Genomic DNA, 115,343 nt, shown 5'->3' with positions numbered 1-115,343 from the left:
TGGATCTGCTGAATGAGCAAACCGATCTGGCAGCCGGGGTGACCATCGTTCGCCCTATCAACACCGAGTTCCCGCCGTCGCTCAATACCCAGGACGGTCTGTATACCACGGTGATCCGCGGGCTGGATGAACGCGGCGAGGCGGTGAGCGAGGCGCGGGTAATTCGATCCGTTAATAACGAGATCAACCCCTGGCAGGATTTTGCCGACTATCTCGCGCTGGCCCGTAACCCGGATATTGCGTTCGTGTTTTCGAATACCACCGAAGCGGGTATTAGCTACCATGCCGGAGACCGGCCTGACGATATGCCACCGGTGAGCTTCCCGGCGAAGCTGGCTCAGCTCCTGCTCGAACGGTTCCGTCATTTCGACGGCGCAGCGGATAAGGGCTGGACGATGATTCCCTGCGAGCTGATTGATTATAACGGCGAGGCGCTGAAGGCGCTGGTGCTGCGCTATGCTCAAGAGTGGCAGCTGCCTGCGGCTTTTAGCGACTGGATTGAAACGGCCAATACCTTCTGTTCCACGCTGGTTGACCGCATCGTGACCGGCTACCCGCGCGAAGAAGCGCAAAAGCTGGAAGCGGAGCTGGGCTATCACGATGCGTTCCTTGATACCGCCGAATACTTCTGGCTGTTCGTTATTCAGGGGCCGCAGACGCTGGCGGAGAAACTGCGGCTCGACCGCTGCCCGCTCAATATCCGTATCGTCGACGATATTCGGCCCTATAAAGAGCGTAAAGTCGCCATTCTCAACGGTGCGCATACCGCGCTGGTCCCCGTGGCATGGTTGTGCGGCGTGGATACGGTTGGCGAAGCGATGCAGGACGAAGCCATTCGCCATTATGTGCAGCAAACCATCGGCGAAGAGATTATTCCGGCGCTCGATTTACCTGCCGATGAGCTACGGCAGTTTGCCGATGCCGTGACCGGGCGTTTTCTCAACCCATATATTCGCCATCAGTTGCTTTCCATCGCTCTGAACGGGATGACCAAATTCCGTACCCGGATCCTGCCGCAGCTGCTGACGAGTATCCGCCAGAATGGCACGATTCCGCCGCGCCTGACGTTCGCTCTGGCGGCGCTGATCGCCTTCTATCGCGGCCAGCGTGACGGGCAGACTTATCCACTACAGGATGATGACGTCTGGTTGACCCGCTTTGCCGAAGGCTGGGCGCAGGTGGCGCGCGGTCGCCCGCTGCAAGACCTGGTCGTAGAGGTTTTGCAGGATAAAGCGCACTGGGGTGAGGATCTGACGGCAATCCCTGGACTTGCCGAACAGGTTACGCGCTATCTGGAGGTGATGTTGAGCGCAGGAATGCGGGAGGCCCTGGCGCGGCTATAGTCGGTTTGTTGTGCGGTGCCCGCGGATTTGGGCGCCGTTTTTTTTGTGCTCTGAACCGCAAAAAATGAATTAAGCGTCAATGATTAGTGGATTTCCCTCATCATAAGAGCCTATCCCATTAGGGCTATTTTGCTTGCCATTTTGAACCTGGGCAGTGCTCAGAATCCTCACGTACTACGTGTACGCTCCGGTTCTTCCGCGCTGGCCGTGTCCAAACTGCCTGCGCCAATAACGCCTACTGGGAGAGGCTCTAAGTGCCTGCGATGGCGATGATGGGGGATGCATGCGTAAAACAGAACTGTTGGCTTTTCTGCAAAATCAGACCGATTTTTTCGATCCGGATAACCTGAGCGAGGTCTTCACCGCCAGCTACCTGGCCCAGCGTTTTGCAATGCAAAGAAATACCGCCAGCCACTATCTGAACCAGCTGGTTACCCAGGATGTGCTGGTGAAGATCAACACTCGCCCGGTCTATTTTCTGCACAAAAAAGCCTTCTGCCAGCAGTTCTTTCCCCTTTCCCGCAGCGAGTACGCCAGCATGGCGGAACTGCTTGCTGAGAGCGACCGACAGCCGGAGCAGGCTGATCATTTTTCACTACTGACCGGACATGATGGCAGCCTGCGTAAACCGATTGAGCAGATGAAAACCGCGCTGTTTTATCCCAATGGCGGGCTGCCGCTGCTGATTACCGGCGACAGCGGAACCGGCAAAAGCTATATGGCGGAACTGATGCACGAGTTCGCTATCGCACAGGGATTGCTGGAGCCTGACGCGCCATTTGTTAGCTTTAACTGCGCGCAGTATGCCAGCAACCCCGAACTGCTGGCCGCCAACCTGTTTGGCTACGTCAAAGGCGCGTTTACCGGTGCGCAGAGCGATAAAGCCGGGGCGTTTGAAGCGGCAAACGGCGGCGTGCTGTTTCTCGACGAAGTTCATCGCCTGGATGCGCAGGGGCAGGAGAAGCTTTTCACCTGGCTGGATCGCAAAGAGATCTACCGGGTGGGTGAGACGGCGCAGGGACTGCCCGTCGCGCTGCGGCTGGTATTTGCCACTACCGAAGATATTCACAGCACCTTTCTGACTACTTTTATTCGCCGTATTCCGATCCTCGTTAGTCTGCCGGATTTGCAAAACCGCAGTCGTCACGAGAAAGAGGCGTTGATGCTGCAGTTTTTCTGGCAGGAGGCGCGCACGCTCGCCGCCCGGCTGCAGCTGACGCCGCGGCTTTTACAGGTGCTGGCTCACTATGTTTATCGCGGCAACGTGGGGGAATTGAAGAACGTGATTAAGTACGCGGTGGCGTCGGCATGGGCTAAATGCCCCGGTAGCGAGGTGCTTAGCGTCACTTTGCATGACCTGCCGGAAAATATCATGGCCGCAACGCCTGCGCTGAGTGAACCGATGGGCCAGGAGGAGCCGCTGCTTATCGAACCGCAGACCAGCCTGGTCTGGCTATTGCGCGCGCGCGACCCGGTACAGGGACTGATTTACGATTCCCAATGCCGGGTTCTGGCGCTATATGAAGCGGTACTGAGTAAAAAAACGCCCTGGGAAGAGGCGCAAAAAAGCATGGGCGAGGAGATCGAAACCCTCTTCGACCGGCTAATTTTTGATAATCACGATGCCAACAGCTCGCATATGTTGCTGCTGATCACCCATCAGGTGCGGGAAGAGTTTTATCGCCTTGAAAAGCGTTTCAATATCCAGTTTAACGGCAACTGTATCTACGCCCTGAGCCACTACCTGATACATCGTTCCCGCCAGGCGCAGTCCAGGATGAGCAGCGAGAAAAGCCGTCAACTGGAGGATTTTCTGGCGCAGAAATTCCCGCTGCTGTATCGCTTTTGCGAAGAGATCCTCGCCGCGCTGGCGCTGAAGTTGGATATCGAGCCCCGGCGCATTGACCTGTTGTTATTGGTGTTGTGGCTGCAAAAAACCGGCGCAATCAGCCAGCAGCAGGTGACTCGCGCGATAATTGTGGCCCACGGCTACGCCACCGCCAGCAGTATCGCTAACGTGGCGAACCGGTTGTTGAAAAGCCAGCTGTTTGAGTCATTTGATATGTCGCTCGACGTCACGCCGGAGGCTATCGCCGACCAGGTGATAAGCTACATTGAGAGCCACGCGCTGGCCTCCGGGCTGATCATTCTGGTCGATATGGGCTCACTGAAGGCGATTCATAGCCACTTTAACCGCCACCTGACCACCCCGATGGCGATTATTAATAACGTCTCGACCGGGATGGCGATGTACGTTGGCGAGCGCATTTTACAGGGCGATATGCTGGAAGATATCGTCCGTGAGATTGGCGATGACCTCGCGGTTGAGTATCAGCTCTATTACCCGCAAACCGACAAACCGCGGGCGATCCTCACGACCTGCGCCACCGGTTTGGGCGCAGCAGCTAACTTGTCGGCGCTGTTAAAAGCCAGCATTCCTGAAGCGCTCGGCATTGATATTGTCGCCTGCGATGTGGAAACTCTCGCCGATCCCGCACGGCGGGAGTCGATGCTGAGCCGCTACGAGGTGCTGGCGATCGTTGGCACCCTGGATCCGCATCTGGCCGAACTGCCGTGGATCTCGCTGGATTCGCTGATTTCAGGCGAAGGAAGCCGGCCGCTGATGCGTATCTTCGGCGAACTGGCGACAGCGGAGCAGGTCAGCGAAATCAATAACCTGATCCTGAAGAATTTCTCGCTGCGCAGGGTGATCGAGTCGGTGACGATCCTCGATACCGGGAAGGTGATCAACCAGGTTGAGCAGTTTTTACTGCGCTATGAGCATCTGGCCGGCTGCGATGTGCCCAACGATCGTAAGGTGGCGCTGTATGTGCATATAAGCTGTCTGATTGAGCGGTTAATTCGCAATGCTTCACCGACCTATTACTCAGGAAGGCAGTGTCCGCAGAGTGAGCTGCTTATTCTGCGCGAGGCCTTTAGTGTCATAGAGAGTGGGTATAGTGTCAAAATCCCGCCGGTTGAGCTGTATTACATTCACGACATCCTGACGCGGGAAACGGAATTTATTAAGGAAGATCAAGAGTTTTAATCCCCTTCGTCTGTTCGTTCTTACGCTAACCGGCGCGCCACTGTTTCTGGCACGCCGGTTGCAATTAAGAAAGCAGTGGAATGCGCTTTCGAGGTAAGGATGAAACGACACTATATTTTTGCCAGCCATGGCACCTTTGCTAACGGCCTGTTGAACTCCGTGGAGCTGATCCTCGGTAAGCAGCCGGATATTCATACTCTGTGCGCCTATGTAGAAGAGGAGGCCGATCTGACGCTACAGGTGGAGACGCTGCTGGCGCGTTTTCCCGCACAGGATGAGCTGATTGTGATTACGGATATTTTTGCCGGTAGCGTCAATAATGAGTTTGTGCGCTTTTTATCGCGCCCGCACTTTCATTTATTGTCCGGTTTAAATCTGCCATTAATTATTGACCTGCTTATTTCAGCAGGGGAAGAAAATACCGATAAGCTAATTTCTGAAGCATTAATAAGTGCCAAAGAGAGCATTCAGTACTGCAATCAAACGATTGCCAGTGCGATGACTACTGATAAAGACTTCTGAAATGAGGGAACACTATGATTACGCTTTTAAGGGTAGACCATCGATTACTTCACGGCCAAGTGGCCTTTTCCTGGACCCAGTACGTTGGCGCCGATTGTATTTTAATCGCCAACGATAGCGTCCCAGAGGATGAACTGCGGAAAACCACGATTAAGCTCGCTAAACCGCCTTCAGTTAAACTGGTGATTAAAAATATAAACGACTCTATTGAATCGATAAAAAGCGGCGTCACTGATAAATATAATTTATTTATTGTCGTGGAGTCGGTGAATGATGCCTGGCGTATTGCCAGTGCCGTTGACGAAATTAAAAGTATTAATCTCGGCGGAATTAAGGCCAAAGAGGGCAGTAAAAATATCTCTAAGGCAATTAATTTACTGCCGGAAGAAATAGAACAGCTGCAACAACTGGTGGGGAAAGGCGTTGAGGTGGAGATTCGCCAGGTCCCTAACGATCGCAAACAGCTTTTTGCGGAATGTGTTTAATTCCGGAGGACAGATTATGGTAGAGGCTCTCTTACTGGGTCTGGTGGCGTTTATCGCGCAATCGGAATATGCATTAGGGACGTCGCTGATTTCACGGCCTATCGTCACCGGGCTGCTGACCGGGCTGGTGCTCGGGGATGTGCAGACCGGCGTCATCATGGGCGCGACGCTGGAGCTGGCGTTTATTGGCTCCTTCTCCGTCGGCGCGTCTATTCCGCCTGATGTGGTCACCGGCGGCATTCTTGGCGTGGCGTTCGCCATTACCTCCGGCGCAGGCACGGAAACGGCGCTGCTGCTCGGCCTGCCGATTGCCACCCTGACGTTGATCCTGAAAAACGTCTATCTGGGGATGTTTATTCCGCTGCTCAGCCAGAAGGCCGACGGCTATGCGGAACAGGCAGATACGCGCGGCATTGAGCGTATGCATCTGATTGCCGGATTTGGGTTGTCGTTGATGCTCGCAACGGTGGTGACCGTCTCATTCCTGGTCGGCAGCAATGCGGTGAAATCCCTGCTCGATACGATCCCGGAATTTATTAAACACGGACTCAGCGTGGCGACCGGAATTATCCCGGCGCTGGGCTTCGCGATGCTTGCCAGATTGCTGATAAACAAGAAAGTTGCGCCGTACTTTTTCCTCGGCTTTGTGCTGATGGCCTACCTGAAAATCCCGGTGACCGGCATCGCTATTCTCGGCGCTATCGTGGCGGTGGTCATGGTTAACGTCACCGCGTTTAGCTCACCTCGTACGACGACAGAACAAGGAGTTAGCGATGACGACGAAGATGATTTCTGAAGAGACCCTGCAGCCGCAGGAGCAGGAAGAAACCCGTATTACGCCGCGCGATTTACGCCGGGTGTTCTGGCGCTCCTTCCAGATGGAGTTCTCCTGGAACTATGAGCGGCAGATGAATCTCGCCTTTGTTTACGCGCTGATTCCGGTGCTGAAAAAGCTCTATCCGCGTAAGGAGGAACTGGCCGGGGCGTTGAAACGGCATCTGGTGTTCTTCAATACCACGCCGCATATCGTCACCCTGCTGTTGGGGATCACCACGGCGATGGAAGAGAAAAACAGCCAGCAGAAAAACATGGATGCCACTGCGATAGATAACGTTAAAGCATCGCTGATGGGGCCGCTGGCCGGTCTGGGAGACTCCTTCTTCTGGGGCACGCTACGCCTGATCGCCACCGGTATCGGCACCAGCCTGGCGCTGAAGGGCAACATTCTCGGGCCGATCCTGTTCCTGCTGGTGTTTAACGTGCCGCATATTCTGGTGCGCTGGCTGTTTACGCGCTGGGGCTATGTGTTGGGCACTGGAGTACTTCAGCGGATCCAGAAGAGCGGAATGATGGAGAGCCTGACCTACGGGGCGTCGATTATCGGTCTGATGGTGGTGGGGGCGATGACCGCCTCAATGATTGATATCACCATCCCCATCTCTTTCGGCGCCGGGGAGGCGAAGACCCAGGTGCAGGACATTATCAACGACATTATGCCCTGCATGCTGCCGTTGGTGAGTTTCGGCATTGTCTACTGGCTGCTGGGGCGCAAGGTTAAGCCGCTCTCTATCATCGGCGGTATGGCGCTGGTGGGTATTGCGGGCTCGTGGATTGGATTGTTTTAACGGGAGTGAGCTATGAAACCAACGATGATGACTTATATCAGTGAAGAGTCCGCCTGCCTGACGCAGATCCTTCGCGACTACCGGCAAAAGCTGGCGGCGATTGACATCTTTGCTCGCCAGCACCCGGTGCGGCGTATTCTGCTGCTGGCGACCGGATCGTCGCTAAACGCCGCCCTTTGTGCACGCTATTTCTTTGAACAACGCTTCGGCATTCTGGTTGAAATTAAAGAGCCGTACAACTTCACCCATTACGAAGCTATCGACCCGCATACCGATCTGGTGGTGGCGATTTCGCAGAGTGGAAAAAGCGCGTCGACGCTGGAGGCGATGCGTAAAGTGCAGGCGGCGAATCTACCGGTCTTTGCCCTGACCTCCGACCCGCAAAGCCCGATAGCGCTGGTCTGCGACGGGGTGCTTGATATCAATACCGGGATAGAGAGCGTGGGGTTTGTCACCCGCGGATTTAGCGCAACGGTACTGAATCTGCTGCTGATGGCGCTGATGATTGCCCGCAGCCAGGGGAAGGCCAGCGAGGCCGAGGAGGAGCGCTATATTGCAGAGCTACAACGCCTGGCGCTGGCGATCCCGGATGTTATTGCCCGCACCTCATGTTTTATCGACAGGCATAGCGAAGCGCTACGCGGCGGCGAACGCTTTGTCGCCACTGGCTATGGCGCGCTGGTTGGGGTGGCGAAGGAGTTCGAAACCAAATTTACCGAAACGGTGCGCGTGCCTTCCAGCGGTTTTGAGCTGGAAGCGTATATGCACGGCCCTTATCTGGAGGCTAATGCCCGCCATGTGATGCTGTTTATTGAAGACGCGCCGGATGAGCGCTCCCGTGCTCTACGCGATTATATGGCGCCGTCCATTGCCCGGGCCTTTACGTTGACGCTGAGCGGTGAGGAAGATGAGCAAACACTGGCGCTAAACTGCCCCTGTGAACATCACCTGGCACCGTTGCTGCTGATTGTGCCGATCCAAATGCTCGCCTGGCATACCGCCGGACTCAAGGGCATCGATCTTGCAATACGTATTTTTGACGATTTTGACCGCGTATTAAAAAGTAAAATCTGATTATTCAGGAGAAAACTATGTTGGGTTTTAATCAGGACGAGTACCTGACCAGTGCTCGCGAGATCATCGCTGCGCGTAAACAGGCGGAAACCGTCGCCGACGATATTTATCACAGCGGCTGTAGCGCGTTATTTTTTGTATCGGTAGGTGGTTCTCTGGCTCCGATGATGGCCATTAATGAGTTTGCTAAAGAATTAACCGGCGTGCCGGTTTATCTTGAACAGGCTGCGGAATTAATTCATCGCGGGCATAAAAAATTAAATAAAGAAGCGGTAGTCGTCACGTTATCTAAATCCGGCGATACTAAAGAATCGGTAGCCATTGCCGAATGGTGCAAGGCGCAGGGAATCCGCGTGGTGGCGATTACCCGTCATGCCGATTCGCCATTGGCCGCAGCCGCCAGCTGGCATATTCCAATGTGCCACAAGAATGGCGTGGAATATGAATATATGCTGCTGTACTGGTTATTTTTCCGCGTGATTTATCGTCATGGTGATTTCGCAAATTACGATCGTTTTGCCAGCCAGCTGGAATTGCTGCCGGAAAATCTGCTGCAAGCCAAGCGCCAGTTCGAGCCGCAGGCGGATAAAATTGCCGCGCAATATCATAATAGCGACTACATGATGTGGATTGGCGGGGCGGAAATGTGGGGGGAAGTCTACCTGTTCTCGATGTGTATTCTCGAAGAGATGCAGTGGAAGCGGACTAAGTCGGTAAGCTCAGCTGAGTTTTTCCACGGCACCCTGGAGCTACTGGAAAAAGAGGTTCCGCTGTTTCTGGTGAAGGGCGAGGGTAAATGCCGGGCGCTGGACGAGCGCGTCGAACGCTTTGCACAGAAGATAACTGACCGCCTGGTGGTTATCGACCCGCGCGACTATCCGCTGAACGGTATTGATGACGCTTTCCGCTGGATTATGGCGCCGTGCGTGGTTTCAACCCTGCTGGTGGACAGGCTGGCGGCCCACTTTGAACACCATACCGGTCACGATCTCAATATCCGCCGTTATTACCGGCAGTTTGATTACTAAATCCTGCCTATGGCGGTCAGCTTGCTGGCCGCCGCGCTATTCTCCGAGTCGCTTCCCAGAAAATCATCGTTAAATCCAGCCGGGTAAAAACCGGTGGTAGAGTCCGGCTTTCCTTCTCTTTCTGGCAAGCGGATGGCCATGAAAAAACGTATGACTTCGACGCCTCACGATGCGGTATTTAAACGATTTCTTCGCCATCCGGAGACGGCGAATGATTTCCTCACGCTCTACCTTCACGAAGAGATCCGTCAGCAGTGTGATTTTGCGACGCTGAGGCTGGAGCCAGCGAGTTTCGTCGATGAAGATCTGCGCGCCTGGTATTCGGACGTGCTGTGGTCGGTACAAACCACCTCAGGGCTGGGATATGTCTATGTGGTGATTGAACACCAGAGCTCACCGGATAATCATATGGCTTTTCGATTAATGCGGTATGCGATTGCCGCGATGCAGCGGCACCTCGACGCCGGGCACAAAGCGCTGCCGCTGGTGGTGCCGATGCTTTTTTATCACGGTGCGGCCAGTCCCTATCCTTTTTCCCTGAACTGGCTGGATGAATTTGCCGATCCGCAGATGGCGAAGAAGCTGTATGGTTGTCCGTTTCCGTTGATCGACGTTACGGTGATGCCGGATGATGAAAGTGTCCAGCATCGTCGGGTCGCTCTGCTGGAGCTGATGCAAAAGCATATCCGCCAGCGCGATCTTAATGGAATAACGGAGTCGTTGGCGGCTGTTGTGATGCTGGGATACACTAACCGTCGGCAGCTGAGAATGCTGTTTCACTATATGCTGTAGTACGGTAATACCACCGATCCGAGCGTGTTTATCCGCCGGCTGGCCCGCCGTCTGCCACAGTATGAGGAGAGGTTGATGTCTATCGCTCAAAAACTTAAGCAGGAAGGGATACAGGAAGGTCGACAAGAGGGAATGCAGGAAGGTCTGCAGGAAGGGAGTCGACGGGAAGCGCTGCGCATTGCTGGCAGTATGCTACAAGACGGCTTAGATAAAGAGACTGTGCAGCGGATCACCGGGCTTTCGGCAGATGAGCTAAAGCCGCTGCACTGTTGATGTCCTGACCCTAAAACAATAGCCCGGCTTAAAAACCGCCGGGCTATTGTTTTATCCTTCGTTTTTCACCACTTTGATTTCAACCATGCCGATACCCAACTGACGCGGGGAGTGGCCGAGAATATTGCCCTCGTTGGTTGACTGTGGATCCGGCGGCGCAATCGTTAAGGTATTGCTGCGCGACGGATTATCGAAGTGCAGGGTAGTTGTGGTGACATCATTGGCCAAAGTGAGCGTTTGCTCGCTATCGCCGACGCGTACCGGAATCGGTTTATTGGCATTCGGTCCGTAGGCTTTGGCGGTAATGACCAGATCGAATTTCTCCGGCAGCGGCTCTTTGTATTCAATTTTCACTTCATTACCGAGCTGCGCGTTGGACCAGCGTCCCCATGATTCCGGACGGGAAATACCGCTGAATTGTTTTACTTCCTCAGGTGCACCGGCAACGTTGAAGACGAAGCTGTCTGCTTTATAACGAATGTCGTTATCGACAATCTTCAGGGTATCGACGTTGCCCTTGTAGCGCTCCATATCGATCAGGGTATCTTTGAACGCGGTCTTTCCTTGCCACTGGACTTTGTCGACGCGCTGGACCTGCTGCTCACCACCCAACTGGCCCTGCGATACGCACCAGTCGGTGGAGAGCGCTAACTCCGGCGACCATAGCTGGCCCATCTTGTAGCAGCGGTCGACCCAGACGAAGTTATCGCGCGGGGCGAAATCGGCCAGTTGGAAGCGCAGCGGGGCGGAGTATTCGCTTTCCGGCAGCGGCTCGACGCGCTTATCTGAAATCCGCAGCAGTAGCGGCAGGCGGAAATGACTGCCGGAGAAGGAAATCATATTCTTCTGCGAATCGATGGTGAAGTTCTTCATCTCTTTAGGGAAGTTCCACAGGCGGATGATATCCGGCTTCCACGCCAGCACCTTCTCTTTCATATTGAGGAACACGGTGGAAAGCGACTCCCCGGAAAGGCTGCTGCGCCCGAGGCCAATAAAGTTATCGCCGCCGAGGATATCCAGCACCGTCGCGCCGTTGTCCATAGTATTACGCTTAACCGCCAGCGTATCTTGTTGGGGGTCATCGCCGCGCAGGACGAAAAACAGGTTGCTGCGATCCTGTTTGTTCAGATAATCCCAGGCGCTGTTTTTCATCGCCAGGTGATCGGAAGAAACCACGATGACCGTATTTTTGAACCACGGCGAGGCTTTAATCTTCTCAATTAACGCCGCGATATGCTCCTGGCTACAGGAGACGGCGCTGAAAGAGAGGTTCTTTTTGCCGTCCATATCGTAGCTTTTACGCTGGCAGGTACGGGAGATAAAACCATCTGGATGGTGAGTATCGACCGTCAAAGCAAACAGCGAAAAACGTTTTCCGGATTGCGAAAGCGCTTCGAATTTTTTCCAGGTCTCATCAAGAACGGTGTCATCGTAGAAACCCCAATCGTTACGGTAAGCGGGATCCGCAACGGTTGTTTTAAGCTCTTCCGCGCCGTACAGGTGATCGAAGCCGTGAGATTTCAGGAATACATCTTTTCCGGCGAAGCGCAGGTTAGCGCCCTGGACGAAGTAGTTTTCGTAACCGGAGTTTTTCAGGATATCGCCCAGGCAGATATTTTGCGGGAAAAAGCTGGAGACCGAGGCCGAGGCGTTGCCTTCAAACGGCGCAAACAGCGGGATCCCGCACTGAGAGGCAACCATCCCGGCAATCGTATAGTCGGTGCCCGGCAACTGGGTGGTATTGCTGAAGTCCAGCCCTTCGCTTTTCAGTTTGCCGAGTTCTGGAGTCAGATTGGGGAACGCATCATTGTCAAAATAAGTGCGTTCAAGGCTTTCGCCGTAGATGTACACCAGATTCAGTTTTGGATTAGCAATGCTTTTCGACGGTTCTTTATAGTAAGCCACAAAATCCGGATCGCCATCGCGGGACTGGGATTTTACCAGCTCGCTAATCTGGCGGAAGGCAGGGCTGGCATCCACCGAGGCCAGTGCCAGAACCAGCGCGACGAGGCTGTAACCAAAATGATGAGGATGATGACGGCGACGGCGAAGCACCCAGCCGAGCGCACCGAATACCGCGACCAGCGCCACGACCAGCCCAACGCCTGGCAGAATATACTTGCTCACGCCTGCGCCCGTCAGGCTGTTGGTCAACGTATAGAGTACCGCGTCATTGATGCCGTCGCCGGTGAAGTAATCGCTGGCGTAGAGAGTAATATTTAAAATAACAAACAGGCCCAGCACCGTGAGCGTGGCGGCGAACCACCAGGTATTACGACCGGCTTTTAATGCATAAATCATCACCGAAGCAAGAAACAGGGCGATGGATAACAACTCTGACACAGCTCATCCTCATTCACGCCAGTTGTCGGCTGGCCAGATAGATCTTTTTCCACGCTACACTGTAATTGCAGCGCAATATTGCCGCAATTGTATCGTCATGAATTTGTGCTGTGGTTCAGAATTGGTTTAGAAATCGCCGTTTTTGACTCGCCTCACATCCTTTATGAAAGGGGCTCAAGGGGGTGAGATGTTAAAAAATCAGCATTGCGACCGCGCTGGCGGGACTAAAGCGCCAAACGCGGCATTTAGAGAGGGGATCAGGAGAGGAAGCTAACGCCCTGTTTTAATACCAGATCGCAGGCTTTAGTTTTCACTTTCTCCGCCAGCGGGCTGCTGCCAAGGTTATTTAAATTTAGCTGCTGGCCGTCTTTACTACTCAACAGCCCCTGAAGGCCATCAAGGTAATTGGTGTCCTCTTTTTGCTTTTCCGGCGTGCTGAGGCCTAGCTTATCCAGGACCTGATTTTTGATGTTTTCGGTATTTGTTACCGAAGCCAGCTTCTGTTTCGCGCAATAAGACATAATCCCGGCGGCATTGTTCATGCTGCTGGAGGTCAGAGATTGGCTCCCGCCGTTTAGCAATCCGGTGAGCGAGGAGAGCGACATGCCGCCGCTTTGCTGACTACCGTTCTGGCTGCTGAGCTGGTTAGCGGCGCTGGAAAGAGAATCCTGCCAGGAGGTGGCGTGAGCGCCAAAGGCCAGTAAAGCACAGGCCGCTATCGCCGTGCGGAACAACGTTTTTGCAGATTTCATAGACGTACTCTTCGCCGTGACTGAATAATTCCATGATTATAACGCTGGCCGTGTTCAGAAATATCTTAATACTCTTTTCCGGTCACGCGATCGCGATAGCTGTCCCAGTTGAAATTAACCCACAGACTGTTGCCCAGCCGCATACGGTCCATGACGCGTTCGCCAAGGAGTTTATTCATTTCATCCATGGTGCTGTTGGTTAGCATGCCGGTAGGACGTTTTGACGAAGATCGGCGATCGACAATCTGGTTAATGATGACTTTCTCGTAGCGTGACTCCGTTTGCATACCAATTTCGTCTATCACCAGTAAATCGACCTTGCTCAGGTCGGTGAGAAGCTGCTCTTCGCTGGTTTCCCGATTGCCGAAAGTATCTTTCATCGCGGACATAATATCGGCGACGGTAATGATCAACACCGACTTGCCCCGCAGCAGCAGCTCATTGCAGATGGCGGCGGCGAGGTGATTTTTACCGGTGCCAGGCTTACCTGAGAAAATAAAGCTGGCGATATTGCCGTCGAACTCTTCGACGTACTGGCGCGCTCGGGAAAGTGCGATCATCTGGCCTTCGCATTCCACCCGGTAGTTATCCAGAGAGCAGTTCTGGTGCAGTGGGCGGATACCGGAGCGGTTAAACGTTCGCTGCATTTTCATGGCGCGGTTTTCACGCTCCAGCGCTTCCGAACGCAGCTTACCTTGTTCTTTTTGCCATGCCAGTAGCTCTTCACCTGTCTTAAACGCGGGTTCGACATGGGCTGGCATCATTTTTTGCAGGCGTTTCATTAAATCGCCGACATTTTTCATGCTCATCCTCGGAATCCTCGTGGAATATGGTTATCAGGTTCGCTGATTGCGTTGACGTCGCGACGCGGCTGACCGCCGTTGCTGGCCCGGCCAATCTGCACGCTGCGCGCCAGCTTCTGCTGCCACTGAACATGATGAAAGACTTTACCTTCCGCCTGCCAGTAAGCGACAAACGCGGCGAGTTCTTCCGGCGTGACCGGCTGGCTCAGGGCGATACCCCAGAGCGCGGCCAGGCGCTGAAAGTCTGCATCCGGCTGCCAGTCGGCGTACATCGGGAATTTTCCCATCGGTACCGGAACAGGGACCGCCGTCGGCTCGTCAAAAAACTGTGCGTCCAGGGCAATGTCGCTATTGGGGCGCGAGAGTTTAGTTTCCAGCTCCAGCAATTGCGCCAGACGCTCCGGCGTCAGCGCATAGAATGCGGGGGCGTTGTTGGCAAATACAGCGACGGCGCCGCTGGTCGATTTTGCCAGTACCGCTGCGTGATCCTGCATGAAGTCATCCAGACCGCTAAAATCGGTAGTTAATATTCGTGAAGACATAAATCTATCTCAACTCTGAACAACTAATATAGAAAGGGGGTAACTGCACACATAGTAGCACAGAGGTCGCTCTGGAAGGAGCGCCGCAGGTGACCCGCGGCGCGGTCATCTATACGCGCGGGCGTTTGCGATAGAGCCAAAGACCAGGAATCGAAAGCCCGATAGATAATGCCCCAACGATAGACGATGCCTTAAGAAAGTTGCTTAGTAGCATAATCATCATCTCTTCCGAGTAGCCGAAATGACTGATTTTGACCGCTGAGATCATTGCGGTATAGGCGGAGATACCGGGGAACATTGGGATCACCGCCGCAACGGTGAAAATTTTGGGATGCGCCAGATACCAGCGTGACCACTGGATCCCGATGCTGCCAACCAGCAGGGCAGCCATGAACGTCGCCCATTCGATATTAAAGCCAGCCGTCATCATCACCATACGCGAGCCGTGGCCGATAGCTCCCAGTAGCGCGCACCAGCGTAGCGCTCGCTGCGGGACGTTAAACACCATGGCGAACCCAACGGCGGGAATGGCTGCCAGAATCATATCCTGCGCCAGGTCGTAGAGGTATATGATTATGCCCATCCGCGCAGTCCCCACATCGTCATGGCCATCACTACTCCAATGCAGGTGGCGAGCGTTAGCAGGCTGGCGATTGCCCAGCGGGCAAGACCGGTATTGATATGCCCTTTAAACATATCAGCAACGGAGTTAATGAGCGGGAAGCCGGGCACTAAAAGCAGTACGCTGGCGGCCATCGCGACCGTTGGCGTGCTGGCAAAGGTTGGAAGGCGCAGCATTAGTCCGGAAATGGTCGTTGCGACGAAGGCTGTAAGGCAAAAGTTGATTTGCGGATGCATTGAGCGATGGGTCAATACCTGACGGATATACATCGCTACCGTACTGGCGCAAAAGGTGACTAGCGCACCGTCCCAGCCGCCGTTGTTGAGCTTGCAAAAGCAGGCGCAGGAAAGGCCAACCATTAAAACCAGCAGCCAGCGCGGGTAGCGCAGCGGTTTAATTTGAGCAAACCTTTTTTCCACGTCCTTGTAATCCAGCAGCTTGTGCTCCGCCATGATAACAATATGCTGAACTTCCGTGACGACATGCATATTGATACCGCGATCGGTATTTTTTCGCGTTGAAGTCAGACATTCACCCTCTTTGATAGTCGTGAGGACAATCGCGTTAGAAGAGATGGCGCTTTCCACGCTGTCCATCCCCAATGCCAGGCCAAGACGAGTTGAAAGCTCCTCAACCAGTGCGCTCTCTGCGCCGTGTTGTAATAAGAAAAGACCACATTGAATGCACAACCGCGTGATTGCGCGCTGGGTTGCCCTGTCTGCTTGCATAAATACCTACTGTCCGTAATGCCCAATACCAGAGTGTCTGGCGATACTTTTACCTGAAGTCTTGTTTTATCTGAGCGGTCAGGATCAAACAATGTGTAAAAAATCACCCGCTTCGTTGGCTGCTGATAATTTGAACTCTGCCACACTTTCGCAAGATTGGTGAAAAGTACAATTTTTGCGCCAGATTCTCCCTTCTTTTTCCCATCAGACTTATCAAAAATGCAAAACAGAACTTTTAATACACAAAAAAACAACAAATAATTAACCATGCTGAGGCGATCCTATGAAAACACAGGTGGCGATTATCGGAGCGGGCCCATCCGGACTGCTGTTGGGGCAGTTATTACATAACGCCGGGATTCAGAGCGTTATCCTTGAACGGCAGACGCCAGAGTATGTATTGGGGCGGATCCGCGCAGGGATTCTGGAAAATGGGACGGTGGAGTTGCTGCGTGAGGCCGGAGCGGCCAGGCGGATGGACGCTGAAGGCCTCGTCCATCATGGTGTTGAGTTCCTGTTTGATGGTAAACGCGTGCCGGTTGCGTTGACGGAGCTGACTGAAGGCAAAAGTGTAATGGTTTACGGTCAGACCGAAGTGACGAGGGATTTAATGGCGGCCCGGGCGGAATGCGGTGCGCCGATAATTTATGGCGTCAGTGACGTCACCATTAACGATGCGAAAAGCGATCGACCGTCGGTCTCTTTTGTCAGCGATGGTGAAAGCATTCGCCTCGAGTGTGACTTTATTGCTGGTTGCGATGGATTTCACGGCGTTTGTCGGCAAAGTATTCCGAGCGGGATCCTGAAAGAGTATGAAAGCGTCTGGCCTTTTGGCTGGCTGGGGCTATTGGCCGATACGCCGCCGGTGAATCCTGAGCTTATTTATGCCCACCATGAACGCGGATTTGTGCTTTGTAGTCAGCGCTCACTAACCCGAAGCCGCTACTACTTACAGGTGCCGCTTAGTGAGAAGGTTGAAGCATGGTCTGATGAACGTTTCTGGAATGAACTCAAACGACGCCTGCCTGATGACCTGACGCATAAGTTAGTGACTGGTCACTCACTTGAGAAGAGCATTGCGCCGCTGCGTAGCTTCGTGGTGGAGCCAATGCAGTATGGGAGGCTATTCCTGGTGGGCGATGCAGCGCATATCGTACCGCCGACTGGAGCGAAAGGCTTAAATCTGGCCGCATCCGATGTGAACTATTTATGGCGGATCCTACGTGAATATTATCACCATGGTCGTGCCGATCTGCTGGCGAACTATTCCCGCCTGGCTCTGGATCGCGTATGGAAAGGTGAGCGATTCAGCTGGTTTATGACTCGTCTGCTACATGATTTTCCTCAACAAAGCGAGTTCGACAGAAAAATGCAGTCTGCAGATCGTCGTTATTATCTTGAATCACGCGCCGGGCTCACGACGATTGCCGAAAATTATGTCGGTCTGCCAATGGAACGCGTGGCATAAAACTGAAAAACGCAGGAGTCGTGATGCAGGCAACGAATACCGTTCCCGTTTTTAAACTGTACGGTGAATTACATGGCTGGCCAACGCCTGATCTTCTGCACTGCGAGTCGATACTCCAACGTAGCCGTCTGTATGAATGGCATATCCGTGTTCATCAGCACGCTGAGTTGGTTCAACTGCTTTACCTGCATAAAGGGCGAGCAGAAATCGAAATCGAAGGGACAACGACTGTGGTGATGGAATCCTGTATTCAGGTTGTTCCGGCGCTGTGTATTCATGGGTTTCGCTTTTCTCCCGGTACGGAAGGATACGTTTTATCGCTGGCATTACCGTTGCTAAGGCGTTTCGAAAATCAGTTTGACCGCCAGTTGGATGTGCTGAGCCAGCCGCAGTGCGTACCCGTGAAAGCGTCCCGGGGCCATATCCGGGCGCTTTTTACCGCCTTGCGAGAAGAGTATTGCGAGGATCACGATGCGCGCGAGATGATGCTGCATTCTCTATTGGGGGCGCTGCTGGTGTGGTTAAATCGGCAGTATCTCCCGACGCCGGTTACGGAGGACAAAGCGGAACGCAAACGTAGCGTCATGCGTCATTTTTCTCGTCTTATTGAAAGCCACTATCGTGAGCATATGCCTTTAGCGGAGTACGCCAGGCTAGTGGGGCTATCTGTGACACACTTGAATTATTTGTGCCGTGAATTTTATGGCTGCAGCGCCCTTGGTGTTTTACACCAAAGATTGATGCTTGAGGCTCGTCGCAATCTGCAATACACCAGCATGACTATCGCTCAACTTTCTGATTACTTAGGATTTACTGATGCAGCCTATTTCTCCCGTTTTTTTCGGCGCTATAGTGGTGAATCGCCTAAAGTATTTAGAAAAAAAATAAAATAAATATTTCTTTATTTAATTTATCTTAAGTTAGCGCTTCTAACGAAGGTTTTAACCTTTTCTAATTTATTGCTGGAAATTATCTATGTTAAAGTTAATCATTGGCGTGTATAACAGCAACATGTTGTGCACTATATAATACGAATTGGTTTCAGAGCGTGGTATAGGGCGCTCGCCAGGGATGATAAAGATTCATTTTGGCAAAATAATATGGGTGGCTATTCAATTATCTATCCGATTGTTTTTCTGCCGGGCGTGAATCTTCGACAGGATGCGGAGGGTTTATGTTACCAGGACAGGGTAAGTTCGGCATTATTATCAGCAGGATACCGGTTATGCAATCCGGGTTAAAGGCAATTGTTGGGGAGCATCTCCCCGATTATGAACTGAGCTTTTGCCGTTCCCAGGATGAGTTAACGCTACTTCAATTACGTCGTGCTGTACTGGTCATCGCAGATTTATCTGGTGAAATTGAGCAGCCGCGGAGTATTTGCGAACATTATTATTCTTTAATGACTCAGTACAGGGATATTCACTGGGTCTTTATGGTTGGAAGTACCTGTTTTCCATTAGCGGTTGAGCTATTAATGCGGCCGGAAAGCACATTGATATCGGATAGCGAGCCAGTAAAACGCCTGATTGAAGTCGTTCGTGCTGGTGGTCTTGCCGCTGAGAGAATTAGCCAGACATTATTCTCCCCCGAAATGGGAAATATTGGCGAAGAACAGCATAAGTTGGTTATTCTGACTCTTTCTGAACGTAAGGTTTTGAGACTTCTTGCAAAAGGTTGGGGAATTAACCAAATTGCTGCTCTTTTGAAAAAGAGCAATAAAACGATAAGTGCGCAGAAAAATAGTGCGATGCGCCGCTTGTCTCTGCGTAGCAATGCAGAGATGTATGCCTGGATTAATAGTGCACAGGGAATGAAGGAGCTGAATATTTATTCGGCCTATGGAGACCAAGCGGAATGGAAAAAAATCTCACAACACGATATGTCGCTATCGTAGAGAAATGTGCGATGACGGAAGTGGCGCTTCGCTACATTCTTACTCGTGAAAGCGGTAAAAATTACAATATTCAGTTCTTTAAAGATACGCAGGAACTGAAGCAAGAGTTTAAGTCTAAAGATTTTTCTGCGATTATTTTTTCACTTTCAGGTAATCGCAGATCTCGCCTGGAAAGTTTGCTTTTTCTTCATGAGATAGCGCGCTATTGCCCTGAGATGCAGAGAATTGTCCTGGCTAACGATGAAGCTGAAATGCGTTTGATTAGCCATCTAACGCCTTCTCGCTTACATGGTATTCTGAATAAATCAGCTTGTCGGATACAGCTGCAGGAGCGCTTGCTCCAGCTTCTTGATCATAGCTATCAAGCTAATGAAAGCTCAACAAGTCAAAAACAGGGCATATGTAATCAAATACTGAGCCCGACGGAACATACTATTTTACGATATATGTCTTATGGCTACTCGTTGCCTGAAATAGCGACACAGCTGGAAAGAAACATCAAAACTATCCGGGCGCATAAATTCAACGCAATGACGAAGCTTGGTGTCAGCTCTGATATGGGGCTACTGAGCGCGGCAGATATTTTGATTCGCCTGTCGGCGAATAATGATGATACCAGAGGCATGCGCCTTGCCCAGTAGTGTGAATCTTTTTATTAAAGGCAGACATCAACCCAGGTTGCATCAGTTAGTTGCGCCATTCGTTCAGGTGAAATGCGGACGGCGCTATGAATCGATCCGGCAGCAGGCAGGACTTCCGGATACTGTTTAAGAGAGATATCGCAATACACATCCAGCGGTATTTCCAGGCCAAAGGGGCAAACGCCACCAACGGGATGCCCGGTTAGCGTAACCACTTCATCACTGCTCAGCATACGCGCTTTAGCGCCGAACGCTTCTTTTAGCTTTTTGTTGTCCAGGCGTGCATCGCCTTTTGCGACAACCAGTACTACCCGCTCTTTTACTTTTAACGATAACGTTTTTGCTATTTGTCCGGGTTCAACATTGTGTGCGGCTGCTGCAAGCGCTACGGTTGCCGTACTCTGATTAAGTTCGATGATTTCGATATCGGGGGCGTGGTCAGCGAAAAACTGCCGCACGGACTGCAGACTCATTGGAATCTCCTGATTAAGGCTTGTTAAAAATCTGTCACAAGCTTCGCAAAGTGTAAATATCATTGGTAGATAATCAAGAATCTTTCCAATTTCTGGATCTCCTTCACATTCACCGCAACCGGTTACTGTAACCGGTTGCGGTTGTTCGTATCTGTATGAATACTGACAAGGTAACTTCCCTGCGTCACCTATAACAAAAGAGCCGTGTATGAATCGAACTTATTCGAGCTGTAAAGCCAGTGGGTTATCCGACGTGCTAATCCACTCACAGAATCGGGTTTATCACAGCTGCAAGATAATCGTTGTTGGGCCTGTTTATCTAGCCTGTCAGGAGGGCTGCTATGTCTGCTAACCATGCTGCATTTAATCTGATATTTCGCTTTGTAGAAAACTACATCAGCCCTGTCGCCGGACGCATTTCGTCTCAGCGTCATGTTATGGCTATTCGCGACGGTTTCATCTCTGCTATGCCGTTTATGATTGTCGGCTCTTTTCTGCTGGTATTTGCTTACCCGCCGTTTTCACCGGATACCACATGGGGATTTGCCCGTGCCTGGCTGGATCTGGCAAAAGAGTTTGAAGGGCGAATTCTGACGCCGTTCGATATGACGATGGGCATTATGTCTATCTATATCTGTGCCGCGATTGCCTATAACCTCGGTAAGCATTACGAAAAAACCAATCAGCTCGATCCTTTCATGTGCGCCATGCTGTCGATTATGGCTTTTCTGCTCGTGGCTGCGCCAAAGACGAACGGCAATTTGCCGGTGGATAGCCTGGGAGGGACGGGGATATTTACCGCCATTCTTGTTGCCGTCTACTGTGTAGAAATGATGCGTTTCCTTAAAGCGCATAACATCGGTATTCGCCTGCCGGATCAGGTGCCGCCGATGATTAAAAACTCCTTCGATCTCCTGATCCCGGTACTGGTCGTTGTTCTGACGCTCTACCCTCTGAGCCTGTTTATTCAACATCACTTCGATATGCTGATCCCTCAGGCGATCATGGCAATCTTTAAACCGTTGGTTTCCGCCGCGGATTCATTGCCGGCTATTTTACTGGCGGTACTGATTGGCCATCTGTTGTGGTTTGCCGGTATTCACGGCGCGGCAATTGTATCCGGTATGCTGCAGATGTTCTGGCTGACTAACCTTGGGATGAACCAGCAGGCTCTGGCCCAGGGCGCGCCGTTGCCGCATATTTTTATGGAGGCGTTCTGGACATTCTTTATCGTCATTGGTGGCTCAGGAGCGACGATGGGGCTGGTATTTTGCTATCTGCGCAGCCGCTCCGCGCACCTGCGTTCGATTGGTCGCCTGAGCGTGGTCCCCAGTCTGTTTAACATCAACGAACCGGTTATTTTCGGTACACCTATCGTTATGAATCCGGTGTTCTTTATTCCTTTCCTGCTGGCGCCAATGGTCAACGCCGTACTGGCCTGGGCGGCTATGAAGCTGGATTTGATTGGGCGGGTGATTTCGGTTGTTCCATGGACGGCTCCTGCGCCAATTGGCGGCGCATGGGCGTTAGGCTGGGATTTCCGGGCGGCGATTCTGGTGGTTATCCTGGCGTGTGTTTCGGCGGTTATCTATTTCCCATTCTTTAAAGTTTACGAAAAACAGCTACTTGCGCAGGAAGCCGAAGAGGCACAGCGCATAGCGGAAGAGAGTGAACAGACAGCATAAAAGCAAAAGGGCGGCTGAATAAGCCGCCCGTTGTTTATCAGTAGATTATTTCAGCGTGCAATCGCCGCACTGTTGTACATCCGGCAGGCGATAGCGCTGGCAGCAGGTACGGCGCACGAGCTGTCCTTCACGTAAAACGACAGTACGCCAGAGTGGGTTATCCTGGCCATCCGATAACTGTTTGTCGAAGAAGCAATGCTGACGTAAATCGGCAACCTGCTCATCTCCCAGCAGCGCTTTCATCTCCCCCAGATACCAGTTGATCAGATAACCGGTATTGCTCCAGATAAGCTTGCCATTGATATCGCCAGTCGCTTCAAGCGCCTGTACGACGGGCTGTAAGGCACATGTGACCAGCTTTTCTATCCGCAATTGTGCCGATTGCTTTGATGATGAGTTCTCTGAATGAACATCAATCCAGAAACAGGCGGCGCGGCCGGTTTCATGAAACTCGACCTGAAAATGCTCCGGGGCCAGGCTAATCGTCTGTTCTTCGCTCAATAAGGCCAGCATGAGCGGTGGTACCAGTAAACCGATGTACCACTGGGCCCAGAGGGAAAGCAGCGGCTTTTGCTCACGCAACTGAGTTGGTTGATTACGATAAATATGATCGGACCAGGTCGCCATCAGGGAGCTTAGCGCTACGGGCTGTGACCATTCCGCCAGGGTTAACGCATGATGAGGAGCTTCTTCATTCAGACGAAGAAAATCCAACAGGTGAGGCCGTAGCGCAGAGATTTTTTCCCGTATCGAATTGGCTAGCTCACGCTCAGCCGAAGGGAGCGGAGCCCGCCAGATGATATCGTTGTTGAATGAGAGTGAGCGGTAAGCCATCGAGCGCCAGATACAAATCTAAATGATAATGATTTCTGATACTAGTGGCTCAATGCGGGGTTGGCAAGTGATTTATCCGCGCAGCAGGAAGCAGCTGCGCGAATGAATCACTAACTCGTGAGGATAATATTACGCCCCATATTTTTGGCTTCATAAAGCGCGTTATCCGCCCGTTTCAGGGCGCTATCAATATCGGCCTCCACCAACGGTGTCATGCCAATGCTGATGGTGACATTTGTTGCGACGCTTTCATTAAACATATGCGGAATTTTCAAATCATAGACTCGCTGCCGGATCCGCTCCGCGGCCTGAAGGGCATTATCCGATGTACTGCTGGTCAATAGCACCATAAACTCTTCGCCGCCAAAGCGGGCTACGATATCGCGTGAACGTACGGCATTGCGAATGGCTGCCGAAACTTGGATCAGAGCCTGATCGCCCATCATATGACCGTAGTGGTCGTTGTAAGCTTTGAAATGGTCAATATCCAGCAACAGGACGTAATGCTCGGCATTGTCTAATGAAAGAATGGTATCCAGTCGGTTTTGTAAACCTCGGCGGTTATACAAACCAGTAAGCGGGTCCAACATACTGAGATCGTTGAGGGTATTACGCTCTTTCAGCAGCTTATCCATAAGCCCCTGAGTGAAAAGATCGCTACGTTTCTGAATTAAGCTTTGCAGAGTGATACCCGCAATAGGTAGTACAAAACACCAGGACATACGCAGCCATTGCTCTCCCCCGCCAAGAATCAGGCAAGCAATAAATGTCGGCAGCGAGTGTAGGGTGAATGCGATGATATTGCTGGAAAAAGCAATGGTGCCAATAAATAACACGCTTAATAAAGCGATCACCAGGTAGTTAAAATGCGGTGGCCCCATCACCATTGCTTTTACCGTAACGTGCCACGCCCAAAGCAAGCCAAATATCAGAGAAATAACTGAAATATTTATTTTATGCTGTGAGAATTTCCAGTGCCATAACAACAGAACCATGCTGCAGGCCACAATCAGAAAGCAGGGTAGGGTAAAAGTAATGACGGTAAAGAGCGGACTGACCAGAGATAAGGAGGCTGAAACAAAATTAAGCAGTAAAAAAAGTCGTAAGGAATACTGATATTTTTGTTCGTAATGGGATCGCCAGGATTGTGCAGTCATGTTGGGGTTGTCATTATTAGTCGTTAAAATTCAATATGATGTATGTCAAAAATGAATAATAAAAAACAATGCGCAAAATAAGGTTTTTGCGAAATAATCAAATAATTTAATATATATTCTATTCGCTTAATTTATCACCTTCATGAATGTATGTCATTAGCGTAAACGTAAAGAATAAGGACGTCTGGTTGACTTAGAATGACAAATGATAAAAATTATCATATGATATTGGTTATCATTATCGTTGTGAGAGGTGAAAACATGTTGCAGCGAACTTTAGGGAGTGGATGGGGCGTTCTGATCCCTGGCGTATTGATTGCCGCCCTCGGGTTTGCCGATTTGTCGGTAGATGCCTGGCGCGGGTTGGTAACTTTGGGAATGCTCATGTCAGCGATGATGATTTGGCATCGTCAACTGCGGCATTTTGTTTTACTACCGTCGTGTCTTGCGCTGATAAGCGGGATCATGCTGATGATGGTGAATCTAAGGCTGATGGGATAATGCTGAAGGGTAAGAATATTGGTGCGAGGGGGGGGACTTGAACCCCCACGTCCGTAAGGACACTAACACCTGAAGCTAGCGCGTCTACCAATTCCGCCACCTTCGCACAGTATTCTTAATTTTTGATATCGCCTCGTTGGTGCGAGGGGGGGGACTTGAACCCCCACGTCCGTAAGAACACTAACACCTGAAGCTAGCGCGTCTACCAATTCCGCCACCTTCGCCCAGTGCGAGCAATATCAACGTGGATTATGGTGCGAGGGGGGGGACTTGAACCCCCACGTCCGTAAGGACACTAACACCTGAAGCTAGCGCGTCTACCAATTCCGCCACCTTCGCATACCATCGACACTATGAAAGTATCGTTACCACGGAGGCGCATTCTAGTGGTTTTCAGCTATTCGTCAATAGTTAATTGTATCAGTTGGATTGATTGTTGCAAAAATGGGCGGCTCAGGAAGGAAAAGGTCGGCGACAAGCATCTGCTGTCGCCGGAGTAGGCGACAGATTATTTCTTCGCCTGACGGGTCATGACTGTCCGATAAACCTTAAAGCGACCGGTTTGGGCGATGACTTCGTGAAAGCCGAAGACCTCATCCAGCACGTTCGGATAAGGCAGGAAGGCGTTGGCGACAATACGCAGCTCCCCGCCGCTATTCAGATGACGAACGGCACCGCGAATCAGAGTTTGCGCGGCTTCCAGACTGGTCTGCAGGCCGTCATGGAAAGGTGGGTTGGAGATAATCATATCGAAACGGCCATTGACTTCGGAGAACACGTTGCTGGCGAAGACTTCCCCTTCGAAACCGTTAGCCGCGAGCGTGGCGCGGCTGGCTTCAACCGCCGGAGCGCTGACGTCGCATAGCGTTAAGCGAACTTTCGGCGAGTGGCTCGCCAGTACGGTTGCCAGCACCCCAGCACCGCAGCCGACATCAAGCACTTTGCCTTTAGTATGCGGCGTCAGGGTTGAAAGCAGAAGCTGGCTACCGATGTCCAGCCCGTCGCGGCTGAACACGCCCGGCAGCGTTTTAATCGTCAGATTGTCCAGCGGATATTCGCCCCAGTACTGTTCTGGGGAGAACGCAGGCTGTTTTTCCAGGCGACCGTGATACAGCCCACAGCGGCGGGCGCTGTCGACTTTAGTGAGCGGCGCATATTCCGCCAGCATCTGCTCCGCGCTGCGCACGCCGCTGCGGTTCTCACCAACCACGAAAATATCAATACCGACCGGCAGCAGGGATAGCAGATTCATCAGCTGAAACTGCGCTTCGGGTTTGTTCTTGGGCCAGTAGTAGATCAGCGTATCGCAGTCGGCAACATCGCTGGCTTCCGCGACCAGGCTAAAACGGGCATTTTCACCCATCTGGCGGCTCAGTACCTGCCAGTGGTGAAACTGCTGGGTATGGACGCGGCTGGCAGCCGTGTCGAGACGAGCGGGCAGGTCATCCTGCAGGTCACCGGCAAACAGAACGCGGGCGGACTCGAAATCATCACTGTGGCGCAGCAAGACTTCACTTGCCGGGGTAAAAGCGGACATGAAACACTCCTTCATTGAGACTGGCGCCGATTATACACGTTATCTTTCAGGCTGCCTCTTTGTTGGCGGCAGGATACAGCCCTTTAACCGCGCAGTTTGTTGGCGCAGATACGACGGATTTGCTATATTGCGCGCTTGATTAACAGGAGTGTTTCGCTATGACATCCCGACGAGACTGGCAATTACAGCAACTGGGCATCACCCAGTGGTCGCTGCGTCGTCCAGGGGCTTTACAGGGTGAAATCGCTATCTCGCTTCCTGGACATATTCGTCTGGTGATGGTGGCGGAAGAACTGCCATCGCTGACCGAGCCGCTTATCAGCGATATTTTGCGCGCGCTGGCCCTGACGCCGGAACAGGTGATGCAACTCACGCCTGAGCGCGTTGCGATGCTACCCCAGGATGCCCGCTGCAATAGCTGGCGGTTGGGTACGGACGCGCCGCTGCTGCTGGCGGGCGCACAGATTTCCACGCCCGCTTTCGATGAACTTCAGACCAGCACGCCTGCTCGCATGGCGCTCTGGCAACAAATCTGCGCACATGAACACGATTTCTACCCTCAACGCGGCTGATTTACCCCGCGCCTGGCAAATTGAAACACGCGCCCACGCTTTTCCCTGGAGTGAGCAGACGTTTGCCAGTAACCAGGGGGAGCGCTATCTGAATTTTCAGCTGGCGGTGGACGGCGAGATGGCGGCTTTTGCGATTACGCAAATTGTACTCGACGAAGCGACCTTATTTAATATCGCCGTCGACCCCGCCTTTCAGCGCCGTGGCCTGGGTAGAGAACTGCTGGAACATGTGATTGATGAAGTAGAAAAACGCGGCGTCGTCACGCTGTGGCTGGAGGTGCGTGCGTCTAACGTCGCCGCCATCGCGCTCTATGAAAGCTTAGGCTTTAACGAGGCGACGATTCGCCGCAACTACTACCCCACGGTCGACGGACGTGAGGACGCAATAATTATGGCACTGCCAATCAGTATGTAAGACAAGGTGATATGATGAAGTGGGACTGGATTTTCTTTGATGCCGATGAAACGTTGTTTACGTTTGACTCATTTAGCGGCCTACAGCGGATGTTTCTCGACTATAGCGTGACGTTTTCCGCAGAGGATTTTCAGGACTACCAGGCCGTGAATAAGCCGCTATGGGTGGATTATCAGAACGGCGCTATCACTTCTCTTCAACTGCAGCATCAGCGCTTTGATGGCTGGGCTGAACGTCTGAACGTACCGCCTGGAGAACTGAACGCCGCGTTTATGAACGCGATGGCAGAAATCTGTTCGCCGCTACCGGGTGCGGTATCGCTGCTGGATGCGCTGCAGGGGAAGGTGAAAATGGGTATCATCACCAACGGTTTTACTTCACTGCAGCAGACGCGTCTCGAACGAACCGGGTTGCGAGATCACTTTGATTTACTGATTATTTCCGAAGAAGTTGGGGTGGCGAAGCCGGATGCGCGTATTTTTGACTATGCGCTGGCGCAGGCGGGCAATCCAGACCGTTCGCGAGTGCTGATGGTCGGCGACACGGCTGAGTCTGATATTCGCGGCGGCGTGAATGCCGGTCTGGCGACCTGCTGGTTCAACCCTCATCAACGCGAGCTACCCGCAGACCTCCGTGCAGACTGGACGGTGGCCTCTTTAAGCGAACTGGAGCAACTCCTGTGTAAACACTGATTGCCTCCCCCCCATTGATGGGTAAAATAGCCGCAATTTTTTCGTATTCAACATGCGCGGTGCATTGCCGCGTTTACTCAAGAAGATTGAATTATGACGTTGTCTCCTTATTTGCAGGAGGTGGCCAAGCGCCGCACTTTTGCCATTATTTCTCACCCGGATGCCGGTAAAACAACCATTACTGAAAAGGTCCTGTTATTCGGACAGGCTATTCAGACCGCCGGTACGGTAAAAGGCCGTGGTTCCAGCCAGCATGCAAAATCTGACTGGATGGAGATGGAAAAGCAGCGTGGTATCTCCATTACTACCTCGGTTATGCAGTTTCCGTATCACGACTGCCTGGTTAACCTGCTGGACACCCCGGGGCACGAAGACTTCTCCGAAGATACCTACCGTACTTTGACGGCGGTTGACTGCTGTCTGATGGTCATCGACGCCGCGAAAGGCGTTGAGGACAGGACCCGTAAGCTGATGGAAGTTACCCGTCTGCGCGATACGCCGATCCTGACCTTTATGAACAAGCTGGACCGTGATATTCGCGATCCGATGGAGCTGCTGGATGAAGTCGAGAACGAGCTGAAAATCGGCTGTGCGCCGATCACCTGGCCAATTGGCTGCGGCAAGCTGTTCAAAGGCGTATATCACCTTTATAAAGACGAAACCTACCTGTACCAGACCGGTAAAGGCCACACTATCCAGGAAGTGCGTATCGTTAAAGGGTTGAACAATCCGGATCTCGATGCGGCGGTGGGGGAAGACCTGGCGCAACAGCTGCGTGATGAGCTGGAGCTGGTGCAAGGTGCTTCTAACGAGTTTGATAAAGAACTGTTCCTTGCGGGCGAAATTACGCCGGTATTCTTTGGTACCGCGCTGGGTAACTTTGGCGTCGATCATATGCTGGACGGCTTAGTGGAGTGGGCGCCTGCGCCGATGCCGCGTAAAACCGACACTCGTACCGTGGAAGCAGAAGAAGATAAATTTACCGGCTTCGTCTTTAAAATTCAGGCCAATATGGATCCGAAACACCGCGACCGCGTGGCTTTTATGCGCGTTGTTTCCGGTAAGTACGAGAAGGGCATGAAAATGCGCCAGGTTCGTACCGGCAAAGATGTGGTTATCTCTGACGCGCTGACCTTTATGGCCGGCGACCGCTCTCATGTTGAAGAAGCGTATCCTGGCGATATTCTCGGCCTGCATAACCACGGCACTATCCAGATCGGCGATACTTTCACCCAGGGCGAAATGATGAAGTTCACCGGTATCCCGAACTTCGCGCCGGAGCTGTTCCGTCGTATCCGCCTGAAAGATCCGCTGAAGCAGAAGCAACTGCTGAAAGGTCTGGTGCAGCTCTCTGAAGAGGGGGCTGTGCAGGTGTTTCGACCGATCGCTAATAACGATCTGATCGTGGGGGCCGTGGGTGTGCTGCAGTTTGACGTGGTTGTTGCGCGTCTGAAGAGCGAATATAACGTCGAAGCGATTTACGAATCGGTTAACGTGGCTACCGCGCGCTGGGTTGAATCAACTGACGTGAAAAAGTTCGAAGAGTTCAAGCGTAAGAACGAGATTCAGCTGGCTCTTGATGGCGGTGACAACCTCACCTATATCGCCCCGACGATGGTTAACCTGAACCTGACGCAGGAACGTTATCCTGACGTACAGTTCCGTAAAACCCGCGAGCACTAATCCTCCCCGGAGCGCGGTTTCTGCCGCGCTCCACGCTGTTTTTCTTCAGTTTGATCTTTCTGGAAAGTTCCTAATTCTCGTCTTTTAGCGCGCTTTTTTGTGCCCTCATGCCGCGTTTTCTCGTGTTTCTACTACATTTAATAAGTAATTTTTGGAAACTTGGATTAATAGACTACTTATTTTGCTTTACCTGTTTAGAAATAACGAGGAACTCACAATGACAAGACCAAAGAACGCCAGGACAGTACTGGCCCTCCTCTTAGGCTCAGCCATCATCAGCGCCTCGGCATATGCGGAAAACTCAACCGTTGATAGCGCAAAATCAGCGGCCAGCAGCGCGGGGCAAGCCGTTGATAGCTCGATGAATAAAGTCGGAAACTTTATGGACGATAGTACCATCACCGCCAGAGTGAAGGCGGCGCTGATCGACCATAAAGATATTCGCAGCACCGATATCTCGGTGAAAACTGAAAATAAGGTCGTTACGTTAAGCGGTACGGTTGACAGCTCAGAACAGCATAAACAGGCAATTAGCGTCGCTAAAGCCGTAGAAGGTGTGACCTCCGTAAACGACAAGCTCAGCGTACAGAATGAAAAATCCGCTTCGCTGAAGGGTTACGCTGGCGACACGGCGTTGACCAGCGAAATCAAAGCTAAACTGTTAGCTGACGATATCGTCCCATCACGAAATGTGACGGTGGAAACCACTGACGGCGTCGTGCACTTATCCGGCACAGTGGCTTCCAGCAAACAGTCAGACCGCGCGGAAGATATCGCTAAAGCCGTTTCCGGCGTTAAAAGCGTGAAGAACGATCTTAGCGTTAAATAAATCCCTTATTAAAAGAATTTATTCTGCGGCCTTTCCGCAGGATGTGTAGCACCACAGGGTTGTGAATGCGCGGCCTGAGTGCGCAGAAAATCGACCGTCATTAACTATGGTAAGGAGCGACGTATGTTTAGATGGGGCATTATTTTTCTGGTAATCGCGTTAATTGCCGCTGCTCTGGGCTTCGGTGGCCTGGCAGGTACGGCTGCATGGGCTGCTAAAATTGTCTTTATTGTCGGTATCATTCTGTTCCTGGTCAGCCTTTTCACCGGACGTCGGCGTCCCTAGACATTAATCAGTGAAATACCGTCTTACATAAAGCCAGTCAATGTGACTGGCTTTCTCAGTTTCAGGGCGTTACAAATTGCGTTACTTTTGTTTTTATAATAAGCAAAACAGGAAAGCAGGGTGGGGCATCGAATTCCCGTTACGTTGGGCAATATCACGCCGTTATCTGTAAAACCCTTTCAGCCGGGTAAACTCGCGCTGGTATGCGAGGGCGGAGGACAGAGAGGGATTTTTACCGCCGGGGTACTGGATGAATTTATGCGCGCGGGATTTAATCCGTTCGACATGATGTTTGGCACCTCTGCCGGGGCGCAAAACCTGTCAGCTTATATCTGTAATCAACCCGGCTATGCGCGTAAGGTGATTACGCGATACACCACCGCCCGCGAGTTTTTCGACCCAATGCGTTTTGTCCGCGGTGGTAACCTTATCGATCTCGACTGGTTGGTCGACAGTACTTCGAAAAAGATGCCGCTGGCGATGTCGTACGCGGAAGAACGGTTTGCCCAGGGAAAAGAGTTCTGGATGTGCGCCTGCCGCGGCGATGACTATACGCCAGGCTATTTTTCCCCAACTCAACAGACCTGGCTTGACCTGATTCGCGCCTCCAGCGCGATTCCTGGTTTTTATCGCAGCGGCGTGCTGCTGGACGGAGTGAGCTACCTTGACGGTGGCGTCAGCGATGCCATTCCCGTACAGGAAGCCGCCCGCAGGGGAGCGCAAACGATCGTGGTGATCCGCACCGTCCCTTCCCAGATGTACTATACCCCGCAGTGGTTTAAACGTATGGAGCGCTGGCTTGGCGAAAGCAGTCTGCAGCCGTTTGTCAATCTGGTGCAGCACCATGAAACGACCTATCGCACTACGCAGCAGTTTATTGAGAAACCGCCGGGTAAGTTGCGTATTCTGGAAATATATCCGCAGAAGCCATTGAAAAGTATGGCATTGGGCAGCCGTCTTCCTGCTTTACTGGAAGATTATAAAACCGGGCGTCAATGCGGGCGCTATTTCCTCGCTACGGTCGGTAAGCTGCTGGCCGACAGGCCGCCACTGCTGCGTCATGCACCGCGTATTGCGGTACCGAAAGCGGTGGTTGTTCCGCCCGCGCCGGTGGCTAATGAGGTCCTCCAGGCTCCGGTAGTCGCAGCTGTACAGGCCAACGATGTCAGCTTTGATAATGAGGACCTGGCGTGACTTTGCGATTTATTGATACCCACTGTCACTTCGATTTCCCACCTTTCACTGGTGACGAAAGCGCCAGTATTGCCCGGGCGGCTCAGGCTGGCGTGAGGCAAATCATCGTACCGGCGACGGAAGCGGATAACTTTGCCCGCGTATTAGGGCTGGCAGCGCAGTATGCTCCGCTCTACGCCGCCCTGGGGCTTCATCCGATAGTGATTGAGCGGCATGAAGGAGAGAGTCTGGCGCGGCTTGAAGCCTGCCTGGCGAAACGCGATGCTAAGCTGGTTGCCGTCGGGGAGATTGGTCTCGATCTTTATCGCGAAGATCCGCAGTTTGAACGTCAGATCTCTGTATTTGAGGCACAGTTGCGGCTGGCTAAACGTTATGACCTGCCTGTTATCCTCCACTCCAGACGCACCCACGACAAGCTGGCGATGCTGCTAAAAAAGCACGCTTTACCGCGAACCGGCGTGGTGCACGGTTTTTCCGGTAGTCTTCAGCAGGCGGAACGTTTTGTGCAACTGGGTTATAAAATTGGCGTTGGCGGCACGATCACCTACCCACGGGCCAGTAAGACGCGCGATGTCATGGCGCAGCTGCCGCTATCGTCTCTACTGCTGGAGACCGATGCCCCGGATATGCCGTTGAACGGTTTCCAGGGGCAGCCCAACAGGCCTGAGCAGGCCGCTCGCGTTTTCTCCACTTTATGCGAGCTACGTCAGGAGCCCGCAGAGGAGATAGCTAATGCCATGATTTGTAATACAAAAGAGATTTTTCCTATTCCATGATGTTTTGTTGAGTGATCTGTGTCTCATTCCTGCCTTTTTGTCTCATTGTTTTGCTTAAAATGTGTGAGCTGAGATAAGCGTGATGTTTTCATGCCGTTATAATCGCGGGGTTTTTAGGCTGAACTATCAATACACAGGGACTCTGTATGCAAATTCTCATGGGACTTATCGGCATGGTGGTGCTGTTGGCCATCGCTGTGCTCTTTTCCAGTAATCGAAAAGCCATCAATATGCGTACCGTTCTTGGCGCCTGGATTCTTCAGGTGGGGATCGGTGCATTAATCCTCTACGTACCGGCCGGGCGCACGGCGCTACTGGCTATGTCGAACGGCGTTGCCAACGTCATTGCTTACGGCAACGAAGGGATCAGCTTCATTTTTGGCGGACTGGTTTCCGACAAGATGTTTGAAGTTTTTGGCGGCGGCGGGTTTGTTTTTGCTCTGCGTGTTCTGCCGGTCATTGTCTTCTTCTCCTCGCTGATTGCCGTTCTTTATTATCTTGGCATCATGCAGTTTGTTATCCGCATTCTCGGCGGAGCGCTGCGCGCGGTACTGAAAACCTCGCGTACGGAATCGCTCTCTGCGACGGCGAATATCTTCGTTGGCCAAACCGAAGCGCCGCTGGTCGTGCGTCCTTATATCGCGACAATGACCCGTTCAGAACTTTTTGCGGTGATGTGCGGCGGCCTGGCTTCTGTTGCGGGTTCGGTCCTGGCCGGTTATGCCCAGATGGGCGTGCCGCTGGAATATCTGATTGCTGCTTCATTTATGGCGGCACCGGGCGGTTTACTGTTTGCGAAGATTATCGTACCGGAAACTGAGCAGCCTCATGATAATCCGGCGCTGGAAAAAAATGATGCTGATCCAGAGGCTCCGGCAAACGTGCTGGATGCTGCCGCATCAGGTGCAGCTTCAGGGATGCAGTTGGCGCTTAACGTTGGGGCAATGCTGCTGGCGTTTATCGCGTTAATTGCTCTGGTGAACGGTATTCTTTCCGGCGTTGGCGGTTGGTTTAACTACCCTGAGCTGTCGTTGCAAATGATTCTTGGCTGGGTCTTCTCACCGCTAGCGTGGGTGATTGGCGTACCGTGGAGCGAAGCGACCGTTGCCGGTTCTTTTATCGGCCAGAAGCTGATCATCAACGAGTTTGTCGCCTATATGAATTTTGGCGAGTATCTGAAGGCAGATGTTGAAGTTGCTGCGGCTGGCCTGCAGGTGATTTCAACCCATACCAAAGCTATCATTTCGTTTGCGCTGTGCGGCTTCGCCAACCTGTCGTCGATAGCGATTCTGATTGGCGGACTGGGCGGTATGGCTCCCAGCCGCCGCCAGGAAATTGCCCAATTAGGCATGCGGGCCGTTGCGGCAGGTACGCTCTCTAACCTGATGAGCGCCACAATTGCCGGCGTATTCCTCGCGTTATAACTTATTGTTAACTGCACATCATGCCAGCGGCGACATGCTGCTGGCAGCTCTCTTCCTTTTGTTAAAATTCCATCATTTTCGGATCATATAAAAATCATTTGTTATCAATAGATAACTCTATTTTTAATCTTGTTTCGCACAAAATGCGTCCAACCGTGTCGAGTTGTGCTGTGCGGTTATGTTATAATAATAACATTGCCGCGAGTCTGAAATCTCTGGTTATGCTTAGAAAGAGTTTTGGGCTGGAGGTGGGATTATTACACCTTACGGCGTGATTTTGATCACATTATAGTAATGCAAATTAGTAATTAGTTTTCATTAACTGTGATGTATATCGAAGTGTGACTGCGAGGGGATGTTACAATAGTAACAGATTCGCAAGGTGAGCAAACTTTAAACCGGCAATACGCCGTCGGAGTATGAAATGACTGATTTAACTGCAAGCAGCCTGCGCGCGTTGAAATTGATGGACCTGACCACCCTGAATGACGACGACACCAATGAAAAGGTGATCGCCCTTTGTCATCAGGCTAAAACACCGGTAGGTAATACTGCCGCAGTGTGCATTTATCCGCGCTTTATCCCGATTGCCCGTAAAACGCTGAACGAGCAGGGGACCCCGGATATCCGCATTGCGACGGTGACCAACTTCCCGCACGGTAACGATGACATTGATATTGCGCTGGCGGAAACCCGCGCGGCGATTGCTTACGGTGCCGACGAAGTCGATGTGGTGTTCCCGTACCGTGCGCTGATTGCAGGCAATGAGCAGGTCGGTTTTGATCTGGTGAAAGCCTGTAAAGAAGCCTGTGCGGCGGCAAACGTTCTGCTGAAAGTGATTATCGAAACCGGTGAGCTGAAAGAAGAAGCGCTGATTCGTAAGGCTTCTGAAATTTCTATTAAAGCCGGTGCGGATTTCATTAAAACCTCTACCGGTAAAGTTCCGGTAAACGCGACGCCGGAAAGCGCGCGCATCATGCTGGAAGTCATCCGTGATATGGGCGTTCAGAAGAGCGTCGGCTTCAAACCGGCAGGCGGCGTGCGTAGCGCAGAAGATGCGCAAAAATTCCTCGCCATTGCCGACGAACTGTTTGGCGCTGACTGGGCCGACTCTCGCCACTACCGCTTTGGCGCATCCAGCCTGCTGGCAAGTCTGCTGAAAGCGCTGGGCCACGGGGACGGCAAGAGCGCAAGCAGCTACTAATTACTCGTCATACTTCAAGCCGCAGGTGCGTTAGCTGCACTCCCTCACCCCAGTCACTTACTGTAGTAAGCTCCTGGGGATGAGTTCCCTTGCCGCCTTCCTGCGACTCGAATTATTTAGAGTAATCATTCATTGCAGTGGGGTTTCCGCTGCATTTAACCTGATTAATCGGGGGTTACCTTGTTTCTCGCACAAGAAATTATTCGTAAAAAACGTGATGGTCATGCGCTGAGCGATGAAGAAATTCGTTTTTTCATCAACGGTATTCGCGATAACACGATTTCAGAAGGGCAGATTGCCGCCCTGGCGATGACCATCTTTTTCCACGATATGTCTATGCCGGAACGCGTTTCGCTGACCATGGCGATGCGGGATTCAGGAACCGTTCTGGACTGGAAGAGCCTTAACCTTAACGGCCCAATCGTCGATAAACACTCTACCGGCGGCGTTGGCGATGTGACTTCGCTAATGCTGGGCCCAATGGTTGCGGCCTGCGGCGGCTATGTTCCGATGATCTCCGGGCGCGGCCTTGGTCATACCGGTGGTACGCTTGATAAACTGGAAGCCATTCCTGGGTTTGATATCTTCCCGGACGACAGCCGCTTCCGCGAAATTATTAAAGACGTCGGCGTGGCGATTATAGGGCAGACCAGCTCTTTGGCGCCGGCCGATAAACGTTTCTATGCCACCCGTGATATTACTGCGACGGTAGACTCTATCCCGCTGATCACGGCTTCTATTTTGGCGAAAAAGCTGGCGGAAGGGCTGGATGCGCTGGTGATGGATGTCAAAGTTGGCAGCGGAGCATTTATGCCGACCTATGAGCTTTCCGCTGCACTGGCTGAAGCGATCGTGGGCGTCTCCAACGGTGCTGGCGTGCGTACTACTGCATTGCTGACCGATATGAATCAGGTGCTGGCTTCCAGCGCCGGTAACGCAGTGGAAGTGCGCGAAGCGGTGCAGTTCCTCACCGGCGAGTATCGCAATCCGCGCCTGTTTGATGTGACGATGGCGCTGTGCGTTGAGATGTTAATTTCCGGCAAACTGGCGGAAAACGACGCCGATGCGCGGGCGAAACTGCAGGCGGTTCTGGATAACGGTAAAGCCGCAGACGTCTTCGGCCGCATGGTGGCGGCGCAAAAAGGGCCGAACGATTTCGTGGAAAACTACGATAAGTACTTACCGAGCGCGATGCTGAGCAAAGCGATCTATGCCGAGGGCGAAGGCTTTGTCGCAGAGATGGACACCCGCGCGCTGGGCATGGCGGTAGTGTCGATGGGCGGCGGTCGCCGTCAGGCATCGGATCTGATTGATTACAGCGTCGGTTTCACCGATGTGGTTCGTCTTGGCGCGTGCGTTGACGCCCAGCAGCCGCTGGCGGTTATCCATGCGAAAGATGAAAACAGCTGGCAGGAAGCCGCCAGAGCAGTCAAAGCGGCCATTAAACTCGACGATAAAGCGCCTGAAATTACGCCGACGGTCTATCGTCGTATCACCGAATAGTTATATACTGATCTGATCGCTTTTTTGCAGCGCAAAAGGTACGGAGAATAATATGAAACGTGCATTTATTATGGTGCTGGACTCCTTCGGCATCGGTGCGACTGAAGACGCTGACCGTTTTGGTGACGTCGGTTCAGACACCATGGGCCATATTGCAGAAGCCTGCGCCAAAGGCGAGGCTGATAATGGTCGCAAAGGTCCGCTGAATTTGCCTAACCTGACTCGTCTGGGTCTGGTGAAAGCGCATGAAGGTTCTACCGGCAAAATTGCAGCCGGTATGGACGGCAACGCGGAAGTGATCGGCGCTTATGCATGGGCGCATGAACTCTCTTCCGGTAAAGACACCCCATCGGGCCACTGGGAAATTGCCGGCGTGCCGGTTCTGTTTGACTGGGGTTACTTCCCGGAGCACGAAAACAGCTTCCCGCAGGAACTGCTGGATAAACTGGTTAAGCGCGCTAATCTGCCGGGTTACCTCGGCAACTGCCACTCTTCCGGCACCGTTATCCTCGATCAACTGGGCGAAGAGCATATGAAAACCGGCAAGCCGATTTTCTATACCTCTGCTGACTCGGTATTCCAGATTGCCTGCCATGAAGAGACTTTTGGCCTCGACAAACTGTATGAGCTGTGTGAAATCGCCCGTGAAGAGCTGACCGAAGGCGGCTACAACATTGGTCGCGTTATCGCGCGTCCGTTTATCGGCGATAAAGCGGGTAACTTCCAGCGTACTGGCAACCGCCATGACCTGGCCGTTGAGCCACCTGCGGCGACCGTGCTGCAGAAGCTGGTCGACGAGAAAAAGGGTCAGGTCGTTTCTGTCGGTAAAATCGCTGACATCTACGCCAACTGCGGGATCACTAAAAAAGTGAAAGCGACCGGCCTGGATGCCCTGTTTGACGCCACCATCAAAGAGATGAAAGAAGCCGGTGACGAAACTATCGTCTTCACTAACTTTGTGGACTTCGACTCTTCCTGGGGCCATCGTCGCGATGTCGCTGGCTATGCTGCGGGCCTGGAGCTGTTCGATCGCCGCCTGCCGGAGCTGATGGAGCTGGTCGGGGAGGACGACATCCTGATCCTGACCGCTGACCACGGCTGCGACCCGACCTGGACCGGTACTGACCACACCCGCGAACATATTCCGGTACTGGTCTATGGCCCGAAAGTTAAACCGGGTTCGCTTGGCCATCGCGAAACCTTCGCGGATATCGGCCAGACTCTGGCGACGTATTTTGGTACGTCTCCGATGGCGTACGGCAAAAATATGCTGTGATTATTTGCCCGGTGAGCGCATCTCACCGGGCCTTTTTGTAGGCCTGATAAAGGCGTAGCCGCCATCAGGCAAAACCATTCAGAAGGATATAACGATGGCTACTCCACACATTAACGCAGAAATGGGCGATTTCGCTGACGTCGTATTGATGCCGGGCGACCCGCTGCGCGCGAAGCACATTGCAGAAACTTTCCTTGAAGACGTGCGTGAAGTGAACAACGTTCGCGGCATGCTGGGTTTTACCGGCACCTATAAGGGCCGCAAAATTTCCGTTATGGGTCACGGCATGGGTATCCCGTCCTGCTCCATTTACGCGAAAGAGCTGATCACCGACTTTGGCGTTAAAAAAATCATCCGCGTGGGCTCCTGCGGTGCCGTGCGTATGGACGTTAAGCTGCGCGATGTGGTTATCGGCATGGGGGCCTGCACCGACTCTAAAGTTAACCGTATGCGTTTTAAAGACCACGACTTTGCGGCGATTGCTGACTTTGGCATGGTGCGTAATGCCGTTGACGCGGCAAAAGCGCTGGGCGTTGACGCTCGTGTAGGTAACATCTTCTCTGCTGACCTGTTCTATGCACCGGACGGCGGCGAAATGTTCGACGTGATGGAAAAATACGGCATCCTGGGCGTGGAAATGGAAGCAGCCGGTATCTACGGCGTTGCAGCGGAGTTCGGTGCGAAAGCGCTGACCATCTGTACCGTATCTGACCATATCCGTACCCACGAGCAGACCACTGCTGCTGAGCGTCAGACGACCTTCAACGATATGATCAAAATCGCGCTGGAATCCGTTCTGCTGGGCGATAAAGAGTAAGAGCCGTTGTGCCGGGTGGCGGTTTTGCCTGACCCGGCCTACGGTTTAGTAGGCCCGCTAAGCGCAGCGCCAGCGGGCTTTTTTTACCGCACCGCCCCGGCAATCCACGCCGATAGTTCCCGCAGCTCCTTCTCCTGCTCCGGGAAATCCCCTAATAATGCATCGCACTCCTGCTGCAGCCTATCTGCGCGATACAGGCAGCCCTGCAATCGGGCGGCCAGCGCTTCCAGCGGGGCCGGGTTCAGGCTGTCAGTAAAGACCTGAGTCCGCGTGATATGGCCTTTCTCGACGTCGAAATGCAGCTCTACGCCACCCCAGGTAAAACGTTCATCCAGCATATGGGTGAATGCCGGGGCCTGGCCAAAGTTCCATTCCCAGCTGCTCTGACGGGCAAAGGTATCGGCAAAATTCGGCAGATCCGGCATTTTCTCAGGAGAGATAACCTCGGCCTCAACGCGTTCGCCGTAATGGGCAAAGAATGCCTCCTGAATCGCCTCGCAAACCTGCTGGTGGGTGATGCCTGGAAGCAGTTCAACCAGGTTCGCCACGCGCCCGCGTACGGAGGTGATCCCTTTTGCCTGTAGCTTTTTCTTGTCGGGGTTGAGGTAGTTAGCCAGGCGGCTTAAATCCGCGTTCAGCAGCAGCGTACCGTGGTGGAAGCCGCGATCCATTGTTTCGCGATAGGCGGAACCGGAGACTTTGCGATCGCCTTCACTGGTTTTCACCACCAGATCGTTGCGCCCCGAGGCTTCTGCCGTAACGCCCAGAGCATTCAGCGCCGTCAGGACGATATCGGTGGAAATCGTTTTATCGTACTCCGGCTTTCCGGCCATAAAGGTGAAGCAGGTATTACCCAGATCGTGGAAGACCGCGCCGCCGCCGCTGCTGCGACGCGCCAGGCGCACGTTGTCCTCTTCCATGCGCCGGGTGTTGCACTCTTTCCACGGGTTTTGCGCGCGACCGATAACCACCGTATCGGCATTGCGCCACAAAAACAGTACCCGCTGCGTGGCGGGCATCTGGCGAAAAATCGACTCTTCAACCGCCAGGTTGAACCACGGATCGTAAGAGTCGGAGAGCAGCAGTCGCAGCGTGGACATAGCGATTTCCTTATTCTGATTAATCTTTATCTTCATCCTGCACCGGCTTATTGGCGGTGAGCAGGAAAGGGGATTGCTGCCAGCGGGTGCGTTTCCCCTGCAGCAGAGTGCGTGTCAGCACGACGCCGATGGCCAGCGAGAGCAGCAGCATCAGGCGCAAGATATTGGTGGTATTATCGACCTGCTGCGCTTCGGTGGCTAACGTGTGGGTATCCAGCGTCAGGCGCAGGTAGCCCAGAGGGCCATTTTTACCCTGGATAGGCTCGACGATTTGCTGGTTGAAATAACCGCCCGCTTTTTTACCGTCCAGCGCCAGCCGGTCGCGTACCTCGATGCTTTCGCCTGAACGCGCCACCAGGTCGCCTTGCTCGTCATAAACGCCGGCGTCCAGTATGCGACTTTTGTGCGTAAGCTGTTCCAGCAGTTGGCTAATCCGTTTTTCATCGGGCGTTTCGCTGCGCATCAGCGGTGCCAGGTTTAGCGTAACCTGCTGTGCCAGCGTGCGGGCTAGTTCTTCTAACTGCGGGTTGCGCTGCTTTTGACTGTTCTGGCTGAACCACGAGGCGCCTTGCATTAGGGCGACGAGGAGCGCGAGACAGATCAGAACAATTACCGCACGGTGCAGTCGGAATTTGAGTTTTGCGCGTACCATATTCCACCTTTGAAAATTTGCAGCTTAATGTTGCCAGAAGCGCTGGTTACAAGGTAGCCTCATGCGTTATTTTCCTCGCCTGAATGAAGTGATGTGGAGCCGTGATGCCAAACAGTTTGACCTGGTGCGACCTGCCTGAAGATGTTTCCCTGTGGCCTGGATTGCCGCTTTCCCTGAGCGGTGATGAGGTTATGCCGTTGGATTATCATGCCGGACGCAGCGGCTGGCTGCTGTATGGTCGCGGTCTTAACAAGCGTCGCCTGACCGAGTGGCAGCGTGAGCTGGGCGCGGCCCTGGTTATCGTTGCCTCCTGGGCGGTTGATGACTATCAGGTGATTCGTCTGGCCGGTTCGCTAACGCTGCGGGCGACCCGTCTGGCCCATGAGGCCGGGCTGGATGTTGCGCCGCTGGGTAAAATTCCACATTTGCGTACGCCGGGCTTGTTGGTTATGGATATGGACTCGACGGCGATTCAGATCGAATGCATTGATGAAATCGCTAAACTGGCCGGTACCGGCGAGCTGGTCTCTGAAGTCACCGAGCGGGCGATGCGCGGCGAACTCGATTTTACCGCCAGCCTGCGTCAGCGGGTGGCGACGCTGAAAGATGCCGATGCCAATATTCTGCTGCAGGTGCGCGAAACGCTGCCGCTGATGCCAGGACTGACGCAGCTGGTTCTCAAGCTGGAAACGCTCGGCTGGAAAGTGGCGATTGCCTCCGGTGGATTTACCTTCTTTGCCGAGTACCTGCGGGACAAGCTGCATCTCGACGCGGTGTTCGCCAACGAGCTGGAGATTATGGATGGTAAGCTGACCGGTAACGTCATTGGCGATATCGTCGATGCGAAATATAAAGCCAATACGCTGCGCAAACTGGCGGAAAAGTATGAGATCCCGCCCGCGCAGACCGTCGCGATTGGCGACGGCGCTAACGATCTGCCGATGATTAAAGCGGCGGGCCTCGGTATCGCCTATCATGCCAAACCAAAAGTTAATGAACTGGCGGAGGTGACAATCCGCCACGCTGACCTGATGGGGGTATTCTGTATTCTCTCCGGCAGCATGAATCAAAAGTAAGAGGTTAACGTGGCGAAAGCTCCAAAACGCGCATTTGTCTGTAATGAGTGTGGTGCGGATTATCCGCGCTGGCAGGGGCAGTGCAGCGCCTGTCATGCATGGAATACGATCACCGAGATGCGCATCGCCGCTTCGCCGCAGGTGGCGAGAAACGAGCGTCTGTCAGGGTACGCCGGTAATGCTGGGGTATCGAAAGTGCAGAAGCTCTCGGAGATAAGCCTGGAAGCACTGCCGCGTTTTTCCACCGGCTTTAAAGAGTTTGACCGCGTGCTCGGCGGCGGCGTGGTGCCGGGGAGCGCGATTCTGATCGGCGGCAATCCAGGCGCAGGTAAGTCGACGCTGCTGCTGCAAACCCTGTGTAAGCTGTCTGAAGGCATGAAAACGCTGTACGTCACCGGGGAAGAGTCGCTGCAGCAGGTGGCGATGCGCGCCCATCGTTTAGGGCTGCCGACCGCCAATCTCAATATGCTGTCAGAAACCAGTATTGAGCAGATTTGCCAGATTGCTGACGAAGAAAAGCCGCAGCTAATGGTTATCGACTCTATCCAGGTGATGCATATGGCCGACGTCCAGTCGTCGCCGGGCAGCGTGGCCCAGGTGCGCGAAACGGCGGCCTATTTAACGCGTTTTGCCAAGACCCGTGGCGTGGCTATCGTCATGGTCGGTCACGTCACCAAAGATGGTTCGCTGGCCGGGCCGAAAGTGCTGGAGCACTGTATCGACTGCTCTGTGTTGCTCGACGGTGACGCCGATTCACGTTTTCGTACCCTGCGCAGCCATAAAAACCGCTTCGGCGCAGTTAATGAGCTGGGCGTATTCGCCATGACCGAGCAGGGGCTGCGTGAGATTAGCAACCCATCGGCCATTTTCCTGAGCCGCGGGGATGAAGTCACGTCCGGTAGTTCGGTGATGGTGGTCTGGGAAGGTACTCGCCCGCTGCTGGTGGAGATCCAGGCGCTTGTCGATCACTCGATGATGTCCAACCCGCGCCGCGTGGCGGTGGGGCTGGAGCAAAACCGTCTGGCCATCCTGCTGGCGGTGTTGCACCGTCACGGCGGCCTGCAGATGGCCGATCAGGACGTGTTCGTCAACGTTGTCGGCGGGGTGAAGGTTACCGAGACCAGCGCCGATCTGGCGCTGCTGCTGGCGATGGTTTCCAGCTTGCGCGACCGACCGCTACCGCAGGATCTGGTGGTCTTCGGCGAAGTCGGGCTGGCAGGCGAAATCCGTCCGGTGCCGAGCGGCCAGGAGCGTATCTCAGAAGCGGCTAAACATGGTTTCCGTCGGGCTATTGTTCCGGCGGCCAACGTGCCGAAAAAAGCGCCGGAAGGGATGCAAATCTTTGGCGTGAAGAAGCTTGCAGACGCACTTAGCGTCTTTGACGACTTATAGACATATAATAAGTTAAAAGGAGACTCGCTATGTCGTCATTTGACTATTTAAAAAGCGCCATTAAGCAGAAGGGCTGTACGCTACAGCAGGTGGCGGACGCCAGCGGGATGACAAAAGGCTATTTGAGCCAACTGCTGAACGCCAAAATTAAAAGCCCGAGCGCGCAGAAGCTGGAAGCGCTGCACCGGTTTTTGGGGCTGGAATTTCCGCGTCGGCAAAAAAGCGTGGGCGTGGTTTTTGGCAAGTTTTATCCGCTGCACACCGGGCATATCTATTTGATTCAGCGCGCCTGTAGCCAGGTGGATGAACTGCATATCATCATGGGTTACGACGATCCCCGCGACCGTGAACTGTTTGAAAAGAGCGCGATGTCGCAGCAGCCGACCGTCCCCGATCGCCTGCGCTGGTTGCTACAAACCTTTAAGTATCAGAAAAATATTCGCATTCATGCTTTCAACGAAGAAGGTATGGAGCCTTATCCGCACGGCTGGGATGTCTGGAGCCGTGGGATCCGCGCTTTTATGAGCGAGAAAGGCATTGAACCAAACTGGATCTACACCTCAGAAGAGGGCGATGCGCCGCAGTATCTGGAGCATCTGGGTATTGAAACCGTGCTTATCGATCCTAAACGGACCTTTATGAGCATCAGCGGCGGTCAGATTCGTGAAAACCCGTTCCGCTATTGGGAATATATTCCTACCGAGGTGAAGCCGTTTTTCGTGCGCACGGTAGCGATTCTCGGCGGCGAGTCGAGCGGTAAATCGACGCTAGTGAATAAGCTATCCAATATCTTTAATACCACCAGCGCCTGGGAATATGGCCGTGATTATGTGTTTTCGCACCTTGGTGGCGATGAGATTGCGCTGCAATATTCTGACTACGACAAAATTGCCCTTGGTCACGCGCAGTATATTGATTTTGCAGTGAAGTATGCCAACAAAGTGGCGTTTATCGACACCGATTTCGTGAGTACCCAGGCGTTCTGCCTGAAGTATGAAGGGAGGGAGCATCCTTTCGTTCAGGCGCTGATCGATGAGTACCGCTTCGACCTGGTTATTCTGCTGGAAAACAACACGCCGTGGGTGGCCGATGGTCTGCGCAGCCTCGGCAGTTCGGTGGATCGTAAAGAGTTCCAGTCGCTGCTGGTGTCGTTACTCAGAGAAAATGAGATAGACTTTGTGCATGTGAAAGAGGCCGATTACGAGGCTCGCTTCCTGCGCTGCGTGGAGCTGGTGAAAGAGATGATGGGGGAGCAGGGGTAAGTCCCCTGCGGCCTGATGCCCTTACCCCGACTCTCTCCCACGGGGAGAGGGAGAAAACCGACCTGCCCGGTGCAGGGAGTCGACATTAAAAAGGGCAACTTGCGTTGCCCTTTTGCTTTTATTTCGAGATACGCTTGTACTTGATACGCTTTGGTTCCAGCGCGTCTGCGCCGAGGGTGCGCTTCTTGTACTCTTCGTATTCGGTAAAGTTACCCTCGAAGAACTCCACCTTGCCTTCGTCCTGGTAGTCCAGAATATGGGTCGCGATACGGTCAAGGAACCAACGGTCGTGCGAGATAACCATCGCGCAGCCCGGGAACTCCAGCAGGGCGTTTTCCAGCGCGCGCAGAGTTTCGATATCCAGGTCGTTGGTCGGTTCATCGAGCAGCAGTACGTTACCGCCAACCTGCAGCAGCTTCGCCAGGTGCAGACGGCCACGCTCGCCGCCGGACAGCTCGCCGACGCGCTTGCCCTGGTCAACGCCTTTGAAGTTAAAGCGGCCTACGTAGGCGCGGCTCGGCATCTCGGTGTTGCCGATCTTCATGATATCCAGGCCGCCGGAAACTTCTTCCCACACGGTTTTGCTGTTATCCATAGCGTCACGGAACTGATCGACGGAAGCCAGCTTGACGGTTTCACCCAAGGTGATAGAACCGGCATCAGGCTGCTCCTGGCCGGACATCATGCGGAACAGCGTGGATTTACCCGCGCCGTTCGGACCGATAATCCCGACGATAGCGCCTTTTGGCACCGAGAAGCTCAGGTCGTCAATCAGCAGGCGGTCGCCGTAGGACTTACGCAGATTGCTGACTTCCACGACTTTATCCCCAAGACGTGCTCCTGGCGGAATAAACAGCTCGTTGGTCTCGTTGCGTTTCTGGTACTCGACGTTGTTAAGTTCTTCAAAGCGCGCCAGACGGGCTTTACCCTTAGACTGACGGCCTTTCGCGCCCTGACGTACCCACTCCAGCTCTTTCTCGATTGATTTACGACGGGCCGCTTCCTGAGAAGCTTCCTGCGCCAGACGCTGATCTTTCTGCTCCAGCCAGGAGGAGTAGTTACCTTCCCACGGAATACCTTCGCCGCGGTCAAGCTCGAGGATCCAACCGGCAACGTTATCAAGGAAGTAACGGTCGTGGGTAATCGCCACCACGGTGCCTTCGAAATCGTGCAGGAAGCGTTCCAGCCATGCCACGGATTCGGCATCCAGGTGGTTGGTGGGTTCGTCGAGCAGCAGCATGTCCGGTTTTTCAAGCAGCAGGCGGCACAGCGCGACGCGGCGGCGTTCACCACCGGACAGGTTAGCGATTTTCGCGTCCCAGTCCGGCAGACGCAGCGCATCGGCGGCACGCTCCAGCTGTACGTTCAGGTTGTGACCGTCGTGTGCCTGGATGATTTCTTCAAACTTGCCCTGTTGTGCGGCGAGCTTGTCGAAGTCGGCATCCGGCTCAGCGTACTTCGCGTACACCTCGTCCAGACCTTTCAGCGCATTGACCACTTCGGCCACCGCCTCTTCAACCGACTCACGTACGGTCTGCTCTGGATTGAGCTGCGGCTCCTGCGGCAGGTAGCCGATTTTCAGACCCGGCTGCGGACGAGCTTCGCCTTCGATATCGGTATCGATGCCGGCCATGATGCGTAGCAGGGTAGACTTACCGGCGCCGTTCAGACCGAGAACACCGATTTTTGCGCCAGGGAAGAAGCTCAGGGAAATATTTTTCAGAATATGACGTTTCGGCGGAACCACTTTGCCGACACGATGCATGGTATAAACGAATTGAGCCACGTTGGACTTCGCCTCTCATTTATATTGATAGATAGTTTTCAAAGGCGAAGTGTAGCCTTTTTCGCGCTTTAATCCCAGCGAGGCGATGGGATTCACAAAAGAGTAAAAAAATGTTCAGGACATGGCGCATTTAGCGTTGTCTGATTAGCATATCTACGTAATACCTGAAATTTTTGCAGGCGGCATGATGCTGCTGTGGTGCACATGAATAGAGGAAGAGCTTGTGGAAAAAGCCAAAACTGTGACGTGGCGTCTTCTGGCTGCCAGCGTGGGTCTGCTGACGTTAAGCCAACTGGCGCATGCGGATTCACTGGATGAACAGCGCAGCCGCTATGCTCAAATTAAACAGGCGTGGGATAGCCGACAGATGGATGTCGTTAATCAACTGATGCCCACGCTGACGACCTACCCGCTCTATCCTTATCTCCAGTATCGGCAGATAACCGACGATCTGATGAATCAACCGGCGCTGGTGGTGACCAATTTTATCGCCGCCAACCCGACGCTGCCTCCTGCGCGATCGCTGAAATCTCGTTTCGTCAACGAACTGGCGCGCCGTAGCGACTGGCGCGGCCTGCTGGCCTTCAGCCCGGATAAACCGACCAGCACAGAAGCGCAGTGTAATTACTACTATGCAAAATGGAACGTTGGCCAGACCCAGGAAGCATGGGATGGGGCAAAAGAGCTATGGCTGAGCGGCAAAAGCCAACCAAATGCCTGCGATCAGCTGTTTGGTGCCTGGCGTGCCTCCGGTCAGCAGGATCCGTTGGCCTACCTTGAACGGATCCGTCTGGCGATGAAAGCTGGAAATACCAGCCTGGTACGGGTTCTGGCCCAGCAGATGCCGTCCGATTATCAAACCATTGCTACTGCGGTTATCGCGCTGGCTAACGATCCGAATAGCGTGATGACTTTCGCCCGTACAACCGGTGCGACGGATTTCACCCGCCAGATGGCGGCAGTCGCTTTTGCCAGCGTCGCGCGGCAGGATGCGGAAAATGCGCGCCTGATGATCCCATCATTAGTGCAGGCGCAGCAGCTGAATGAAGATCAAACCCAGGAACTGCGTGATATCGTCGCCTGGCGTCTGATGGGCAGCGACGTGACCGACGAGCAGGCTATCTGGCGCGACGATGCGATTATGCGCTCGCAATCCACCGCGCTGGTGGAGCGTCGGGTACGTATGGCTCTTGGTCTTGGGGATCGGCACGGTCTGAACACCTGGCTGGCACGTTTGCCGATGGAAGCGAAAGAGAAGGATGAATGGAGCTACTGGCAGGCCGATCTGCTGCTGGAGCGCGGGCGTGATGATGAAGCCAAAGACATTCTGCGTTCTCTGATGCAACAACGCGGCTTCTACCCTATGGTCGCTGCCCAGCGTCTTGGCGAAGAGTACACTTTCCGCATCGATAAAGCGCCTGCTAATCTTGATCCGGCGCTGACGTCCGGGCCGGAAATGGCGCGGGTTCGCGAGCTGATGTACTGGAATATGGATAATACCGCCCGCAGTGAATGGGCAAACCTGGTCACCAGCAAGACCAAAGATCAGCAGGCGCAGTTGGCGCGCTACGCGTTTAATCAGAACTGGTGGGATCTCAGCGTTCAGGCCACCATCGCCGGAAAACTGTGGGATCAGCTGGAAGAGCGTTTCCCATTGGCCTATAACGACCTCTTCACCCGCTACATCAGCGGTAAAGATATCCCGCAAAGCTACGCGATGGCCATTGCGCGTCAGGAGAGTGCCTGGAACCCGAAAGCCGGTTCACCAGTTGGCGCCCGCGGTCTGATGCAGATTATGCCGGGTACCGCTACGCATACGGTGAAGATGTTTAATATCCCTGGTTACGGCGGCACGTCGCAACTGCTGGATCCGGAAATGAACATCAATATCGGTACCAGCTACCTGCAATATGTTTATCAGCAGTTTGGCAATAACCGTATCTTCGCCTCAGCGGCCTATAACGCTGGGCCAGGGAGAGTACGCACCTGGCGGGGGAACAGCGGCGGGCGCATTGACGCGGTGGCGTTTGTTGAGAGCATTCCGTTCTCTGAAACGCGTGGCTACGTGAAAAACGTTTTGTCCTATGACGCCTACTATCGCTACTTTATGGGGCAGAAAGATACGCTGCTGAGCGATGCCGAGTGGACGCTGCGCTACTAACGTCGTTACCTTCAGGCAACATAGCATTTTGCTATGTTGCCTGAAATCCGTAGAGTCCGCACAGAAGTATGTTATGCTTTGTACTCGTTAGTGAGTACATTCGACAGGTGGCGTAACATGACCCAACAATCCCCCTATTCAGCGGCGGTAGCCGAACAGCGTCATCAGGAGTGGCTGCGCTTTGTCGCTCTCTTGCAGCAAGCGTACGCCGACGATTTACATCTGCCGCTCTTACAGCTCATGCTGACGCCCGACGAACGTGAGGCGCTGGGCACGCGGGTGCGCATCATTGAAGAGTTGCTGCGCGGCGAGATGAGCCAGCGCGAGCTGAAAAACGAACTCGGTGCCGGGATCGCTACCATCACTCGCGGTTCGAATAGCCTGAAGTCAGCCCCGCCGGAACTGCGCCAGTGGCTGGAGCAGGCATTACTGAAGGCTAACGATAAATAGCGTTATGGAACGGGCTGAGCGCCAGCACGACCGCTTGATGGTAAACGCTGCTGCGCGTAAGCTTCCCGGCGGTAAACACGCCAATAGCACCTTCTTTACGACCAATTTCATCGATGCCGGTATGTTGAGACATCACCGGCCCCAGCGCTTCTCCTGCCAGGACTTTTTCAAGGATGGTTTGCGGTAGCGGCAGTGTTGCCGAACGCGCTTCGCCGCGCAGGCTGCCGTCGTCGATCACCACCCAACTGAACGTACTGCCTTCGTCGATACCGGCTTCAATGGCGACCCAGAAGTCGGCATTTGGCTGCGCACGGCGTGCGTTAGCCACGCGATTTCGTGCGCCAGCGCGCGTTTCCTCACTGCCAAAAGGCTGTTCCGGCACGCCGCTCTCGACGGAGACGGACTCAATATGGCAGGATCCTTCACCGAAGATCTCGTTAAAAGCCTGCAGAATTGCCTGAATTTTGGCGGGATTAGTGGTAGCTGAGACAACATGGTGCATAATCAAAACAACTCAGAATTACTAAACATCATCGCAGTATACTCCAAATCATTGTTGTTGCAGGCGGCTATGCTTGTAGCTCGATGGTTAAGAGCTCAGAACGGATAATAAAGCATGTTAGAGGTATACCTTGTTCGCCACGGCGAAACGCAGTGGAACGCCGAGCGACGTATTCAGGGCCAGTCCGACAGTCCGCTTACCGCCCACGGTGAGCGCCAGGCCTGGCAGGTGGGCGAGCGCGCCAGAACGTTGGGGATAACGCATATTATCGCCAGCGACTTAGGTCGCACGCGGCGTACCGCAGAGATCATCGCTGAAGCCTGCGGTTGCAACGTCATGACGGATTCACGCTTGCGTGAGCTGGATATGGGCGTGCTTGAGAAACGCCATATCGACTCGCTGAGCGAAGAAGAAGAGGGCTGGCGTCGGCAACTGGTTAACGGCACGCCCGACGGTCGTATTCCGCAAGGCGAGTCAATGCAGGAGCTGAGCGACCGTATGCATGCGGCGCTGGCGTCTTGCCTGGAACTGCCAGCGGGAAGCCGGCCGCTGCTGGTGAGTCATGGGATGGCGCTGGGCTGTTTGGTGAGTACGATTCTTGGCTTGCCGGCTTATGCTGAACGTCGCTTGCGTTTGCGCAACTGCTCCATTTCCCGCGTTGATTATCAACAAAGCCCCTGGCTGGCATCAGGTTGGGTCGTAGAAACCGCGGGGGATGTTTCGCATCTTGATGCCCCCGCGATGGATGAACTACAGCGTTAACGACGAATCGGGATCAGGTACTCGCAGCGTAGCTGAATGGGCGGTTCCTGGTTCCGGCTTTCATCTTCCGGGAAGAAACGCTCAATATCCAGGCCTTTACGGCGGGTGAGGTTGAGCATCGGCATGCAGGTGCCGTAGACCGTCAGGATAAACTCCTGCAGCCCGGTCCCCAATCCTTCGTAGGTAAACATCACGTACTCGCCGCCTTCCAGAGTGACCGGATGGGCATTGTGCAGGTGACCGTTTGCCAGCTCCGGCGTCAGCGCGGTGGTGTAGAACACCTCCTGCTCATCGTCTTTATCAAGGCTCGGACGCGGTTCATGCAGGCCGTAAAGCGTCGGGGGAATCGACGGCGTATTGGCGAGGAATTCACGCCAGAACTGCACGCGCATCTGATTACGGAAGTCGGAGATCTCTTCCAGCTTACAGGTATAGCTCTGGGTTACGCCGACCAGTTGCGTAGTGTTCAGCGTGACGAATTCATGCTGCGGCATGGTGAACTCGCCCAGACGCAGCGGAGGGCGCATCCCGAAAGAGCTCCAGTCAGGGGAACGTCGGTAAAGGGCTGGCGTCAGCGAGAACTGCTTCTTGAACGCGCGAGTAAACGTCTGCTGTGAGTCGAAACGATACTGTAGAGCAATATCGAGAATCGGACGCGCGGTCAGGCGTAGGGCAACCGCCGACTTGGATAAACGACGGGCGCGAATATAGGCACCGATGGCGTGGCCGGTTACGTCCTTGAACATTCTTTGTAAATGCCACTTGGAATAGCCTGCCTTCGCTGCCACATTGTCCAGTGAGAGTGGTTGATCCAGGTGACCTTCCAGCCAGCTAAGGAGATCGCGAATAATCCCTGCTTGATCCATAAAATATCCCCATCCTTAAACTCAGGTGCCTGATACTAAAGGTAGCGGATAATAGCATTTTTTGATGTTTTAGCATTCAGTGTTTTTTTTGCTTTTAAATGCGATTATTCCAGAAGTTTCAGTGGTAATTTTGTAAAGCTGTGATCTATAAAACTTTTCTTCTTAATGTGTGATAATCACTCAGCTAAATTTTTAAGAATGGTAACAATATGAAATACAAGAAGTTAGTTGCGGGAATGTTTTTACTCGTCGGTTGTCAGATGGCGCAGGCGGAGCAAATTGGCTCTGTGGATACCGTGTTTAAGTTTCTCGGTCCGGACCATAAGATCGTCGTTGAGGCCTTTGACGACCCTGATGTTCAGAACGTGACGTGCTATATCAGCCGGGCGAAAACCGGGGGAATTAAAGGCGGCCTGGGATTGGCGGAAGATACCTCTGATGCCGCGATATCCTGTCAGCAGGTGGGGCCCATTGAGCTGACGGATAAAATCAAAAAAGGCAAAACCCAGGGCGATGTGGTCTTCCAGAAGCGCACTTCGCTGGTATTTAAAAAGCTGCAGGTCGTGCGTTTTTACGATACCAAACGTAACGCGCTGGTCTATCTGACCTATTCGGATAAAATCGTTGACGGCTCGCCGAAGAATGCCATTAGCGCGGTGCCGATTATGCCATGGAATAAATAACAGGGAACGCCGATGCAACAACCGCGGATCTGGTTGGTGGAAGATGAGCTGAGCATTGCGGACACGCTCGTCTACATGCTGCAACAAGAAGGATTTGTCGTTACGGCGTTTGAACGTGGACTGCCTGCACTTGATGCGGCCCACCTTCAGGTACCCGACCTGGCGATTCTGGATGTCGGGCTGCCCGATATCAGCGGCTTTGAACTATGCCGTCGACTGCTGGCCCGCCATCCGGCGCTGCCGGTGCTGTTCCTCACCGCGCGCAGCGAAGAGGTGGATAAACTGCTTGGCCTGGAAATCGGCGCTGATGATTATATCGCCAAGCCTTTTTCCCCTCGCGAAGTCTGCGCCAGAGTTCGTACCGTTCTGCGGCGGCTGCAGAAATTCGCGGCTCCTTCACCGCTATTATGCGTGGGGGAGTTTACGCTAAATGATGCCGCGGCTCAGGTGACGTGGTGCGGTCAATCGTTGAATCTGACTCGCTATGAGTTTTTGTTATTAAAAACGCTGCTTCACTCCCCGGGCCGTATTTTTTCCCGCCAGCAGCTTATGGAGCAGGTATGGGGGGACGCAAACGAGAGCTTCGATCGCACCGTGGATACTCATATCAAAACCCTGTGCGCTAAGCTGCGCGAAGTGAATCCCAATATCTCTCCCATCAATACGCATCGTGGCATGGGATATAGCCTTGGAGGCTCCTGATGCGCATCGGTATGCGGCTGCTGCTGGGCTACTTTTTGATTGTGGCGATTGCCGCGTGGTTTGTTCTCTCCATTTTCGTTCAGGAGATTAAGCCCGGCGTACGGCGGGCAACGGAAGGCACGCTGATCGATACCGCCACTTTGCTCGCTGAGTTGGCTCGTGAGGATCTGCTTTCCGCCGACCCGCAGCATGGACGCCTGGCCCAGGCCTTTCAGACGCTTCATCGTCAGTCGATCAACGCTAACATTGCCGGTATTAATAAGGTCCGCAATGAATATCACGTCTACATGACCGATGCGCAGGGGAAGGTGGTTTTTGACTCAGCTGGTAAAGCGCTGGGGCAAGACTACTCTCGCTGGAATGATGTCTGGCTCACTCTACGCGGCCAATACGGCGCGCGCAGCACGCGCAGCGACCCGAACGATGATAACAGTTCGATTATGTATATCGCCGCACCGGTCACTGATAGTGGTCGAATTATTGGGGTGTTGAGCGTCGGCAAACCGAACCTGGCCATGGCACCGGTTATCAAACGTAGCGAGCGGCGTATTCTGTGGGCAAGCGGCGCGCTGCTGGGCATCGCGCTACTGATTGGCATCGGAATGGTATGGTGGATTAACTTCTCCATCGGCAAGCTGGTGCGCTACGCGGACTCCGTGACCGCCGGGCGTCCGGTTCCGCTGCCAAACGTGGGGAGTAGCGAATTGCGTAAGCTGGCGCAGGCGCTGGAGAGCATGCGTGTTAAGCTGGAGGGTAAAAATGCGATTGAGAACTATGTGTATGTGCTGACCCATGAACTGAAAAGCCCGCTGGCGGCGATTCGCGGCGCGGCAGAAATTCTCCATGAAGGCCCGCCCCCTGAAGTTGTTGCGCGTTTCACCGGCAATATTCTGGCGCAAAATGCGCGAATGCAGTCTTTAGTGGAAAACCTGCTCCAGCAGGCCCGGCTGGAGAATCGTCTGGAGATTTCCCGTCGCCCGGTCCCTGTTTCTGAGCTTTTTAACCGTCTGGCCGAAGAGCGCGAAATCGCGTTAGCGGCGAAAAAACTTACGCTGCGTTGGCAGGAAACGTCTCTGACGGTTGAGGGCGATCGCGAGCTTTTGGCGCAGGCGTTAGGTAATTTGCTGGATAATGCCATCGACTTCACGCCAACTGAAGGCGAGATCCTGTTGCGGGCTGAGGAAAGCGATGGCGGTGTGCTGTTAACCGTGAGCGATACGGGTAGCGGTATTCCAGATTATGCCCTGGGACGCATCTTTGAGCGCTTCTATTCTTTACCGCGTGAAAATGGCCATAAAAGCAGTGGCCTGGGTTTGGCATTTGTTCGTGAAGTCGCACGCCTGCATCAGGGGGATATCCAACTGATTAATCGCCCTGAAGGCGGCGTGTGCGCGTTGCTGAGACTTCACGCTCACTTCACATAGCTTCAAACTCCCCCCACATAGCCCCGTTAAGGTGAACACATCACTAAGGAGAGGGCTATGTTGAAATCACCATTATTCTGGAAAATGAGCACCCTGTTGGGATGCATTTTATTGCTATCGATCCCGCTAATGATCGTCAGGCAGCTGATTGTGGAACGCGCGGACTATCGCAGCGATGTGGTGGATGCGCTGGAGAGCAGTACCAGCGGGTCGCAGAAGCTGACCGGGCCGCTGATTGCCATTCCTGTCACCGAAACATTGACCTGTATCGAAGATAAAAAAGAGGTGACATATGAGCGTAGCTGGGTGCATTACTGGTTACCGGAATCGCTGGCGATTGCCGGAAAGCAGAACGTTGAATCGCGGAAAATCGGTATTTATGAAGGCCAGATTTGGCACAACGATCTTGGGATTAAGGCGCAGTTTGATGCTTCTCGTCTGTCTGAACTCAGAAAAGATAATATTACGTTGGGTAAACCGGTTATGGTGGTCGGCGTCAGCGATGCGCGCGGGATTGGTACCATTATAGCTCCGAAGATTAACGGCGAGGCGCTTCCTGTAGAACCAGGAATTGGTATCAGCGGTAGCGGAGAGGGAATTCATATGCCAATGCCGCTACTATCTCCTGAACAAAAAACGCTGGATGTTGAATTCACACTGAATCTGAACGGAACCGGGAGCTTCTCAGTCGTGCCGCTCGGACGTAACAGTGAGCTACAGCTTGCCAGCAATTGGGCGCATCCTGGCTTTCTGGGCGATTTTCTGCCGGTTAACCGTGAGATCACTCCCACTGGCTATAGCGCGCACTGGCAAAGTAGCTGGTTTGCAAACAATATGGCCCGTTTTTTCGTAGACGATCGGGAGATTGAGTGGCGTCAGTTGCCTGCTTTCAATGTTAACGTCACGACCCCTGCCGATCAGTATCAGTTGACTGATCGGGCAACCAAGTATGCCATTCTTTTGATTTCACTGACGTTCATGGCCTTTTTCGTTTTCGAAAGCCTGACCCAGTGCCGTTTACACCCGATGCAGTATCTGCTGGTTGGTTTGTCGTTGGTGATGTTTTATCTGGTGCTGCTGGCATTGTCCGAACATATCGGTTTTACGTCTTCATGGATCGTTGCCAGCCTGATAGGGGCGCTGATCAATGGAGTATATCTGCAAGCAGTTCTGAAAGGATGGCGTAATAGTCTGCTTTTCGTCTGCGCCTTGCTGTTGCTGGATAGCGTTATGTGGATGCTGTTACGTTCGGAAGATAGCGCATTGCTATTGGGAACCGGGGTGCTGCTGTTGGCGCTCAGCGCGCTAATGTTCCTGACCCGTCGCGTTGACTGGTATGCGCTATCTCTCCCAAAGCCGAAAGAAAAACAGCCTGATGGCGGTGAAGATAACGATAAGCTGAGGATCTGGAAATAAAAAAAACGGCGCGAATAGCGCCGTTTTTACGTTATGACAGCAAGAAAAACCTGGTTATTCCTGCAGGTCTCCACAGAAGCGGTACCCCTCGCCATGGATAGTGGCGATAATTTCCGGGGTATCCGGAGTGGACTCAAAATGCTTACGAATGCGGCGGATGGTCACGTCCACGGTACGGTCGTGCGGCTTAAGCTCACGGCCGGTCATTTTCTTCAGCAGTTCTGCACGCGACTGGATTTTGCCCGGATTTTCGCAGAAGTGCAGCATGGCGCGGAATTCACTGCGCGGCAGCTTGTACTGCTCACCATTTGGGCTTACCAGCGAACGGCTATTGATATCCAGCTCCCAGCCGTTGAACTTATAGCTTTCTACGCTACGGCGCTCTTCGCTCGGGGTACCCAGGTTCATGGTACGGGAGAGCAGGTTGCGCGCGCGAATCGTCAGTTCACGTGGGTTGAACGGTTTAGTGATATAGTCATCGGCGCCGATTTCGAGGCCCAGAATTTTATCCACTTCGTTATCGCGACCGGTAAGGAACATCAGCGCGACGTCTGCCTGTTCACGCAGTTCGCGCGCTAGCAGGAGGCCATTTTTACCTGGTAGGTTGATATCCATGATTACCAGGTTGATATCATTTTCAGACAGGATCTGATGCATTTCCGCGCCATCGGTCGCTTCGAATACATCATAGCCTTCTGCTTCGAAAATACTTTTTAACGTGTTGCGTGTTACCAACTCGTCTTCAACGATAAGAATGTGCGGGGTCTGCATGTTTGCTACCTAAATTGCCAACTAAATCGAAACAGGAAGTACCAAAGTCCCTGACCTGCCTGGTACATGTCGCAAATTAACATGCCCGGCGTAACATGACTAAAGTACGTAATTGCGTTCTTGATGCACTTTCCATCAACGTCAACAACATCATTAGCTTGGTCGTGGGTACTTTCCCTCTGGACCCGACGGTGTCAAAAACGGCTGTCATCCTAACCATTTTAACAGCAACATAACAGGCTAAGAGAGGCCTGACACCCAATAAAACTACGCTTCGTTGACATATATCAAGTTCAATTGTAGCACGTTAACAGTCTTGTGAAATCATTGCATCGAAATGCGATTCATAGTCACAATTCATACACGGCTCAATTAGTTGCGTTGAGAAAATAATAAACATGGTGAATCCAACGTCTGAAAACGTGCCTGGATATAAATTTCATTGCCAAACATACGGATAAAGACGTTCTGTTAACATACTCCGTGTCATGGGGACTTGGGAATAGTTTAGTTTTTTTTATGGGTGATAAAGCTCAAATTTAGTGATTTTTGTTGCAAATTTGTAAATTTACGGCGCGTAAAATGAGGGTGTGAATAGTCATTCCCTCCGCCTAAAAAGGTAAAAGAGAAACCGAATGCGTTTATCAATTGTATTAGTGTCCCCGGCTCGGGCAGAGAACGTTGGCGCAGCTGCGCGAGCGATGAAAACAATGGGGTTTAGCGATATGCGTATCGTTGATAGCGATGCGCATTTGCAGCCTGCCGCGCGCTGGGTGGCGCACGGATCCGGCGATATCCTCGATAATATCAGCACTTTTGCTACGCTGGAGCAGGCGCTGCATGACGTGGATTTTACCGTTGCCACGACTGCCCGCAGCCGGGCGCGTTTCCACTATTATGCGACGCCGCAGCAGCTATTACCGCTACTGGAGGAGAAAGCACAGTGGATGAATCATGCCGCGCTGGTGTTTGGTCGTGAGGATTCCGGGCTAACCAATGAAGAGCTTGCCCTGGCTGACGTGTTGACCGGCGTACCGATGGTAGCGGACTATCCCTCGCTGAATTTAGGGCAATCGGTAATGGTTTATTGCTATCAGTTGACTTCGCTGATGCAGCAAGCCCCGAAAATATCTGCAGGCGTGGATGAAAACCAGTTGCAGGCGCTACGTTCACGTACGCTCGATCTGTTGACCCGTCTCGGTGTTGGAGACGACATCAAACTTACCGATTGGCTACAGCAGCGAATCGGTCTTTTGCAACAGCGTGACACTGCAATGCTGCATCGCTTACTGCACGATATTGAAAAAAACCTATCAGAGTAAAGATCTGTAATATGATTTTAATATGGTTTAATGTGCTGATTGTTGGCGTTGCATTGCGTAAATACGGATGAGTTGTCAGGTTATTATGGCGTATTGGCTCGGTGCGTAAAAACGGGGTAAAAGTAGAAATTCGTTGACTTAGGTCGACAGATACTTTAACCAATATAGGCACAGGACACAGACAGATAAAAATTACAGAGTACACAACATCCATGAATCGCATCGGCATGATTACCACGATTATCACCACCACTATTACCACAGGTAACGGTGCGGGCTGACGCGTACAGGAAACACAGAAAAAAGCCCGCACCTGAACAGTGCGGGCTTTTTTTTTCGATAAAAAATTAAGGGGTCACAACCATGCGTGTGTTGAAGTTCGGCGGTACATCAGTGGCAAATGCAGAACGCTTTCTGCGAGTTGCCGATATTCTGGAAAGCAATGCCAGGCAGGGGCAGGTAGCGACCGTACTGTCTGCCCCCGCGAAGATTACTAACCATCTGGTTGCGATGATCGAAAAAACGATTGGCGGCCAGGATGCGCTGACCAATATCGCCGATGCCGAACGTATTTTCGCCGAACTTCTGCAAGGCCTCGCCGATGCCCAGCCAGGATTCCCGCTTGCTCAACTGAAAGTTTTTGTTGAACAAGAATTTGCGCAAATCAAACACGTTCTGCACGGTATTAGCCTGCTCGGACAGTGCCCGGATAGCGTCAATGCCTCTCTGATTTGCCGGGGTGAAAAGCTCTCTATCGCGATTATGGCCGGGCTGCTGGAAGCGCGCGGCCATAACGTCACGGTGATTAACCCGGTTGAAAAACTGCTTGCCGTCGGCCATTACCTCGAATCTACCGTTGATATTGCTGAATCGACTCGTCGTATTACTGCCAGCCAGATCCCGGCTGACCATATGGTGCTGATGGCGGGCTTTACCGCAGGCAACGAAAAGGGCGAGCTGGTGGTTCTCGGCCGTAACGGTTCTGACTACTCTGCTGCTGTACTGGCCGCCTGCCTGCGCGCTGACTGCTGTGAGATTTGGACTGACGTCGACGGTGTTTATACCTGTGACCCACGTCAGGTCCCTGATGCGCGCCTGCTGAAGTCGATGTCCTATCAGGAAGCGATGGAGCTTTCTTACTTCGGCGCGAAAGTTCTGCACCCGCGCACTATCGCGCCAATCGCCCAGTTCCAGATCCCTTGTTTAATTAAAAATACGGGCAATCCGCAAGCTCCTGGCACGCTAATCGGCGCCAGCCGTGATGAAGATGACCTGCCGGTTAAGGGGATCTCTAATCTTAACAATATGGCGATGTTCAACGTCTCCGGTCCGGGGATGAAGGGGATGGTTGGCATGGCGGCACGCGTATTCGCCACCATGTCCCGCGCGGGAATTTCGGTTGTTCTTATCACCCAGTCCTCTTCTGAATACAGTATCAGTTTCTGCGTACCGCAGAGCGACTGCGCGCGGGCGAAGCGAGTGATGGAAGATGAATTCTATCTGGAGCTGAAAGAGGGATTGCTTGAGCCGCTGTCGATCATGGAACGCCTGGCAATTATTTCGGTTGTCGGCGATGGCATGCGGACGCTACGCGGGATTTCGGCCAAATTCTTCGCTGCGCTGGCGCGCGCCAATATCAACATTGTGGCGATTGCGCAGGGCTCTTCCGAACGTTCTATCTCCGTTGTTGTTAGTAATGATGACGCGACAACCGGCGTGCGCGTGACTCACCAGATGCTGTTCAATACCGATCAGGTCATTGAAGTGTTTGTCATTGGTATCGGCGGCGTCGGCGGCGCGCTAATCGAACAGATCAAGCGTCAACAAAGCTGGTTGAAGAGTAAACATATCGACCTGCGCGTATGTGGCGTAGCGAACTCGCGCGCTTTACTGACCAGCGTGCATGGTTTGAACCTTGAACACTGGCGCGATGAGCTGGCGGAAGCCAAAGAGGCGTTCAATCTGGGCCGACTTATTCGTCTGGTGAAAGAGTATCACCTGCTGAACCCGGTGATTGTTGACTGTACTTCCAGCCAGGCGGTGGCCGACCAGTACGCCGATTTCCTGCGCGAAGGCTTCCACGTGGTGACGCCGAACAAAAAGGCCAATACCTCATCGCTGGATTACTATCATCAGCTACGTCACGCAGCAAGCAGCTCGCGACGCAAGTTTCTATACGATACTAACGTCGGCGCGGGCCTGCCGGTCATTGAAAACTTGCAAAATCTGCTGAATGCGGGTGATGAACTGCGGCATTTTTCCGGTATTCTTTCTGGCTCTCTGTCATTTATTTTCGGTAAGCTGGATGAAGGCGTGAGCTTCTCTGAGGCGACGAAGCTGGCGCGTGAGATGGGCTATACCGAGCCGGATCCGCGTGATGATCTTTCTGGCGTTGATGTGGCTCGTAAACTGTTGATCCTTGCCCGTGAAACCGGACGTGAACTGGAGCTGGCTGACATTATCGTCGAACCGGCGCTGCCGGCAGGCTTTGATGCCAGCGGCGATGTTGAAAGCTTTATGGCGCGCTTGCCTTCTCTGGATGACGAGTTTGCCTCGCGGGTCGCTAAAGCGCGCGATGAAGGTAAAGTCTTGCGCTATGTCGGTAACATCGAAGAGGATGGCTCCTGCTGCGTGAAAATTGCTGCAGTTGACGGCAACGATCCGCTATTCAAAGTGAAAAACGGCGAGAACGCGTTGGCTTTCTACAGCCACTATTATCAACCGTTGCCGCTGGTGCTGCGCGGCTATGGTGCGGGTAACGATGTGACGGCGGCGGGCGTATTCGCTGACCTGCTGCGTACCCTGTCATGGAAGTTAGGAGTTTAAGATGGTCAAAGTATATGCCCCGGCTTCCAGCGCCAATATGAGCGTCGGATTTGACGTGCTGGGCGCGGCGGTAACGCCGGTTGACGGCACTCTGCTGGGAGACAACGTCTCCGTTGAGGCGGCGACGAGCTTTAGCCTGCAAAACGTGGGTCGTTTCGCCAGCAAACTGCCGACGGCTCCGCAGGAAAATATTGTCTATCAATGCTGGGAGCGTTTTTGCCAGGAGATTGGCAAAAAGGTGCCGGTGGCGATGACGCTGGAAAAAAATATGCCGATCGGCTCCGGCCTGGGGTCCAGTGCTTGTTCCGTGGTTGCCGCGCTGGTGGCGATGAACGAATTCTGCGGTAAGCCGCTCAGTGAGACACGAATGCTGGCGCTGATGGGCGAGATGGAAGGGCGGATTTCCGGCAGCATTCACTATGATAACGTCGCCCCCTGCTATCTGGGCGGGATACAGTTGATGCTTGAGGAAAACGGCATCATCAGCCAGCAGATTCCGGCCTTTGACGAATGGCTGTGGGTGCTGGCCTATCCGGGGATTAAAGTCTCAACGGCGGAAGCGCGGGCAATCCTCCCTGCGCAGTATCGCCGTCAGGACTGTATTGCCCACGGCCGTCATCTGGCGGGCTTCATTCACGCCTGCTATTCCCGTCAGCCTCAGTTGGCGGCGAAATTGATGAAAGATGTGATTGCCGAACCGTATCGTACCAAACTACTGCCGGGCTTCAGCGAAGCGCGTCAGGCAGCAATGGAAATTGGCGCGCAGGCGTGCGGCATTTCCGGTTCCGGTCCAACGTTGTTCGCACTATGCGATAAACCGGAAACCGCGCAGCGCGTCGCCGACTGGCTGGCTACGCACTATCTGCAAAATCAGGAAGGCTTTGTTCATATTTGCCGGCTGGACACGGCGGGCGCTCGAGTAGTGGGATAATCAATGAAACTCTATAACTTAAAAGATCATAACGAACAGGTCAGCTTTGCGCAGGCCGTCACGCAGGGGCTTGGCAAGCATCAAGGGCTGTTCTTTCCGCACGATCTACCGGAATTTAGCCTGACTGAAATCGACGACATGCTGCAGCAGGATTTTGTCTCGCGTAGCGCGAAAATCTTGTCAGCGTTTATCGGCGACGAGATACCGCAGGATGTACTGCAAGAACGTATCGGCAACGCGTTTACCTTCCCGGCACCGGTAAGCAAAGTGCAGGACGATGTCGGCTGCCTGGAGCTGTTCCACGGTCCGACGCTGGCGTTTAAAGACTTCGGCGGCCGCTTTATGGCGCAAATGCTGACCCATATCGCGGGCGACAAACCGGTGACCATTCTGACGGCAACGTCCGGTGATACCGGCGCGGCGGTCGCGCATGCGTTCTATGGTCTGCCAAACGTCAAGGTCGTTATCCTGTATCCGCGCGGTAAAATTAGCCCGCTGCAGGAAAAGCTGTTCTGTACTCTGGGTGGCAACATTGAAACCGTTGCTATCGATGGCGATTTCGATGCCTGCCAGGCGCTGGTTAAGCAGGCTTTTGATGACGAAGAACTGAAAGTTGCGCTGGGGCTGAACTCGGCTAACTCAATCAATATCAGCCGCCTGCTGGCGCAGATTTGCTACTACTTTGAAGCCGTAGCGCAACTGCCGCAGGAAGCTCGTAATCAACTGGTTATCTCGGTGCCAAGCGGCAACTTTGGCGACCTGACTGCGGGTCTGCTGGCGAAATCTCTGGGTCTGCCGATCAAACGCTTTATCGCGGCGACGAACGCCAATGATACCGTACCGCGCTTCCTGCAGGACGGTAACTGGTCGCCGAAAGCGACGCAGGCCACGTTGTCTAACGCCATGGACGTCAGCCAGCCGAACAACTGGCCGCGTGTAGAAGAGCTGTTCCGCCGTAAAACCTGGCGTCTGAACGAGCTGGGCTACGCGGCAGTGGACGATGAGGTTACTAAAGATACCATGCGTGAGCTGAAAGCCATTGGCTATACCTCAGAACCGCATGCGGCCATTGCTTATCGTGCGCTGCGCGACCAGTTGCAGCCAGGCGAGTACGGCCTGTTCCTTGGCACGGCGCATCCGGCGAAATTTAAAGAGAGCGTGGAAGAGATCCTGCAAGAGACGCTGCCGCTGCCGAAAGAGCTGGCCGATCGCGCAGATCTGCCGCTGCTGTCACATAATCTGCCGGCCGATTTTGCCGCGCTGCGTAAGTTGATGATGGGTTAAGTTTGACTCAATGCGCCCCTGTTGCGCTATCCGCAGCAGGGGCGTTTGTTTCTTACTGCTCGTGGCGCTTAAATACCAGCTCGCTTTTACTCGAAGCATCAGCGTCAAAGAAATAACCTTCGCTATCAAAGCGGGTTAGTTGCTCCGGCGTGGTTAAGCGATTTTCAATGATGTAACGGCTCATTAAGCCGCGAGCTTTCTTGGCATAGAAGCTGATCACTTTGAACTTGCCGTTTTTCTCATCAAGGAAAACGGGTTTAATCAACTGACCCTCAAGCTGTTTAGGTTTGACCGATCTGAAGTACTCATCGGAGGCCAGGTTAACCACGATATCGTCACCCTGCGCTTTCAATGCCTGATTCAGCTTATCGGTGATCACCTCTCCCCAATACTGATACAGGTCTTTGCCTTTCGCGTTTTCAAGCTTAATCCCCATCTCCAGCCGATAAGGTTGCATCAGATCCAGCGGGCGCAGGACGCCATAAAGGCCGGAAAGCATCCGCAGATGCTGCTGGGCAAAATCAAAGTCGGCTTCGCTAAAGGTTTCTGCCCGCAGACCGGTGTAGACATCGCCCTTAAAAGCCAGAATTGCCTGGCGGGCGTTGTCCGGCGTGAAATTCGGATGCCAGTCGTGAAAACGGGTCGCATTGAGGTCAGCCAGCTTGTCGCTGATGCCCATCAGCTTACCTATTTGCGGTGCTGATAGCTGACGGGCGATGCCGATAAGCTCCTGAGAGTATTCCAGTAGTTCAGGCTGGGTATAGCGGGCCGTTGCCAGCGGGCTTTGATAATCGAGCGTTTTTGCAGGTGAAATCAGAATGAGCATATCCAGTCCTTGCAGGAGATTTTTGACGACTTTAGCAAAAAAACGCCATAGAGGGATCGATAGCTGCGATTGCCGCGCTATTCGCGCGGCAGATTATCCCAGGTACCCGGCACCAGCTGCTGATGGATTTCGGGGTAGCGGGTGACGTCAAATTCCGGTCGCTGGCCCAGCCGACGCTGGCGCAGGTAATCACTAGCAATGATGCGCACCGTCGGCGACAGCAGCAGAATCGCCGTCAGGTTAGTGATTGCCATGAGTGCCATGATGGTGTCCGCCATTTGCCAGACGACCGGTAAGCTGACTATTGCCCCGGTGATGACCATACACAGCGTGAAGATCCGCAGTGCCCAGATGTTGCGCTGGCTATCCATGCGCAGAAAAATAAGGTTATTTTCCGCGTAAACGTAGTTTGCAATGATGGAGCTGAAAGCGAAAAGCAGCACGATAAAAGCGACAAAGCTGGAGCCCCAACCGCCAACCAGACTGGTCATGGCGTGCTGAATGGCCTGAATCCCGTTAATGGCTTCTCCCTCGCTGCCATGCGGTGCGAGCATGATGATGACCGCGCTGGCGGTACAGATAACAATCGTGTCAATGAAGACGCCAATCATCTGCACGATCCCCTGCGCTGCGGGGTGAGGAGGCCATGAGGCCGCAGCCGCAGCGGCATTCGGCGTAGACCCCATTCCTGCTTCATTGGAAAACATACCGCGCTGAAAACCGCTGGTCAGCGCCTGGCTGATGGTATAGCCGACCGCGCCCGCAGCGGCTTCCTGCCAGCCGAAGGCGCAGCGGAAAATGGTTTCAAAAATTGCCGGGAGCGCGGTGATATGCCACAGGCTGATAAGCAGGCTGGCTATCACCCAAAGCAGAGCCATCACCGGTACGACCCACTGCATTAATCGCGCAACACCGCGAATGCCACGGACGATAACCAGCAGCGTCAGAACGGCCAGTACGCTGCCCGTAGCGAGTTCTGGCAAATGGAATGCATACTCCAGAGCATGGGCAACGGAGTTGGCCTGTACGGTGTTAAAAATAATGCCGTAGGCCAACAGCAGAAAAATGGAAAACAGGACGCCCATCCAGCGCATACCTAATCCCCTGGCCATATACCAGGCGGGGCCACCGCGAAACTGCCCACGGGAATCGCGTTCTTTATAAAGCTGGGCGAGAGAGCATTCGGCGAAGCTGCTGGCCATTCCGAGCAGCGCAGAGACCCACATCCAAAAAACGGCACCCGGACCGCCTGCGGCAATAGCTAGCGCGACGCCAGCCAGATTACCGCTACCCACACGCGCAGCCAGGCTCATGCACAGCGCCTGAAAGGAAGTTAACCCCCCAGGCTGCGGCTGAATGCTTTTTTTCAGACTTTTGCTGAACTGGCGAATATAACGGAACTGAATATATTTTGTTCGCCAGGTAAACCATATACCCGCGCCCAGTAACAGGTAAATCATTACCGAGCCCCAGAGTATTTCATTGATAAAAGACAGAAAATCAGGCATTAAACATCCTCTTGTCCATGCCGGTGCGCAAGTGTAAACGCTACCAATTCAGTGACAATCCTTTAGTGTTCAGATAATTAATTGACTCAGTTTATCACACTCTGCGCTCTCGCATTGTAGGCGGTTGCGCTGACCCGGCAGCGTGTTATCATCTTGGCAGACCGGTTACATCCCCTTAACTGCTGTTTAAGAGAAACACTATCATGACGGATAAATTGACTTCTCTGCGTCAGTACACCACTGTCGTAGCTGATACCGGAGATATCGCGGCAATGAAGCTGTATCAGCCTCAGGACGCCACGACTAACCCTTCTTTGATTCTCGGCGCGGCTCAGATCCCTGAGTACCGTAAGCTGATTGATGATGCTGTTGCCTGGGCTCGCGGCCAGAGCAGCGACCGCGCACAGCAGATTATCGATGCTTCCGATAAGCTGGCGGTGAACATTGGTCTCGAAATCCTTAAGCTGATCCCTGGCCGTATTTCCACCGAAGTTGATGCTCGCCTGTCCTATGACACCGATGCATCCATCGCGAAAGCTAAACGCATCATCAAGCTGTACAACGATGCTGGCATCAGCAACGATCGCATTCTGATCAAGCTGGCTTCTACCTGGCAGGGTATCCGTGCCGCTGAGCAGCTGGAAAAAGAAGGCATCAACTGTAACCTGACCCTGCTGTTCTCCTTCGCTCAGGCGCGTGCTTGTGCGGAAGCGGGCGTATTCCTGATTTCTCCGTTTGTTGGCCGTATCCTCGACTGGTACAAAGCGAACACCGACAAGAAAGAATATGCACCGGCAGAAGATCCGGGTGTCGTTTCCGTAAGCGAAATCTACGAATACTACAAGCAGCATGGCTATGAAACTGTAGTTATGGGCGCAAGCTTCCGTAACCTCGGCGAGATCCTGGAACTGGCCGGCTGTGACCGACTGACCATCGCTCCGGCGCTGCTGAAAGAGCTGGCTGAAAGCGAAGGCGCTATCGAACGCAAACTGACGTTCAGCGGCGAAGTTAAAGCGCGCCCGGCTCGTATCACCGAATCTGAGTTCCTGTGGCAGCACAACCAGGATCCGATGGCGGTAGACAAACTGGCGGAAGGTATCCGTAAGTTTGCGATCGACCAGGAAAAACTGGAAAAAATGATCGGCGATCTGCTGTAATCCCCGCATGTGGCCGACGTTCGTCGGCCACATTAAACTGTCTGCCTTGCTCCCCTCGGTGTATTATTCTGTTTATTAATACTGTTTGAACGGAATAATCATGAACACCTTACGAATTGGCTTAGTTTCCATTTCCGATCGCGCCTCCAGCGGTGTCTATCAGGATAAAGGCATCCCGGCGCTTGAAGAGTGGCTGGCCCGTGCGCTATCCACGCCTTTCGAACTGCAGACCCGTTTAATCCCGGATGAGCAGGTGATTATTGAACAAACGCTGTGTGAGCTGGTTGATGAGATGGGCTGCCATCTGGTTCTGACCACTGGCGGCACGGGGCCGGCACGCCGTGACGTCACGCCGGATGCGACGCTGGCCATTGCCGACAGAGTCATGCCGGGCTTTGGCGAACAAATGCGCCAGGTTAGCCTGCACTTTGTGCCGACGGCTATTCTTTCTCGTCAGGTTGGCGTTATCCGCAAGCAGGCGCTGATCCTCAATCTTCCAGGCCAGCCTAAAGCTATCGAGGAAACGCTGGAAGGCGTTAAAGATGCTGAAGGTAAGGTGCTGGTACACGGTGTTTTTGCGAGTGTACCGTATTGTGTACAGCTGCTTGAAGGGCCTTATGTCGAAACTAACCGCGATGTGGTAGCAGCTTTTCGCCCTAAAAGCGCAAGGCGTGAAACTTTATCCTGAATTTTATGCATTCCTGACATAAGTTGCATCACCTGTGGTGTGTTGTTTTATTTACGATATAGTGTTTTTAACTTTACACATTACGTAGAACATCTTCATACCTCTGGATGAATGCCCGTTATGTCACAATATAACCGACCTCTGAATCGACAGGATTATAAAACTCTGACGCTGGCCGCCCTCGGCGGTGCGCTGGAGTTTTATGATTTCATTATCTTTGTCTTCTTTGCCGCCGTTGTTGGCGAGCTGTTCTTTCCGACAGATATTCCTGAATGGCTGCGCCAGGTGCAGACCTTCGGTATTTTTGCCGCGGGTTATTTAGCACGACCTCTTGGCGGCATTATCATGGCGCACTTTGGCGATCTGGTCGGGCGTAAGAAAATGTTTACCCTGAGTATTTTGCTGATGGCGTTGCCGACGCTGGCGATTGGTCTGCTGCCGACCTATGAGTCGATGGGCATCGTGGCGCCGCTTTTGCTGCTGTTTATGCGTATTCTCCAGGGAGCTGCGATTGGCGGTGAGGTTCCAGGAGCTTGGGTTTTTGTCGCTGAGCATGTTCCGGAAAAAAGAATCGGTATCGCCTGCGGCACGCTAACTGCCGGCTTGACGGTAGGTATTTTACTGGGGTCGGTAGTGGCGACGCTGATTAATACTCACCTGACGCCGCAGGGCATTCACGATGGCGGCTGGCGTATACCATTCCTGCTGGGTGGAGCGTTTGGCCTGGTAGCGATGTATCTGCGCCGTTGGCTCCAGGAAACGCCGATTTTCCTCGAAATGCAGCAGCGTAGGGCATTAGCGCAGGAGCTGCCGGTTAAAGCCGTCGCGCTGAAGCATCAGAAAGCGGTTATCGTCTCTATGTTGTTGACCTGGCTCTTATCCGCAGGAGTGGTCGTGGTCATCCTGATGTCGCCGGTCTGGCTGCAAAAACATTATGGCTTTGCCCCGGCTATCACATTGCAGGCTAATAGTATTGCCACCATTATGCTGTGTATCGGCTGCCTGCTGGCAGGTCTGGCGGCAGATAAGTTTGGCGCCAGCCGCACGTTTATTATTGGCAGCTTATTTCTGGCCGCTTCAAGCTGGGCTTTCTATCATCTTTCCGGCGATAGCCCGCAGCGCCTGTTCCTGCTTTACGGTACGGTAGGCCTGTGCGTCGGCGTGGTGGGAGCGGTGCCTTATGTGATGGTGCGTGCTTTCCCGGCGGAGGTTCGATTTACGGGGATTTCCTTCTCTTACAACGTCTCTTATGCCATCTTTGGCGGCCTGACGCCGATTGCTGTCACTATGCTGATGGGGGTGTCGCCGATGGCGCCTGCCTGGTACGTGCTGGCTCTGTCGTTTATGGGATTGGGTCTGGGAATTTGGCTACGTCAAGGGTTGGATAAACAGGCTGCTGCGCCGGAAGGTGAGCTGCAGCGCCTGCCTTAAATCAATGCGCTTAACTTTGCCGCCCAAGGCCGGGCGGCGAGGTTAATTAATGCTTTTCGCCGATAGGCAGAACGGTACGACCAAACTGCTCGTTCAGTACTTCACCCATCGCCAGATAAATAGCGCTACCGCCGCAGACCAGGCCTACCCAGCCAGCAATCTTCACAATGCCTTCGTTATCAGCCAGGTGGCCGATCGCCAGCAGAGCAAACAGTACGGTCAGGCTCAGGAAGACAAACTGCAGCATGCGCGCGGCTTTCAGGGTGCCAAAGAACATGAACAGGGTAAAGACTCCCCACAGCCCAAGGTACATGCCGAGGAAGTGTGCGTTAGGCGCTTCTGCGAGGCCCATTTTCGGCATCAGAAGAATCGCGACCAGCGTCAGCCAAAAAGCGCCGTAGGACGTAAATGCGGTCAAGCCAAAGGTGTTACCCTTTTTAAACTCCAGCAGGCCGGCAAAAATCTGCGCAATGCCGCCGTAAAAAATGCCCATCGCCAGGATAGCTACATCGAACGCGAACAGGCCGCTATTCGCCAGGTTAAGCAGAATAGTGGTCATACCGAAGCCCATAAGGCCCAACGGTGCCGGATTAGCCAACTTAGTGTTGCCCATAATTCCTCAAAATAATGATTAGAAAGGGAAGCATTACCCCGTCACTTGGCGACGGGGCGCGGCATAATAATGAGGAGTCGCAGCACTGTCTATGATCTGGCGGGGTATTTTTCACCAATTTATTCTTCTGCCCGATGAAGGTTAGCCATTCGCCTTAAACAGGCTATGTGCAGCACCGCCGGAATTGTGACCCGGTATGCGCTGCCGCTAACGGCTTTGACGCCATTGAACGCTGCGCCAAGGGGACCGCCCAGCCCAGCACCGCGCACTAATCCGTGACCAATGACGCTGACTGCAGCATGGGTTCGCAGAATCTTCGTTAATCGAGCGTCAAGAAGATGCGAGACTCCTTGCGCCAGCTTATGCGTCTGGAGCAGGTGGGGCAGTAGTTCCTTCTGCTCTTTGACCCGACACTCCACGGCAGTGAAGAAGTCGGCCTTTTGCTGGTCATCCATTTTCTTCCAGCTATGTTCCAGGAAGTGTTCCAGGAGCTGTTGCTCTATTTCGAGGGTCGATGTGTGTTTATCCGCTTTGACTTTTAGCCTTTTGCAGACATCCAGCAAGATTTCCCGATAGAACTTGCCGTGGCGGCGAAGCGTGTTAGCGATGCTATCGCCACCAAAGTGCTGAAGCTCCCCGGCAATCAGCTGCCAGTTACGACGATAGCGTTCAGGATGGCCTTCCATCGCCTGAAAAATTTCATTACGTAATAACGTGCTGGAAAGGCGCGGTTTCCCATTTTCGTTATGGGTCAGAATATGCGTAAATGTTGCCAGATGCTCTTCACTACATTGATGAAGAAAAGAGAGGTCTTCATCTTCCAGATAATTAATTTTCATAGCAGCTTATTTAACGTCATCAGTGATATTAATCGTCACCGATAATTTTTAGAGAGGCCATATCGGAAGAGTTTACGGTATGACCAGAAAAGGCGATTTTTTTAACGCAACGTTTGTTGTCGTTGTCGCTATTAATGTTTATCCAGCTGGTGGTCGTGCCTTGTTTAATGGTTGATGGGACGTTAAGGCTTTGGCTGGCGCTATTGCTGGCTTTGAAGTACACCGTTGCGCCGGATAGCTGGACGTCACCACGGTCGGCGGTGAGTTGGATGCGTTTAATCACCCGGCAAACGGGGAGTTTCAGGGTGAGATCGTTCGTTTCATTTCGTGGCATGGCGACCACGCCTAAAATTTTATGGTCATTAGCCGATGCTGATGTTATTAAAGCGATGCTTAAAATTAATCCAGTTGACATCTGAATTAGTGATTTCATGATGATTTTCCAATTGTTTAATTTGTTTTTCTGGAAAATATTTTATCACCAGGACTTTATTGTCTTTAGCGCGTAATCATTGCGGATTATGTCAATGATTATGTGAATGGGTTTGCTTTAATTATTTTTATTGATTATGCGTTGTTCGGTTCTAGGCCTTTTTCCGGTCTTGTCCGGATGCACGACAGGGCCTGGTAGCGCAATCAGCGCAAAATTTTTTTGCGTTCCCCCCTTGATGAAGCGGTAGGCGACCCCATCTTGTAGTCAACCGCAGTGAATGAACCTGAAAAAAAATGATGTTCGGGCAGTTGAAACAGCACGTTTCGCCCTTATTACTGGTTCACAACCACATGTTGACTGAATTTTTAGTGGAGACGTTTAGATGGGTAAAATTATTGGTATCGACCTGGGTACTACCAACTCTTGTGTAGCGATTATGGATGGCACTACTGCACGTGTGCTGGAGAACGCCGAAGGCGATCGCACCACGCCTTCTATCATTGCTTATACCCAGGATGGTGAAACTCTGGTTGGTCAGCCGGCTAAACGTCAGGCAGTGACAAACCCGCAAAATACCCTGTTTGCGATTAAACGCCTGATTGGCCGCCGCTTCCAGGACGAAGAAGTCCAGCGTGACGTTTCTATCATGCCGTACAAAATCGTTGCCGCAGATAATGGCGACGCATGGCTTGATGTGAAAGGCACCAAAACCGCACCGCCGCAGATCTCTGCTGAAGTGCTGAAGAAAATGAAGAAAACGGCTGAAGATTACCTGGGTGAACCGGTAACTGAAGCGGTTATCACCGTACCTGCTTACTTTAACGATGCTCAGCGTCAGGCTACCAAAGACGCCGGCCGTATCGCAGGTCTGGAAGTCAAACGTATCATCAACGAACCGACTGCTGCTGCGCTGGCATACGGTCTGGATAAAGAAGTCGGCAACCGTACTATCGCGGTATACGACCTCGGTGGTGGTACTTTCGATATCTCCGTTATCGAAATTGACGAAGTTGACGGCGAAAAAACCTTTGAAGTTCTGGCGACCAATGGTGATACCCACCTGGGTGGTGAAGATTTCGATACCCGTCTGATCAACTATCTCGTTGACGAGTTTAAGAAAGATCAGGGCATTGACCTGCGTAACGACCCGCTGGCGATGCAGCGCCTGAAAGAAGCCGCTGAGAAAGCGAAGATTGAACTCTCTTCCGCTCAGCAGACCGACGTGAACCTGCCGTACATCACCGCAGACGCGACCGGTCCGAAACACATGAACATCAAAGTGACCCGTGCGAAACTGGAAAGCCTGGTAGAAGACCTGGTTAACCGTTCCATCGAGCCGCTGAAGGTTGCGCTGCAGGATGCTGGCCTGTCCGTTTCCGATATCCAGGACGTTATCCTGGTCGGTGGTCAGACTCGTATGCCGATGGTGCAGAAGAAAGTTGCTGAGTTCTTTGGTAAAGAACCGCGTAAAGACGTTAACCCGGACGAAGCCGTGGCAATCGGTGCTGCTGTTCAGGGTGGTGTACTGACCGGTGAAGTGAAAGACGTTCTGCTGCTGGACGTTACCCCGCTGTCTCTGGGTATCGAAACCATGGGCGGCGTGATGACTGCGCTCATCAACAAGAACACCACTATCCCGACTAAGCACAGCCAGGTGTTCTCTACCGCTGAAGACAACCAGTCTGCGGTAACCATCCACGTTATTCAGGGTGAGCGTAAACGTGCATCCGATAACAAATCTCTGGGTCAGTTTAACCTGGATGGTATCAATCCGGCTCCGCGCGGTATGCCGCAGATCGAAGTAACGTTTGACATCGATGCTGACGGTATTCTGCACGTTTCCGCGAAAGACAAAAACAGCGGTAAAGAGCAGAAGATCACCATCAAAGCGTCTTCTGGTCTGAACGAAGAAGAAATTCAGAAAATGGTTCGCGATGCTGAAGCGAACGCAGAAGCTGACCGTAAGTTTGAAGAGCTGGTTCAGACCCGTAACCAGGGCGACCATCTGTTGCACAGCACGCGTAAGCAGGTTGAAGAAGCAGGCGATAAACTGCCAACTGATGACAAAACTGCCATCGAGTCTGCGCTGACCGCGCTGGAAACTTCGCTGAAAGGTGAAGACAAAGCTGATATCGAAGCGAAAATGCAGGCGCTGGCTCAGGCTTCCCAGAAGCTGATGGAAATCGCTCAGCAGCAGCATGCTCAGCAGCAGGCTGGCGGCGCTGACGCTCAAGAGAGCAATGCGAAGGACGACGATGTTGTTGACGCTGAGTTCGAAGAAGTGAAAGACAAAAAATAATCGCCCTTTGAACGGGTAAAACACTGGCACGGGCGAAGAGGTTTCCTCTCCGCCCGTGCACGCATGTTAAGGGGCTGAAAAACACCAATGGCAAAGCAAGATTATTACGAGGTTTTAGGCGTTTCCAGAACAGCGGAAGAGCGTGAAATCAAAAAGGCGTATAAACGCCTGGCCATGAAATATCACCCGGACCGTAACCAGGGAGATAAAGAGGCCGAAGCAAAATTCAAAGAAATTAAAGAAGCGTATGAAATCCTGACTGATGCCCAGAAGCGTGCAGCATACGACCAGTACGGCCATGCGGCGTTTGAGCAAGGCGGTATGGGAGGCGGCGGCGGTGGTTTTGGCGGCGGCGCTGATTTCAGCGATATCTTTGGTGATGTCTTCGGCGACATCTTCGGCGGCGGTCGTGGTCGCCAGCGCGCGGCGCGCGGTGCTGACCTGCGCTACAACATGGATCTGACGCTGGAAGAAGCCGTTCGGGGCGTCACGAAAGAGATCCGTATTCCGACGCTGGAAGAGTGTGATGTTTGCCACGGCAGCGGTGCGAAAGCAGGCAGCCAGCCGCAAACCTGTCCGACCTGTCATGGCGCGGGCCAGGTGCAGATGCGTCAGGGCTTCTTCGCCGTTCAGCAGACCTGTCCGCACTGTCAGGGACGCGGTACGCTGATTAAAGATCCGTGCAACAAATGCCATGGACATGGCCGCGTTGAGAAAACCAAAACCCTGTCAGTTAAAATTCCGGCGGGCGTTGATACCGGCGACCGTATTCGTCTGGCTGGCGAGGGGGAAGCGGGCGAGCATGGGGCTCCGGCTGGCGATCTGTACGTTCAGGTTCAGGTAAAACAGCACGCAATTTTTGAGCGTGAAGGGAACAACCTGTACTGTGAAGTACCGATTAACTTCACCATGGCGGCTCTTGGCGGCGAGATTGAAGTCCCGACGCTGGATGGTCGAGTCAATCTGAAGGTGCCCGGTGAGACGCAGACCGGTAAGCTGTTCCGTATGCGTGGTAAAGGCGTAAAGTCCGTTCGCGGCGGCGCGCAGGGCGATCTTCTGTGTCGCGTGGTGGTTGAAACGCCGGTTGGTCTCAACGACAAGCAAAAGCAACTGCTGAAAGAGCTTCAGGAAAGTTTTGGCGGTCCGACGGGTGAGAAAAATAGCCCGCGTTCTAAAAGTTTCTTCGATGGCGTGAAGAAATTTTTCGATGATTTGACGCGCTGATTGCCGTTCATTTTCTGTCTTATTTCAAGCCTGGGCATTCGTGCTCGGGCTTTTTTCTGTTCCAACCTTAGCCTGGGTGACGACGAGTCATATAATTATTTATAGCTGCGGATAATTGATTTATTTTGAGTATTATCTATATTGCTTTTTTTCGTATTTAGAGGCTAACAGCGGATGGGATCGAAAGGTGCCAACAAGGATTTTGATTATAATTTAATCAAAATCCTTGACGCTGTTATTTCGGCTGGAAATGCAGCTAAAGCTGCAAAAAGACTAGGAATTACTCCCGCCGCAGTTTCATTGGCGCTAAGACGTTTACAAAGCTATTATCAGGAAGAGCTGTTTGTTCGCGGCAAAGACGGACTGCTGCCCACCGCAAAGGCTATAGAAATTCATCAAAATTTTCGCCAGGTGATGGAACTGGTGAATAACACCTTTATTGCTGATAATAAAAGTACCGGTGATGCTCGTATTACTCTTTTAGGTAGTGATATCGTTGAGGCTTATTATCTCTCTCAGCTTTATGATAGTGATATCTTTGACAGGATATTGCTGAGTCATTACTCCTCACGGAATATCTCCCGCGAGATGATGAAAGAGTTATTGCTCACAGCTGAATGTGATGTTCTGATTAGCACTGAGCCGCTGATTGCTCCCGGTATTGATAGTCAGATGATAGATAACTTCAAAAGTTTTGTCTGTATTTTCTCTGGAAGTCATATCTTTAGTACTTTATCACAAATTTCCCTTCATCAATTCTACTCTTCTCGCCATGCGATGTATCAGCCAGGGATGGCTTCTCCAATGATAATTAATGATAATGGTTTGTTTAAAGATGATCTGTATTATAAAGGTTCACGAATTATAGGTTATCGAAGTGATTCGCTTAATGGAATCATTAGCATGATTGAGCGGACCTCGTTAATTGCGTTGATGCCGCTAAAACTGGCGTTGTTCTATAAAAATCAGCGCAAGTATGATATTAAATTTGTTCAGCCACCACCAGAATTAACGTTTAAATCTATACAGGTTTATGCGTCATGGAGCAAGAGTAGCAAGAACATTATCGTCATTAATGAAATTGTCTCCATGCTACATACGCTTTCCTCATTCCGCCGCTAATGGGTATCATTTCAAACGATAGAGATAATATTGTTTGATTTGATGCCCTTTGATTTTATCTCTCATAGTGAAACTACTTACACTCTTATAAAGAAACGTTATCCACCTTAATCAAGGAGTGTATTATGTCTATCCCTAACCATTTGGCGACAACGGAAGTCGTGCTACTGGAAGTTGAAATTTTAATCACAATTATTGCCACCGGAGCCTGGGGTGGATTTGTCAGCTATCTTATTCGTAGAGATAAACAAGAAGGTGATGATAATTCCCATACAGGAATAATGCATTGTTTAACCCAGGTAGTCATCTCTTGTTTTACTAGTTTTCTTCTTAGCGCGATTGCCATTGAAAAAGAGCTTAGCTTCAATATGGTATTGTTGGCTGCTGGCTTAGGTGGCGTATTTGCTGGGCCTATTCTGAAAATTCTGGGTGAGAAGATTAAAAAAGCGCTTGAAGAGGCTAAAATTCATTAAGTGGTATTCTCAATATTGAGTGCTGATAAAAGGCTCATCCATGAGTCTTTTATTGGCGAGCTATGATAGCGGTGTTATGTCACTCTGGCAGTCATCCAGCCAAAAATAAACTCTTCATTTTGTTTGTTTTTTTCTGTTATATCCAGATAGTAAGCGCCCTGGCTACAGTTTAGAGCTTTCACCAAAACCTCTTCACCCTGTTGACCTCTTAATGTCAGGTAATGCTTGAGTGCGGCAAGGGTTCGAGGACCAATCTTGCCATCAGTTTGGATCTCCCGGTAACTTTTTTCTTCCTTGTTTAGCGCATTTAGCCAGCGCTGCAACCATAAACACGGATAATGTGGGCCAATGTTAACTGCAGCATCACAGAGCTCAAAAGAGATCGGATAAGAGTAGTTGGCTATTTGTTCAAATCCTGGTTTGATCCAGTAATCTTCTTCAAGAATTGAGAATGCTTCTGCTCGTGTTAGCTCGATCATATTTCCTGTATAACCATGGGCGCGAGCCGTTGCTTCAGTAATTCCCCAGTTAGTCGCCCCTCCTTTATCTTTAGGATTCAGGATATAACCGCCTTCCATTACTAAAATACCATCAATGATTGGGTTCATTTTTCATTTCCTTGAATTAATGAATATGCATGTACATCATCGTGCCTAATGTTACAGAAAATACGGTGGTTAACGCTGCCAGCGTTTTTCGGATAACCTGTCTTTTGCTTCCTTTCTTCTCACTATCCATTGCTTTGATAGAGATCTCTTTATTAACCTGAATTCCTTGTCGTGGAATGGTAATAAATAGGTCATTAATCCCTAGTGCCTTCAGGTCACGTCTGATTAAGTAGAGTATCTGTGTTAAATTTGCATCGTTAACAAAGTGACTACGGCTTCCCCATAACTCTGTGGTTATTTTTTGCCGTTCGATAATATCCATGCTGGAGTTTTCGATGATGAAGCTAAGGCACTTCGCTCTCATTGCTGTCATTTTAATGACCTGTGAGTTTGAGGTGGTTCTCAGTTCATACTTTCCTTCGTTATAAACGCAATTGTTATTGATGAGATAAGTTTTCATATCGTCGTCCTTTAGATATATACATCCTGATTGTCTGTGTTGAATATATTGTACGAGAATTGTCTTAATCCATTATTTGTCATCGGTATTATTGTATTGTTATTTGAAGGTGAGAGCATAATCACATTATCTCGTGTTAATTAAATGATGTTTAACTGGGTGATAAGTGATGTTTAAGATGCTGCTCATTTTTTACACGCGACGTTGATGAGATACGTAAATAGGCTGATGGAAATACGACTGAAAACATCATTCGAACATCATGAGAATAATTTTCCCGATGTTCTGAATTTGTGATGATTGGTGATTAGCCATTATCTCGAGAGCATTGGATTATTGGTCCCGCAGAACGAACTGCGACAATTTTTCAAACTTAAAAGGAAATTAAAAATGGCTACTAGCAAACTGATTCAAGGCGATACTCTTACCGAAACCAGCAATGCTGCCGATGGTTTTAACCCAGCAAAAGAAGTGAGCGCGTACAGCTATACTTCTGCACGTGTCGCGAAGCCGGTCTATAACAAATACAAAGCTTCTACGACTAAACCAAAAGTATTCGGTTACTACACCGACTGGTCTCAGTACGATGGTCGCCTGCAGGGAGATGATTCGAAAGATAACCGTGGTCGTGGTTACGATCTGACTAATGTTTCTCCAACGGCATACGATAAAATTATCGTCGGTTTTGTTGGCGTGACCGGTTTCCACAAAGTTGACGGTCTGTCTCGCGATGTTGTTGCTGAAGGCGCAGATCTGTGCGGTAAAGTTCAGTACGAGCCGACTTTCCTCGATCCGTGGGGCGATTTCCAGTCCTACGTGAACGTTGGTCATACCGAGAGCGGTTGGGATGTTGATCCGAAAACCGTCACTCAGACTAACACTAAGGGTCTGCTCGGTGGTCTGCGCGATCTGCAGGCAAAAGCAAAAGCACAGAACCATGACCTGGTGCTGTCCATGAGCATCGGCGGCTGGACCATGAGTAACGGTTTCCACGAGACCGCTGCTTCTGATTCCGCTCGTAAAATTTTCGCCAAAGGCGTAGTGAAACTGTTCAAACAGTTCCCGATGTTCAGCGAAGTGGATATCGACTGGGAATACCCGAACGCGGAAGGTGCCGGTAACCCATGTGGTCCGGAAGATGGTGAAAACTATGCGCTGCTGATTGCTGAGCTGCGTAAACAGCTGGATTCCGCTAGCCTGAGCAATGTGAGAATCTCTATCGCCAGCTCTGCGGTCGTGACTACTTTCGGTTACTCCAATGTGAAAGCGCTGCTGAACGCCGGCCTGTATGGCATCAACCTGATGACCTATGACTTCTTCGGCACGCCGTGGGCTGAAACTATCGCGCACCACACCAACCTGAAAGCCATCGAAGAAGGCGGCTGGGCGGTCAACACTATCGTTGAGCATCTGCTGTCCGAAGGCTTCCCGGCTGACCGTATCAATGTCGGTTACGCAGGCTACACCCGTAACGGCCGCAACGCTGAGCTGGAATCCCTGTCTCCTCTGAAAGGTACCTATAATGCAGGTACTGGCGACACCACTGGTACGTTTGAATCCGGTACCAACGAATGGTACGACGTGATTTACAACTATCTGGATCTGGAAAACCAGAAAGGCCGTAACGGCTTCAACGTCTACACCGACCAGGTGGCTGACGCCGACTACCTGTACAACCCGGAATCCAAGCTGTTTATGTCCCTGGATACCCCGCGCGCTGTAAAAGCCAAAGGCGAATACGCAGCGAAACTGGGCCTGGGCGGCATGTTCACCTGGACTATCGATCAGGATAACGGCGTGCTGGTTAACGCCGCACGTGAAGGTCTGGGTTACGAGATTTCTTCTGAAGTTGTCGATATGGATCCGTTCTACTTCGAAGGCATCAACGTAGAGAAAGATGAAGAAGAAGAAGAAACCACGACTGATGTAAACCACGCGCCGAAAGCGGCAATTGAACTGCGCGTTGTTGGCGGTTCCACTGTACAACTGTCTGGTGAAGGTTCATCTGACGAAGACGAAGATGACATTACCTACAGCTGGGGCGTTCCTTCTGAAATCACCGTTGCGGATAAAACTCTTGCCGTGATTGAGTTCGTTGTACCAGAAGTTTCTGTAAAAACGGCCTTCCAGTTCACTCTGTTTGTTCGCGATACCTGGGGTGAGCCGTCAACTCAGCAGCGTTTCGTGCTGACCGCAGCCCCGGCAGCATCTCAGGTTCAGCCTGAGCCGGAAGAGGAAGAAGAGGAAGATACCGTTGTTCCAGTAGAACCTGAAGAAGATACCACCCCGACTGATGATGAGACCTCATCTGATGCGGACACCACACCTTACGCGCTGTGGGATACAAACACCGTTTATGGCGGAAGCTGGGGTACTTTCGAAATCGTGAGCTGGAATGGTCATAACTACCAGGTGAAATGGTGGTCTCAGGGCCAGCAGCCAGACCTGAACTGCGCTTCTGGTGAAGCATGGACTGACCTCGGTGCTTACTAATATTTTTCATTAAACGAAAAATATTGGGCTCCATAACCAAGCCCCGGTTTCCGGGGCTTTTTTCCACCAAGGGAATGAGGAATTTCGGCGATGACCGTTTCGATTAAAAACAGTCCGATTGATGTAAACAGCTGGTATCAAAAAGTCACTTTAACCATCACCAATGAAAATAGCCGCGCCGTGGATATAAATCATGCGGCAATCGGCTTTACCGGATCTGGCCACCAGGATCCGTGGGGAAACTTTGGCGGCACCCTGAAAGGCGATATGCCGCTAACGTTGAGCGGTAAGGCGCAGGGGACGCTCGATGTTAATGAAATTATTATTAATAACAGCAGAGAGCTGTTATTGCAGCCGGGTGAAAGCGGCACATTATTCTTCAGCTTTGCGGCCACTCAGGTTCCAGTAAAAATCTCAACGTTCACATTAACGTTAGCCGCAGCGGCACAGGATGAGACGGCTGATGAAGATGAAGATGAAGCCGAACCTGAAGTTCCTGCGGATGATGAAGTTGATGATGATGTCGAACCTGAAGCTGGTATTCCCCCCGAAGAAGAAACGGAAGACGAATCACCAGAGCCTGAAGGTCAGGATGATAATTCCGTTGTTGAAGGTGGGGGGATAACTATTGCGGCGAGTCAGTTGAGTACGAGCAGTTGGTATCAACGAATAACGCTAACATTGACCAACCTCTATTCACAATCTATCGATCTTAATCAACTCAAGCTGGCGTTTACCGCCAGCGCGCACCCTGATCCTTACAGCCCATTTAGCGGTTCATTATTAGGCAATAAGCCTGTGACCCTGGGCAGCGATGGCGGGTGGCCCATCGAGAAAAACACGATTACCATTAATAATGATGGGGAGCTCTTGCTGAAGGCTGGAGGCAGCGCCGAATTGCAGTTTTACCTCTCTGCTACCCAGACGCCGGTCACCATGAGCGACTTAACGGCAACGCTGGCACACGATCCCGGTCGTCAGGGAAAAATCGAGGTTAAATTTCCGGTATTAACAGAAAGCACAACGCTTAAGCCGACCATCGATCTACGTTATCCAGATGCGACTTCACAACGCTTTGCTGGCGAGTGGGGACAGTCATTAATCATCGCCGATCTTAGCGCTGGTGATTACGCTATCACCGTACTGGAGCTGTGCAATGATGATATGCGGATTACGCCAGCTGAATCGGCGTTTTCGCTCAAGCTTGTTTCCGGGGATGACTCACAAACCTGCCAGGTTGCCTACCAGACACCGGTACAGTTTGCTTCCGTGCGTCTCAATGTTGATGCCCCCGATTTTTCCGGCGCGGAAATGGTTGTTGAGTTGTGGTCCGAAGCTGGCGTATGCGAAAGGACGTTGACGCTACCCGTTAACCAAATGCAGCTGGTGACCCAACTTATGGCGGGCCATAGCTATGCGATTTGTTTGCAGCACACCATTATCAATAACCAGATGATTGCCACTCTCGCTCAACCGACCATTTTTACCCCTACGCAGGGGCAGGTGAAAGAGGTGCATATCGGTTTCCAGCAGACTGAGATTGATAGCAGGGATTTTGTCGAGGTGCAGGCCACTATACTGGGTTTGCCAGAAGGCGTGGCTCCTCAGCGCTATCTGTTCTGCTGCGGTCAATATCAATATACCCTGATGCTGGAGAGCGATACGCGTCAACAAACGTTGGCAATGCGTCTGGCGCCGGGTCAGTACAGCGTTATGGTGGATGACGTTTACGTTGCGGGAACGCCATGGCGCTGTGAGCTGGATGCGCCGTTGCGGCTGCTGAAAAGTGTTAACAGCATTACTCTGGAATTTATCCAGGGCGTGCCCTTGCAGGTCAAAGGCTGGCCGGACTATCTCGCCCACGGTGGGGTAACGGTGAATGCCGCAGAAACCGTATCGCTGTATCGCGACGTGCCTTTTAGCGCTTTGTTTAAATATGATGGTTTTGACGGCGGCGGCGATCCCATCCCGGCAGCGGAAGTCGATAAAAACGGCGACGGTTTCCTCGATTATGATTCTTTACCGATTCATAAAACCGTACCTCTGGTGAGAGAGATTGAACAAGAGGGCGGTCGTTCAGTGATGCCGGTGATGGTGGTTTATACCGCCAATGCCAGCGGCGGTAGTGCGCTATCCGATCTTCAGGACGGCCAGCGGCTGCGGAATCATTTTGGCAACTTTATCACCCAGTGTCTGGCAGCTCAGTCCTGGAAAGATGAAGAACACCCTGTACCCGCAACCTTTGTTCTGAACCCGGATTTCCTCGGCGCGATGCAGCAGGAGCCGTACGGCTATACCGCAGTACGTAAAGCGAATAGCGTGCAGGTTAATGTTCAACTGGCGGCAGCGATAAACGCTTTACCTGTTATTCCTGGGTTCAGCGCGCCGGTCTTGCCGGAGTTCAGTAACGATCTGTATGGCTATGTTCAGGCTATTAACTACATTGTTCGGCAGTTTGCGCCGGATGTGGCGTTCGGCTGGCAAACCAACGTTTGGGCGACGGGCACGGCAGATTGGGTGCTCAGAGCGAATGCCGATCCTGTGGCTCAGGGGACAGAGATTGCGAAATTTATTAATGAGCTGGGAGTTTATAGCGGCGAATATGCGCCAGACTTTATTGCTTTTGATAAATTTGAACGCGATTGCTTTAGTCCTGATGCATTGGCGCACTATGGCTGGAATGCAACATGCTGGTTTAACTATTTAGGCATGGTAAAACAAGCGGCTAAAGACCTGCATAAACCGGCAATGTTGTGGCAAATTCCTGGTGGACATATGCCTACCGTGGACGAAGGCACCAGCAAAATTGCGTCAGCGCATTTTGCCTCAGGCGGAAGCTTCTTTATGGGGGATGCGCGTATCGGTAGCGATATCAGTACCATTGCTTCCGACCTGCTGAATACGGTCGTCAATAGTGCGACCTATGGTGTGGAGACGGTAGGCGATTTTTTACGCCAGGATGATGGCTATGACTGGGGACAGATGCAGGCGTTGAACCTGCCTGACTACAATGTCTTCTCGGTGCTTTGGGGCGGAGGTTCAACGGTCAGCATTACTACTATTCACTCTAATGGGGAAGATGGCGGCTGGCTGGCGGAAAAGATGGTCGAGTATTACTCTGCACCAACGTACTTTAGCTAATATCGCAACATACCTCTCCATGTAGCGTGGAAAACAGTGCCTTACTCACAGTGATTCAGAGTGTGTAATATTCTGAATCACTGTTTTTTACATTGCTGTTTATTTCGCTGGGAATAATTTCACTTGTAATTTTATTCTCTTGTTAATATTTTGTTTTATGCTTGATTGTTCTTTGTTTGTATTCTAATTAAGAATTTACTTATTATGCTAAGTATTGCGTTTTTGTGCTTGAACCATATAGATATACTACTAAGTGTTTTTATTTATTATTAATTGAAGCTGACCGTTTGTGTGTATATCGTTGATTGACTTATGATTATGGTTTTATAAAAATGAAATTAGATGTTGCCGATAATGATAATGAGAATGGCTTGCACTCATATTTTTTCTCTCAGCAGGCTAAACCACATGCTGCACTTGACGCGCTATTCTCTGCGTTATGGTCATTTGGCCAACCTTTTTATTTGCAGCCTGGAGATGAGTTTTTTCTGAATTCCGATGGTCAACATAAAATAGTTCTGTTGCAATCCGGGATATTTTCATTTTGCCGCTGCGGCAGCAATTTGCATGTTTTATCTGCTTTCGCTCCTTCTGTTGTCGGACTCGTTGATAGCTACGGGGCTACCTATGGTGTTTCTGCCTGGCCTGAGCACTTCCTGATTGCAGAAACAGAGTGCAAAGGGCGTGCTGTTTCTCTACCTGACTTTATTAAGGTCGCCGATGAGTGCGACCTCTGGCACGATGTTGCGCGAATACTGGCCTATCGTCTGATGGTAATGAATGTGCGGGATGGTGAGCTGGTTGGCGTGGATTCTTATCTGAAGGTGAGATCGTTATTAATAGAGCTTTGGGCCTATGCGAGTGAGTATCGGCAAAGTATTAACGTACTTAACTTCATTCAACGACGAACGGGAATATCCCGTAGCCGCACGATGAAGCTTCTTTCTGAACTTAAGAAGGGTGGTTATATTAATATCGAAGGCGGACGGCTGTTAGATATGAAAAAGTTACCAATGGCTTATTAAGTAACCAAAGTCAGGGGTGTTTTTTACATTATTTAAACACCCTCTTAAACATGCTGCTGATTTTAATGATGAACACAGAATGACGCATGTATTAGAAACCATGTCAATAGTGCTTATGGCGTAGATGATGTCTTATTTTTAGTTTCTTTATAAAACATGCAGTTATATGTGGTCCTATAAAAACAGCGACTGATGATTGCAACTATTCGTTCTATTCATAATAATTGATCAATGTCAGAGTATTCATTTTGGGGAAAACCGATTTTTGGTGGGTAAATTAATTCGTTATTAATTACGTTGATATTTCCATGTGGCATATAAAATCCAAAATCCCCAAAATCGTTCTGGCGAAAGCGATTGCCCGACGATGCCTGATATTTTTCAAATTATAACACTAATTTTTTATTAAATTTAAAAGGGTTTGTATGAAAAAGCATGTATTAGCCATGGTTGTGACCGCTATTGCTGCGGGCAGCATGATGTCCTCTGCATTTGCAGATACTGCGACCGTATCCGGTGGCACCGTTAATTTCGTCGGCCAGGTTGTGAATGCCGCCTGTTCTGTTTCCGCTGATTCTGTTGATCAAACGGTTACCCTAAGCCAGGTTCGCGCCAGCAAATTAACGGCAGCGGGGATGACCGCGAATCAAAAAGAAGATTTCTCTATCAAGCTGGAAGATTGCGACACCACGGTAAGCCAGGAAGCTGCGGTTATTTTTAATGGTCAGCAGGACGGTACGCTCTCTGGCTCCCTGGCCAACACCGCTGGTGCTGGCGCGGCGACCAACGTTGCTCTGCAATTGTATGGTCCGGATGGTCAGACGCTGAATATTGGCGATACTTCAGGCACCGTGACCTTAATTAACGGCGAAAACGTTGTCCCACTGAGCGTGGATTATATTGCCACCGGCGCGGTCGTCGCAGGCAATGTTTCAGCAACCGCGACCTTTAGCATGGTGTACTCCTGATTTTTTTAACGTCTCTTCCGTATATGTCGTACGGAAGAGACGTTATGTGCGCATAGCGAACCGAAATCTTCTGAAAATGTAGACAATGATTAAAAGAACAATACCGATTTTAGCGCTGCTGCTGGCCTTTTGGGGGAGCGTAAACCTGGCCTGGGCCGGTGGCATTGCGCTGGGCTCTACACGAGTCATTTATCCGCAGGGGAGCAAGCAAGTCTCTCTTCCCGTGATTAACTCCTCTGATAGCAATGTCTTCTTAATCCAGTCATGGATCTCGAATGCTGACGGTAGCCGGACGTCTGATTTCATTATGACGCCACCGCTATTTGTTATTCAGCCGAAAAAAGAGAATTTGCTGCGAATTATGTACGTTGGACCCTCTTTGCCAACCGATCGGGAAAGCGTTTTTTATCTCAACAGTAAAGCTATCCCCTCGGTAGATAAAGCCAGGCTGGCGAGCAACTCTTTGCAAATTGCGACTCAAAGCGTAATTAAAGTTTTTATCCGACCGAAGAATTTACCCGTTCTGTCGACAGATGCCCCTGGCCTGCTTCGTTGCCATAGCCAAAATGGCCGAATCACGATAACGAACCCCTCTCCCTACTATGTTTCACTGGTAGAAATTCATGCTGGAAGCCAGAAACTTCCTAATACGATGGTCGCGCCAAAAGGCGAGCTGACTTTAAAGAGCGCAGAGAGCCAACTGTCGTTTCAGACGGTAAATGACTTTGGTGCGACAACGCCAGCACAAGCCTGTCAGAGCCGTTAATACTGTGCCGGAAATCGCTGCAATGAGGCCTCATTCACCACCCGTCAGTAAACCGGTCTTGATGGGGCTGACTCTCACTTTAGTGAGCGTCATGGCGCTGCCGAAGAGCTGGGCGGACAACTATTTTAATCCCGCATTTTTATCCGACGATCCGTCAAAGATCGCCGATCTTTCGCGTTTTGAAGGCAACAGCCAGGCACCCGGCGTCTATCGGGTAGATGTGTATCTGAACGGCGCTTTTCTGGCAACCCGTGATATCGCCTTTCATGCTGTAAAATCCCCAACGGCGACCCAGGCTTCAGGCGATGATACTGGACTTAGCGCCTGTCTGACGCCAGACATGCTCAGCGAGATGAAGGTCAATATTGAGGCCTTTCCGACGCTATTGAAACCGGGATCCGATGGGTGTGCGGATATCGCCGCCGCGATTCCGGCGGCTTACTCGCGGTTCGATTTCACCCAGCAGCGCCTGAATATCAGTATCCCTCAAGCGGCGATGAAAAATAGCGCCAGAGGTTATATCTCGCCGAAATACTGGGACGAGGGGATCAATGCGCTATTGCTCAATTATACGTTTACCGGCGCAAATAGTCGGGACCGCAGCGAAGGCGGCGTGAACGATAACACCTGGTTTCTTGGTCTGAATGGCGGGCTGAATCTGGGAGCCTGGCGTTTACGTAACTATTCAACGTGGAACTACAACAGCACTAATGAGAACAATAAAAGCGACTGGCAGCATATCAGCACCTACCTGGAGCGCGATCTGGCGACGCTGAAAAGCGAGCTAACTGCGGGGGATAGCTACACGCCGTCGGCGGTATTCGACAGCCTGCCCTTTCGTGGGATCCAGCTGGCTTCCGACGACAATATGCTGCCTGACAGTATGAAAGGCTTTGCGCCAACTATCCACGGTATTGCCAAAAGCAACGCCCAGGTGACGATTCGCCAGAATGGTTACATCATTGACCAGCGCTACGTTTCCCCCGGCGCATTCACTATTAATGACCTTTACTCCACGGCCTCCAGCGGCGATTTAAGCGTTGAAGTTAAAGAGGCTGATGGCAGCACGACTCGCTATAGCGTGCCGTATTCTGCCGTACCGGTTTTGCAACGAGAAGGGCGCTTGAAGTACGCCGCGACGGTAGCGAGCTATCGTGGCGATAGCAGCCAGAAAGAGGATGTGAAGTTCGGTCAGGGGACGCTGATGTGGGGTCTGCCATACGGCTTTACCGTTTATGGCGGAACGCAGTTTTCTGCGGACTATCGTGCGCTGGCATTGGGCTCGGGCGCAAACCTGGGCGACTGGGGCGCAGTCTCTGTTGATATCACTCAGGCGTACAGCACTCTGGCGGATGACAGTAAACACCAGGGACAATCCCTGCGCTTTTTGTACGCGAAATCACTCAATAGCCTGGGAACCAATTTCCAGTTGCTTGGCTATCGCTACTCGACATCCGGTTTTTATACGCTCGATGATACGGCATGGAAAAGGATGTCAGGCTATAACGGGCCGGTCAATGAAGATGAAGACCAGCGTAGCTGGAGCGATTACTACGATCTTTATTACACCAAACGCGGCAAAATTCAGCTGAATATTTCTCAGCAGCTTGGTCATTTTGGCTCGCTTTACATTACCGGTAGCCAGCAAAGCTACTGGCATACAGATGAAAAAAATACGCTAATGCAGGTGGGATATAGCGACACCCTGGCGGGTGTTTCGTGGGGCCTGTCTTACAACCAAAGTCGTGCGCCTGGAGAAGACAAAAGCGACCAGCTTTTTGCGTTGAATATCTCGCTGCCGCTGAGCCAGTGGCTGCATCATGATGACGATATCACCCACAAAAATCACAATATCTACGCCACGCTCAGCACCAGTACCGATCGGCACGGTGGCGTTACCCAAAACGCTGGAATCAGCGGCACCGCGCTGGATCAAAACAATCTCAGCTACAGCGTGCAGCAGGGCTATCAGAACCATGGCGTTGGAGACAGCGGCTCCGCCAGTCTTGAATATGATGGCGCTCAGGGCAACGTGAACGCAGGCTACAACACCAGCGATAACGGCGATTACCAGCAACTGAACTATGGCCTGAGCGGCGGCATTGTGGCGCATTCGCATGGGGTGACGCTGAGCCAACCGCTGGGCGAAACCAACGTGCTGATCGCGGCTCCAGGGGCAGGGAACGTCAATGTTGACGATGAACCGGGAATTCATACCGATAGTCGGGGTTATGCAGTGGTTCCCTATGCCACCACCTATCGGCAAAACCGTATGGCCCTGGATGTGAACTCGATGGCCGACGATGTGGATATTGACGATGCCGTCATTAACGTTGTGCCTACGCAGGGGGCGCTGGTGCTGGCCAGTTTCAAGGCGCGGGTCGGTGAACGCGCGCTCCTGACGCTGTCGCATAATGGGCAGCCAGTACCCTTCGGCGCCACCGCCTCGACGGACGCGCCGGTGCAGGAAGCTATCGTCGGGGACGATGGTGAAGTCTATTTATCCGGCCTTAACCCGCAGGGGGCGTTAAGGGTGCAGTGGGGCCGCGAAGCCTCTCAACAGTGCCTTGTGCATTATCAACTTCCCGCTACCCGGCAAGCCCTGGTACGACAACATGTGGAATGCCGCTAAATGAAGAAACGCCTGCTATTTATCCTGCTGGTGGGATTGCTGCTGAGCAGAACTGGATTTGCTGACGTGTGTAAAAACAATAATGGTTCGCCTTCCAGCATTGATTATGACCTGAGCAAGATGCTGACGGCGGAGCAAAATCAGTCCGGAAATACGGTACAGTTGGCGGAGAGTCAGGAGGTGAGCGTTCAGGCTATTTGCCCTCTGAATTCTGCGCCAACGGGGCATACCTATCGCTCTTATGTCACCTCCTGGCCCATTGCTGAAACCAGCGGAGAATGGAAATACATCAAGCTGGATTCTGATTATCTCGAAGGGGCGATGCGTATTGAGGACTCGGCGGCAGGCGAGTTCTATCCACCGGCAAACTATGTCTATATGGGATATGACGACAGCGTGAATAACAACGTGCCGTTTCCCATTCACGATTCAAACCTGACTTTTCAGCTCAAGATCGTTAAACCCTTCGTCGGTACCGTCAATATCGCGCCGAAAACCATGTTTAGCGTGTATGTCACCACGAGCGCTAACGATCCGCTTAGCGATGTGGTTTACAACATTATTTACAGCGGCACGGTGACGGTTCCACAAAGCTGCGAGATCAATGCCGGGCAGACCATTCTCGTCGATTTCGGCTCTTTGTATAGCGGTGGCTTTACCCGCGCAGGCGAGAAACCGACGGGCGTCAGAAGTAAAAAATTCAACGTACCGGTGAAATGCAGCGGCGTGGATTCGCAGGTCAATTTGAGCCTGCGGCTGGTGGCGACTGCGGACACTCACGTCAATCAGGCTATCGCATCGGATAACCCGGACGTAGGCGTTATGGTTGAGACTAACGACGGCGCGGTGTTGACGCCAAACGATGCCAGCAGCGTAGAGCCTTTCGTCACTAACGATGCGGGAAAAGCCAATATTGTTCTACAGGCATATCCTGTCAGCACGACGGGAGAAACGCCTGCCGAAGGTGTGTTTACCGCTTTGGCTAATTTGCGGGTGGACTTCGACTAAATGAACGTGAAATGCGGCCTTTTATTGGCACTTCTTTGCTGGTGCTCGCTCTGCCAGGCTGATGATACCGGCAATAACCTGGAGTTTACCGGCACCATCGTCGCACAAACCTGCGATGTTGAGATTTCCAGCCTCAGCCAGAGTATCGACTTAGGTCAGTTTTCGGTTGAGGATTTTCCCTCAGCCGGAACGACGACGAAATTTAAGCCCTTTAACATCAACCTGAAAAATTGCTCGCGGGGAATTACCGGGACCAAAATCTGGTTTACCGGTACGGCGGATAGCGACGACCCGTCGCTGCTGGCGCTGACGGATACCGGCATGGGGAGCGAAAGTATGCTGGCCAGCGGCGTCGGCGTGGAGCTGCTCGACGAGGATCAGGATGACGTCAGTATTAATAACAGCGACTCGGTGGTTTATCCGCTGAAGGCTGGGCGCAATACGCTCTCTTTTTATATTCGCTACAAATCCACTCAACCTACCGTGACCTCCGGCAACGCTACGGCGGTGATGTATTTCGACCTGCAATATGAGTAGGAGTGCGCGATGAACAAACATCTCTATGTTGCCTGCGTGGCGTACTTCGCTCTGGCGCTGGGTAAGGCCGGGGCGCATGACGGGCGGGTCTATGTGACGGGCTCTATCACTGATAATACCTGCACGCTATCGCCGGATTCAGAGAATATCGATGTTGATATGGGAAGCGTGTCGAATCGGCAGTTCTATCAGGCTGGCGATGGTTCCGCCTGGCAATCCTTTGCTATCAATCTACAGAACTGCGGTAGCACAGTTAGCGGCGTCACGGTGAGCTTCAGCGGAACGGCGGATGGACGAAATACGGATCTGCTGGCGGTGACCGAAGGGGTGGACGATGCATCGGGAATTGGTATTGGTCTTTATGACAAAGATAAAAATCTGATTCCGTTAGGGCAGGAGAGCGAAGTGATGGCGCTTACGTCGGGCCAGGCTTCGGCAAATCTGCAGTTTTATGCTCGCTATATTGCTGATGGCGGCGTGGTTACAGCCGGAACGGCTAATGCTTCCGCAACGTTTATTCTGGCCTATGAATAAGTTTCTTTTTTATCTGTTTTTGCTGCTATCCGTTACGCAGGCGCGGGCTGGCGTGGTGATTGGCGGAACGCGTTTTATCTATAGCGCGCAGATGCCAACGTTAAGCATTCCGGTGAGCAACACCTCTGCTGACGACTGGCTTATTGATAGTCATATTCAGTCGGCCCAGCGCTGGCCGGGCGCGGCGATCGCACCCGTCAGCAAGCCCCCGTTTATCATCACGCCGCCGCTGTTTCGCCTGGCGGCGGGGCAAGAAAATACGCTGCGAGTCACCTGGACCGGCGTTCGGCTGCCTGCTGACCGGGAAAGCCTGTTTACTCTGAGTATCGCTGCAATACCGTCCGGGAAACCTGGCGTCAACAGCGTTCAGATGGCGTTTCGTTCCGCGTTGAAATTTATCTATCGCCCAACGGGCCTGACGGGCAATGCGCAACAGGCGTACCGACAGCTGCGCTGGTCGTTGATGCCAGATGGATTGACGGTACAGAACCCTGGTCCTTATTACGTCACGCTTTTCTTGCTCAACGTCAACGGCAATCCCGTCGATGCGGCGGGGGTTGTCGCCCCTTTTTCCACGCGTAAAACCACATGGTGCCGACGGGCAACCCGCTGCGCTGTGCGTTGGCAAAGTATCAATGATTATGGCCGGGTGCTGTCGCCGGTAACGGCAAACGTACAGCTTTCGCGCCACCCTTTTTACCCCCTGCAATGAGAGTTTCTTTATGTACTATTCATCTTTAAAACTGCCCCGTATGGCAGTGCTGGCGCTGGTGAGCGGCGCGATTTCATTACCGGCTCTGGCGGCTGATAACGCTCCGGCGTCGCAGCCAGGCCCTGCGGCGGAAGCGTACATTGTCAGCCACCCTGATAAGGTCGGTGAAGCGGTGGCGACTTATCTGGCGAATCATCCCGAATTTTTGATAGCGGCCAGCGAAACGCTGCACCAGCGTCAACAAATTGCCCAACAGCAGGCCTATACGCAGCTGGCATTACAGTACCAGGCTGAATTGTTGAGCAGCAATAGTCCATCGGTTGGTCCTGCTAATGCCAAATCCGCGGTAGTGATGTTTTTTGACTACCAGTGTTCATGGTGCAGCAAGATGGCTCCGGTAGTTGAGAGCCTGGTGAAAGCCAACCCGGATACGCGCTTTATTTTTAAAGAGTTTCCCATTTTCTCTTCTCGCTGGCCGGTTTCCGGCCTGGCCGCACGGGTTGGCGAGCAGGTCTGGCTAACCGATGGCGGCACGAAATATCTCGACTGGCATAACGCCCTCTATGCCACGGGAAAAGTAGAAGGGGCGTTAACAGAGCAGGATGTCTATGGTCTGGCGCAGCACTATCTGACGAAGGCGCAGATTGCTGAGGTCAAACAGGCGCAGGAGAGCGGCGCGGTACATGATGCGCTGATGATGAATCAGGCGCTGGCCCAGTATATGAACTTTAGCGGAACCCCCGCGTTTGTTGTGATGCCGCAGGCAAAAGCACCAGAGGCTAATCGTGTATCGGTCATGCCGGGTAGTTCTTCGCAGGACGCTTTGCAAATGGCAATCCAGAAAGCAAAAGGCTGAAGCGGGCTACAGGCTCCGGGGTGAGTATGCCCCGGTGAGTTCAAATACAGGACTGCCGAATCATGGATAAAATGCCCCTCGTTCGTCGTGCAATCCCTGCCGTATCATTACCGTTGTTCTTTATCGGCTGCGCATTAGCCGCTTCCGGTGGCCAGCTTCGATTTACCGGAAGCGTGGTGATGGCGGGCTGTTGGAATGAAGTGGGAACCTCTGAGATTTTATGCCATCGAAAAGACGGCGTTGAGCGCCATGTTACCGTGGAGAATCTTATTGTGCCTATGTCCGCTCCCCATGCCACAATTGAAAAGAGCTATCTGGATGAGGATAAACAGCTGACGCTGCTGCGGATTGTTTATGATTGAATGGGCTGAATGAGGCAATGGCTCAATCATACTGAAGCGCTTACCGCCGCATGATTGAGCCAGCGAATGCTACTTACTTATATCGTCAACGCGCATTGTATGATCAGGAACGATATTATCAATATGTCGGATATAATCGGTTATCGCATCGGCAGTTTGCAGCCCTTTAATATATTTAATATTTTTCCCTTTGGTGAAGTTAAAGCCGCCACCACCTTTACCAATGAATGAATCCAGGGCAACCGTATAGGTCTTTTGGTCTTCTACCGCTTTGCCTTTTATATCAAAGGACACAATACGCTGGCCAAGAGGCTTACTACTATCGTATTTAAACTGGACCGTTTTTGAAGCGTGCAGTATGCCATTTTTAAGATCCGCGGCGTGGGACATGATCGCTTTTAGATCCTTTCCGGTAATCTCCATACTCATCACATCGTTGGTGAATGGGTACATACTGAGCACGTCACCATAGGTGATATTGCCTTTCGGGAGTTCGGTGCGAATGCCCCCGGCGTTATAAAATGATGCATCGGCATAGGGGACTTTATATAGCAGGGCATCGGTAATTAAGTTGCCCGTTGGCGCAGACTCACCGTAGGAACGTGTTAATACTTCTGGCGAATGGCCGACTACTTCATCGGTAATGCTCTTCACCTTGGTATTCCATTCGTCGATTTTGGCCTGCGTGTCCGGATCGGGTTTATACGTATCCGCGTACAGGGTAATCAACTTACCATCATAATTATCAACTTTTTTCGTTTCCGGGTTCCAGTCGAGCACCAGTTTACCCAGTTCGATGGTATAAGCGTCCGTTGAAACGATCAGCGTATTTCCTGTTTTAATTGGCTCAGGCGTACCTTTATGCGCATGTCCGGTGATAAGCACATCAAGACCATAGCCTTGCAGTGATTCAGCCATTTCTATATCTGTTTTCAACGCACGAGCAACATCCTCATCCCCACTACTGGACTGGCGACCGGGAACACCCTCATGGGCAAGCAGTACGGTAAGATCGACTTTCCCTTTTAGCTCTGTGAGCGCTTTTTTGACGTAGGGGATGGGGTCCCGACAATCCACGCCATCGCGCACGCCCGCCGCAATCGCTTCGTAAAACGCGGAAACACCATGCATACCAATAACGCCAATTTTTACACCATCTTTTTCAACAATCGTGTAGGGGGTATTGATTAATGGTTTATCTGAACCACTATAAAAGACACTGCTTAATAGAACCGGAAACTGGAGCTTTTTAAGCTGTGTAACCAGATTTTCATGACCATGATCGAATTCATGGTTGCCTACGGCTACGGCATCGTAAGGCATGGTGTTCATGATATCGATAATTGCCTCACCTTTAGTTAAAGTGCTAATCGATGGGCCGGTAAAATAGTCTCCAGCGTCAAAGAAAAAGACATCTTTATCTTTTTTCTTCGCCTCTTTGACAATTTTTGATATTGATGCAAACCCTCCAACAGGGCGGGGTTTATCAACGTAAGGTATTATTTCGGGGCTGACATGGGCATGTAAGTCGTTTGTATAATAGATAGTAATATCTTTTGCATTGGCGGAGAAACTCATTGCGCCACTGAATCCAATACATACTGAGAGCGCCGATAACGATAGTTTTGTAGATACTTTCATTTTAGTGATCCATTCTGCAGTTTAGTCACGTGTCTCTACTCATTAAGTCGAGTATTTGTGGTATTTATAAAATTAGAACCTATGATTAAAAGTTAGAATTCATAGCCGATAAGATAATTCATGCGATCGCTATAATCATCCCATCCCAGTTTATTCCGGAAGTAGCGATATGAGACCGACGCTGTCCAGCGAGGCATAAACTTCCATGCCAGCGTCACTGCGCCATTGATGCCAAAATCACCGCCTTGTTGTTCTGCATATGCGTCATTTCTATCAATCTCAAATTCATTCCAGTTAGAAATAACAAATTTTTCCCCGAACACCTGAAAATTGTGAGCCGCAACCCAACCTACCACATAGCCATTCCAGCCGGTGGCCTGACCATATTTCTTTGAATTATAATCATTAGAAAGATTATGCACGGCGACGTATGGTTTAATAAAACCAGACGGTCCAGTGAGACCTAAATATCCCAGTCCATACATCATATTAAGTTCGTCGCCGAATTTATTCTCCATCGACATGTAGAGTTTCATCATTAGCGTAAAATCAGAACCGTCGATTGGTCGATAATGACCTAAAAATTGTGTGACGTGATTTCGCCCCTCAACCGGATGATTGAGTACGTTCATCTCATAAAATGAAGCAAATTCGCCTTTATCGAAGACGGCACCAAAATCAGCAACGATTTTCCACACCTCACCCCTGCCAACGTTAACAAAACCTTTATTCCAGTCACCATAGCCAGCGCTAATCTTTCCATATACGCGTTTAAGCTCGGCGCTATGACTATTTACACTACACAACAGTACACAAACGCTCAGTAAACTTCTTATTAATATTTTATTTTCCATAACTCATCCCGGAGATAATTAATTGTAGAGGCGTTAAAAGATATAGCGATTAAAACCATAGTTTATGGGGGAAGAAGCTAATTCTTAGGTGACAGATGTCGCAGAAATTACATGGTTACAAGGTTATTGGCCAGGTGTGTCATTTAATGTTGCTTGCGACCGGGTAACCTTATGTTATTTCATTATTCATGGTGTTGTGATTGCAACATTTTATGATGGTTGAACTTAAAGCGCTTTTTATTAAGGTTAATCCATTGTGAGTATATTTAGATAGATAGCATTCGCAAAACAACACACGATGACATGTTAATGAGTTAATAAGAAGGTTCCAGTGATATTTGGGATTCAGGTCACGTGACAGTCCTGTGACTTTCCATACACTGGTAAAAATCGTGACGGCATGGATAAAATATCCACCCCATCAATAGAATTGATATGGATAATAGATTGTTGAGTGAGCCTGATTCAGGTTTTTATTTTAATGTATTGATAAATTAATTTCTCTGGTTATGAAATAATTTATTAATCAAAGGAGTGAGAATGAACAGAAAAATAGTAGCCAGCATGATTGGGCTTGCGCTATGTGCCGGAAGTACATTATCAACGGTACAGGCGGCGACAGAAAAACAGCCTAATTTAGTGATTATTCTGGCAGATGATTTAGGTTACGGGGATCTTTCGGCCTATGGCCATCAAATTGTCAAAACTCCAAATATCGACAGATTAGCTCAGGAAGGGGTGAGGTTTACGGATTATTACGCCCCGGCGCCGTTATGTTCGCCTTCACGCGCGGGGTTATTGACCGGACGAATGCCGTTTCGCACAGGTATAAGATCGTGGATCCCGGATGGTAAAGATGTTGCTTTAGGTCGTAATGAGCTGACGATTGCTAATTTGCTGAAGCAGGAAGGTTACGATACCGCGATTATGGGCAAACTGCATCTTAATGCTGGCGGCGATCGTACCGATCAGCCGCAGGCTAAGGATATGGGGTTTGACTACAGGCTGGTGAATACCGCGGGTTTCGTTACTGATTCGACTCTGGATAGCGCAAAAGAGCGACCTCGCTACGGTATGGTCTATCCCACCGGTTTTACGCGTAACGAAAAACCTATCGGTCGGGCAAATACCTTCAGCGGTGAGCTGGTGAGTTCGGAAGTGGTGAACTGGCTGGATAATAAGAAAGATGAAAAGCCTTTCTTTCTCTATGTCGCGTTTACCGAAGTACACAGCCCGCTGGCTTCGCCGAAGCAGTATCTTGATATGTACTCGCCCTATATCAGCGCTTATGCGAAGCAGCACCCTGATTTGTTCTACGGAGATTGGGCAGATAAACCCTGGCGCGGTGCAGGTGAATATTATGCCAATATTAGCTACATGGATGCTCAGGTAGGTAAGGTCCTCGATAAAATTAAAGCGATGGGTGAAGAAGAGAATACGATCGTAATTTTTACCAGTGATAATGGTCCGGTCACTCGCGAAGCACGGAAAGTTTATGAACTGAACCTTGCTGGTGAAACCGACGGCTTGCGTGGACGTAAAGATAATCTTTGGGAGGGCGGGATTCGCGTTCCGGCGATTATCAAATACGGTAAGCACATTCCACAGGGGATGGTATCAGAAACGCCAGTAACGGGTCTGGACTGGGTACCTACGCTGGCACAAATGATGCATTTTTCTTTACCGACGGATCGTGCTTATGACGGCCAGTCCCTGGTTCCGGTGCTGGAAAAGAAAGAACTTAAGCGTGAGAAGCCGTTAATTTTTGGTATTGATATGCCGTTTCAGGATGATCCCACGGACGAGTGGGCGATTCGCGATGGCGACTGGAAAATGATTATTGACCGTGAAGGTAAGGCTAAATATCTTTATAATCTGAAGCAGGATCGTGCAGAAACGCTAAATCAAATGGGCAAACAGCCTGAAGTTGAGAAGCGAATCTATGCTGAATTTCTGAAATATAAGAACGATATTGATAATGACTCATTAATGAAAGCTCGAGGTGATAAACCTACGCCCGTCACCTGGGGATAAGCGAATATAATAATAAAATCATAGTATGCCACTTAGGGCATTGCCCACCTGATTCAGCGTCTTGGCGCTGAGTCAGGTATTTTTATTTGTGAATGATTATTCGGATGAACAGGAGAATAAGAGTCTATCCCATTAGGACTATTTCACTTGCCATTTTGGACCTGGGCAGTACTCGAACTGGCTGCGCCAATAACGCCTGGTGGGATAGGCTCTAAGTTAACCGAATCGTTGGTTATACGCATTTGCGCCATGGTGAGTGCGTGTTTTACGTCTAACAGGTAACAGTAACAAAATCATGGTGACCTGATGTAAATATTCGCAGGGAGTGAATATGTTTAACGATGTTAATGTTAATAGTTGTAAAACTCCGGGGTGTAAAAATCTTGGTGTACTTAATAGCCCTGATTATGTTTGCCAGGGGAATAATATATTGTGTCGGGAGTGCGGTTTCCTTTTTCCGCTTATCTCGGGTAAATCGCTTAATGCTTTTCGTCATACGGTAAACCTTGGATGGAAAGGATTGATTAAGCAGTGTCCTGGGTGCGGTGGTTTTTCCCTTAAACGCTACGGCTATTCCGCACAGGGTGAGCGCCGAATGTCGTGTCGTGACTGCAAAAAGACATTTATCATACCCAACAACGCTAAAGTCACTTCCCGGCAAGAACATCTTGCGGCTTTAATCAAAGACGAAAGTTCGCTCAATGAAATTCGTACTCTGTTGGCGATCGATAACACCACGTTAAGTCGTGAACTGAGAAATTTATCTTATCGGGCTGGCCTGGCAGAACGTGATTTTTCATTCCCGGCATTTGATATTGCCCTTAGCACTCGGGCATTCAGCGTCGGTTTTAATGGCGGAGAAAACCGTCTATATGTACTGGTGACCGCAGAGGAAGGGAGCGGAAAAGTTATCGCTATTTCGACGAACTATACCTCACAGCCAGTTGAAGCGGAGTATCAGTATCAATCGCAATATGAAGAACGATTACCTCCAGGGACCCTCACGCATCTTGTTCAGCGCAAAGAAATACTCACTATGCGACGGCGCGCAGCGCTGTTCGATATTGATTACGGCCCGGCGGCGCTGCATCAGCATGAACGAGGAATGTTGGTTAAACCCGTTTTACCCGCCTACCGGCACTTTGAACTGGTGAGGATGTTAACTGACGAACGCTCTCTTAACGTACAGCATTACCTCGATCATGAGTGTTTCATTCTTGGCGGCTGCATGATGGCGAATCTACTCGATGTCCAGCAGGGGCGCTGCCATATTTCATTTGTCAGAGAACGGGGCTCGACTCCTCCGCAAAGAGATATGCCTCCACGTCTGTTTTACAGCGGCGGGATTCGTAACAACATCTGGCGAACCTTCTCCACCAGGGATTACGCAATGGCCGTATGCAACCTGACTGGAACTAAGAAAACCAGCATGTTACGGCATGCGACCTTACGCAGCGCGAGTGGATTTATACAGTATGTTTTTCAACACCCTTTTCTGGCTTATCTGAATCGGATGTCGCCAGCGAATGTGACTGCTGTGCTGAATCACTTGAAGTATGAATACAATAATCGCAGCCACTTTTAAACTTTTCTCTGTGACCCTGACACTCCCATGACATTGATGTTATCAATTATTTAATGCATTTAATTCGTAAAAACCGATCATTAATGCAATTTAAAACTTGTTTTTTCGATGTTTTGCCGCCTGTATTATACTTTTATCGAGTTATTTGCCGACAAGGTGAGAGTAAAAGTGAAACATCTGCAGCGTTTTTTTCATAGCGATGCTTCCGGGGGCATTATCTTAATTTTTGCCGCTGTGCTGGCGATGTTATTGGCGAATATCGGCGCGACCAGCGCTTTTTATCACTCTTTTCTGGAAATGCCGGTTCAGCTGCGCGTGGGCGCATTAGAGATCAACAAGAACATGTTGTTGTGGATTAACGATGCGCTGATGGCGGTGTTCTTCCTGTTGATTGGTCTGGAAGTGAAGCGGGAAATGAATCAGGGAGCGCTAGCCAGCCGTCGTCAGGCCGTATTTCCCGTTGTGGCGGCATTGGGCGGCATGGTGGTTCCGGCGCTGGTCTACCTGGCGTTTAACGGCCAGGATCCGATTGCCAGAGAGGGTTGGGCGATTCCGGCGGCGACCGACATCGCCTTCGCGCTGGGCGTGCTGGCGCTGTTGGGTAACCGTGTTCCCGCCGCGCTGAAGATTTTCCTGATGGCGCTGGCTATCATTGATGACCTGGGGGCAATTATCATCATTGCTCTGTTCTACACACACGATCTTTCCGTTGTGTCACTGATTGTTGCTGCCGGGGCTATCGCCGTACTGGCGGTGTTAAATCTGAGCGGTGTCAGGCGCACCGGTATCTATATTCTGGTCGGCGCCGTGCTCTGGACCGCGGTACTGAAATCGGGAGTTCACGCGACGCTTGCTGGCGTTATCGTGGGCTTTATGATCCCGCTAAAAGAGCAGGACGGCAAATCACCGGCGAAGCAGCTTGAGCACGCACTGCATCCGTGGGTGGCATTTATGATCCTGCCGCTCTTTGCCTTTGCCAATGCGGGGGTTTCTCTGCAAGGCGTCACGGTTGAAGGGCTGACCTCGCTGCTACCGTTAGGTATTATTGCTGGGCTGTTTATTGGTAAACCGCTGGGGATTAGCGCATTCTGCTGGCTGGCGCTGAAGCTGAAATGGGCTTCTCTGCCGGAGGGGACCACCTGTAAGCAGATTATGGCCGTCGGCATTCTGTGTGGGATTGGCTTCACAATGTCGATTTTTATTGCCACCCTGGCATTCGGCAGCGTTGACCCCGGATTGATCAACTGGGCTAAGCTTGGCATCCTGATTGGATCGATATTATCGGCAGTCACGGGATACATCATATTGCGTAAGCGCGTAACGGATTCGGGCTACGCGGCTTAACATCTCATGGAGAGCCGCTATGGCTCTCCTGGACATTATCAGGGAGAGAAGCATGTCGCATATCAACTACAACCATCTGTACTACTTCTGGCATGTCTACAAAGAAGGCTCCGTGGTTGGCGCGGCGGAAGCGTTGTTCCTGACGCCGCAAACCATTACCGGACAAATTAAGGCGCTGGAAGAACGTCTACAGGGGAAGTTATTTAAGCGTAAAGGAAGAGGGCTGGAGCCCAGCGAATTAGGAGAACTGGTGTTCCGCTATGCGGATCGCATGTTTACGCTGAGCCAGGAAATGCTGGATATCGTTAACTATCGCAAAGAGTCTAACCTGCTGTTTGATGTCGGCGTTGCGGACGCGCTGTCGAAAAGGCTGGTCAGCGGCGTACTGGATGCCGCTGTCGTCGATAACGAACAGATCCATTTACGCTGTTTTGAATCGACTCACGAAATGCTGCTGGAACAGCTAAGCCAGCACAAGCTCGATATGATTATCTCCGATTGCCCTATCGACTCAACCCAGCAGGAGGGGCTGTTTTCAGTGAAAATCGGTGAATGCAGCGTGAGCTTCTGGTGTATGAATCCGCCGCCGCAAAAGCCGTTCCCGGCCTGCCTCGAAGAGCGACGTTTGCTGATCCCCGGCCGCCGTTCCATGTTAGGGCGCAAACTGCTCAACTGGTTTAACTCGCAGGGTTTGCAGGTGGAAATTCTGGGCGAGTTTGATGATGCGGCGTTGATGAAAGCCTTTGGCGCGGCGCACAACGCGATATTTGTCGCGCCAACGCTGTATGCGCATGACTTCTATAATGATGAGACGATAGTCGAGATCGGGCGGATGGATAACGTCATGGAAGAGTATCACGCTATCTTTGCCGAACGCATGATCCAGCATCCGGCGGTACAGCGTATTTGCAATCGTGACTATTCGGCGCTTTTCACACCGCCGCAGGCATAAGTCGCGGCTGATTTTCGGCTGCGGCGGAAATGCCGCAGCCGGAACAAGACTACAGATTCAATAAATTCCGGTACTGCCCGCTTTCGCGAATAAATACCGGAATTCTATTCAGCGGCGCGGCATAGCGCAGCGTCTGGCCTCCTTGATAGCTTTCGCCGGTCGCCAGATCGGTCCATTTTTCGCCTTCCGGCAGCCAGACGTCGCGCTCGCGCATACCTTCATGCATTACGGGCGCAACCAGCAGGTCGGGGCCGAAACAGTACTGGTCGGCGACCTCCCAGCTTGCTGCCTGCTCGGGGAATTCAAAAAACAGGGTGCGCATCACCGGCGTATTGCGTTTATGGGTTTCCGCCATCAGCGCTTTGATATAGGGCTTGAGCTTCTCGCGTAGCATCAGGCAGCCCGTCAATACGTCGCACACGTCTTCGCCGTAGCTCCAGACTTCATTCGGCGCGCCTGTGGGGCACTGGGCAATACCGTCACGGTACGGCTGCTCTGGAAGAATTTGCGGATCGCGGTTACCGTGCAGACGCATCACCGGGCTAAATACGCCCCACTGGAACCAGCGGATCAGTAGCTCATGGAAACGCGGATCGTGAATATTGCCGCCGTGAAAACCGCCAATATCCGTCGTCCACCATGGGATCCCCGCGATCCCCATATTCAGCCCGGCGGCAAACTGATTGCGCAGCGAGCGAAACGAAGAGTGAATATCGCCTGACCAAACCAGCGCGCCGTAGCGTTGGCTGCCCGCCCAGGCGCAGCGCAGCAGGTTGATAACCTGATCCTCACCATCCGCTTTCATACCGTCAAAGAAGGTCTTAGCGTACATTCGCGGGTAGATATTGCCGACTTCCAGCACCGGCCCGGCGTGGTAACGATAGTTGTCGTAGTCGTAAACGCTGAATTCCGGCTCGGCTTCGTCCAACCAGAAGAGCTTCACGCCTTTATCGTAATAGTTGCGTTTAGCTTTGCCCCAGACGTAGTCGCGGGCGCCTGGATGGGTGGCATCAAAGAAGGTGGTATTACCGAGGAAATCCATATTAATCGGCAATCCGCGTTCCGTTTGCACCAGCCAGCCGTTTTCGCGCATCTCCCGATAACTCTCGGTGCGGTTATCCACCGTCGGCCAGACGGACACCATCAGCTCGATACCCAATGATTTCAGCTCGGCAATCATCGCATCAGGATCGGGCCAATCGCGCGGGTCGAACATCCAGTCGCCCTGATTCGGCCAGTGGAAGAAGTCAATGACGATCACCGAGATGGGCAGGTTGCGCTGCTTATACTCGCGGGCGACCTCTAACAGCTCTTCTTGCGTACGATAGCGTAACTTGCATTGCCAGAAGCCCATGGCGTAATCCGGCATCATCGGCGGCGTACCGGTGGCGAGCGCATACGCCTGACTGATTTCAGCTGGGGTATCTGCTGCGGTGATCCAGTAGTCCAGCTGTTCGCTGACATGGGCTTCCCATTCGGTGACGTTATGCGCGAACGTCGCGCGACCAACGGCAGGGTTGTTCCACAAAAAGCCGTAGCCGAGGCTGGAGATCATAAACGGCACTGAGGCCTGAGAGTTGCGCTGGGCCAGCTCAAGCACGCATCCTTTAAGATCCAGATTAGCCTGCTGATATTGGCCCATACCGTAGATTTTTTCGCCCTCAGCGGCCTCGAAGCGGGCTTTGATTGCGTATTTCCCTCCCTGAATCGGGCGGAATTCACGGCCTTCAAGATTAAGCGCGCTGACGTACTGGCCATGGGATGATTCATCCTCGCCAATCTCCCCACGCAAACGCCAGAACTCCTGGAGCAAACACTTATGCGGATGACGATAAAAAGCGATTTGTCCCTGCTGATTAACAATTGCGATAATCTTGCCGTTAGTCAGCGTGGCCTGTTTTTGGTCATAAACAATGTGGCAGGCGCTTTCTGCGACCGGCTCCGTCAGCGCCCAGTCCTCATTTCTCATAACCGGTAGATGACGGCCGCTGCGTACGCGCAGGCTGTTCTCACCCCAGGGTTCTATCCATAAATAGCGATCGTTTTGCTGCCAGACCAGACGACGCGGGTCTTGTTGCAAAAATGGCATGGTGGTTCCTCCCATATTCAGGTGGTGAAGGTAGAGCGTTAGTGGTTGATGGTTTCCAGATCGTGGCGAACCTTGTCTTCCATGGCTTCATATTTACGGAAGAAAAGCAGCGGGATCGCGGCGAGTGCAAAGAGCAGAGCGGGCGCCCAGATGAAGGCCCAGGTTATCCCTTCCAGTCCGGCAGCGCTTTGGGCATGGTTAGGCACATAGCCGAAGCTGTTCATTATCCAGGCGGCGAAGGCGGTACCAATACCGCTGCCCATCTTGATACAGAAGGTGCTGCCGAAGGCGATCAGAATACCGGTTGCTTTAATGCCCGTTTTCCATGCGCCAAAGTCAACGGCAAAGCCGAGCATGGCGAACGGCATCGAGCAGGCGATACCGCTACCGATATTGCCGAGTACCCAGGCGGCAATGAGTAAAGGAATGTTATCCGCTGCCATCCACATCAGGATGCCGCCCAGCGTGGCGACCAGCAGGCCGCTAATCCAAATCCAGGTTTTGGAGAGATATTTGCTGAAGAAGGGGATAGCGATGATGAACAGGATCTGAATGGTCGCCAGGCTGTTAATCAGCGGAACCAGATCTTTACGCTCGAGGTTATAGGTTAAATAGTAGACAATGGTTGTGGAGCGCTGCTGTAACGCAATCCAGAAGATCAGGTTTGCCAGCACCATCAGTATCCACGGCCAGTTGCCTTTCATCGCCGCGAAGCTCTTTTTCATCGGCAATTTGGGTTCTTGCTGTATTTTATCTGCATCCATTTCGCGAATATTTTTAAAGGCGAAAAGAGTGAGCGAGCAGGATATAACGGCGAATAAAATTGCCGTATAAATAAACCCTGCGTGGTCATCTCCTTTACCTAAAAAAGCCACTAACGGCAGCGCGGTGGCATTCATTAACAGAACCCCAATTTGCCCTCCGGTCATTCTCCATGAGTTTAATACCAGACGCTCTTTGGGGGATAAGGTCATTAACGGTAATATCGCACTAAGCGGTGTATTGAGACCGGTAAATAAAATACTGGCTATCATGTAGGATATTGCCGCATAGATGGCTTTTCCCGTCATGCTGATATCGGGGGACCAAAATGACAGTGCGCTGAATACGCCGAAAGGTAGCGGCAGCCACAGGAACCACGGGCGGCATTTCCCGTAACGGGAACGCGTTTTATCGATGATAATCCCCCAGATAGGGGCGTCGATGCCGTCGACAATACGTGCCAGTAGCAGGATGACGCCTGCTACCGCAAGGCTGATCCCCGCAACGTCGGTATAGAAATATAATATGTACGTCGAACCAAAACAGTACAGCAGATTTCCTGCCACATCTAAAGAACCGTAGCTGATACGCTGTAGTAAAGGCAATGATGTTGACCCGGAAGACTGGGTATCTTCAATTACAGAACTCATACTGATAACTCCTGCATTGTAACGATACGCCCAGAAAAACAGCTTTTACTTTCTAAGCAATAGGGTGTTTTTATTTTTTAATCTTTATGAAATATGGCCTGAGATAAATATGAAGTCATTAAACCGTAGATGAAAAATAGTTAACCATGGCGGGGCGATCAATTATTAAATCTTACATCAGGATTGCGTTTCTTCGTTTTTCTGTGAGTTATTCTGCTATTTGCCATGCTGGTCACATTTTCATCAACAATGAAAGATAAGAGCTTTCATTTACCTCGTTAGAGGAGCGGGGAAAGGTGATGGCTGGATGAAAGGCGGGGCAAAGAAACAACCGGTCGGGCAGTAGACATAAAAAAACCCGCTTTCGCGGGTTTTTTCACAAAGCGACAACAAGCAGGCGATTAAGCCAGTTTGTTGATCTGAGCGGTCAGGTTTGCTTTATGACGCGCAGCTTTGTTTTTGTGGATCAGACCTTTAGCAGCCTGACGGTCCACGATTGGTTGCATTTCGTTAAATGCTTTCAGTGCAGTAGCTTTGTCGCCAGCTTCGATGGCTGCGTATACTTTCTTGATGAAAGTACGCATCATAGAGCGACGGCTAGCGTTGTGCTTGCGGGCCTTTTCAGACTGAACGGCGCGCTTCTTAGCTGATTTGATATTAGCCAAGGTCCAACTCCCAAATGTGTTCTATATGGACAATTCAAAGGCCGAGGAGAATGCCCGTTTAGCCTTCTTTTGTCAATGGATTTGTGCAAATAAGCGTCGCTTAAACCAACAACGCTTCATTACGTAGTGATGGCGCAAGATTCTATCAGCTTGTTGCTGGCGAATACAGCCTTTCAACCATAAAAATCGACGATGCCGGAGAGTTTTTCCTGCAATCCTGCGCTGAGTGAATGAATTACCGGGATCTTTCGGTGAAGAGGTGCAATCGCTGGTTAACGTCGCCAGTTGTACAAGGTATACTCGGACGATTTTCACTGTTTTGAGCCAGACATGAAGCTGATACGCGGCATACATAATCTCAGTCAGGCCCCGCACGGGTGCGTGCTGACCATTGGAAATTTTGACGGCGTGCATCGCGGGCACCAGGCATTATTGCAGCGTTTGCGCGCAGAAGGTCGCCAGCGTGGTTTGCCGGTGGTGGTAATGATTTTTGAGCCACAACCGCTTGAGCTTTTTGCCGCTGATAAAGCGCCGGCGCGTTTAACGCGTCTGCGTGAAAAACTGAACTATCTGGCTGAAAGCGGCGTCGATTACGTACTGTGCGTGCGCTTCGATCGGCGCTTTGCGGCATTGACCGCCCAGGATTTTATCAGCGAGCTGCTGGTCCGCCAGCTAGGCGTCCAGTTCCTCGCCGTTGGCGATGATTTCCGCTTTGGCGCTGGTCGCCAGGGGGATTTCTTGTTATTACAAAAGGCCGGTGTGGAATTCGGCTTTGACGTCACCAGCACCCAAACATTCTGTGAGGGTGGGGTGCGCATTAGCAGCACGGCGGTTCGCCAGGCGCTGGCTGATGACGATCTGCCGCTGGCGGAGACCCTGCTGGGGCATCCGTTTACTATCTCTGGTCGCGTGGTCCATGGCGATGAGCTGGGGCGCACAATAGGCTTCCCGACGGCGAATTTACCGCTGCGTCGTCAGGTTTCCCCGGTAAAAGGGGTCTATGCGGTAGAAGTGACAGGGCTTGGCGACGAACCTTTTATGGGCGTCGCCAACATTGGTACTCGTCCAACGGTATCCGGCGTGCGTCAGCAGCTGGAAGTCCATCTCCTGGATGTTGTAATGGACCTCTACGGTCGCCATATAGATGTAATACTGCGTAAAAAGATACGTAACGAGCAGCGATTTGCGTCGCTTGATGAGCTAAAAGCGCAAATCGCACGTGATGAGTTAACGGCCCGCGACTTCTTTGGGCTAACCGGGCAGGCATAACCCTGACGGTGTTTATCAAACCGAAATACGGAACCGAGAATCTGATGAGTGACTATAAATCGACCCTGAATTTGCCGGAAACAGGGTTCCCGATGCGCGGCGATCTCGCCAAGCGTGAACCGGGAATGCTGGCGCGTTGGACCGATGATGACCTGTACGGCATCATTCGTGCAGCCAAAAAAGGCAAAAAAACCTTCATTCTGCATGATGGCCCTCCTTATGCGAATGGCAGCATTCATATTGGTCACTCGGTTAACAAGATTCTGAAAGACATTATCGTTAAGTCCAAAGGGCTGACGGGTTATGACTCTCCGTACGTACCGGGCTGGGACTGTCACGGTCTGCCGATCGAGCTGAAAGTGGAACAGGAATACGGTAAGCCGGGCGAGAAATTCACCGCCGCCGAGTTCCGCGCCAAGTGCCGCGAATATGCCGCTCTACAGATTGACGGCCAGCGTAAAGACTTTATCCGCCTTGGCGTATTGGGCGACTGGTCTCACCCGTACCTGACCATGGACTTCAAAACCGAAGCCAATATTATCCGCGCGCTGGGTAAAATCATCGGCAACGGCCACCTGCATAAAGGCGCTAAGCCGGTGCACTGGTGCGTAGATTGCCGTTCTGCGCTGGCGGAAGCGGAAGTTGAGTATTACGACAAAACCTCCCCGTCCATCGACGTGGCGTTCCACGCGACGGATAAAGCGGCGGTGCTGGCGAAATTTGGCGTAGCCGACGTTAACGGCCCGGTTTCTCTGGTTATCTGGACCACCACCCCGTGGACCCTGCCGGCAAACCGTGCAATCTCCCTGTCGCCGGAGTTTGACTATGCGCTGGTGCAGGTTGACGGTCAGGCGCTGATCCTCGCCAAAGATCTGGTTGAAAGCGTGATGAAACGCACCGGTATTGCGGATTACACCATTCTGGCGGTGGTCAACGGCGCAGAACTGGAGCTGATGCGCTTTAAGCACCCGTTCCTTGCTTTCGACGTTCCGGCGATCCTTGGCGACCACGTTACTCTGGATGCCGGTACCGGCGCGGTACATACCGCTGGCGGCCACGGTCCGGACGACTACACCATCAGCCAGAAATACGGTCTGGAAATCGCCAACCCGGTTGGCCCGGACGGTGCTTATCTGCCGGGTACTTACCCGTCTCTCGATGGCATCAACGTCTTCAAAGCCAACGACATCATCGTTGAGATGCTGCGCGACAGCGGCGCGCTGCTGCACGTTGAGAAAATGCAGCACAGCTATCCGTGCTGCTGGCGTCACAAGTCGCCGATCATCTTCCGCGCCACGCCGCAGTGGTTCGTGAGCATGGATCAGAAAGGCCTGCGCGCGCAGTCGCTTAAAGAGATCAAAGGCGTGCAGTGGATCCCTGACTGGGGCCAGGCGCGTATCGAATCGATGGTCGCCAACCGTCCTGACTGGTGTATCTCCCGCCAGCGTACCTGGGGCGTACCGATGTCGCTGTTCGTGCATAAAGAGACACAAGAGCTGCACCCACGCACGCTGGAGCTGATGGAAGAAGTGGCTAAACGCGTAGAAGTCGACGGCATCCAGGCGTGGTGGGATCTCGATTCCCGCGACATCCTCGGTGCCGATGCGGATAGCTACGAGAAAGTACCTGATACCCTGGACGTGTGGTTTGACTCCGGGTCGACCCACTCTTCCGTCGTTGACGTGCGTCCGGAATTTGCCGGTCACGCCGCCGATATGTATCTGGAAGGTTCTGACCAGCACCGCGGCTGGTTTATGTCCTCGCTGATGATCTCTACCGCGATGAAGGGCAAAGCACCGTATCGTCAGGTACTGACCCACGGCTTTACCGTTGATGGTCAGGGCCGCAAGATGTCCAAATCCATCGGCAATACTGTCAGCCCGCAGGACGTCATGAACAAACTGGGTGCGGATATCCTGCGCCTGTGGGTAGCCTCTACCGACTACACTGGCGAAATGGCGGTCTCCGACGAGATCCTCAAACGCGCCGCTGACAGCTATCGCCGTATCCGTAACACCGCGCGCTTCCTGCTGGCGAACCTCAACGGTTTCGATCCGGTAAAAGATATGGTGAAACCGGAAGAGATGGTCGTGCTGGATCGCTGGGCAGTAGGCTGCGCGCAAGCGGCGCAGGAAGATATCCTGAAAGCCTACGAATCTTACGATTTCCACGAAGTGGTGCAGCGCTTGATGCGCTTCTGTTCCATCGAAATGGGCTCGTTCTGGCTCGATATCATCAAAGACCGTCAGTACACCACCAAAGCGGACAGCATTGCACGTCGCAGCTGCCAGACCGCGCTGTATCATATTGCCGAAGCGCTGGTACGCTGGATGGCGCCGATCATGTCCTTCACCGCCGACGAAATCTGGGGTTACCTGCCGGGTGACCGTGAGAAATACGTCTTTACCGGTGAATGGTACACCGGCCTGTTCGGTCTGGCCGCCGACGAAGCGATGAACGATGGTTTCTGGGACGAGCTGCTGAAAGTGCGCGGCGAAGTCAACAAGGTCATCGAACAGGCGCGTGCTGATAAGCTGGTGGGGGGCTCTCTGGAAGCGGCGGTCACGCTGTATGCCGATGCCGATCTCGCGGCGAAGCTGAACGCTCTGGGCGACGAATTGCGATTTGTCCTGTTGACCTCCGGGGCGAAGGTTGCCGATTATGCGCAGGCTCCGGCAGACGCCTGGCAGAGTGAGCTGCTGAAAGGCCTGAAAGTCGTGCTGAGCAAAGCCGAAGGTGACAAGTGCCCGCGCTGCTGGCATTACACCACGGATATCGGCAAGGTGGCGGAACACGCGGATATCTGCGGACGCTGTGTTAGCAACATCGCCGGTGACGGTGAAAAACGTAAATTTGCCTGATGAGTAAACCGATTTGTTCAACGGGGCTACGCTGGCTGTGGGTCGTCGTCGCCGTGCTGATTATCGATTTAGGCAGTAAATTCCTGATCCTCCAGAACTTCGCTCTGGGGGATACGGTATCGCTGTTTCCATCGCTTAATCTGCATTATGCGCGCAACTACGGCGCGGCCTTTAGCTTCCTCGCCGACAGCGGCGGCTGGCAGCGCTGGTTCTTCGCAGGTATCGCTATCGGTATCTGCGTGATCCTCGCGGTGCTGATGTATCGCTCTAAGGCGACGCAAAAGCTGAATAACATTGCCTATGCGCTGATTATTGGCGGCGCGCTGGGGAATTTATTCGACAGGCTGTGGCATGGGTTTGTCGTCGATATGATCGATTTCTACGTCGGGGACTGGCACTTCGCCACCTTCAACCTGGCCGATACCGCTATCTGTATCGGCGCGGCGCTGATTGTGCTGGAAGGCTTCTTGCCTTCCCGTGATAAAAAAACATCATAAAAAGTTGCCGGATGGCGACGCGAAAGCGTCTTATCCGGCCTACAGTATACATCGGCCTTTGTAGGCCCGGTAAGCGCAGCGCCACCGGGCAAACAAGCGGCGGCAATGTAAAAGAGCAAACCTGCATGTCAAACTCTGTACAAAGCAACAGTGCGGTGCTGGTGCACTTCACCCTAAAGCTCGACGATGGCTCCACCGCAGAGTCAACCCGCAATAACGGTAAACCCGCGCTCTTCCGCCTGGGCGATACCTCGCTTTCTGAAGGTCTTGAGCAGCACCTGCTGGGGCTGAAAGAGGGGGATAAAACCACTTTTTCGCTGGAGCCGGACGCCGCCTTTGGCGTACCGAGCCCGGACCTGATTCAATATTTCTCGCGCCGGGAATTTATCGACGCGGGCGAGCCTTCAATCGGCGCGATTATGCTCTTTACCGCAATGGATGGCAGCGAAATGCCCGGCGTGATCCGCGAAGTGAACGGCGATTCAATCACCGTTGATTTCAACCACCCGCTGGCCGGGCGTACTGTTCATTTTGATGTTGAAGTGCTGGAGATCGATCCGGCGCTGGAGGGGTAAAATGCAGATTCTGTTGGCTAACCCGCGCGGCTTTTGCGCAGGCGTTGACCGCGCTATCAGCATTGTTGAAAATGCGCTGACGCTCTACGGCGCGCCGATCTACGTGCGTCATGAAGTCGTACACAACCGCTATGTTGTGGACAGCCTGCGCCAGCGCGGCGCTATTTTTATCGAGCAGATTAGCGAAGTGCCGGACGGCGCGATCCTGATTTTCTCCGCCCACGGCGTCTCTCAGGCAGTACGCAACGAAGCGAAAAGCCGCGATCTGACGGTTTTTGACGCCACCTGCCCGCTGGTGACCAAAGTGCATATGGAAGTTGCCCGCGCCAGTCGTCGTGGTGAAGAGTCGATTCTGATTGGCCACGCCGGTCACCCGGAAGTCGAGGGTACCATGGGCCAGTACAGCAACCCGCAGGGCGGAATGTACCTGGTGGAGTCGCCGGATGATGTCTGGACGCTGGACGTGAAAAATGATGCTAAGCTGTCGTTTATGACCCAGACAACGCTCTCCGTTGATGATACCTCTGACGTCATTGACGCCCTGCGCGAGCGCTTCCCTAAAATCGTCGGGCCGCGTAAAGACGATATCTGCTACGCCACCACTAACCGTCAGGAAGCCGTGCGCGCGCTGGCTGAGCAGGCGGATGTCGTGCTGGTGGTGGGGTCGAAAAACTCGTCTAACTCCAACCGTCTGGCCGAGCTGGCCCAGCGGATGGGGAAAGCAGCGTATCTGATTGACGACGCGTCCGATATTCAGGAAGCGTGGGTTAAAGAAGCGCAGTGCGTGGGCGTGACCGCGGGCGCATCGGCACCGGATATTCTGGTGCAGAACGTCATTTCGCGGCTGCAGGAGCTGGGCGGCGGCGAAGCGGTGCCGCTGGAAGGCCGGGAAGAAAACATTGTTTTCGAAGTACCGAAAGAGCTGCGTGTAGACGTCCGTGAAGTAGAGTAAGTTCTTTTCCGCCGCAGTATGAGAAGATGCCAGGCTTAACGTCTGGCATTTTTTATGGAGAAACTATGCGCTTACCGATCATTCTGGATACCGATCCCGGCATTGATGACGCGGCGGCGATTGCCGCGGCGCTGTTCGCCCCCGAGCTGGATCTGCAGTTGATGACCACGGTGGCGGGCAATGTGTCGGTGGAGAAAACCACCCGCAACGCTCTGCAACTGCTGCATTTCTGGAACGTCGATGTCCCGCTGGCCCAGGGCGCATCAATGCCGCTGGTTCGCCCGCTGCGCGATGCCGCCTCCGTGCACGGCGAGTCCGGGATGGAAGGCTACGATTTTGTTGAACATAACCGCCAGCCGCTGGCAAAACCGGCGTTTCAGGCTATCCGCGATACGCTAATGCACGCGACGGAGCCGATGACTTTGGTGGCGATTGGCCCGTTAACCAATATCGCGCTATTGCTGACCCAGTACCCAGAATGCCGCTTTAATATTCGTCGCCTGGTGATTATGGGCGGCTCCGCCGGGCGCGGTAACTTTACGCCGAATGCGGAATTCAATATCGCTATCGATCCGGAAGCGGCGGCTAAAGTGTTCAACAGCGGGCTGGAAATCGTCATGTGCGGGCTGGACGTCACCAATCAGGCGATGCTGGCTCCGGAGTATCTTGCCACGCTACCCACGCTTAATCAGACCGGGAAAATGCTCCATGCACTGTTCAGCCACTATCGCAGCGGCAGCATGAGCAGCGGCCTGCGTATGCATGACCTGTGCGCGATTGCCTGGCTGGTGCGACCGCAGCTCTTCACCCTCGAACCATGCTTTGTGACGGTTGAAACCCAGGGGACATGGACCTCCGGCACCACGGTGGTCGATATTGAAGGCAAGCTTGGACAACCGGCAAACGCGCAGGTGGCGCTGGGGCTGGACGTCGAAGGATTCCAGCGCTGGGCGGCCGAGGTGATAGCGCTGGCACCTTAACCATCAAAGATAAACATCAGGGAGATGTAGGTTATGACTTATGGACAAGCGTATCTTAATGGCTGGAAAAAAGGTTTCCATTTTAGCGGTGTAGCCAGCAGGCAGGAGTTCTGGTCCTTTTTTATCACCAACCTGCTGATTCTGGTGCTGCCGCTGGCGGCCTGGTTTTTGGCGACGCAACATAATTATCAGTACGGCGTTTTTATTTTTTACGCCGTGCCGCTCAGTTTTATCCTGCTGTTGGTGATGATCGTTCCTGTGCTGTCCGTTGGCTGTCGCAGGATGCACGATATTGGTCGTTCCGGCTGGTGGTTTGCCCTGTGCCTGATTATTCCGTGGTTTTTGATCGTCGCGCTGTGGCTATGCTGTCTGAAGCCGGCCTCATCTTCTCGCTAAGATAATCAATCATCGCCCGCATTCTGGCGGGCATATGCTTATTGCCCGACCACAGCAGCCAGAGCTGGCCGGAATAGCTGCTAATAAACTCCCACTCCGGCAAGACCTGCACAATGTCACCGCATTCCAACGCCTCACGGGCGGTAAACAGCGGCAGGCTGCCGATCCCAAGATTCTGCTTTACGGCATCAAGGCGTACGGCGGTATGGTTGGCAGCATAGCGACCATGCGTCTGAATCGTCTCGGTTTTGCCATCGCGGCGGAACTTCCAGCGCGAATCGGCGGGTGTTTCGCCAAGGCTGATACAGCTATGTTCACGCAGATCCTGCGGCGTTCGCGGTCTGCCATATTGCACCAGGTAGCCAGGCGTTGCGCAGATAACGTGGCTGACCGGCATCAGCGGCTTACCGTGCAGACCCGGCGAGGGCGTATGGGTAATACGTAGCGCCAGGTCGATACCGTCATCAATAAAATCAAGAACGCGATCCTCAAGCCGCAGACAGACGTCGATCTTCGGGTAGCGGCTAAAAAACTCCAGCATCAGCGGGTGAATGACAAAGCGTCCCACGGCTTTAGGTACGCTTAGCGTGAGCTTTCCCTGGGCCACCGTCTGAGTACTGCCGGCGGCATCCATGGCCTGACGCGCCGACTCGAGCATCTCCAGCGCATGTTCATACACCGTATTACCGGTATCGCTGAGGCGCAGCTTACGCGTGGTGCGATGTAGCAGCTTGCTGCCCATCTCCCGCTCCAGGCGCGAAACACTGCGGCTGATGGCGGAGGGTGTGGTCCCTGTCATGCGGGCGACGGCGGAAAAGCTGCCCTGTTCGACAATCTGCACGAACAGGGCGAGATCGGGCAGTAGGTTTAGATTCATTTGTGCTTCCTGGGCATAAGTGCATTGGTATATGACAGGATTATCGCTGCCAGGAATATCAATATACTGTCCTGACAGAGAGGAGAACAACCATGACTGAACGTCTTTATTACACCTGCGATGCCACTGAATGCCCTGCGCGAGTAGTGAACTGCCTGAGCGAAGCTGATGGCCGCTATGCCATTGAACTTGATCGCACGCTGTTCCATCCGCAGGGCGGCGGGCAACCGGCGGATCGCGGCTGGATCGACGATATTCCCGTAGAGGGCGTTACCGCGCGCGGCGACAGTATTGTACATATTGTTTCACAGCCGCTGCCTTGCGGTGATGTCACCATTCGGGTGGATACCGCCGTAAGGCAACGGCACGCTCGGCTACATTCCGCCGGGCATTTGATTGGTCAGGCCGGTGAATGCTTTGGCTGGCAGCCGATCAAGGCGCATCACTGGCCGGGAGAAGGGCGTATCACCTTCGCCGCAGGCGCGAAGGCGTCACTGCCCGAAGCCAGCGCACTATTGGCGCAGGTAGAGGCCTGGCAGGCGGAGAATTTACCGCGTCAGGTCTCTTTTGCTGATGGCCTGCGTAAGGTCGGCTTCGGCGACATGCTGAGCTATCCCTGCGGCGGCACGCACGTTACCAGCCTGTCCGAGTTGGGGAAAGTCGTCATTACTCAGGTAAAGATGAAAAAAGGCCAGATGATCGTTAGCTACACAATGGAATAAGCGGTAAAAGGAGATGCCCGGTAAACAAAGCATCTCCGCGATTCTTAAACGTGCTCAGTATTTTTACCGTGATAAATCCGCTCCGGTCTGCCGACTTTACCGTAGCTGATTTCAGCCTCGAGAAAATCGTTTTTCACCCCTTGCTCCAGGTAGCGGCGGGCGGTAGTTTTACTACTGCCAAGAATACGAGCCAGGGAGTCGGCGGTGTGAACGATCTCCGGATCGCTAAATAGCTGCAGAACGCGGTTGAAAGTACTTTCATCGATACCACGTAGCGGAGAGCTGGCGGCTTCGGTATGTTCTTTGGCCTGAATATTAAAAAGGGCATCGACATGAGTTTGGTTTGCCTGCTCGCTGGAGCGCAGGGAGCTGCGATAACGGGCAAAACGCTCAAGCGTATGCTGCAACCGCTGATAATGGACAGGTTTAATCAGATAATCAAAAACGCCCATTCGCAGGGCTTCGCTGATGGTATCCATATGATTATCGGCGGTGATAAAAATGATACGGCCTTTATAACCGGTGTTCACCGCGTGGCGGATCAGATCGAGTCCCTTGCCATCGGGCAAGAAGTTATCCAGCAGAATAAGCTGCGGCTGATAGAGACGGAGCAGTTTTTTTGCGCTTTCCAGTTTATCCGCAATGCCAATGACTTCAAACTGGGGGAATTGCTTGATGGTGTCCACCAGGATTTCCGCCAGCATAGGTTCGTCTTCAACGATGAGGGTTGTGATGCTATCCATGATGTTCATCTCGGGTCAGGGGGATATAAAGAGTAAAAATAGTGCCAAAGGGGATGTTGTTATCGACGACGATATTGCCGCCTGCCTGCTCGACGTAGCTACGAACCAACCATAATCCGATACCGTGATCGCCACTGTCGCTGCTGGTCACGCCGCGCTCAAAAATACGATCGCGCAGCTGTTCGTCAATCCCGCATCCTTGATCGGCGATCTCAACGATCACTTCTCCCCCCTCGCTGTTGATCAGGCACTCAATCTGCCTTGATCCCGTTGGCTGGCGTAAGGTGGCATTGTAGGCGTTATCCAGCAGATTCCCGACGATCGAGATCCATTCATTGTGTGAAAGTGATGAGGGTAAAGCATCGACGTAACAGGCGGGGTCAAATACCAGCTCTAAACCGAGCTCTTTGGCGCGATAGTATTTACCAATCAGTAGTCCGGCAAGATGGTTAACTTTAAAATTACGCGCGATAAAATCAAGCACCTTCTGATGGCTTTCAGACTGCTGCTGAATAAGCGCCAGCGCATCATCGTAGCGTTTTAAAAACAGCAGACCGGCAATGGTAGAGATCAGATTGCGATGCTCATGCTGTACGGCACGTAGGTTATCTGCATATTGCTGCACCTGGCTGAGCTGTAGGCTAAGCGTATTGATATCATCTTTGCTGCGAAAACTGATTACCCAGCCCTGAGGTTCACTATTGAGCGTGACGGCCATCCGGCTGGCGATCACTTTGATCTGGTTAAAGGTGACGATTTCATCTTTTTTATTGGTCTGCGGTGCGTCATAGAAAAATGTCTCCTGAGAGATCACGCTGCTGATGCTCTTACCTATCAGGATAGTCTCCGGCTGGCTCAGGTTTAATAGCCGCCGCGCGGTCTGATTAATGGCGGTAATTTTGTAATGAGAGTCGATAGCAATCAGACCCTCAAAGACCGATTCAAACAGGACGCTTTGCTGGATAAGCAGCTGCGATAGCTGCTGTGGTTCCATATTTAGCATCTGCTTTTTAATGTGTATCGAGAAACGTCTGGCGCAGTAGAGCAGCAGGAGCAGCATGATTGCCATCGGGATCATCAGCGAGCCAATCTGTAGGCTGAGCCAGTTTTCTAACTGTTCAATGGTGTATCCCACCGATACGATGCCGATCACTTTTCCGGTGCTGTCCTGGATTGGTGATTTACCGCGCAAGGATGACCCCAGAGAACCTTTGCGCACTGAAACGTAGCTTTTGGCGTTATACAGCGCTTCGTCGCTGTCGCCGCCCTCCATATATTTACCGATTTCATCAGGATTAACGTGATAGAGACGCTGGCCTTTTGCATCGCCGACGGTGATGTAGGTGGCGTCGGAAAACGATCGCATCGGGTCGATTAGCGCTTTAATCCGTAGCAGATCGTGCTTTTCTACCGCTTCGACCAGCTCAGGCATCGCGGATATTTGCATCGCCTGTATTAGCGCACGCTGGCCGACCTGATAGTGCAGACGCTCCTCCGTGATACTGGTGAGATACCATGACATGGCGAGCATCACGATTGTTGAGGTAAACAGGATCAACAGAAAGATGCGGTTCTGGAACGAACGGCGGGCAAACCAGTGCGTGATTTTTCGGCTAAACATTGGGCGAATTGACATCAAAAGGTCATTTTCTCTTTTTTTGGGGCCAATGACGCTGAATTGGCCCACAGATTTGCTGATTTCGGAAGATATTCAGTCGGAATACGATGTTTTACGTATCCCCGGAGCTCCGGGCTACAGATCCATGCAATCCGGTAGCCCGGACAGGTACCGGTTTACATCGCCAGCACGTACTTGAGCATCACCCCGGCGGCTATCGCCGAGCCAATCACCCCCGCCACGTTCGGGCCCATCGCGTGCATCAGCAGGAAGTTCTGCGCGTCCGACTCCAGGCCCACCTTGTTCGACACCCTGGCCGCCATCGGCACCGCCGAGACCCCGGCGGAACC

The 115,343-nt window shown here is 52.2% G+C and carries 106 protein-coding genes, 3 tRNA genes, 1 pseudogene and 1 other annotated feature (1 of these 111 running past the window's edge); of the genes and pseudogenes, 75 read left to right on the top strand and 35 right to left on the bottom strand.

Features of this window, described 5'->3' with window-relative positions; genetic code table 11:
• The 9 genes and pseudogenes from FN082_RS07950 to FN082_RS07910 form a co-directional block, all read left to right on the top strand.
• Positions 1-1,343, top strand: partial view of a tagaturonate reductase gene (locus FN082_RS07950; protein WP_139539318.1) — the 3' portion only. It extends 103 nt beyond the left edge of the window; only the last 1,343 of its 1,446 coding nucleotides appear in the window; its start codon lies beyond the left edge, outside the window; the stop codon is at positions 1,341-1,343.
• A gap of 283 nt (positions 1,344-1,626) precedes the next feature.
• The gene (locus tag FN082_RS07945; RefSeq protein WP_139539319.1) at positions 1,627-4,392 is read left to right on the top strand and encodes a sigma 54-interacting transcriptional regulator; all 2,766 of its coding nucleotides are present in this window, start codon (positions 1,627-1,629) and stop codon (positions 4,390-4,392) included.
• A gap of 99 nt (positions 4,393-4,491) precedes the next feature.
• Complete coding sequence (locus FN082_RS07940; protein WP_139539320.1) at positions 4,492-4,914, top strand: PTS sugar transporter subunit IIA; 423 nt, start codon at positions 4,492-4,494, stop codon at positions 4,912-4,914.
• A 14-nt stretch (positions 4,915-4,928) separates the two neighbouring features.
• A complete protein-coding gene (locus tag FN082_RS07935) occupies positions 4,929-5,399 on the top strand; it encodes a PTS sugar transporter subunit IIB (RefSeq protein ID WP_139539321.1) in 471 nt (156 codons plus the stop codon).
• A gap of 16 nt (positions 5,400-5,415) precedes the next feature.
• Positions 5,416-6,195 carry a PTS mannose/fructose/sorbose/N-acetylgalactosamine transporter subunit IIC gene (locus FN082_RS07930; protein ID WP_139539322.1) on the top strand — a complete coding sequence of 260 codons (780 nt, stop codon included), beginning with the start codon at positions 5,416-5,418 and terminating at the stop codon, positions 6,193-6,195.
• Positions 6,173-7,024: a PTS system mannose/fructose/sorbose family transporter subunit IID gene (locus FN082_RS07925; protein WP_139539323.1), complete on the top strand. Its 852-nt coding sequence runs from the start codon at positions 6,173-6,175 to the stop codon at positions 7,022-7,024. Before FN082_RS07930 ends, FN082_RS07925 begins: the two co-directional genes overlap by 23 nt.
• Before the next feature lie 12 nt (positions 7,025-7,036).
• On the top strand, positions 7,037-8,098 hold the full coding sequence (locus tag FN082_RS07920) for an SIS domain-containing protein (protein ID WP_139539324.1): 1,062 nt from the start codon (positions 7,037-7,039) through the stop codon (positions 8,096-8,098).
• Between the two features lie 17 nt (positions 8,099-8,115).
• Positions 8,116-9,126: an SIS domain-containing protein gene (locus FN082_RS07915; protein WP_180349592.1), complete on the top strand. Its 1,011-nt coding sequence runs from the start codon at positions 8,116-8,118 to the stop codon at positions 9,124-9,126.
• Between the two features lie 132 nt (positions 9,127-9,258).
• Positions 9,259-10,191: pseudogene (locus FN082_RS07910) on the top strand (Rpn family recombination-promoting nuclease/putative transposase).
• Positions 10,192-10,242: 51 nt separating this feature from the next.
• Here FN082_RS07910 and opgB read toward each other — a convergent pair.
• From opgB to FN082_RS07880, 6 genes are all read right to left on the bottom strand, one after another.
• Positions 10,243-12,534, bottom strand: a complete 2,292-nt coding sequence (gene opgB / locus FN082_RS07905) for a phosphatidylglycerol--membrane-oligosaccharide glycerophosphotransferase (protein WP_139539326.1) — start codon at positions 12,532-12,534, stop codon at positions 10,243-10,245.
• A 257-nt stretch (positions 12,535-12,791) separates the two neighbouring features.
• On the bottom strand, positions 12,792-13,286 hold the full coding sequence (locus FN082_RS07900; protein ID WP_139539327.1) for a DUF2501 domain-containing protein: 495 nt from the start codon (positions 13,284-13,286) through the stop codon (positions 12,792-12,794).
• Between the two features lie 65 nt (positions 13,287-13,351).
• Positions 13,352-14,089, bottom strand: a complete 738-nt coding sequence (gene dnaC, locus FN082_RS07895) for a DNA replication protein DnaC (RefSeq protein ID WP_014227813.1) — start codon at positions 14,087-14,089, stop codon at positions 13,352-13,354.
• Positions 14,090-14,091: 2 nt separating this feature from the next.
• Positions 14,092-14,631 (bottom strand): primosomal protein DnaT, encoded by a 540-nt coding sequence (gene dnaT, locus FN082_RS07890; protein WP_142981390.1) that lies wholly within the window; start codon positions 14,629-14,631, stop codon positions 14,092-14,094.
• A gap of 109 nt (positions 14,632-14,740) precedes the next feature.
• Positions 14,741-15,214: a threonine/serine exporter gene (locus FN082_RS07885; RefSeq protein ID WP_139539329.1), complete on the bottom strand. Its 474-nt coding sequence runs from the start codon at positions 15,212-15,214 to the stop codon at positions 14,741-14,743.
• Positions 15,205-15,981 carry a threonine/serine exporter family protein gene (locus FN082_RS07880; protein WP_139539330.1) on the bottom strand — a complete coding sequence of 259 codons (777 nt, stop codon included), beginning with the start codon at positions 15,979-15,981 and terminating at the stop codon, positions 15,205-15,207. The genes FN082_RS07885 and FN082_RS07880 overlap by 10 nt, the downstream gene beginning before the upstream one ends.
• 283 nt (positions 15,982-16,264) lie before the next feature.
• Between FN082_RS07880 and pobA the strand changes: the two genes are divergently transcribed.
• The 4 genes from pobA (at position 16,265) to bglJ (ending at position 19,987) form a co-directional block, all read left to right on the top strand.
• Positions 16,265-17,449 (top strand): 4-hydroxybenzoate 3-monooxygenase, encoded by a 1,185-nt coding sequence (pobA, locus tag FN082_RS07875; RefSeq protein WP_139539331.1) that lies wholly within the window; start codon positions 16,265-16,267, stop codon positions 17,447-17,449.
• A 23-nt stretch (positions 17,450-17,472) separates the two neighbouring features.
• On the top strand, positions 17,473-18,342 hold the full coding sequence (locus FN082_RS07870; protein ID WP_139539332.1) for a helix-turn-helix domain-containing protein: 870 nt from the start codon (positions 17,473-17,475) through the stop codon (positions 18,340-18,342).
• Between the two features lie 281 nt (positions 18,343-18,623).
• Positions 18,624-19,346, top strand: a complete 723-nt coding sequence (locus tag FN082_RS07865; protein ID WP_139539333.1) for a helix-turn-helix transcriptional regulator — start codon at positions 18,624-18,626, stop codon at positions 19,344-19,346.
• Positions 19,307-19,987, top strand: coding sequence for a DNA-binding transcriptional activator BglJ (bglJ, locus tag FN082_RS07860; protein ID WP_139539334.1), 681 nt, complete (start codon positions 19,307-19,309; stop codon positions 19,985-19,987). Before FN082_RS07865 ends, bglJ begins: the two co-directional genes overlap by 40 nt.
• Before the next feature lie 14 nt (positions 19,988-20,001).
• Here bglJ and FN082_RS07855 read toward each other — a convergent pair whose 3' ends face one another.
• A complete protein-coding gene (locus FN082_RS07855; RefSeq protein WP_139539335.1) occupies positions 20,002-20,460 on the bottom strand; it encodes a YbaK/EbsC family protein in 459 nt (152 codons plus the stop codon).
• 341 nt (positions 20,461-20,801) lie between these two features.
• On the opposite strand from FN082_RS07855, the gene FN082_RS07850 reads away from it, so the two are divergent.
• Positions 20,802-22,145: a PTS sugar transporter subunit IIC gene (locus tag FN082_RS07850; RefSeq protein ID WP_139539336.1), complete on the top strand. Its 1,344-nt coding sequence runs from the start codon at positions 20,802-20,804 to the stop codon at positions 22,143-22,145.
• 45 nt (positions 22,146-22,190) lie between these two features.
• On the opposite strand, the gene fhuF is transcribed toward FN082_RS07850, so the two are convergent.
• Together fhuF and FN082_RS07840 are read right to left on the bottom strand one after the other, a co-directional pair.
• A complete protein-coding gene (fhuF, locus tag FN082_RS07845; RefSeq protein WP_139539337.1) occupies positions 22,191-22,979 on the bottom strand; it encodes a siderophore-iron reductase FhuF in 789 nt (262 codons plus the stop codon).
• A 110-nt stretch (positions 22,980-23,089) separates the two neighbouring features.
• Positions 23,090-24,136, bottom strand: a complete 1,047-nt coding sequence (locus FN082_RS07840) for a GGDEF domain-containing protein (protein ID WP_139539338.1) — start codon at positions 24,134-24,136, stop codon at positions 23,090-23,092.
• 261 nt (positions 24,137-24,397) lie between these two features.
• Between FN082_RS07840 and FN082_RS07835 the strand changes: the two genes are divergently transcribed.
• Positions 24,398-24,637 (top strand): DUF1435 domain-containing protein, encoded by a 240-nt coding sequence (locus tag FN082_RS07835; RefSeq protein ID WP_139539339.1) that lies wholly within the window; start codon positions 24,398-24,400, stop codon positions 24,635-24,637.
• 19 nt (positions 24,638-24,656) lie between these two features.
• Here the strand turns inward: FN082_RS07835 and FN082_RS07830 are convergent.
• The 4 genes from FN082_RS07830 to rsmC form a co-directional block, all read right to left on the bottom strand.
• Positions 24,657-24,743 (bottom strand) — tRNA-Leu (locus FN082_RS07830).
• Between the two features lie 31 nt (positions 24,744-24,774).
• A tRNA-Leu gene (locus FN082_RS07825) sits at positions 24,775-24,861 on the bottom strand.
• A gap of 28 nt (positions 24,862-24,889) precedes the next feature.
• A tRNA-Leu gene (locus tag FN082_RS07820) sits at positions 24,890-24,976 on the bottom strand.
• 169 nt (positions 24,977-25,145) lie between these two features.
• Complete coding sequence (gene rsmC, locus FN082_RS07815; RefSeq protein WP_139539340.1) at positions 25,146-26,174, bottom strand: 16S rRNA (guanine(1207)-N(2))-methyltransferase RsmC; 1,029 nt, start codon at positions 26,172-26,174, stop codon at positions 25,146-25,148.
• A gap of 158 nt (positions 26,175-26,332) precedes the next feature.
• Between rsmC and FN082_RS07810 the strand changes: the two genes are divergently transcribed.
• The 13 genes from FN082_RS07810 (at position 26,333) to deoD (ending at position 38,844) form a co-directional block, all read left to right on the top strand.
• Positions 26,333-26,746 carry a DNA polymerase III subunit psi gene (locus FN082_RS07810; protein ID WP_139539341.1) on the top strand — a complete coding sequence of 138 codons (414 nt, stop codon included), beginning with the start codon at positions 26,333-26,335 and terminating at the stop codon, positions 26,744-26,746.
• On the top strand, positions 26,715-27,161 hold the full coding sequence (gene rimI / locus FN082_RS07805) for a ribosomal protein S18-alanine N-acetyltransferase (RefSeq protein ID WP_139539342.1): 447 nt from the start codon (positions 26,715-26,717) through the stop codon (positions 27,159-27,161). Before FN082_RS07810 ends, rimI begins: the two co-directional genes overlap by 32 nt.
• Before the next feature lie 14 nt (positions 27,162-27,175).
• Positions 27,176-27,853: a pyrimidine 5'-nucleotidase gene (gene yjjG, locus FN082_RS07800; protein WP_139539369.1), complete on the top strand. Its 678-nt coding sequence runs from the start codon at positions 27,176-27,178 to the stop codon at positions 27,851-27,853.
• Between the two features lie 93 nt (positions 27,854-27,946).
• Entirely contained in the window at positions 27,947-29,536 is a 1,590-nt protein-coding gene (gene prfC, locus FN082_RS07795) for a peptide chain release factor 3 (protein WP_139539343.1), read from the top strand.
• A gap of 217 nt (positions 29,537-29,753) precedes the next feature.
• Positions 29,754-30,365, top strand: a complete 612-nt coding sequence (osmY, locus tag FN082_RS07790; protein WP_139539344.1) for a molecular chaperone OsmY — start codon at positions 29,754-29,756, stop codon at positions 30,363-30,365.
• 123 nt (positions 30,366-30,488) lie between these two features.
• Complete coding sequence (locus FN082_RS07785) at positions 30,489-30,650, top strand: DUF1328 domain-containing protein (RefSeq protein WP_071200058.1); 162 nt, start codon at positions 30,489-30,491, stop codon at positions 30,648-30,650.
• A gap of 120 nt (positions 30,651-30,770) precedes the next feature.
• Positions 30,771-31,844: a patatin-like phospholipase family protein gene (locus tag FN082_RS07780; protein ID WP_139539345.1), complete on the top strand. Its 1,074-nt coding sequence runs from the start codon at positions 30,771-30,773 to the stop codon at positions 31,842-31,844.
• A complete protein-coding gene (locus tag FN082_RS07775; protein WP_139539346.1) occupies positions 31,841-32,620 on the top strand; it encodes a metal-dependent hydrolase in 780 nt (259 codons plus the stop codon). Before FN082_RS07780 ends, FN082_RS07775 begins: the two co-directional genes overlap by 4 nt.
• A 146-nt stretch (positions 32,621-32,766) precedes the next feature.
• A complete protein-coding gene (locus tag FN082_RS07770; protein WP_139539347.1) occupies positions 32,767-34,044 on the top strand; it encodes a NupC/NupG family nucleoside CNT transporter in 1,278 nt (425 codons plus the stop codon).
• 424 nt (positions 34,045-34,468) lie between these two features.
• Positions 34,469-35,248: a deoxyribose-phosphate aldolase gene (deoC, locus tag FN082_RS07765; RefSeq protein ID WP_139539348.1), complete on the top strand. Its 780-nt coding sequence runs from the start codon at positions 34,469-34,471 to the stop codon at positions 35,246-35,248.
• Between the two features lie 180 nt (positions 35,249-35,428).
• Positions 35,429-36,751: a thymidine phosphorylase gene (gene deoA / locus FN082_RS07760; protein WP_142981389.1), complete on the top strand. Its 1,323-nt coding sequence runs from the start codon at positions 35,429-35,431 to the stop codon at positions 36,749-36,751.
• Positions 36,752-36,803: 52 nt separating this feature from the next.
• Positions 36,804-38,027, top strand: a complete 1,224-nt coding sequence (gene deoB, locus FN082_RS07755) for a phosphopentomutase (RefSeq protein WP_139539350.1) — start codon at positions 36,804-36,806, stop codon at positions 38,025-38,027.
• Between the two features lie 94 nt (positions 38,028-38,121).
• Positions 38,122-38,844 (top strand): purine-nucleoside phosphorylase, encoded by a 723-nt coding sequence (gene deoD, locus FN082_RS07750; RefSeq protein ID WP_110272690.1) that lies wholly within the window; start codon positions 38,122-38,124, stop codon positions 38,842-38,844.
• Positions 38,845-38,927: 83 nt separating this feature from the next.
• Here the strand turns inward: deoD and lplA are convergent, their stop codons facing one another.
• On the bottom strand, positions 38,928-39,944 hold the full coding sequence (lplA, locus tag FN082_RS07745; protein WP_142462236.1) for a lipoate--protein ligase LplA: 1,017 nt from the start codon (positions 39,942-39,944) through the stop codon (positions 38,928-38,930).
• A 19-nt stretch (positions 39,945-39,963) separates the two neighbouring features.
• Positions 39,964-40,596 carry a YtjB family periplasmic protein gene (locus FN082_RS07740; RefSeq protein WP_142981388.1) on the bottom strand — a complete coding sequence of 211 codons (633 nt, stop codon included), beginning with the start codon at positions 40,594-40,596 and terminating at the stop codon, positions 39,964-39,966.
• A gap of 104 nt (positions 40,597-40,700) precedes the next feature.
• Here FN082_RS07740 and serB point away from each other — a divergent pair, with 104 nt between their 5' ends.
• The 3 genes from serB to nadR are packed head-to-tail and all read left to right on the top strand — an operon-like array spanning position 40,701 to position 44,326.
• The gene (gene serB, locus FN082_RS07735; RefSeq protein WP_139539354.1) at positions 40,701-41,672 is read left to right on the top strand and encodes a phosphoserine phosphatase; all 972 of its coding nucleotides are present in this window, start codon (positions 40,701-40,703) and stop codon (positions 41,670-41,672) included.
• Positions 41,673-41,681: 9 nt separating this feature from the next.
• Positions 41,682-43,064, top strand: a complete 1,383-nt coding sequence (gene radA, locus FN082_RS07730; RefSeq protein ID WP_139539355.1) for a DNA repair protein RadA — start codon at positions 41,682-41,684, stop codon at positions 43,062-43,064.
• 29 nt (positions 43,065-43,093) lie between these two features.
• Positions 43,094-44,326, top strand: a complete 1,233-nt coding sequence (nadR, locus tag FN082_RS07725; protein ID WP_139539356.1) for a multifunctional transcriptional regulator/nicotinamide-nucleotide adenylyltransferase/ribosylnicotinamide kinase NadR — start codon at positions 43,094-43,096, stop codon at positions 44,324-44,326.
• A 118-nt stretch (positions 44,327-44,444) separates the two neighbouring features.
• Here the strand turns inward: nadR and ettA are convergent, their stop codons facing one another.
• Positions 44,445-46,112, bottom strand: coding sequence for an energy-dependent translational throttle protein EttA (gene ettA, locus FN082_RS07720; protein ID WP_139539357.1), 1,668 nt, complete (start codon positions 46,110-46,112; stop codon positions 44,445-44,447).
• A gap of 223 nt (positions 46,113-46,335) precedes the next feature.
• On the opposite strand from ettA, the gene sltY reads away from it, so the two are divergent.
• Together sltY and trpR are read left to right on the top strand one after the other, a co-directional pair.
• On the top strand, positions 46,336-48,273 hold the full coding sequence (gene sltY, locus FN082_RS07715; protein WP_142981387.1) for a murein transglycosylase: 1,938 nt from the start codon (positions 46,336-46,338) through the stop codon (positions 48,271-48,273).
• Between the two features lie 117 nt (positions 48,274-48,390).
• Positions 48,391-48,723 carry a trp operon repressor gene (gene trpR / locus FN082_RS07710; protein ID WP_139539359.1) on the top strand — a complete coding sequence of 111 codons (333 nt, stop codon included), beginning with the start codon at positions 48,391-48,393 and terminating at the stop codon, positions 48,721-48,723.
• Here the strand turns inward: trpR and yjjX are convergent.
• The gene (yjjX, locus tag FN082_RS07705) at positions 48,710-49,225 is read right to left on the bottom strand and encodes an inosine/xanthosine triphosphatase (protein WP_139539360.1); all 516 of its coding nucleotides are present in this window, start codon (positions 49,223-49,225) and stop codon (positions 48,710-48,712) included. The two genes, trpR and yjjX, sit on opposite strands and share 14 nt — an antisense overlap.
• 114 nt (positions 49,226-49,339) lie before the next feature.
• Here yjjX and gpmB point away from each other — a divergent pair, with 114 nt between their 5' ends.
• Positions 49,340-49,987 carry a 2,3-diphosphoglycerate-dependent phosphoglycerate mutase GpmB gene (gpmB, locus tag FN082_RS07700; RefSeq protein ID WP_142462208.1) on the top strand — a complete coding sequence of 216 codons (648 nt, stop codon included), beginning with the start codon at positions 49,340-49,342 and terminating at the stop codon, positions 49,985-49,987.
• On the opposite strand, the gene robA is transcribed toward gpmB, so the two are convergent.
• Entirely contained in the window at positions 49,984-50,853 is an 870-nt protein-coding gene (robA, locus tag FN082_RS07695; RefSeq protein WP_139539362.1) for an MDR efflux pump AcrAB transcriptional activator RobA, read from the bottom strand. The two genes, gpmB and robA, sit on opposite strands and share 4 nt — an antisense overlap.
• A 209-nt stretch (positions 50,854-51,062) precedes the next feature.
• Here robA and creA point away from each other — a divergent pair, with 209 nt between their 5' ends.
• Genes creA through creD form a run of 4 tightly spaced genes read left to right on the top strand, consistent with a single transcriptional unit; the run spans position 51,063 to position 55,078 of the window.
• Entirely contained in the window at positions 51,063-51,536 is a 474-nt protein-coding gene (gene creA, locus FN082_RS07690; protein ID WP_139539363.1) for a protein CreA, read from the top strand.
• Positions 51,537-51,548: 12 nt separating this feature from the next.
• Positions 51,549-52,238: a two-component system response regulator CreB gene (creB, locus tag FN082_RS07685; protein WP_142981386.1), complete on the top strand. Its 690-nt coding sequence runs from the start codon at positions 51,549-51,551 to the stop codon at positions 52,236-52,238.
• The gene (gene creC / locus FN082_RS07680; RefSeq protein ID WP_142981385.1) at positions 52,238-53,662 is read left to right on the top strand and encodes a two-component system sensor histidine kinase CreC; all 1,425 of its coding nucleotides are present in this window, start codon (positions 52,238-52,240) and stop codon (positions 53,660-53,662) included. Before creB ends, creC begins: the two co-directional genes overlap by 1 nt.
• A 57-nt stretch (positions 53,663-53,719) precedes the next feature.
• Positions 53,720-55,078 (top strand): cell envelope integrity protein CreD, encoded by a 1,359-nt coding sequence (gene creD / locus FN082_RS07675; RefSeq protein WP_185932110.1) that lies wholly within the window; start codon positions 53,720-53,722, stop codon positions 55,076-55,078.
• Positions 55,079-55,132: 54 nt separating this feature from the next.
• On the opposite strand, the gene arcA is transcribed toward creD, so the two are convergent.
• A complete protein-coding gene (arcA, locus tag FN082_RS07670; RefSeq protein WP_004132265.1) occupies positions 55,133-55,849 on the bottom strand; it encodes a two-component system response regulator ArcA in 717 nt (238 codons plus the stop codon).
• A 95-nt stretch (positions 55,850-55,944) separates the two neighbouring features.
• On the opposite strand from arcA, the gene yjjY reads away from it, so the two are divergent.
• The 6 genes from yjjY to thrC all read left to right on the top strand — a co-directional run bounded on the left by yjjY (position 55,945) and on the right by thrC (position 62,212).
• Positions 55,945-56,085, top strand: coding sequence for a YjjY family protein (gene yjjY / locus FN082_RS07665; RefSeq protein ID WP_001541509.1), 141 nt, complete (start codon positions 55,945-55,947; stop codon positions 56,083-56,085).
• A gap of 399 nt (positions 56,086-56,484) precedes the next feature.
• Positions 56,485-57,171, top strand: a complete 687-nt coding sequence (locus FN082_RS07660) for a tRNA/rRNA methyltransferase (RefSeq protein WP_142462211.1) — start codon at positions 56,485-56,487, stop codon at positions 57,169-57,171.
• 212 nt (positions 57,172-57,383) lie between these two features.
• A complete protein-coding gene (gene thrL / locus FN082_RS07655; RefSeq protein ID WP_004222578.1) occupies positions 57,384-57,452 on the top strand; it encodes a thr operon leader peptide in 69 nt (22 codons plus the stop codon).
• Positions 57,391-57,508 (top strand) — a sequence feature (Thr leader region). (Overlaps the previous gene by 62 nt.)
• Positions 57,509-57,534: 26 nt before the next feature.
• Entirely contained in the window at positions 57,535-59,997 is a 2,463-nt protein-coding gene (gene thrA, locus FN082_RS07650; RefSeq protein WP_139536852.1) for a bifunctional aspartate kinase/homoserine dehydrogenase I, read from the top strand.
• Between the two features lies 1 nt (position 59,998).
• Positions 59,999-60,928 (top strand): homoserine kinase, encoded by a 930-nt coding sequence (gene thrB / locus FN082_RS07645; protein ID WP_142462213.1) that lies wholly within the window; start codon positions 59,999-60,001, stop codon positions 60,926-60,928.
• Between the two features lie 3 nt (positions 60,929-60,931).
• Positions 60,932-62,212: a threonine synthase gene (gene thrC / locus FN082_RS07640; protein WP_139536854.1), complete on the top strand. Its 1,281-nt coding sequence runs from the start codon at positions 60,932-60,934 to the stop codon at positions 62,210-62,212.
• Positions 62,213-62,264: 52 nt separating this feature from the next.
• Here the strand turns inward: thrC and yaaA are convergent, their stop codons facing one another.
• Together yaaA and FN082_RS07630 are read right to left on the bottom strand one after the other, a co-directional pair.
• Positions 62,265-63,038: a peroxide stress protein YaaA gene (gene yaaA / locus FN082_RS07635; protein ID WP_142981384.1), complete on the bottom strand. Its 774-nt coding sequence runs from the start codon at positions 63,036-63,038 to the stop codon at positions 62,265-62,267.
• Between the two features lie 77 nt (positions 63,039-63,115).
• Entirely contained in the window at positions 63,116-64,546 is a 1,431-nt protein-coding gene (locus tag FN082_RS07630) for an alanine/glycine:cation symporter family protein (RefSeq protein ID WP_139536856.1), read from the bottom strand.
• Positions 64,547-64,749: 203 nt separating this feature from the next.
• Here FN082_RS07630 and tal point away from each other — a divergent pair, with 203 nt between their 5' ends.
• The 3 genes from tal (at position 64,750) to FN082_RS07615 (ending at position 67,822) form a co-directional block, all read left to right on the top strand.
• Positions 64,750-65,703, top strand: a complete 954-nt coding sequence (tal, locus tag FN082_RS07625) for a transaldolase (protein ID WP_139536857.1) — start codon at positions 64,750-64,752, stop codon at positions 65,701-65,703.
• 100 nt (positions 65,704-65,803) lie between these two features.
• Positions 65,804-66,391: a molybdopterin adenylyltransferase gene (gene mog, locus FN082_RS07620; protein ID WP_139536858.1), complete on the top strand. Its 588-nt coding sequence runs from the start codon at positions 65,804-65,806 to the stop codon at positions 66,389-66,391.
• Between the two features lie 120 nt (positions 66,392-66,511).
• Positions 66,512-67,822, top strand: a complete 1,311-nt coding sequence (locus FN082_RS07615; RefSeq protein WP_142981383.1) for an MFS transporter — start codon at positions 66,512-66,514, stop codon at positions 67,820-67,822.
• A gap of 46 nt (positions 67,823-67,868) precedes the next feature.
• Here FN082_RS07615 and satP read toward each other — a convergent pair whose 3' ends face one another.
• From satP to FN082_RS07600, 3 genes are all read right to left on the bottom strand, one after another.
• On the bottom strand, positions 67,869-68,435 hold the full coding sequence (satP, locus tag FN082_RS07610) for an acetate uptake transporter (RefSeq protein ID WP_004128752.1): 567 nt from the start codon (positions 68,433-68,435) through the stop codon (positions 67,869-67,871).
• 119 nt (positions 68,436-68,554) lie between these two features.
• The gene (gene msyB, locus FN082_RS07605) at positions 68,555-69,274 is read right to left on the bottom strand and encodes an acidic protein MsyB (RefSeq protein ID WP_139536860.1); all 720 of its coding nucleotides are present in this window, start codon (positions 69,272-69,274) and stop codon (positions 68,555-68,557) included.
• Between the two features lie 28 nt (positions 69,275-69,302).
• Positions 69,303-69,707 (bottom strand): DUF2541 family protein, encoded by a 405-nt coding sequence (locus FN082_RS07600; protein WP_139536861.1) that lies wholly within the window; start codon positions 69,705-69,707, stop codon positions 69,303-69,305.
• A gap of 382 nt (positions 69,708-70,089) precedes the next feature.
• On the opposite strand from FN082_RS07600, the gene dnaK reads away from it, so the two are divergent.
• The 4 genes from dnaK (at position 70,090) to FN082_RS07580 (ending at position 74,825) form a co-directional block, all read left to right on the top strand.
• A complete protein-coding gene (dnaK, locus tag FN082_RS07595) occupies positions 70,090-72,006 on the top strand; it encodes a molecular chaperone DnaK (protein ID WP_142981382.1) in 1,917 nt (638 codons plus the stop codon).
• 87 nt (positions 72,007-72,093) lie between these two features.
• The gene (gene dnaJ, locus FN082_RS07590) at positions 72,094-73,230 is read left to right on the top strand and encodes a molecular chaperone DnaJ (protein WP_142462217.1); all 1,137 of its coding nucleotides are present in this window, start codon (positions 72,094-72,096) and stop codon (positions 73,228-73,230) included.
• Positions 73,231-73,404: 174 nt separating this feature from the next.
• Positions 73,405-74,352, top strand: a complete 948-nt coding sequence (locus FN082_RS07585; protein WP_139536864.1) for a LysR family transcriptional regulator — start codon at positions 73,405-73,407, stop codon at positions 74,350-74,352.
• A 125-nt stretch (positions 74,353-74,477) separates the two neighbouring features.
• A complete protein-coding gene (locus tag FN082_RS07580) occupies positions 74,478-74,825 on the top strand; it encodes a phage holin family protein (protein WP_139536865.1) in 348 nt (115 codons plus the stop codon).
• 74 nt (positions 74,826-74,899) lie between these two features.
• Here FN082_RS07580 and FN082_RS07575 read toward each other — a convergent pair whose 3' ends face one another.
• On the bottom strand, positions 74,900-75,433 hold the full coding sequence (locus tag FN082_RS07575) for a glycoside hydrolase family 108 protein (RefSeq protein WP_142981381.1): 534 nt from the start codon (positions 75,431-75,433) through the stop codon (positions 74,900-74,902).
• A gap of 16 nt (positions 75,434-75,449) precedes the next feature.
• Entirely contained in the window at positions 75,450-75,893 is a 444-nt protein-coding gene (locus FN082_RS07570) for a winged helix-turn-helix domain-containing protein (protein ID WP_139536867.1), read from the bottom strand.
• A gap of 390 nt (positions 75,894-76,283) precedes the next feature.
• Here FN082_RS07570 and FN082_RS07565 point away from each other — a divergent pair, with 390 nt between their 5' ends.
• The 12 genes from FN082_RS07565 to FN082_RS07510 all read left to right on the top strand — a co-directional run bounded on the left by FN082_RS07565 (position 76,284) and on the right by FN082_RS07510 (position 90,927).
• Positions 76,284-78,386 carry a glycosyl hydrolase family 18 protein gene (locus FN082_RS07565; protein ID WP_142981380.1) on the top strand — a complete coding sequence of 701 codons (2,103 nt, stop codon included), beginning with the start codon at positions 76,284-76,286 and terminating at the stop codon, positions 78,384-78,386.
• A 90-nt stretch (positions 78,387-78,476) separates the two neighbouring features.
• Positions 78,477-81,527, top strand: coding sequence for a chitinase (locus tag FN082_RS07560; RefSeq protein WP_142981379.1), 3,051 nt, complete (start codon positions 78,477-78,479; stop codon positions 81,525-81,527).
• A gap of 332 nt (positions 81,528-81,859) precedes the next feature.
• The gene (locus FN082_RS07555) at positions 81,860-82,552 is read left to right on the top strand and encodes a winged helix-turn-helix transcriptional regulator (RefSeq protein ID WP_139536870.1); all 693 of its coding nucleotides are present in this window, start codon (positions 81,860-81,862) and stop codon (positions 82,550-82,552) included.
• 425 nt (positions 82,553-82,977) lie between these two features.
• Complete coding sequence (locus FN082_RS07550; protein ID WP_139536871.1) at positions 82,978-83,520, top strand: fimbrial protein BcfA; 543 nt, start codon at positions 82,978-82,980, stop codon at positions 83,518-83,520.
• Between the two features lie 85 nt (positions 83,521-83,605).
• A complete protein-coding gene (locus FN082_RS07545; protein WP_139536872.1) occupies positions 83,606-84,286 on the top strand; it encodes a fimbria/pilus periplasmic chaperone in 681 nt (226 codons plus the stop codon).
• A gap of 22 nt (positions 84,287-84,308) precedes the next feature.
• Positions 84,309-86,918 carry a fimbrial biogenesis usher protein gene (locus tag FN082_RS07540; protein WP_139536873.1) on the top strand — a complete coding sequence of 870 codons (2,610 nt, stop codon included), beginning with the start codon at positions 84,309-84,311 and terminating at the stop codon, positions 86,916-86,918.
• Positions 86,919-87,926 (top strand): fimbrial protein BcfD, encoded by a 1,008-nt coding sequence (locus tag FN082_RS07535; RefSeq protein ID WP_142981378.1) that lies wholly within the window; start codon positions 86,919-86,921, stop codon positions 87,924-87,926. It abuts the gene before it with no gap.
• Positions 87,927-88,463: a fimbrial protein BcfE gene (locus FN082_RS07530; protein ID WP_142981377.1), complete on the top strand. Its 537-nt coding sequence runs from the start codon at positions 87,927-87,929 to the stop codon at positions 88,461-88,463.
• A 9-nt stretch (positions 88,464-88,472) separates the two neighbouring features.
• On the top strand, positions 88,473-88,997 hold the full coding sequence (locus tag FN082_RS07525) for a fimbrial protein BcfF (RefSeq protein WP_139536876.1): 525 nt from the start codon (positions 88,473-88,475) through the stop codon (positions 88,995-88,997).
• Positions 88,990-89,709, top strand: coding sequence for a pili/flagellar-assembly chaperone (locus tag FN082_RS07520; RefSeq protein ID WP_139536877.1), 720 nt, complete (start codon positions 88,990-88,992; stop codon positions 89,707-89,709). Before FN082_RS07525 ends, FN082_RS07520 begins: the two co-directional genes overlap by 8 nt.
• A gap of 10 nt (positions 89,710-89,719) precedes the next feature.
• The gene (locus tag FN082_RS07515; protein WP_142981376.1) at positions 89,720-90,565 is read left to right on the top strand and encodes a DsbA family protein; all 846 of its coding nucleotides are present in this window, start codon (positions 89,720-89,722) and stop codon (positions 90,563-90,565) included.
• Between the two features lie 62 nt (positions 90,566-90,627).
• On the top strand, positions 90,628-90,927 hold the full coding sequence (locus FN082_RS07510) for a hypothetical protein (protein WP_139536879.1): 300 nt from the start codon (positions 90,628-90,630) through the stop codon (positions 90,925-90,927).
• A gap of 69 nt (positions 90,928-90,996) precedes the next feature.
• On the opposite strand, the gene FN082_RS07505 is transcribed toward FN082_RS07510, so the two are convergent.
• Together FN082_RS07505 and FN082_RS07500 are read right to left on the bottom strand one after the other, a co-directional pair.
• A complete protein-coding gene (locus FN082_RS07505; RefSeq protein WP_142981375.1) occupies positions 90,997-92,568 on the bottom strand; it encodes a bifunctional metallophosphatase/5'-nucleotidase in 1,572 nt (523 codons plus the stop codon).
• A gap of 92 nt (positions 92,569-92,660) precedes the next feature.
• Positions 92,661-93,422, bottom strand: a complete 762-nt coding sequence (locus FN082_RS07500) for an outer membrane protein OmpK (RefSeq protein ID WP_142981374.1) — start codon at positions 93,420-93,422, stop codon at positions 92,661-92,663.
• A gap of 540 nt (positions 93,423-93,962) precedes the next feature.
• On the opposite strand from FN082_RS07500, the gene FN082_RS07495 reads away from it, so the two are divergent.
• From FN082_RS07495 to nhaR, 4 genes are all read left to right on the top strand, one after another.
• Positions 93,963-95,456: a sulfatase family protein gene (locus tag FN082_RS07495; RefSeq protein WP_142981373.1), complete on the top strand. Its 1,494-nt coding sequence runs from the start codon at positions 93,963-93,965 to the stop codon at positions 95,454-95,456.
• A 331-nt stretch (positions 95,457-95,787) separates the two neighbouring features.
• Positions 95,788-97,041, top strand: a complete 1,254-nt coding sequence (locus tag FN082_RS07490) for an IS1/IS1595 family N-terminal zinc-binding domain-containing protein (RefSeq protein WP_142981372.1) — start codon at positions 95,788-95,790, stop codon at positions 97,039-97,041.
• Positions 97,042-97,209: 168 nt separating this feature from the next.
• On the top strand, positions 97,210-98,385 hold the full coding sequence (gene nhaA, locus FN082_RS07485; RefSeq protein ID WP_142981371.1) for a Na+/H+ antiporter NhaA: 1,176 nt from the start codon (positions 97,210-97,212) through the stop codon (positions 98,383-98,385).
• A gap of 52 nt (positions 98,386-98,437) precedes the next feature.
• The gene (nhaR, locus tag FN082_RS07480; RefSeq protein ID WP_139536884.1) at positions 98,438-99,337 is read left to right on the top strand and encodes a transcriptional activator NhaR; all 900 of its coding nucleotides are present in this window, start codon (positions 98,438-98,440) and stop codon (positions 99,335-99,337) included.
• 49 nt (positions 99,338-99,386) lie between these two features.
• On the opposite strand, the gene FN082_RS07475 is transcribed toward nhaR, so the two are convergent.
• The 3 genes from FN082_RS07475 to rpsT all read right to left on the bottom strand — a co-directional run bounded on the left by FN082_RS07475 (position 99,387) and on the right by rpsT (position 103,503).
• Positions 99,387-101,426, bottom strand: a complete 2,040-nt coding sequence (locus FN082_RS07475; RefSeq protein ID WP_139536885.1) for a glycoside hydrolase family 31 protein — start codon at positions 101,424-101,426, stop codon at positions 99,387-99,389.
• Between the two features lie 38 nt (positions 101,427-101,464).
• Complete coding sequence (locus tag FN082_RS07470) at positions 101,465-102,838, bottom strand: MFS transporter (protein ID WP_142462229.1); 1,374 nt, start codon at positions 102,836-102,838, stop codon at positions 101,465-101,467.
• 401 nt (positions 102,839-103,239) lie between these two features.
• Entirely contained in the window at positions 103,240-103,503 is a 264-nt protein-coding gene (gene rpsT, locus FN082_RS07465) for a 30S ribosomal protein S20 (protein ID WP_003018940.1), read from the bottom strand.
• Positions 103,504-103,833: 330 nt separating this feature from the next.
• On the opposite strand from rpsT, the gene ribF reads away from it, so the two are divergent.
• The 7 genes from ribF to FN082_RS07425 all read left to right on the top strand — a co-directional run bounded on the left by ribF (position 103,834) and on the right by FN082_RS07425 (position 111,033).
• A complete protein-coding gene (gene ribF, locus FN082_RS07455; RefSeq protein WP_112215044.1) occupies positions 103,834-104,772 on the top strand; it encodes a bifunctional riboflavin kinase/FAD synthetase in 939 nt (312 codons plus the stop codon).
• 44 nt (positions 104,773-104,816) lie between these two features.
• Positions 104,817-107,633: an isoleucine--tRNA ligase gene (ileS, locus tag FN082_RS07450; protein ID WP_142981370.1), complete on the top strand. Its 2,817-nt coding sequence runs from the start codon at positions 104,817-104,819 to the stop codon at positions 107,631-107,633.
• A complete protein-coding gene (lspA, locus tag FN082_RS07445; protein ID WP_139536888.1) occupies positions 107,633-108,130 on the top strand; it encodes a signal peptidase II in 498 nt (165 codons plus the stop codon). Before ileS ends, lspA begins: the two co-directional genes overlap by 1 nt.
• 125 nt (positions 108,131-108,255) lie before the next feature.
• On the top strand, positions 108,256-108,705 hold the full coding sequence (gene fkpB, locus FN082_RS07440) for an FKBP-type peptidyl-prolyl cis-trans isomerase (protein ID WP_139536889.1): 450 nt from the start codon (positions 108,256-108,258) through the stop codon (positions 108,703-108,705).
• 1 nt (position 108,706) lies between these two features.
• Positions 108,707-109,657 carry a 4-hydroxy-3-methylbut-2-enyl diphosphate reductase gene (gene ispH, locus FN082_RS07435; protein WP_139536890.1) on the top strand — a complete coding sequence of 317 codons (951 nt, stop codon included), beginning with the start codon at positions 108,707-108,709 and terminating at the stop codon, positions 109,655-109,657.
• 65 nt (positions 109,658-109,722) lie between these two features.
• A complete protein-coding gene (gene rihC, locus FN082_RS07430) occupies positions 109,723-110,637 on the top strand; it encodes a ribonucleoside hydrolase RihC (protein WP_142981369.1) in 915 nt (304 codons plus the stop codon).
• A 33-nt stretch (positions 110,638-110,670) separates the two neighbouring features.
• On the top strand, positions 110,671-111,033 hold the full coding sequence (locus tag FN082_RS07425) for a DUF805 domain-containing protein (protein WP_139536892.1): 363 nt from the start codon (positions 110,671-110,673) through the stop codon (positions 111,031-111,033).
• On the opposite strand, the gene FN082_RS07420 is transcribed toward FN082_RS07425, so the two are convergent.
• The gene (locus tag FN082_RS07420; RefSeq protein WP_142981368.1) at positions 110,966-111,910 is read right to left on the bottom strand and encodes a LysR family transcriptional regulator; all 945 of its coding nucleotides are present in this window, start codon (positions 111,908-111,910) and stop codon (positions 110,966-110,968) included. The genes FN082_RS07425 and FN082_RS07420 overlap by 68 nt on opposite strands.
• Positions 111,911-112,002: 92 nt before the next feature.
• Here FN082_RS07420 and FN082_RS07415 point away from each other — a divergent pair, with 92 nt between their 5' ends.
• A complete protein-coding gene (locus tag FN082_RS07415; protein ID WP_142462231.1) occupies positions 112,003-112,632 on the top strand; it encodes an alanyl-tRNA editing protein in 630 nt (209 codons plus the stop codon).
• Between the two features lie 44 nt (positions 112,633-112,676).
• Here FN082_RS07415 and citB read toward each other — a convergent pair whose 3' ends face one another.
• The 3 genes from citB to FN082_RS07400 form a co-directional block, all read right to left on the bottom strand.
• Complete coding sequence (gene citB, locus FN082_RS07410; protein WP_139536893.1) at positions 112,677-113,375, bottom strand: citrate response regulator transcription factor CitB; 699 nt, start codon at positions 113,373-113,375, stop codon at positions 112,677-112,679.
• Entirely contained in the window at positions 113,368-114,996 is a 1,629-nt protein-coding gene (citA, locus tag FN082_RS07405; protein WP_142981427.1) for a citrate sensor histidine kinase CitA, read from the bottom strand. Before citA ends, citB begins: the two co-directional genes overlap by 8 nt.
• Before the next feature lie 173 nt (positions 114,997-115,169).
• Positions 115,170-115,343: sodium ion-translocating decarboxylase subunit beta (locus tag FN082_RS07400; RefSeq protein WP_139814631.1), on the bottom strand; the 174-nt coding region annotated here is incomplete at its 5' end.

Origin of the sequence: Klebsiella spallanzanii (genome assembly GCF_902158555.1) — a bacterium.
Lineage (GTDB): Bacteria > Pseudomonadota > Gammaproteobacteria > Enterobacterales > Enterobacteriaceae > Klebsiella > Klebsiella spallanzanii.
Note: the sequence above shows the minus strand (reverse complement) of the source record. Positions and strands in the feature narration are given on the sequence as shown.

Coding starts and splice junctions, on each gene's coding strand:
- yjjX (WP_139539360.1), bottom strand. CDS start 49,225: ATGCACCATGTTGTCTCAGCTACCACTAATCCCGCCAAAATTCAGGCA.
- FN082_RS07945 (WP_139539319.1), top strand. CDS start 1,627: ATGCGTAAAACAGAACTGTTGGCTTTTCTGCAAAATCAGACCGATTTT.
- FN082_RS07565 (WP_142981380.1), top strand. CDS start 76,284: ATGGCTACTAGCAAACTGATTCAAGGCGATACTCTTACCGAAACCAGC.
- FN082_RS07770 (WP_139539347.1), top strand. CDS start 32,767: ATGCAAATTCTCATGGGACTTATCGGCATGGTGGTGCTGTTGGCCATC.
- FN082_RS07885 (WP_139539329.1), bottom strand. CDS start 15,214: ATGGGCATAATCATATACCTCTACGACCTGGCGCAGGATATGATTCTG.
- FN082_RS07560 (WP_142981379.1), top strand. CDS start 78,477: ATGACCGTTTCGATTAAAAACAGTCCGATTGATGTAAACAGCTGGTAT.
- arcA (WP_004132265.1), bottom strand. CDS start 55,849: ATGCAGACCCCGCACATTCTTATCGTTGAAGACGAGTTGGTAACACGC.
- FN082_RS07475 (WP_139536885.1), bottom strand. CDS start 101,426: ATGCCATTTTTGCAACAAGACCCGCGTCGTCTGGTCTGGCAGCAAAAC.
- FN082_RS07810 (WP_139539341.1), top strand. CDS start 26,333: ATGACATCCCGACGAGACTGGCAATTACAGCAACTGGGCATCACCCAG.
- FN082_RS07660 (WP_142462211.1), top strand. CDS start 56,485: ATGCGTTTATCAATTGTATTAGTGTCCCCGGCTCGGGCAGAGAACGTT.
- thrA (WP_139536852.1), top strand. CDS start 57,535: ATGCGTGTGTTGAAGTTCGGCGGTACATCAGTGGCAAATGCAGAACGC.
- ispH (WP_139536890.1), top strand. CDS start 108,707: ATGCAGATTCTGTTGGCTAACCCGCGCGGCTTTTGCGCAGGCGTTGAC.
- nadR (WP_139539356.1), top strand. CDS start 43,094: ATGTCGTCATTTGACTATTTAAAAAGCGCCATTAAGCAGAAGGGCTGT.
- FN082_RS07900 (WP_139539327.1), bottom strand. CDS start 13,286: ATGAAATCTGCAAAAACGTTGTTCCGCACGGCGATAGCGGCCTGTGCT.
- fhuF (WP_139539337.1), bottom strand. CDS start 22,979: ATGGCTTACCGCTCACTCTCATTCAACAACGATATCATCTGGCGGGCT.
- FN082_RS07840 (WP_139539338.1), bottom strand. CDS start 24,136: ATGACTGCACAATCCTGGCGATCCCATTACGAACAAAAATATCAGTAT.
- FN082_RS07515 (WP_142981376.1), top strand. CDS start 89,720: ATGTACTATTCATCTTTAAAACTGCCCCGTATGGCAGTGCTGGCGCTG.
- FN082_RS07415 (WP_142462231.1), top strand. CDS start 112,003: ATGACTGAACGTCTTTATTACACCTGCGATGCCACTGAATGCCCTGCG.
- creC (WP_142981385.1), top strand. CDS start 52,238: ATGCGCATCGGTATGCGGCTGCTGCTGGGCTACTTTTTGATTGTGGCG.
- robA (WP_139539362.1), bottom strand. CDS start 50,853: ATGGATCAAGCAGGGATTATTCGCGATCTCCTTAGCTGGCTGGAAGGT.
- FN082_RS07855 (WP_139539335.1), bottom strand. CDS start 20,460: ATGAGTCTGCAGTCCGTGCGGCAGTTTTTCGCTGACCACGCCCCCGAT.
- FN082_RS07490 (WP_142981372.1), top strand. CDS start 95,788: ATGTTTAACGATGTTAATGTTAATAGTTGTAAAACTCCGGGGTGTAAA.
- FN082_RS07785 (WP_071200058.1), top strand. CDS start 30,489: ATGTTTAGATGGGGCATTATTTTTCTGGTAATCGCGTTAATTGCCGCT.
- trpR (WP_139539359.1), top strand. CDS start 48,391: ATGACCCAACAATCCCCCTATTCAGCGGCGGTAGCCGAACAGCGTCAT.
- bglJ (WP_139539334.1), top strand. CDS start 19,307: ATGGAAAAAAATCTCACAACACGATATGTCGCTATCGTAGAGAAATGT.
- mog (WP_139536858.1), top strand. CDS start 65,804: ATGAACACCTTACGAATTGGCTTAGTTTCCATTTCCGATCGCGCCTCC.
- FN082_RS07600 (WP_139536861.1), bottom strand. CDS start 69,707: ATGAAATCACTAATTCAGATGTCAACTGGATTAATTTTAAGCATCGCT.
- FN082_RS07930 (WP_139539322.1), top strand. CDS start 5,416: ATGGTAGAGGCTCTCTTACTGGGTCTGGTGGCGTTTATCGCGCAATCG.
- dnaC (WP_014227813.1), bottom strand. CDS start 14,089: ATGAAAAATGTCGGCGATTTAATGAAACGCCTGCAAAAAATGATGCCA.
- tal (WP_139536857.1), top strand. CDS start 64,750: ATGACGGATAAATTGACTTCTCTGCGTCAGTACACCACTGTCGTAGCT.
- citA (WP_142981427.1), bottom strand. CDS start 114,996: ATGTTTAGCCGAAAAATCACGCACTGGTTTGCCCGCCGTTCGTTCCAG.
- pobA (WP_139539331.1), top strand. CDS start 16,265: ATGAAAACACAGGTGGCGATTATCGGAGCGGGCCCATCCGGACTGCTG.
- FN082_RS07555 (WP_139536870.1), top strand. CDS start 81,860: ATGAAATTAGATGTTGCCGATAATGATAATGAGAATGGCTTGCACTCA.
- FN082_RS07740 (WP_142981388.1), bottom strand. CDS start 40,596: ATGGTACGCGCAAAACTCAAATTCCGACTGCACCGTGCGGTAATTGTT.
- FN082_RS07575 (WP_142981381.1), bottom strand. CDS start 75,433: ATGAACCCAATCATTGATGGTATTTTAGTAATGGAAGGCGGTTATATC.
- FN082_RS07935 (WP_139539321.1), top strand. CDS start 4,929: ATGATTACGCTTTTAAGGGTAGACCATCGATTACTTCACGGCCAAGTG.
- dnaK (WP_142981382.1), top strand. CDS start 70,090: ATGGGTAAAATTATTGGTATCGACCTGGGTACTACCAACTCTTGTGTA.
- FN082_RS07525 (WP_139536876.1), top strand. CDS start 88,473: ATGAACAAACATCTCTATGTTGCCTGCGTGGCGTACTTCGCTCTGGCG.
- deoB (WP_139539350.1), top strand. CDS start 36,804: ATGAAACGTGCATTTATTATGGTGCTGGACTCCTTCGGCATCGGTGCG.
- rimI (WP_139539342.1), top strand. CDS start 26,715: ATGAACACGATTTCTACCCTCAACGCGGCTGATTTACCCCGCGCCTGG.
- FN082_RS07870 (WP_139539332.1), top strand. CDS start 17,473: ATGCAGGCAACGAATACCGTTCCCGTTTTTAAACTGTACGGTGAATTA.
- FN082_RS07470 (WP_142462229.1), bottom strand. CDS start 102,838: ATGAGTTCTGTAATTGAAGATACCCAGTCTTCCGGGTCAACATCATTG.
- prfC (WP_139539343.1), top strand. CDS start 27,947: ATGACGTTGTCTCCTTATTTGCAGGAGGTGGCCAAGCGCCGCACTTTT.
- satP (WP_004128752.1), bottom strand. CDS start 68,435: ATGGGCAACACTAAGTTGGCTAATCCGGCACCGTTGGGCCTTATGGGC.
- creB (WP_142981386.1), top strand. CDS start 51,549: ATGCAACAACCGCGGATCTGGTTGGTGGAAGATGAGCTGAGCATTGCG.
- yjjY (WP_001541509.1), top strand. CDS start 55,945: ATGACTAAAGTACGTAATTGCGTTCTTGATGCACTTTCCATCAACGTC.
- FN082_RS07865 (WP_139539333.1), top strand. CDS start 18,624: ATGTTACCAGGACAGGGTAAGTTCGGCATTATTATCAGCAGGATACCG.
- FN082_RS07550 (WP_139536871.1), top strand. CDS start 82,978: ATGAAAAAGCATGTATTAGCCATGGTTGTGACCGCTATTGCTGCGGGC.
- deoC (WP_139539348.1), top strand. CDS start 34,469: ATGACTGATTTAACTGCAAGCAGCCTGCGCGCGTTGAAATTGATGGAC.
- FN082_RS07570 (WP_139536867.1), bottom strand. CDS start 75,893: ATGAAAACTTATCTCATCAATAACAATTGCGTTTATAACGAAGGAAAG.
- ileS (WP_142981370.1), top strand. CDS start 104,817: ATGAGTGACTATAAATCGACCCTGAATTTGCCGGAAACAGGGTTCCCG.
- msyB (WP_139536860.1), bottom strand. CDS start 69,274: ATGAAAATTAATTATCTGGAAGATGAAGACCTCTCTTTTCTTCATCAA.
- citB (WP_139536893.1), bottom strand. CDS start 113,375: ATGGATAGCATCACAACCCTCATCGTTGAAGACGAACCTATGCTGGCG.
- lspA (WP_139536888.1), top strand. CDS start 107,633: ATGAGTAAACCGATTTGTTCAACGGGGCTACGCTGGCTGTGGGTCGTC.
- FN082_RS07495 (WP_142981373.1), top strand. CDS start 93,963: ATGAACAGAAAAATAGTAGCCAGCATGATTGGGCTTGCGCTATGTGCC.
- dnaJ (WP_142462217.1), top strand. CDS start 72,094: ATGGCAAAGCAAGATTATTACGAGGTTTTAGGCGTTTCCAGAACAGCG.
- yjjG (WP_139539369.1), top strand. CDS start 27,176: ATGAAGTGGGACTGGATTTTCTTTGATGCCGATGAAACGTTGTTTACG.
- FN082_RS07420 (WP_142981368.1), bottom strand. CDS start 111,910: ATGAATCTAAACCTACTGCCCGATCTCGCCCTGTTCGTGCAGATTGTC.
- FN082_RS07580 (WP_139536865.1), top strand. CDS start 74,478: ATGTCTATCCCTAACCATTTGGCGACAACGGAAGTCGTGCTACTGGAA.
- dnaT (WP_142981390.1), bottom strand. CDS start 14,631: ATGTCTTCACGAATATTAACTACCGATTTTAGCGGTCTGGATGACTTC.
- FN082_RS07880 (WP_139539330.1), bottom strand. CDS start 15,981: ATGCAAGCAGACAGGGCAACCCAGCGCGCAATCACGCGGTTGTGCATT.
- FN082_RS07925 (WP_139539323.1), top strand. CDS start 6,173: ATGACGACGAAGATGATTTCTGAAGAGACCCTGCAGCCGCAGGAGCAG.
- serB (WP_139539354.1), top strand. CDS start 40,701: ATGCCAAACAGTTTGACCTGGTGCGACCTGCCTGAAGATGTTTCCCTG.
- rihC (WP_142981369.1), top strand. CDS start 109,723: ATGCGCTTACCGATCATTCTGGATACCGATCCCGGCATTGATGACGCG.
- FN082_RS07835 (WP_139539339.1), top strand. CDS start 24,398: ATGTTGCAGCGAACTTTAGGGAGTGGATGGGGCGTTCTGATCCCTGGC.
- FN082_RS07530 (WP_142981377.1), top strand. CDS start 87,927: ATGAACGTGAAATGCGGCCTTTTATTGGCACTTCTTTGCTGGTGCTCG.
- thrC (WP_139536854.1), top strand. CDS start 60,932: ATGAAACTCTATAACTTAAAAGATCATAACGAACAGGTCAGCTTTGCG.
- FN082_RS07585 (WP_139536864.1), top strand. CDS start 73,405: ATGGGATCGAAAGGTGCCAACAAGGATTTTGATTATAATTTAATCAAA.
- nhaR (WP_139536884.1), top strand. CDS start 98,438: ATGTCGCATATCAACTACAACCATCTGTACTACTTCTGGCATGTCTAC.
- FN082_RS07510 (WP_139536879.1), top strand. CDS start 90,628: ATGGATAAAATGCCCCTCGTTCGTCGTGCAATCCCTGCCGTATCATTA.
- FN082_RS07500 (WP_142981374.1), bottom strand. CDS start 93,422: ATGGAAAATAAAATATTAATAAGAAGTTTACTGAGCGTTTGTGTACTG.
- FN082_RS07520 (WP_139536877.1), top strand. CDS start 88,990: ATGAATAAGTTTCTTTTTTATCTGTTTTTGCTGCTATCCGTTACGCAG.
- creA (WP_139539363.1), top strand. CDS start 51,063: ATGAAATACAAGAAGTTAGTTGCGGGAATGTTTTTACTCGTCGGTTGT.
- FN082_RS07535 (WP_142981378.1), top strand. CDS start 86,919: ATGAAGAAACGCCTGCTATTTATCCTGCTGGTGGGATTGCTGCTGAGC.
- FN082_RS07630 (WP_139536856.1), bottom strand. CDS start 64,546: ATGCCTGATTTTCTGTCTTTTATCAATGAAATACTCTGGGGCTCGGTA.
- fkpB (WP_139536889.1), top strand. CDS start 108,256: ATGTCAAACTCTGTACAAAGCAACAGTGCGGTGCTGGTGCACTTCACC.
- thrB (WP_142462213.1), top strand. CDS start 59,999: ATGGTCAAAGTATATGCCCCGGCTTCCAGCGCCAATATGAGCGTCGGA.
- FN082_RS07915 (WP_180349592.1), top strand. CDS start 8,116: ATGTTGGGTTTTAATCAGGACGAGTACCTGACCAGTGCTCGCGAGATC.
- FN082_RS07425 (WP_139536892.1), top strand. CDS start 110,671: ATGACTTATGGACAAGCGTATCTTAATGGCTGGAAAAAAGGTTTCCAT.
- FN082_RS07615 (WP_142981383.1), top strand. CDS start 66,512: ATGTCACAATATAACCGACCTCTGAATCGACAGGATTATAAAACTCTG.
- FN082_RS07545 (WP_139536872.1), top strand. CDS start 83,606: ATGATTAAAAGAACAATACCGATTTTAGCGCTGCTGCTGGCCTTTTGG.
- FN082_RS07940 (WP_139539320.1), top strand. CDS start 4,492: ATGAAACGACACTATATTTTTGCCAGCCATGGCACCTTTGCTAACGGC.
- FN082_RS07850 (WP_139539336.1), top strand. CDS start 20,802: ATGTCTGCTAACCATGCTGCATTTAATCTGATATTTCGCTTTGTAGAA.
- rsmC (WP_139539340.1), bottom strand. CDS start 26,174: ATGTCCGCTTTTACCCCGGCAAGTGAAGTCTTGCTGCGCCACAGTGAT.
- creD (WP_185932110.1), top strand. CDS start 53,720: ATGTTGAAATCACCATTATTCTGGAAAATGAGCACCCTGTTGGGATGC.
- FN082_RS07540 (WP_139536873.1), top strand. CDS start 84,309: ATGAGGCCTCATTCACCACCCGTCAGTAAACCGGTCTTGATGGGGCTG.
- osmY (WP_139539344.1), top strand. CDS start 29,754: ATGACAAGACCAAAGAACGCCAGGACAGTACTGGCCCTCCTCTTAGGC.
- gpmB (WP_142462208.1), top strand. CDS start 49,340: ATGTTAGAGGTATACCTTGTTCGCCACGGCGAAACGCAGTGGAACGCC.
- deoD (WP_110272690.1), top strand. CDS start 38,122: ATGGCTACTCCACACATTAACGCAGAAATGGGCGATTTCGCTGACGTC.
- FN082_RS07505 (WP_142981375.1), bottom strand. CDS start 92,568: ATGAAAGTATCTACAAAACTATCGTTATCGGCGCTCTCAGTATGTATT.
- lplA (WP_142462236.1), bottom strand. CDS start 39,944: ATGTCCACGCTGCGACTGCTGCTCTCCGACTCTTACGATCCGTGGTTC.
- yaaA (WP_142981384.1), bottom strand. CDS start 63,038: ATGCTCATTCTGATTTCACCTGCAAAAACGCTCGATTATCAAAGCCCG.
- ribF (WP_112215044.1), top strand. CDS start 103,834: ATGAAGCTGATACGCGGCATACATAATCTCAGTCAGGCCCCGCACGGG.
- FN082_RS07920 (WP_139539324.1), top strand. CDS start 7,037: ATGAAACCAACGATGATGACTTATATCAGTGAAGAGTCCGCCTGCCTG.